106 protein-coding genes and 1 tRNA gene (2 of these 107 cut by a window edge) are annotated in these 115085 nt (G+C 57.6%); 61 read left to right on the top strand and 46 right to left on the bottom strand.

The window, feature by feature from the left end; translation table 11 throughout:
• The 4 genes from DXY31_RS00805 to DXY31_RS00790 form a co-directional block, all read left to right on the top strand.
• Positions 1-104, top strand: partial view of an MFS transporter gene (locus DXY31_RS00805; RefSeq protein WP_170953466.1) — the 3' portion only. The gene continues 1168 nt to the left of window position 1, outside the view; 104 of the gene's 1272 nt are visible here — the last part of the coding sequence; the start codon falls outside the window, past its left edge; the stop codon is at positions 102-104.
• A 93-nt stretch (positions 105-197) separates the two neighbouring features.
• A complete protein-coding gene (gene ppk1 / locus DXY31_RS00800) occupies positions 198-2333 on the top strand; it encodes a polyphosphate kinase 1 (protein ID WP_114990685.1) in 2136 nt (711 codons plus the stop codon).
• Between the two features lie 178 nt (positions 2334-2511).
• Complete coding sequence (locus DXY31_RS00795; protein WP_114990682.1) at positions 2512-3531, top strand: RpoD/SigA family RNA polymerase sigma factor; 1020 nt, start codon at positions 2512-2514, stop codon at positions 3529-3531.
• Positions 3532-3535: 4 nt separating this feature from the next.
• On the top strand, positions 3536-4180 hold the full coding sequence (locus DXY31_RS00790) for a diacylglycerol/polyprenol kinase family protein (RefSeq protein ID WP_244279416.1): 645 nt from the start codon (positions 3536-3538) through the stop codon (positions 4178-4180).
• Between the two features lie 23 nt (positions 4181-4203).
• Here DXY31_RS00790 and DXY31_RS00785 read toward each other — a convergent pair whose 3' ends face one another.
• Positions 4204-5283, bottom strand: a complete 1080-nt coding sequence (locus DXY31_RS00785) for a 3-deoxy-7-phosphoheptulonate synthase (protein WP_114990678.1) — start codon at positions 5281-5283, stop codon at positions 4204-4206.
• 114 nt (positions 5284-5397) lie between these two features.
• Here DXY31_RS00785 and acnB point away from each other — a divergent pair, with 114 nt between their 5' ends.
• The 4 genes from acnB to DXY31_RS00765 all read left to right on the top strand — a co-directional run bounded on the left by acnB (position 5398) and on the right by DXY31_RS00765 (position 13875).
• Positions 5398-7980: a bifunctional aconitate hydratase 2/2-methylisocitrate dehydratase gene (acnB, locus tag DXY31_RS00780; protein ID WP_114990676.1), complete on the top strand. Its 2583-nt coding sequence runs from the start codon at positions 5398-5400 to the stop codon at positions 7978-7980.
• Between the two features lie 18 nt (positions 7981-7998).
• Positions 7999-9492, top strand: coding sequence for a ClC family H(+)/Cl(-) exchange transporter (locus DXY31_RS00775; protein ID WP_114990673.1), 1494 nt, complete (start codon positions 7999-8001; stop codon positions 9490-9492).
• Positions 9493-9728: 236 nt separating this feature from the next.
• Complete coding sequence (locus DXY31_RS00770; protein ID WP_114991085.1) at positions 9729-11294, top strand: radical SAM protein; 1566 nt, start codon at positions 9729-9731, stop codon at positions 11292-11294.
• A gap of 352 nt (positions 11295-11646) precedes the next feature.
• A complete protein-coding gene (locus DXY31_RS00765) occupies positions 11647-13875 on the top strand; it encodes a C2 family cysteine protease (RefSeq protein WP_114990670.1) in 2229 nt (742 codons plus the stop codon).
• A gap of 78 nt (positions 13876-13953) precedes the next feature.
• Here DXY31_RS00765 and DXY31_RS00760 read toward each other — a convergent pair whose 3' ends face one another.
• From DXY31_RS00760 to DXY31_RS17485, 3 genes are all read right to left on the bottom strand, one after another.
• Entirely contained in the window at positions 13954-15210 is a 1257-nt protein-coding gene (locus DXY31_RS00760; protein WP_114990667.1) for an O-antigen ligase, read from the bottom strand.
• The gene (gene purU / locus DXY31_RS00755; RefSeq protein WP_114990664.1) at positions 15210-16064 is read right to left on the bottom strand and encodes a formyltetrahydrofolate deformylase; all 855 of its coding nucleotides are present in this window, start codon (positions 16062-16064) and stop codon (positions 15210-15212) included. The genes DXY31_RS00760 and purU overlap by 1 nt, the downstream gene beginning before the upstream one ends.
• A 69-nt stretch (positions 16065-16133) precedes the next feature.
• Positions 16134-16295 (bottom strand): hypothetical protein, encoded by a 162-nt coding sequence (locus tag DXY31_RS17485; protein ID WP_244279415.1) that lies wholly within the window; start codon positions 16293-16295, stop codon positions 16134-16136.
• 156 nt (positions 16296-16451) lie between these two features.
• Here DXY31_RS17485 and psbQ point away from each other — a divergent pair, with 156 nt between their 5' ends.
• The 3 genes from psbQ (at position 16452) to pstS (ending at position 19089) form a co-directional block, all read left to right on the top strand.
• Positions 16452-16910 carry a photosystem II protein PsbQ gene (gene psbQ / locus DXY31_RS00745; protein ID WP_114990661.1) on the top strand — a complete coding sequence of 153 codons (459 nt, stop codon included), beginning with the start codon at positions 16452-16454 and terminating at the stop codon, positions 16908-16910.
• Positions 16859-18013, top strand: a complete 1155-nt coding sequence (locus tag DXY31_RS00740) for an NAD(P)/FAD-dependent oxidoreductase (RefSeq protein WP_371638947.1) — start codon at positions 16859-16861, stop codon at positions 18011-18013. Before psbQ ends, DXY31_RS00740 begins: the two co-directional genes overlap by 52 nt.
• Positions 18014-18087: 74 nt before the next feature.
• On the top strand, positions 18088-19089 hold the full coding sequence (gene pstS / locus DXY31_RS00735; protein ID WP_114990654.1) for a phosphate ABC transporter substrate-binding protein PstS: 1002 nt from the start codon (positions 18088-18090) through the stop codon (positions 19087-19089).
• A gap of 153 nt (positions 19090-19242) precedes the next feature.
• Here pstS and dnaK read toward each other — a convergent pair whose 3' ends face one another.
• Positions 19243-21159: a molecular chaperone DnaK gene (dnaK, locus tag DXY31_RS00730; protein WP_114990650.1), complete on the bottom strand. Its 1917-nt coding sequence runs from the start codon at positions 21157-21159 to the stop codon at positions 19243-19245.
• A gap of 135 nt (positions 21160-21294) precedes the next feature.
• Between dnaK and DXY31_RS00725 the strand changes: the two genes are divergently transcribed.
• The 4 genes from DXY31_RS00725 (at position 21295) to DXY31_RS00710 (ending at position 23602) form a co-directional block, all read left to right on the top strand.
• Complete coding sequence (locus tag DXY31_RS00725; protein ID WP_114990646.1) at positions 21295-22209, top strand: shikimate dehydrogenase; 915 nt, start codon at positions 21295-21297, stop codon at positions 22207-22209.
• A gap of 51 nt (positions 22210-22260) precedes the next feature.
• Positions 22261-22725, top strand: coding sequence for a Tic20 family protein (locus DXY31_RS00720; RefSeq protein ID WP_114990642.1), 465 nt, complete (start codon positions 22261-22263; stop codon positions 22723-22725).
• 79 nt (positions 22726-22804) lie between these two features.
• Positions 22805-23173, top strand: coding sequence for a 30S ribosomal protein S6 (rpsF, locus tag DXY31_RS00715; RefSeq protein ID WP_066908700.1), 369 nt, complete (start codon positions 22805-22807; stop codon positions 23171-23173).
• Positions 23174-23218: 45 nt separating this feature from the next.
• Complete coding sequence (locus DXY31_RS00710; RefSeq protein WP_114990637.1) at positions 23219-23602, top strand: hypothetical protein; 384 nt, start codon at positions 23219-23221, stop codon at positions 23600-23602.
• Positions 23603-23625: 23 nt separating this feature from the next.
• Here the strand turns inward: DXY31_RS00710 and DXY31_RS00705 are convergent, their stop codons facing one another.
• Together DXY31_RS00705 and DXY31_RS00700 are read right to left on the bottom strand one after the other, a co-directional pair.
• A complete protein-coding gene (locus DXY31_RS00705) occupies positions 23626-24831 on the bottom strand; it encodes an argininosuccinate synthase (RefSeq protein WP_114990634.1) in 1206 nt (401 codons plus the stop codon).
• Between the two features lie 27 nt (positions 24832-24858).
• Positions 24859-25056 (bottom strand): hypothetical protein, encoded by a 198-nt coding sequence (locus DXY31_RS00700; protein WP_244279414.1) that lies wholly within the window; start codon positions 25054-25056, stop codon positions 24859-24861.
• Between the two features lie 34 nt (positions 25057-25090).
• On the opposite strand from DXY31_RS00700, the gene DXY31_RS00695 reads away from it, so the two are divergent.
• From DXY31_RS00695 to DXY31_RS00685, 3 genes are all read left to right on the top strand, one after another.
• The gene (locus DXY31_RS00695; protein WP_244279413.1) at positions 25091-25375 is read left to right on the top strand and encodes a DUF3134 domain-containing protein; all 285 of its coding nucleotides are present in this window, start codon (positions 25091-25093) and stop codon (positions 25373-25375) included.
• Between the two features lie 84 nt (positions 25376-25459).
• The gene (gene mraY / locus DXY31_RS00690) at positions 25460-26503 is read left to right on the top strand and encodes a phospho-N-acetylmuramoyl-pentapeptide-transferase (RefSeq protein ID WP_371638944.1); all 1044 of its coding nucleotides are present in this window, start codon (positions 25460-25462) and stop codon (positions 26501-26503) included.
• 11 nt (positions 26504-26514) lie between these two features.
• A complete protein-coding gene (locus tag DXY31_RS00685) occupies positions 26515-26763 on the top strand; it encodes a hypothetical protein (RefSeq protein WP_114990626.1) in 249 nt (82 codons plus the stop codon).
• A 12-nt stretch (positions 26764-26775) separates the two neighbouring features.
• On the opposite strand, the gene DXY31_RS00680 is transcribed toward DXY31_RS00685, so the two are convergent.
• Entirely contained in the window at positions 26776-26955 is a 180-nt protein-coding gene (locus DXY31_RS00680; protein WP_114990623.1) for a cytochrome B6, read from the bottom strand.
• A gap of 44 nt (positions 26956-26999) precedes the next feature.
• Here DXY31_RS00680 and purT point away from each other — a divergent pair, with 44 nt between their 5' ends.
• Positions 27000-28169 carry a formate-dependent phosphoribosylglycinamide formyltransferase gene (gene purT, locus DXY31_RS00675; protein ID WP_114991081.1) on the top strand — a complete coding sequence of 390 codons (1170 nt, stop codon included), beginning with the start codon at positions 27000-27002 and terminating at the stop codon, positions 28167-28169.
• Here the strand turns inward: purT and DXY31_RS00670 are convergent.
• The 4 genes from DXY31_RS00670 to recN all read right to left on the bottom strand — a co-directional run bounded on the left by DXY31_RS00670 (position 28166) and on the right by recN (position 36774).
• Positions 28166-30322 (bottom strand): HAD family hydrolase, encoded by a 2157-nt coding sequence (locus DXY31_RS00670; RefSeq protein WP_114990618.1) that lies wholly within the window; start codon positions 30320-30322, stop codon positions 28166-28168. The genes purT and DXY31_RS00670 overlap by 4 nt on opposite strands.
• A gap of 238 nt (positions 30323-30560) precedes the next feature.
• Positions 30561-32063 carry an alpha/beta fold hydrolase gene (locus DXY31_RS00665; RefSeq protein ID WP_114990613.1) on the bottom strand — a complete coding sequence of 501 codons (1503 nt, stop codon included), beginning with the start codon at positions 32061-32063 and terminating at the stop codon, positions 30561-30563.
• The gene (gene uvrA / locus DXY31_RS00660) at positions 32060-35038 is read right to left on the bottom strand and encodes an excinuclease ABC subunit UvrA (RefSeq protein WP_114990609.1); all 2979 of its coding nucleotides are present in this window, start codon (positions 35036-35038) and stop codon (positions 32060-32062) included. Before uvrA ends, DXY31_RS00665 begins: the two co-directional genes overlap by 4 nt.
• A 47-nt stretch (positions 35039-35085) precedes the next feature.
• A complete protein-coding gene (recN, locus tag DXY31_RS00655) occupies positions 35086-36774 on the bottom strand; it encodes a DNA repair protein RecN (protein WP_114990606.1) in 1689 nt (562 codons plus the stop codon).
• Positions 36775-36850: 76 nt separating this feature from the next.
• On the opposite strand from recN, the gene DXY31_RS00650 reads away from it, so the two are divergent.
• From DXY31_RS00650 to purF, 7 genes are all read left to right on the top strand, one after another.
• Positions 36851-38716 (top strand): AarF/ABC1/UbiB kinase family protein, encoded by a 1866-nt coding sequence (locus DXY31_RS00650; RefSeq protein ID WP_114990602.1) that lies wholly within the window; start codon positions 36851-36853, stop codon positions 38714-38716.
• Positions 38717-38739: 23 nt separating this feature from the next.
• Positions 38740-39324, top strand: a complete 585-nt coding sequence (locus DXY31_RS00645) for an alpha/beta hydrolase (RefSeq protein ID WP_114990598.1) — start codon at positions 38740-38742, stop codon at positions 39322-39324.
• 101 nt (positions 39325-39425) lie between these two features.
• Positions 39426-40484: a threonine synthase gene (gene thrC, locus DXY31_RS00640; RefSeq protein WP_114991078.1), complete on the top strand. Its 1059-nt coding sequence runs from the start codon at positions 39426-39428 to the stop codon at positions 40482-40484.
• Between the two features lie 464 nt (positions 40485-40948).
• Positions 40949-42115, top strand: coding sequence for a DNA polymerase III subunit beta (gene dnaN, locus DXY31_RS00635; RefSeq protein ID WP_114990595.1), 1167 nt, complete (start codon positions 40949-40951; stop codon positions 42113-42115).
• 2 nt (positions 42116-42117) lie between these two features.
• Positions 42118-42888 carry an RNA methyltransferase gene (locus DXY31_RS00630; protein WP_114990591.1) on the top strand — a complete coding sequence of 257 codons (771 nt, stop codon included), beginning with the start codon at positions 42118-42120 and terminating at the stop codon, positions 42886-42888.
• Positions 42889-42939: 51 nt separating this feature from the next.
• Complete coding sequence (gene purL, locus DXY31_RS00625; RefSeq protein ID WP_114991076.1) at positions 42940-45282, top strand: phosphoribosylformylglycinamidine synthase subunit PurL; 2343 nt, start codon at positions 42940-42942, stop codon at positions 45280-45282.
• Between the two features lie 139 nt (positions 45283-45421).
• Positions 45422-46879 carry an amidophosphoribosyltransferase gene (purF, locus tag DXY31_RS00620; RefSeq protein WP_114990587.1) on the top strand — a complete coding sequence of 486 codons (1458 nt, stop codon included), beginning with the start codon at positions 45422-45424 and terminating at the stop codon, positions 46877-46879.
• A 44-nt stretch (positions 46880-46923) separates the two neighbouring features.
• Here purF and DXY31_RS00615 read toward each other — a convergent pair whose 3' ends face one another.
• The 3 genes from DXY31_RS00615 to queG are packed head-to-tail and all read right to left on the bottom strand — an operon-like array spanning position 46924 to position 51357.
• Positions 46924-49425 (bottom strand): DNA topoisomerase (ATP-hydrolyzing) subunit A, encoded by a 2502-nt coding sequence (locus DXY31_RS00615; protein ID WP_114990583.1) that lies wholly within the window; start codon positions 49423-49425, stop codon positions 46924-46926.
• A 55-nt stretch (positions 49426-49480) separates the two neighbouring features.
• The gene (locus DXY31_RS00610) at positions 49481-50335 is read right to left on the bottom strand and encodes a tetratricopeptide repeat protein (protein ID WP_371638942.1); all 855 of its coding nucleotides are present in this window, start codon (positions 50333-50335) and stop codon (positions 49481-49483) included.
• A gap of 59 nt (positions 50336-50394) precedes the next feature.
• Positions 50395-51357, bottom strand: coding sequence for a tRNA epoxyqueuosine(34) reductase QueG (gene queG / locus DXY31_RS00605; RefSeq protein WP_114990576.1), 963 nt, complete (start codon positions 51355-51357; stop codon positions 50395-50397).
• 68 nt (positions 51358-51425) lie between these two features.
• Here queG and DXY31_RS00600 point away from each other — a divergent pair, with 68 nt between their 5' ends.
• The 7 genes from DXY31_RS00600 (at position 51426) to DXY31_RS00570 (ending at position 58813) form a co-directional block, all read left to right on the top strand.
• Complete coding sequence (locus tag DXY31_RS00600) at positions 51426-52058, top strand: HpsJ family protein (protein WP_170953474.1); 633 nt, start codon at positions 51426-51428, stop codon at positions 52056-52058.
• 49 nt (positions 52059-52107) lie between these two features.
• Positions 52108-52845: a DUF502 domain-containing protein gene (locus tag DXY31_RS00595; protein WP_067093790.1), complete on the top strand. Its 738-nt coding sequence runs from the start codon at positions 52108-52110 to the stop codon at positions 52843-52845.
• A 28-nt stretch (positions 52846-52873) separates the two neighbouring features.
• Positions 52874-53500 carry a transcription antitermination factor NusB gene (gene nusB / locus DXY31_RS00590; RefSeq protein ID WP_114990569.1) on the top strand — a complete coding sequence of 209 codons (627 nt, stop codon included), beginning with the start codon at positions 52874-52876 and terminating at the stop codon, positions 53498-53500.
• 20 nt (positions 53501-53520) lie between these two features.
• Positions 53521-55170, top strand: a complete 1650-nt coding sequence (gene ftsY, locus DXY31_RS00585; protein WP_114990566.1) for a signal recognition particle-docking protein FtsY — start codon at positions 53521-53523, stop codon at positions 55168-55170.
• A gap of 81 nt (positions 55171-55251) precedes the next feature.
• Positions 55252-56661 (top strand): PP2C family protein-serine/threonine phosphatase, encoded by a 1410-nt coding sequence (locus DXY31_RS00580; protein WP_114991074.1) that lies wholly within the window; start codon positions 55252-55254, stop codon positions 56659-56661.
• 32 nt (positions 56662-56693) lie between these two features.
• A complete protein-coding gene (gene argH / locus DXY31_RS00575; protein WP_114990561.1) occupies positions 56694-58106 on the top strand; it encodes an argininosuccinate lyase in 1413 nt (470 codons plus the stop codon).
• A gap of 119 nt (positions 58107-58225) precedes the next feature.
• A complete protein-coding gene (locus DXY31_RS00570) occupies positions 58226-58813 on the top strand; it encodes an RNA-binding protein (protein ID WP_114991072.1) in 588 nt (195 codons plus the stop codon).
• Between the two features lie 25 nt (positions 58814-58838).
• Here the strand turns inward: DXY31_RS00570 and dusA are convergent, their stop codons facing one another.
• A complete protein-coding gene (dusA, locus tag DXY31_RS00565) occupies positions 58839-59843 on the bottom strand; it encodes a tRNA dihydrouridine(20/20a) synthase DusA (protein WP_114990557.1) in 1005 nt (334 codons plus the stop codon).
• 69 nt (positions 59844-59912) lie between these two features.
• Between dusA and msrB the strand changes: the two genes are divergently transcribed.
• Together msrB and DXY31_RS00555 are read left to right on the top strand one after the other, a co-directional pair.
• Entirely contained in the window at positions 59913-60422 is a 510-nt protein-coding gene (msrB, locus tag DXY31_RS00560) for a peptide-methionine (R)-S-oxide reductase MsrB (RefSeq protein ID WP_114990553.1), read from the top strand.
• Between the two features lie 34 nt (positions 60423-60456).
• Positions 60457-61662, top strand: a complete 1206-nt coding sequence (locus DXY31_RS00555) for an NAD(P)/FAD-dependent oxidoreductase (RefSeq protein WP_244279429.1) — start codon at positions 60457-60459, stop codon at positions 61660-61662.
• Here DXY31_RS00555 and DXY31_RS00550 read toward each other — a convergent pair.
• From DXY31_RS00550 to DXY31_RS00540, 3 genes are read right to left on the bottom strand one after another with little or no spacing between them, the layout of a single operon-like run.
• Positions 61656-62933: a type II secretion system F family protein gene (locus tag DXY31_RS00550; protein ID WP_114990545.1), complete on the bottom strand. Its 1278-nt coding sequence runs from the start codon at positions 62931-62933 to the stop codon at positions 61656-61658. The two genes, DXY31_RS00555 and DXY31_RS00550, sit on opposite strands and share 7 nt — an antisense overlap.
• A 16-nt stretch (positions 62934-62949) precedes the next feature.
• Positions 62950-64023, bottom strand: a complete 1074-nt coding sequence (locus DXY31_RS00545; protein ID WP_114990542.1) for a type IV pilus twitching motility protein PilT — start codon at positions 64021-64023, stop codon at positions 62950-62952.
• Positions 64024-64033: 10 nt separating this feature from the next.
• A complete protein-coding gene (locus DXY31_RS00540; protein ID WP_114990537.1) occupies positions 64034-65770 on the bottom strand; it encodes an ATPase, T2SS/T4P/T4SS family in 1737 nt (578 codons plus the stop codon).
• 95 nt (positions 65771-65865) lie between these two features.
• On the opposite strand from DXY31_RS00540, the gene grpE reads away from it, so the two are divergent.
• From grpE to rsgA, 4 genes are read left to right on the top strand one after another with little or no spacing between them, the layout of a single operon-like run.
• Positions 65866-66603 carry a nucleotide exchange factor GrpE gene (grpE, locus tag DXY31_RS00535; RefSeq protein ID WP_114990534.1) on the top strand — a complete coding sequence of 246 codons (738 nt, stop codon included), beginning with the start codon at positions 65866-65868 and terminating at the stop codon, positions 66601-66603.
• 42 nt (positions 66604-66645) lie between these two features.
• A complete protein-coding gene (gene dnaJ, locus DXY31_RS00530) occupies positions 66646-67776 on the top strand; it encodes a molecular chaperone DnaJ (protein ID WP_114990530.1) in 1131 nt (376 codons plus the stop codon).
• 2 nt (positions 67777-67778) lie between these two features.
• The gene (locus tag DXY31_RS00525; RefSeq protein WP_114990527.1) at positions 67779-68021 is read left to right on the top strand and encodes a sulfurtransferase TusA family protein; all 243 of its coding nucleotides are present in this window, start codon (positions 67779-67781) and stop codon (positions 68019-68021) included.
• 19 nt (positions 68022-68040) lie between these two features.
• A complete protein-coding gene (gene rsgA, locus DXY31_RS00520; RefSeq protein ID WP_114990522.1) occupies positions 68041-68922 on the top strand; it encodes a ribosome small subunit-dependent GTPase A in 882 nt (293 codons plus the stop codon).
• Here the strand turns inward: rsgA and DXY31_RS00515 are convergent.
• From DXY31_RS00515 to murC, 3 genes are read right to left on the bottom strand one after another with little or no spacing between them, the layout of a single operon-like run.
• On the bottom strand, positions 68897-69238 hold the full coding sequence (locus DXY31_RS00515; protein WP_066908605.1) for a YbaB/EbfC family nucleoid-associated protein: 342 nt from the start codon (positions 69236-69238) through the stop codon (positions 68897-68899). The genes rsgA and DXY31_RS00515 overlap by 26 nt on opposite strands.
• A gap of 24 nt (positions 69239-69262) precedes the next feature.
• On the bottom strand, positions 69263-70195 hold the full coding sequence (gene murB, locus DXY31_RS00510; protein WP_114990519.1) for a UDP-N-acetylmuramate dehydrogenase: 933 nt from the start codon (positions 70193-70195) through the stop codon (positions 69263-69265).
• Positions 70171-71622, bottom strand: a complete 1452-nt coding sequence (gene murC, locus DXY31_RS00505; RefSeq protein WP_114991070.1) for a UDP-N-acetylmuramate--L-alanine ligase — start codon at positions 71620-71622, stop codon at positions 70171-70173. Before murC ends, murB begins: the two co-directional genes overlap by 25 nt.
• A 170-nt stretch (positions 71623-71792) precedes the next feature.
• Between murC and gap the strand changes: the two genes are divergently transcribed.
• Entirely contained in the window at positions 71793-72818 is a 1026-nt protein-coding gene (gene gap, locus DXY31_RS00500; RefSeq protein ID WP_114990516.1) for a type I glyceraldehyde-3-phosphate dehydrogenase, read from the top strand.
• A gap of 52 nt (positions 72819-72870) precedes the next feature.
• Here the strand turns inward: gap and thiL are convergent, their stop codons facing one another.
• On the bottom strand, positions 72871-73872 hold the full coding sequence (thiL, locus tag DXY31_RS00495) for a thiamine-phosphate kinase (RefSeq protein ID WP_114990513.1): 1002 nt from the start codon (positions 73870-73872) through the stop codon (positions 72871-72873).
• A gap of 5 nt (positions 73873-73877) precedes the next feature.
• On the bottom strand, positions 73878-74996 hold the full coding sequence (locus tag DXY31_RS00490; RefSeq protein WP_371638897.1) for a peptidylprolyl isomerase: 1119 nt from the start codon (positions 74994-74996) through the stop codon (positions 73878-73880).
• Between the two features lie 32 nt (positions 74997-75028).
• On the opposite strand from DXY31_RS00490, the gene efp reads away from it, so the two are divergent.
• Together efp and accB are read left to right on the top strand one after the other, a co-directional pair.
• Positions 75029-75592 (top strand): elongation factor P, encoded by a 564-nt coding sequence (efp, locus tag DXY31_RS00485; protein ID WP_114990510.1) that lies wholly within the window; start codon positions 75029-75031, stop codon positions 75590-75592.
• 2 nt (positions 75593-75594) lie between these two features.
• Complete coding sequence (accB, locus tag DXY31_RS00480; protein WP_114990506.1) at positions 75595-76080, top strand: acetyl-CoA carboxylase biotin carboxyl carrier protein; 486 nt, start codon at positions 75595-75597, stop codon at positions 76078-76080.
• Here the strand turns inward: accB and pdxA are convergent.
• Positions 76067-77101, bottom strand: coding sequence for a 4-hydroxythreonine-4-phosphate dehydrogenase PdxA (gene pdxA / locus DXY31_RS00475; protein WP_114990503.1), 1035 nt, complete (start codon positions 77099-77101; stop codon positions 76067-76069). The genes accB and pdxA overlap by 14 nt on opposite strands.
• Between pdxA and DXY31_RS00470 the strand changes: the two genes are divergently transcribed.
• Complete coding sequence (locus DXY31_RS00470; protein ID WP_244279412.1) at positions 77088-77291, top strand: 4-hydroxythreonine-4-phosphate dehydrogenase; 204 nt, start codon at positions 77088-77090, stop codon at positions 77289-77291. The two genes, pdxA and DXY31_RS00470, sit on opposite strands and share 14 nt — an antisense overlap.
• Here the strand turns inward: DXY31_RS00470 and DXY31_RS00465 are convergent.
• Positions 77257-78183: an SDR family oxidoreductase gene (locus DXY31_RS00465; RefSeq protein ID WP_114990497.1), complete on the bottom strand. Its 927-nt coding sequence runs from the start codon at positions 78181-78183 to the stop codon at positions 77257-77259. The two genes, DXY31_RS00470 and DXY31_RS00465, sit on opposite strands and share 35 nt — an antisense overlap.
• Before the next feature lie 30 nt (positions 78184-78213).
• Here DXY31_RS00465 and DXY31_RS00460 point away from each other — a divergent pair, with 30 nt between their 5' ends.
• Positions 78214-78450 carry a serine protease inhibitor gene (locus DXY31_RS00460; protein WP_244279411.1) on the top strand — a complete coding sequence of 79 codons (237 nt, stop codon included), beginning with the start codon at positions 78214-78216 and terminating at the stop codon, positions 78448-78450.
• 22 nt (positions 78451-78472) lie between these two features.
• On the opposite strand, the gene DXY31_RS00455 is transcribed toward DXY31_RS00460, so the two are convergent.
• Positions 78473-78904, bottom strand: coding sequence for an HNH endonuclease (locus tag DXY31_RS00455; RefSeq protein WP_114990493.1), 432 nt, complete (start codon positions 78902-78904; stop codon positions 78473-78475).
• A 255-nt stretch (positions 78905-79159) separates the two neighbouring features.
• Between DXY31_RS00455 and DXY31_RS00450 the strand changes: the two genes are divergently transcribed.
• A complete protein-coding gene (locus tag DXY31_RS00450) occupies positions 79160-80668 on the top strand; it encodes a DEAD/DEAH box helicase (RefSeq protein WP_114991062.1) in 1509 nt (502 codons plus the stop codon).
• Here the strand turns inward: DXY31_RS00450 and DXY31_RS00445 are convergent.
• From DXY31_RS00445 to DXY31_RS00435, 3 genes are all read right to left on the bottom strand, one after another.
• Positions 80623-81042: a hypothetical protein gene (locus DXY31_RS00445; RefSeq protein WP_244279410.1), complete on the bottom strand. Its 420-nt coding sequence runs from the start codon at positions 81040-81042 to the stop codon at positions 80623-80625. The genes DXY31_RS00450 and DXY31_RS00445 overlap by 46 nt on opposite strands.
• A gap of 11 nt (positions 81043-81053) precedes the next feature.
• Complete coding sequence (locus tag DXY31_RS00440) at positions 81054-81470, bottom strand: DUF6554 family protein (protein ID WP_114990490.1); 417 nt, start codon at positions 81468-81470, stop codon at positions 81054-81056.
• Between the two features lie 63 nt (positions 81471-81533).
• Positions 81534-82049 carry an AbrB family transcriptional regulator gene (locus tag DXY31_RS00435; protein WP_114990487.1) on the bottom strand — a complete coding sequence of 172 codons (516 nt, stop codon included), beginning with the start codon at positions 82047-82049 and terminating at the stop codon, positions 81534-81536.
• A gap of 118 nt (positions 82050-82167) precedes the next feature.
• Between DXY31_RS00435 and DXY31_RS00430 the strand changes: the two genes are divergently transcribed.
• Positions 82168-82485: a chemotaxis protein gene (locus DXY31_RS00430; RefSeq protein WP_114991060.1), complete on the top strand. Its 318-nt coding sequence runs from the start codon at positions 82168-82170 to the stop codon at positions 82483-82485.
• A gap of 20 nt (positions 82486-82505) precedes the next feature.
• Complete coding sequence (locus tag DXY31_RS00425; protein WP_137024840.1) at positions 82506-82769, top strand: hypothetical protein; 264 nt, start codon at positions 82506-82508, stop codon at positions 82767-82769.
• Positions 82770-83176: 407 nt separating this feature from the next.
• On the opposite strand, the gene DXY31_RS00415 is transcribed toward DXY31_RS00425, so the two are convergent.
• Positions 83177-83248 (bottom strand) — tRNA-Gly (locus tag DXY31_RS00415).
• 53 nt (positions 83249-83301) lie between these two features.
• Positions 83302-84453: an alanine--glyoxylate aminotransferase family protein gene (locus DXY31_RS00410; protein WP_114990477.1), complete on the bottom strand. Its 1152-nt coding sequence runs from the start codon at positions 84451-84453 to the stop codon at positions 83302-83304.
• 53 nt (positions 84454-84506) lie between these two features.
• On the opposite strand from DXY31_RS00410, the gene cbiD reads away from it, so the two are divergent.
• The 6 genes from cbiD (at position 84507) to mrdA (ending at position 91375) form a co-directional block, all read left to right on the top strand.
• Entirely contained in the window at positions 84507-85679 is a 1173-nt protein-coding gene (gene cbiD, locus DXY31_RS00405) for a cobalt-precorrin-5B (C(1))-methyltransferase CbiD (RefSeq protein ID WP_244279427.1), read from the top strand.
• Positions 85680-85730: 51 nt separating this feature from the next.
• Entirely contained in the window at positions 85731-87317 is a 1587-nt protein-coding gene (gene guaA / locus DXY31_RS00400; protein ID WP_114990470.1) for a glutamine-hydrolyzing GMP synthase, read from the top strand.
• Positions 87318-87608: 291 nt separating this feature from the next.
• Positions 87609-88385 (top strand): histidine phosphatase family protein, encoded by a 777-nt coding sequence (locus DXY31_RS00395; RefSeq protein ID WP_170953465.1) that lies wholly within the window; start codon positions 87609-87611, stop codon positions 88383-88385.
• A 168-nt stretch (positions 88386-88553) separates the two neighbouring features.
• Positions 88554-89165, top strand: a complete 612-nt coding sequence (locus DXY31_RS00390; RefSeq protein ID WP_114991058.1) for a hypothetical protein — start codon at positions 88554-88556, stop codon at positions 89163-89165.
• An 18-nt stretch (positions 89166-89183) separates the two neighbouring features.
• Positions 89184-89564, top strand: coding sequence for a hypothetical protein (locus tag DXY31_RS00385; RefSeq protein WP_114990464.1), 381 nt, complete (start codon positions 89184-89186; stop codon positions 89562-89564).
• 5 nt (positions 89565-89569) lie between these two features.
• Positions 89570-91375 (top strand): penicillin-binding protein 2, encoded by a 1806-nt coding sequence (mrdA, locus tag DXY31_RS00380; RefSeq protein ID WP_114990461.1) that lies wholly within the window; start codon positions 89570-89572, stop codon positions 91373-91375.
• 1 nt (position 91376) lies between these two features.
• On the opposite strand, the gene DXY31_RS00375 is transcribed toward mrdA, so the two are convergent.
• The 4 genes from DXY31_RS00375 to DXY31_RS00360 all read right to left on the bottom strand — a co-directional run bounded on the left by DXY31_RS00375 (position 91377) and on the right by DXY31_RS00360 (position 94859).
• Positions 91377-92525: a glycosyltransferase family 1 protein gene (locus tag DXY31_RS00375; protein ID WP_114990457.1), complete on the bottom strand. Its 1149-nt coding sequence runs from the start codon at positions 92523-92525 to the stop codon at positions 91377-91379.
• A 14-nt stretch (positions 92526-92539) separates the two neighbouring features.
• Complete coding sequence (locus DXY31_RS00370; protein WP_114991055.1) at positions 92540-93736, bottom strand: NAD-dependent epimerase/dehydratase family protein; 1197 nt, start codon at positions 93734-93736, stop codon at positions 92540-92542.
• A gap of 58 nt (positions 93737-93794) precedes the next feature.
• On the bottom strand, positions 93795-93962 hold the full coding sequence (psb34, locus tag DXY31_RS00365) for a photosystem II assembly protein Psb34 (RefSeq protein ID WP_114990452.1): 168 nt from the start codon (positions 93960-93962) through the stop codon (positions 93795-93797).
• A gap of 87 nt (positions 93963-94049) precedes the next feature.
• Positions 94050-94859: a thiazole synthase gene (locus DXY31_RS00360; protein WP_114990448.1), complete on the bottom strand. Its 810-nt coding sequence runs from the start codon at positions 94857-94859 to the stop codon at positions 94050-94052.
• On the opposite strand from DXY31_RS00360, the gene DXY31_RS00355 reads away from it, so the two are divergent.
• Positions 94837-95472 (top strand): hypothetical protein, encoded by a 636-nt coding sequence (locus DXY31_RS00355; RefSeq protein ID WP_371638891.1) that lies wholly within the window; start codon positions 94837-94839, stop codon positions 95470-95472. The genes DXY31_RS00360 and DXY31_RS00355 overlap by 23 nt on opposite strands.
• On the opposite strand, the gene DXY31_RS00350 is transcribed toward DXY31_RS00355, so the two are convergent.
• From DXY31_RS00350 to rpmI, 3 genes are all read right to left on the bottom strand, one after another.
• Positions 95440-96030 carry a hypothetical protein gene (locus DXY31_RS00350; protein WP_114990445.1) on the bottom strand — a complete coding sequence of 197 codons (591 nt, stop codon included), beginning with the start codon at positions 96028-96030 and terminating at the stop codon, positions 95440-95442. The genes DXY31_RS00355 and DXY31_RS00350 overlap by 33 nt on opposite strands.
• Positions 96031-96064: 34 nt before the next feature.
• On the bottom strand, positions 96065-96412 hold the full coding sequence (gene rplT / locus DXY31_RS00345) for a 50S ribosomal protein L20 (RefSeq protein ID WP_114990442.1): 348 nt from the start codon (positions 96410-96412) through the stop codon (positions 96065-96067).
• A 68-nt stretch (positions 96413-96480) separates the two neighbouring features.
• The gene (rpmI, locus tag DXY31_RS00340; protein ID WP_066908876.1) at positions 96481-96678 is read right to left on the bottom strand and encodes a 50S ribosomal protein L35; all 198 of its coding nucleotides are present in this window, start codon (positions 96676-96678) and stop codon (positions 96481-96483) included.
• 106 nt (positions 96679-96784) lie between these two features.
• On the opposite strand from rpmI, the gene DXY31_RS00335 reads away from it, so the two are divergent.
• Together DXY31_RS00335 and DXY31_RS00330 are read left to right on the top strand one after the other, a co-directional pair.
• Positions 96785-98392 (top strand): SpoIID/LytB domain-containing protein, encoded by a 1608-nt coding sequence (locus DXY31_RS00335; protein WP_244279409.1) that lies wholly within the window; start codon positions 96785-96787, stop codon positions 98390-98392.
• A 7-nt stretch (positions 98393-98399) separates the two neighbouring features.
• The gene (locus tag DXY31_RS00330) at positions 98400-99779 is read left to right on the top strand and encodes a glycosyltransferase family 2 protein (RefSeq protein ID WP_114990438.1); all 1380 of its coding nucleotides are present in this window, start codon (positions 98400-98402) and stop codon (positions 99777-99779) included.
• Here the strand turns inward: DXY31_RS00330 and DXY31_RS00325 are convergent.
• The 5 genes from DXY31_RS00325 to tig form a co-directional block, all read right to left on the bottom strand.
• The gene (locus DXY31_RS00325; protein WP_114990435.1) at positions 99776-101716 is read right to left on the bottom strand and encodes a DNA polymerase III subunit gamma/tau; all 1941 of its coding nucleotides are present in this window, start codon (positions 101714-101716) and stop codon (positions 99776-99778) included. The genes DXY31_RS00330 and DXY31_RS00325 overlap by 4 nt on opposite strands.
• Positions 101717-101739: 23 nt before the next feature.
• A complete protein-coding gene (locus tag DXY31_RS00320) occupies positions 101740-102444 on the bottom strand; it encodes a lecithin retinol acyltransferase family protein (protein WP_114990431.1) in 705 nt (234 codons plus the stop codon).
• Between the two features lie 126 nt (positions 102445-102570).
• The gene (clpX, locus tag DXY31_RS00315; protein WP_114990428.1) at positions 102571-103926 is read right to left on the bottom strand and encodes an ATP-dependent protease ATP-binding subunit ClpX; all 1356 of its coding nucleotides are present in this window, start codon (positions 103924-103926) and stop codon (positions 102571-102573) included.
• 87 nt (positions 103927-104013) lie between these two features.
• On the bottom strand, positions 104014-104703 hold the full coding sequence (gene clpP, locus DXY31_RS00310; protein ID WP_114991047.1) for an ATP-dependent Clp endopeptidase proteolytic subunit ClpP: 690 nt from the start codon (positions 104701-104703) through the stop codon (positions 104014-104016).
• A gap of 41 nt (positions 104704-104744) precedes the next feature.
• On the bottom strand, positions 104745-106190 hold the full coding sequence (gene tig, locus DXY31_RS00305) for a trigger factor (RefSeq protein ID WP_114990425.1): 1446 nt from the start codon (positions 106188-106190) through the stop codon (positions 104745-104747).
• 165 nt (positions 106191-106355) lie between these two features.
• Between tig and DXY31_RS00300 the strand changes: the two genes are divergently transcribed.
• The 3 genes from DXY31_RS00300 (at position 106356) to DXY31_RS00290 (ending at position 110427) form a co-directional block, all read left to right on the top strand.
• Positions 106356-107387: an aspartate-semialdehyde dehydrogenase gene (locus DXY31_RS00300; RefSeq protein WP_114990422.1), complete on the top strand. Its 1032-nt coding sequence runs from the start codon at positions 106356-106358 to the stop codon at positions 107385-107387.
• A 5-nt stretch (positions 107388-107392) separates the two neighbouring features.
• Complete coding sequence (dapA, locus tag DXY31_RS00295) at positions 107393-108301, top strand: 4-hydroxy-tetrahydrodipicolinate synthase (protein WP_114990419.1); 909 nt, start codon at positions 107393-107395, stop codon at positions 108299-108301.
• Positions 108302-108369: 68 nt separating this feature from the next.
• Complete coding sequence (locus DXY31_RS00290; protein ID WP_114990415.1) at positions 108370-110427, top strand: ribonuclease J; 2058 nt, start codon at positions 108370-108372, stop codon at positions 110425-110427.
• On the opposite strand, the gene DXY31_RS00285 is transcribed toward DXY31_RS00290, so the two are convergent.
• Entirely contained in the window at positions 110413-111393 is a 981-nt protein-coding gene (locus DXY31_RS00285) for a hypothetical protein (protein WP_114990411.1), read from the bottom strand. The two genes, DXY31_RS00290 and DXY31_RS00285, sit on opposite strands and share 15 nt — an antisense overlap.
• 6 nt (positions 111394-111399) lie before the next feature.
• Entirely contained in the window at positions 111400-112419 is a 1020-nt protein-coding gene (gene tilS / locus DXY31_RS00280; protein WP_114990407.1) for a tRNA lysidine(34) synthetase TilS, read from the bottom strand.
• A 73-nt stretch (positions 112420-112492) separates the two neighbouring features.
• On the opposite strand from tilS, the gene DXY31_RS00275 reads away from it, so the two are divergent.
• Both DXY31_RS00275 and uvrB read left to right on the top strand, forming a co-directional pair.
• Positions 112493-113266 (top strand): DUF561 domain-containing protein, encoded by a 774-nt coding sequence (locus DXY31_RS00275; RefSeq protein WP_114990404.1) that lies wholly within the window; start codon positions 112493-112495, stop codon positions 113264-113266.
• Between the two features lie 73 nt (positions 113267-113339).
• Positions 113340-115085: the 5' portion of an excinuclease ABC subunit UvrB gene (uvrB, locus tag DXY31_RS00270; protein WP_114990401.1), read on the top strand. Its footprint extends 291 nt past the window's final position; 1746 of the gene's 2037 nt are visible here — the first part of the coding sequence; its start codon is at positions 113340-113342; its stop codon lies beyond the right edge, outside the window.

Raw genomic sequence — 115085 nt, 5'->3', positions numbered from 1 at the left:
ACGACCTCTTGGGACAGATCAGTCCCTTCGTTGGCAGTGCCTGCCTGCTGATCATGGTGATGCTGCTGGTGGGAGGCAGCCCGCTGCCCTCCAGAACGCAATGACTGAAACAGCTGCGCCACATCGAGCGGACTGCAGTCCTGCCTCTGGACGATTGCTACGTTTCGCGAGTCGGTTCATGCTCAGCTGGTCACCCGATGAGTGACAACGTTCTTTCCACCGACCTCTACATCAACCGAGAGCTCAGCTGGATCGCCTTCAACGAGCGGGTGCTGATTCAAGCGCTGGATGAACGGACCCCTCTGCTGGAGCAGGCCAAATTCAGCGCCATCTTCAGCAACAACCTCGATGAATTTTTCATGGTGAGGGTGGCCTCCCTCAAGGCCCAGGTGGAGGCAGGCATTGAAAAACGCAGTGAAGACGGCCGCACCCCACTGGAACAACTGCAGGCGATACGAGACCGTCTCACACCTCTGCTTGAACGTCAGCAAGAGCATTACCGCAGGCAACTCAGGTGTGAACTACTCAGCCATGGCGCCCATCTGCTCGATTACGAGCAGCTCAACGAACGCCAGCGACTTTGGGTTGACAACTTCTTCCAGACAGCGATTTTCCCAGTGCTGACCCCCCTGGCAGTGGATCCCGCTCATCCATTTCCATTCGTGAGCAACCTCAGCCTGAATGTGGCAGCACTGATTGATGACCCGGAAACCAGTCAAAGACTGCTCGCCCGCGTCAAGGTGCCTCAGACCATCCTGCCCCGATTTGTCACCATCCCAATCGACCTCGCAGGTGAACAATCAGAGCCTGTACATACGGCTGTTCCTCTGGAACAGGTGGTGGCCTTCAACCTCGGCCTTCTCTTCCCGGGCATGAGCATCGAAGGGCACTACTTCTTCCGGGTAACACGAGATGCGGATCTGGAACTGCGCGACTTGGAAGCCGACGATCTGATGATCGCCATCGAGCAGGGCCTACGTAAGCGGCGTATGGGTGGCGAAGTGGTGCGGCTCGAGGTTGCCGATGGAATGCCGCAGGACGTTGTCGAGATGCTGATGGATGGCATGTCCGTTGAAGAAGCTGATCTCTACAGAGTTAACGGTCCTCTGGGCCTCGACGATCTGTTTGGTCTGATGGGAATCCCATTGCCCAATCTCAAAAACGAGTCCCACTCAGGCCAGACACCATCGGTTTTGCGTCGCGCCCAACGCAACATGCTCGAAGACGGCTCCATCAAAGAGGAGGAATTTGAAAGCATTTTCTCGGTGGTCCGCCGCCGCGATGTGCTGCTGCACCACCCCTATGACCTCTTTTCCACATCCGTGGAGGAATTCATCAACCAGGCCGCCGACGATCCGCTGGTGATGGGGATCAAGATGACGCTCTATCGCACCTCCAAGGATTCACCGATCATCGCCGCGTTAATCCGCGCTGCAGAAAACGGCAAGCAGGTGATGGCACTGGTGGAACTCAAGGCACGCTTCGATGAAGACAACAACATCCAGTGGGCCAAACACCTCGAGAGCTCAGGAGTGCATGTCGTCTATGGAGTTTTGGGTCTCAAAACTCACACCAAGATCGTGCTGGTGGTCCGTAAGGAAAAGGAACGTCTCCGTAGTTATGTCCATATCGGCACCGGCAACTACAACTCGAAAACGTCACGTCTTTACACCGATCTTGGCTTGCTTTCGGCCCGGCCCGAACTCGGCCAGGATCTGGTTGAGCTGTTCAATTACCTCACCGGATTCTCCAAACAGCAGGAGTTCCGAAAGTTGCTGGTGGCACCGGTTTCACTGCGTAAAGGCATGGAACATCTGATTCGCCGAGAGATCGAGCACGCACAGAACGACCGTGGCGGCCATATCCGGGCCAAGATGAATTCTCTGGTGGATCCAAGCATCATCGCCCTGCTGTATGAAGCCTCACAGGCAGGTGTGAAAATCGAACTGATCGTGCGCGGGATGTGTTGCCTGTACCCCGGGCGCGAGGGCGTCAGCGACAACATCAGCGTGGTGAGCATCATCGGTCGCTTCCTTGAACACTCACGCCTGTTCTGGTTCGCCAATCACGACGAGCCTGAGGTTTACATCGGCAGCGCTGATTGGATGCCCAGAAATCTGGACCGACGCGTTGAGGCAGTAACACCAGTTGAAGAACCTGCACTTCGCGAGCAACTTGAACGTTTGATGCAGATCTATCTCGATGACAACCGTGGATCATTTGATATGCAGGCCGATGGATCCTTCAGCCAGCGCCATCCGGAAAGCGAGGAGCTTAATTCTCAGCTGAGCCTGATTGAAACCTGGAGAAAAGGGCTGGTCGCGAAAAACTGATCCATCGAGACCCGTGTTGATCGATACAGCGAAATCGTGCCTTTTGTCTTTATTTCATATTCAATCCACGAGACTTAACACTGCATCATTGATTCGTAAAAACTTTCGATTTAATCAGCTCACTCTTTGCTGTGGGTGCTAAATTTTTCGCAAATCTAATTTTCAGGAGGCCAGGGTGATGGGGATCCCTCTGGAATCTGAGGCAGTAACTCAAAAAGTTGCTTCTTCAGAGCCTGTGTTGCCGACCACTGGTCGTCGTGACAGCAGTGCACGTTCTCGCTCAACTTCCAATCGTTCAACACGTCAGGGCGGGCGCTTAGCGACCGACTCGATTGGCTATTACTTGAGCAGCATTGGACGAGTTCCATTGCTCACTGCGGCCGAGGAAATCGAGCTTGCACATCATGTGCAGGCCATGAAGGAGCTGCTCGAGATTGCCGAAGCGGATCGAACTCCCAGGCAACGTCACCGCATCCGCATGGGCAAGCGTGCTCGGGATCGGATGATGGCCGCCAATCTCCGCCTGGTCGTGAGCGTTGCCAAGAAGTATCAGAACCAGGGCCTAGAGCTGCTCGATCTGGTTCAGGAAGGAGCCATCGGCCTGGAGCGGGCCGTTGACAAATTCGACCCAGCCATGGGCTACAAGTTTTCGACCTATGCCTACTGGTGGATTCGCCAGGGCATGACTCGCGCAATTGACAACAGCGCACGCACCATTCGCCTACCAATTCACATCAGCGAGAAGCTCTCCAAGATGCGCCGCATCACGCGTGAGCTCTCACACCGCTTTGGTCGTCAGCCGAATCGACTGGAACTGGCTAATGCGATGGGAATCGAACCACGCGATCTCGAAGACCTCATCGCCCAGAGCGCCCCGTGCGCATCCCTTGATGCCCATGCCCGTGGTGAAGAAGATCGCAGCACGCTCGGCGAACTGATTCCGGATCCCAATGGTGCTGAGCCAATGGAGGGAATGGATCGCAGCATTCAGAAGGAGCACCTGGGCGGATGGCTCTCTCAGCTGAATGAGCGTGAGCAAAAAATCCTCAAATTGCGCTTCGGACTTGACGGAGCCGAGCCACTGACACTTGCCGAAATCGGACGTCAAATCAATGTGTCGCGGGAACGGGTGCGACAGCTGGAAGCCAAGGCCATTTTGAAGTTGCGTGTCATGACCAACCATCAACAGGCGGCCTGAGTTTTTGCTCTCGTCCCTGCTGATCATCGGCATCTGGATGCTGCTGGTGCTCTCAGCAGCTGTGATCTGTCGAAAGCGTTGGCCGGATCGACAGGAACTCAGTCGCAAGATCGTCCACATCGGTACCGGCCCAATCGTTGTTATGGCGTGGTGGCTCGCAATCCCAGCATCGATTGCTGTGCCAGTGTCACTCACCGTCACCGTGATCACAGCGCTCAATCGCCGCTTGCAACTCCTACCCGCAGTTGAGGATATTGACCGCAACAGCTACGGAACCGTGGCGTACGGACTGGCGATCAGTCTGTTACTGCTCCTGTTCTGGCCCGACCAAGCGATTGCCGTTTGCGCTGGAGTGCTGGTGATGGCCTTTGCCGATGGGCTGGCAGGGCTTATTGGCCGAGGCATGACATCTCCCAGCTGGACCGTGTGGCAACAGAGCAAATCCGTCGCTGGCACCCTCACGATGGGCTTGGTCACAGCATTGGTGTTGCTTCTGCTGGTACTGATCAGCCAGAGTCCTTTGCATCCACTGCGTCTGATCGCTGTCTGTGCTCTGGCCGTCGGCCTGGAGCAATTGAGCCGTTGGGGAATCGACAACCTCAGTGTGCCGATGGCGGTAGGACTGAGCTGGACTTGGATGACCGTTTAAACGGCCACCACCTTACTCAGAGCTCAAGACACCGATATTCCGGATACGGGAGTGCCAGCTTTCTTCACCGATTCAGCCAGCTCAGCCAGCAACTCAGCCGTTGATTCAATACTGATGCAGGCATCGGTGACACTCTGCCCGTAGGTGAGTGAGGAGCGATCAGCACTGATCTTCTGATTGCCTTCCACCAGGTGGCTTTCCAGCATCACACCCATCACATGGGTTGATCCCTTCTGCACTTGAGTAGCCACAGCCCTGAGAACCTCGCCCTGGCGGCGATAGTCCTTATTGGAATTGGCATGACTGCAGTCGACCATCAAACGATCCGGCAGGCCAGCTCCAGCCAGTTCCGCGGATGCCTCCTGAATCGCCTCCAGGTGATAGTTGCTGCCGCTGTTGCCTCCTCTCAACACCAGATGGCCATCCGGATTACCGGTGGTGCTCACAATGGACGCATGCCCCTGACAATTGATCCCCAGAAAATGATGGGGACTCGAGGCTGACTGCATCGCATTGATAGCGATGGTGGCACTGCCGTCGGTGCCGTTCTTGTAGCCCACGGGCATGGAAAGACCTGAGGCCATCTCTCTGTGGGTCTGACTCTCTGTGGTGCGAGCACCGATGGCAGCCCAGCTGATCAGGTCGGCAATGTATTGCGGCACCACTGGATCCAGCAGTTCAGTCGCGGTGGGCATGCCATCCCTAGCCAGATCCAGCAGCAGTGAACGCGCCAGACGCAAACCCGTGTTGATGTCGTAAGAACCGTCGAGATGGGGGTCGTTGATCAATCCTTTCCAACCCACGGTCGTTCGAGGCTTCTCGAAGTACACCCGCATCACGATCTCAAGCTCCCCCGCATGACGGGCCCTCAGGGGCGCGAGCTGGCGGGCGTAATCCAGGGCCGCATCCACGTCGTGCACCGAACAGGGCCCAACAACCACTAGTAAGCGATGGTCCTGTCCCCGGAGAATGGACTGAATGCGATGTCTGGCACTGGCAACGGTTTCTGTGGCCCTGGCATCCGTGGGTAAATCACCCTGCAACAAGGCGGGAGGGACCAGTGGTCGGGTCTCCACCACATGCAGATCGTGAGTGGTGGTCATGCCACGAGTGATCAATGGCTTCAGGTTACGCAAGCTTGTTCAGGGCGCATGGCGTGAGCACGGAACGGTGACGCAGGAGAATGAAGTGCATTTGCTGTTCCTGCGCCGATTCCGATGCTGAGCACTTACCGCGAGAACGCCGCAGAACGCCTGGCCCAGGGGATCCCAGCGCTGCCACTCGATGCCAGCCAGACCCAAGCGCTCACGGAGCTGCTGCAGGACCCGCCTGCCGGAGAAGAGCAGGAACTGCTGCATCTGCTGAGTGAACGCATTCCACCTGGGGTGGATGAAGCGGCCTACGTGAAAGCGACCTGGTTGAGCGCGGTGGCACAGGGTGAAGCGACCAGCCCCTTGGTGTCGCCGCTCGAAGCGATCCGACTGCTGGGAACGATGGTGGGGGGCTACAACGTGGCTGCTCTGATCGAGCTGCTCAAACACAGCAATGAGGAGCTGGCTGAATGTGCGGCTGAGGGCCTCAGCCGCACCTTGCTCGTGTACGACGCCTTCAACGAACTGATGGAGCTGGCGGCAGACAACCGCTTCGCCAAACAGGTGGTGGACAGCTGGGCAGCAGCGGAGTGGTTCACCTCCAAACCGGAGCTGGCTGAATCGATCACCGTGACGGTCTTCAAGATCGAAGGCGAAACCAACACCGACGATCTGTCTCCGGCAACCCATGCCACGACCCGTCCGGACATTCCCATGCATGCCCTGGCGATGCTGGAGACCCGAGACCCTGAAGGCCTTCAGACGATCACAACGCTGAAGCAGGGTGAGCATCCTGTTGTTTACGTAGGAGATGTTGTCGGCACAGGAAGCTCACGCAAGAGCGCCATCAACTCGGTGCTCTGGCATACGGGTGAGGACATTCCCCATGTGCCGAACAAACGGGCCGGCGGAGTGATTCTGGGCGGCAAGATCGCCCCAATCTTCTTCAACACTGCGGAAGACTCGGGAGCACTGCCGATCGAATGTGATGTGACCGGTCTGAACACCGGTGATGTGATCACCATTCGCCCCTACCAAGGCACGATCGAACGGGATGGTGAGCTGGTAAGCCGCTTCGAACTCAAGCCAGCCACGATCAGTGATGAGGTGCGCGCCGGTGGCCGCATTCCTCTGATGATCGGCCGGGCCCTCACCGACAAGGTGCGCGCCAAGCTTGGTTTGCCTCCTTCAGAACTGTTCATCCGCCCCAGCGCCCCGGAGGACACCGGCAAGGGATTCACCCTCGCGCAGAAAATGGTGGGCAAGGCCTGCGGCCTCACGGGTGTGCGCCCCGGCACCAGTTGCGAGCCGCTGATGACCACGGTTGGATCCCAGGACACGACCGGGCCGATGACCCGGGACGAAATGAAGGAGCTGGCCTGTCTGGGCTTCTCCTCCGACCTGGTGATGCAGAGCTTCTGCCACACCGCGGCCTATCCCAAGCCTGTGGATCTTCAGACCCAGAAGGACCTGCCCGATTTCTTCGCTCAGCGCGGCGGCGTTGCCCTGCGGCCCGGCGATGGCATCATCCACAGCTGGCTGAACCGCATGCTGCTGCCCGACACGGTGGGCACCGGTGGTGACAGCCACACCCGCTTTCCATTGGGCATCTCCTTCCCGGCTGGATCAGGCCTGGTGGCCTTCGCTGCGGCCATTGGCGCCATGCCGCTCGACATGCCTGAGTCGGTGCTGGTCCGATTCAGCGGCTCTCTGCAGCCCGGTGTGACCTTGCGCGATGTGGTGAACGCCATTCCCTGGGTCGCCATTCAACGCGGTCTGCTGACGGTCGAGAAAGCCAACAAAAAGAATCTGTTCAATGGCCGGATCATGGAGATTGAAGGCCTCCCTGATCTGAAGCTCGAGCAGGCCTTTGAACTCACCGATGCCAGCGCCGAGCGCTCCTGTGCCGGCTGCACGATCAAGCTCTCTGAGGCAACGGTGAGCGAATACCTGCGCAGCAACGTGGCCCTGCTCAAGAACATGATTGCGCGCGGCTACAGCGATGCGCGCACCCTGGCCCGCCGCATCAAGGAGATGGAGGCATGGCTGTCCAATCCCCAGCTGCTCAGCGCTGACACAGATGCCGAGTACGCCGAGGTGCTGGAGATCAACCTCGATGAACTCAGCGAACCCGTGGTGGCCTGCCCGAACGATCCCGACAACGTGAAGCTGCTCAGTGAGGTGGCTGGAGATGCGGTGCAGGAGGTGTTCATCGGCTCCTGCATGACCAACATCGGCCATTACCGGGCCGCAGCCAAGGTGCTCGAAGGAGCCGGTGAAAACAAGGCCCGGCTCTGGGTCTGCCCCCCCACCCGCATGGATGAAGAGACCCTCAAGGCCGAGGGGTACTACGCCACCTTCGAAGCGGCCGGCTCACGCATGGAGATGCCGGGCTGCTCGCTGTGCATGGGCAACCAGGCCAGAGTCGAGGACGACACCACCGTGTTCTCCACCAGCACCCGAAACTTCAACAACCGCCTCGGCAAAGGCGCCCAGGTGTACCTGGGCAGCGCCGAGCTGGCCGCAGTCTGTGCCCAGCTGGGCCGGATCCCCACAGCGGACGAATACCGCAGCATCGCCGCCGAAAAGATCGATCCTCTTTCCGACGAGCTCTACCGCTATCTGAATTTTGACCAGATCAGCGGCTTCGAAGATCAGGGTCGGGTTCTCAGTGCGGATGAGGAGGCCCAGATGCTTGCCGGGGCCTGACCCCGGACAGGCAATGCAATGGTCGCTCTGAGTGAACTAAAACAACGCCGCCACCAGCTCGGTTCCAGCCGCAGCATCCGACGCCTGCTGGAGCGACGCTGGTGGGTTGTGGTGCTGGCCCTGATGCTCACGGGCCTGGGCGCTGCCCTGACCGGTGTGCTGTTCAAAGCCGGGATCAAAGTGTTGGGCGGCTGGCGACTGGAACTGCTGGCAGATCTGCCGGCCTGGGCTGTTTTGCCAGGACTCGGAGCCATGGGCGGACTGATTTCAGGGCTGATGGTGGCCTACCTGGCCCCAGCCGCTGGTGGCTCAGGCATCACCCACATCATGGGATTCCTGAAACACAGAGCGGTGCCGATGGGGCTCCAGGTGGGCCTGGTGAAGCTGGTGGCTGGGATCGTGGCCATCGGCAGCGGCTTCCCGCTCGGCCCGGAAGGACCTGCGGTTCAGATGGGCGGCTCTGTGGCATGGCAGATGGCGCGCTGGCTGAAAGCACCTGTGGCCTTTCGCCGCTTGATCGTTGCTGCCGGCGGCGGAGCCGGTATCGCAGCGGTGTTCAGTGCCCCCATCGGAGGCTTCGTGTATGCCGTGGAGGAATTGCTGCACTCCGCCAGACCGGTGGTGTTGCTGCTGGTGATTGTTACCACCTTCTGGGCCGATGCCTGGGCTGACGTGTTGGGTCTGGCCGGCCTCAATTCCAGTGGAGGGGGCCTCGATGCCACGCAGGGATTCCAGCTGGAACGGGAATACACACCACTGGTGAACTTCCTGCCGATCGATCTGGGCTATCTGATCGGGCTTGGCGTCGTGGTAGGGGTGCTGGCGGAGCTTTACTGCCGCTATGTGCTCGCCATGCAACGCAAGGGCAACGCCTGGTTCGGCGATCACCTGGTGATGCGCATGGTGATCAGTGGTGGAGTGCTGGGGTGCGTGTATGCCTTTCTGCCCGAACCTTTTCACAACTTGGAGGGGCTGCAGCACCTGATCGCTGATGGCAAGGCCGATATCCCCATGGCCCTTGGCACCTTCATCGTGCTCTTTTTCAGCACCGGCCTGGCTGCAGCGTCGGGAGCTCCAGGCGGACTGTTCTACCCGATGCTCACCCTTGGCGGCGCCATCGGTCTGGCCTGCGGCATCTGGGTGGAAGCGCTCACCGGACACGTGCCAAGCACCTACGTGTTCGCCGGCATGGGTGCCTTCGTGGCCAGCTGTTCGCGCACACCGATCACGGCCATGTTCCTGGCCTTCGCACTCACCAAAGATCTGCTGATCCTCAAGCCGATCCTGGTGGCCTGCCTGGCCAGCTTCCTCGTGGCGCGTCTGTTTGATGACCGCTCGATCTATGAGCGCCAGCTGGGCATGGAGCTGCTGGAAGAGGATCACCTGGATGCTCGCAGGGAACGACGGGGTGGCATTCACCACGCTTGGGAGGGATCGATTCGGCGCAGAAAGTTTGACGCTCCCAAACCATCAACTCCTCCTAAGGGCAAAACCAAAAAACCTGATCCATAGGAGCAATCTTCATTTCATGGCTCAGACCAACAACAAGTGTCTGCGAAAGGTCCGCTGCCGCAGGTGATGAGCAATTCTTCACGTCGCCGGGCAAAAGCATTGATGGCCTTGGCCGGAGCCTCTGAATCATTGATCCTTCAGGATGAAGATGATCATCTGAAGTCCAGGCCCTCCTGAACCAGGAAACGCTGCTGTTTGATCCGGCTGTGCCGGAAGCCGGAGCCCTGCGCGCGGTGATGGCCTTTCCCAGCACATACACGGTGGGGATCACCAGCCTCGGCTATCAAATCGTTTGGGCGACTCTGGCCATGCGGTCCGATCTGGATGTGCGTCGCCTGTTCACCGATCAGTGCGATCCACCGCATCGACACTGCGATCTGTTCGGACTCTCCCTCAGCTGGGAACTGGATGGTCCGGTGCTGCTGGATCTGCTGGAGCAGCAACGGATTCCCATCTGGAGCGAACAACGCACCGATCAGGATCCAATCGTGTTCGGTGGCGGTCCTGTGCTCACAGCAAACCCTGAGCCGCTGGCTCCCTTTTTCGATGTGATCCTGCTGGGCGACGGCGAAGAACTGCTGCCCAGCTTCATCGACGCGCTTCAAGAGGTGCGTTCTGAAGCACGATCCGTGCGCCTGCGGCGGTTGGCTCAGGTGCCTGGGATTTATGTGCCATCGCTTTACGCCCCCCGCTACAGCAATGACGGCAGTCTGCAAAGCATCGACCCGATCGAAGCAGATCTGCCAGCAACGATCACCAAGCAGACCTGGCGCGGTAACAGCCTCAGCCATTCAACGGTGATCACCCCCGAATCCGCCTGGCCCGATATCCACATGGTGGAGGTGGTCCGCAGCTGCCCGGAACTGTGCCGCTTCTGCCTGGCCAGTTATCTCACGCTTCCCTTCCGCACACCGTCTCTAGACGATGGCCTGATCCCGGCGGTTGAAAAAGGTCTGGTGGCAACGCGCAGGCTGGGACTGCTAGGTGCATCCGTGACTCAGCATCCACAGTTCGCAGACCTGCTCCGCTGGCTGGGCCATGACCGTTTTGATGATGTGCGGGTGAGTGTGAGTTCAGTGCGCGCAGCCACCGTGACCACGGAGCTTGCCAGCGGACTGGCCCGGCGCGGCAGCAAATCACTCACAATCGCCATCGAAAGCGGCAGCGAACGCATGCGCCAGGTGGTGAACAAAAAACTCAGCAACGAGGAGATCAGCGCCGCTGCGCGCCATGCCAAAGACGGGGGTCTCCGCTCCCTCAAGCTCTACGGGATGGTGGGGCTGCCCAGTGAACAGGAGGAGGATGTGGAATCAACCGCGGATCTGTTGCTTCAGCTCAAGAAGAGCACCCCTGGCTTGCGTTTCACCCTGGGCGTCAGCACTTTCGTCCCTAAGGCTCAAACCCCGTTCCAATGGCAGGGCGTGAGACCGGAAGCCGACAAACGCCTCAAACGACTGGCCAAACGCCTGAAGCCAAAGGGGATTGATCTGCGGCCCGAGAGTTACGGCTGGAGTGTGATCCAGGCTTTGCTCTCCCGCAGTGACCGCCGCCTGGCACCAGTCATCGCCGCAGTCCGAGGATCACAGGAAAGCCTCGGGGGTTGGAAGAAGGCCTACAGAGCGGCGCTAGCAGGCGATCTTCCAAAAGCCCAGAGCGGGGGCGTCACTCTGCCTTTACCCGCAAGCTGGGAACATGTCGTGCACGACGTTTGGGATACCGAATCAGAGCTACCTTGGGGGCACCTCAACGGTCCTTTAAGCAAGGAGCGGCTGATTAAAGATCGAGAGAAGTCGATCAGTTAAAAAAAGCACAAGTAAAAACACCTAGAAGCCTGATGAAATCTGAAACTACAATTGTCATGCCGTATTTAAAAAGACAAAAGTTTCACCTTGAAAGGCACCCAAAAACTGGTCAATTCAGTCGCACATCTCAGCCAAGACCATCAGCCTCTCACCGTTTTTTCAGGCTGATTACAGAGAACACTTCCACAAGGGGCGAAGTCCGACAGCAAACTAAAAACGGTTATTTGAAATCTGTGATCAAGATCACAGGAGTAGTGGATCTCAGTCACAGATCACAACCTGAGATTAAGTCAAACTCAATGCATGCAATCGTCAATGCATGGAATTAAATTGAACCTATAGATTTTTAACCATGGAAGACCTCAATACACTTCAATTATCTTCGACCTCCGGAAAAGTAGACGATATTATTAGCGCTTCGTCTTCTGCAGCTATTCATTCGAATGTGGGATATGGGTTTGAACAGGATATCAACAATTACTCAGAGAACAATGCAGCACTGCCCCTGATTAGCAGCGATACTGAAATCAATCTAGACGGGGCTCTAAATGAGCAAAACTTGATTGAAGAGAAAGAATATAGTGGAGGAGTTGCTTCAACTATTACCGACTCCATAACAACACCTGAGGACGGATTTGAGACAAGCAAAACTCATCAATTTGATGGCGGCAACATAGAGCAGAGCGGTAATGCACAAAATCAATTCAACAGTTCTTACGGATGGATTGAAGAACAGGGTAACGCCAGCCTCTACAACTACTGGGACAATTATTATGTCTACGACGAAGATGGGTACAACTTCATTGACTACACCGACTCCAACGGCTGGAGCATCATTGGCGCAGAAAAAGTTAACGAAGTCAATCAACTGGCCTTCGGAAACTCTTTATATGAATCATTTTATAGATACAACATGGATAGCAATTGGGATCCCGTTGATGGAGATTGGCTAACGGGAGAATCTCTTTATCAAGCTGAATCTGACTTTGGGCAAGATTTCAATGCTGATGGCATAACCGGATCACCCACCATTGACCTTGAAACAGTTGGGTCCATCCACCTCGTCAAAGACTCTTCTGGAAATCTCTTTGCCAAAGACTCTTCCTCTCAATCGCTATCCAGCATCACTGTCAACAACAATCAAATCACCACTGACTCCTGGAACGATCACTCCCTTGCTGCTGCTGAAACCATCAACGGCATCAATGAAGTCATCAACCAGGGACAAAACGGTGACCTCTACAGGTGGCAGCTCAATTCAAACTGGAATCTCACAGGTGATTCTTTCATCACCTACAACTCAGCTGAATACCACCAAGCTGAATCTGACTTTGGGCAAGATTTCAATGCTGATGGTCAGATTGGAATTACAAACAAAATCAGCGGCATCACAAACAGCTCAATCATAAACAACATCAACATCTCTTTAACCGACGATCTCTTCACCCACCAGGAACTCAAATCACTACTGGTTGATGTTTCCAGTGGAGGCGTCACGGCAACAGAACTGAGCGACCTGCAAACCATTGAAACCAATCTCAGTGGATACCTTTCAGCGACAGACGCTTCCTACCAAAGCTATATCTTCGACGCAGTCGTCAATGGCAACAGTGCCAATCAGTGGTGGACCGGTGGCGAATCAAGCCGTATCAGTCTTGGCAACCTCTATGAGGGCTCCACTGAAGCTCACCTCAACTCACTTGTTGATAAGTGGTACGGCGGTCTTGATCGGCCCACGAACTTCGTCCAGGGCGACTCTGCCGCAAGTGCAAGCGCGATGACATTTGATTACGACGAAATGGTGGGTGATCTATTTGTCGATGGAGTTAACTTTGACGATGTCAGACAAGGACAAGCAGGAACCTGCTACGTCTTAGCTGCAGCTTGCTCCTATGCAGACTCTGATTCAAGCATCATCACAGAGATGTTTAAAGACAATGGTGATGGCACCTACGGCGTTCGTTTTTATGACAACAGCCTCAGTGAAATTTGGGTGACAGTTGATTCCTATGTGCCAAGTACGAACGGCTACAGCACAGCACTTGCAGGCAACGCGTCTTGGGGCCTAACAGGCGAGAAATGGGTAGCCTTACTTGAAAAAGGCTATGCACAAGCCAATGAAACAGGAGCTTTCGCGAGAGGAAGCAACAGCAGCAAAAATAGTTATGCAGCTGTAGAAGGAGGTTGGATGGATGCTCTGACACACCTCTCTGGAAACACGACCACAACTGTTTCTCTTAACTACACAGGAACTGGCGGTTCTGGAACAGGCCTGAATGGCTGGACCAACGCTTGGGGAAGTCAAACAAGCTGGAATGCATTCGAAACTCAGGCAATTTCTGCAATTAACGGTGGTAAAGCATTGTGGCTGGGATCATTCGGTAACACCTGGGGAAGCAACGGCCGAAGAAATTTTGTGGCCGGACATGCCTTTGCCATCACCGCCTATAACGCCAGCACTGGATTATTCACGATCGTGAATCCTTGGGGATCAAGCAGTGGCAGTAGTAATCACACATTCACAGCCAGCTGGAGCGAACTTGCCACATATGGACTCGACCCCATCGTGAGCTGGGCTTGAAGACAAAAAACTATTGACTCATTCCACCATGTTCCTTGTATGTGCGAACTCCATCCAGGTGGAATGAATCAGAAAGAGTCATTGTTTTGAATTAACCGGCTCACTAAAGCTGCTACGCAACCCAGCCAACAAAATCCAGCCGGCAATATTCAACCGACTGTCAAAAAAGGGCAGATCTGTGGCGTGGAGAACCATCAGCACGAACAGCGCCGTCCACCAGGCACGGTCGAACAGGCCAGAGAGTCCTCGTCGCAGGCTGACCACCAACAGGGCTAAGACAAAACCCACCAGCAGCACTGCCACCGGCAGACCATGGCTGATGGCCAGCTCCAGCGGCAGGTTGTGAGCATGGCCATGCCACTGACCGGTGCGCAGGGGATAGATCACAGAGAACGCCGCCGCTCCCCAGCCCAGCCAAGGCCGTTCAGCAATCAATTGCACAGCAACGTTCCATTGACTGATGCGCGTGGACGCCAGGACCCTTTCCCCCCCGTACTGACTGTCATTGAGACGCGCCCAGAGACTTTCAGGCACCAGAGTCCGAGCGGGATCCTGAAACATCAGCGGCACCCCTGGAAGCACGGACAGCAGCACAGGCAGAAGTGCCAGTGCCAGCAGAGGAATCAACCAGGGCCAGCTGGGTGGACCCAGCACAAGAGGCACCACCAACACCAATGAACCCCAGCCATTGCGGGATTCCGTGAGCACCAACGCAACCACCACCAACACGGCCAGGACCACCACCACGACACGGCGCCAGCGGTTCAACCCCTGCTGCACGAGGGCGGCCAGGGTCAGTGGCCAGACCAGGGCCAACCAGGCAGAAGCGATGTTGGCGTAATCAAACAGACCGGAAAGGCGCCCCTCAGGACGACCCCCTGCAGCCATGAACCACACAATCAATCCACCCAGCAACTGCCAGGGTCCCTGCCATCCCCACCACAGCTGACCAAGACCGGTTACCACCACAGGCACACTGCCGGCCACCAACCAGAGGGCTGAGCGGCGCCGGGACTCAGGGTTCATCAAATAGGGCTGAAATCCCCAGAAACCCCAGAAAAATGGAAGCCAGTTGGCCAGCCCCACCCAGGCGAGTCCCTTGTCATAGGCCCCAAAGCAACCAAGCACCATCAGGCCTGCAGCCAGCAGCAGCGGAGCATTCCAGGGGTCACGCCAGAAGGGCCGATCACGCCCAAAACAGCCGAACAACAGCGCTGGAAAGAGCAACAGACTTCCCAGCAGAGCTGACGAAGGCAGCAGAAACAGACCGAGCTGAAAACAGCGCCAACCACGCGCAGACGCCAGGGACGGTCGGCCCTGGTCCAGCCAGACCATCACGCGAACACTGCAGTACGACCGCGATAGACCATCACCTGACGGCAGAGGTGAAGGCGCAGAGCCCTGGCCAAAGCGAGTCGCTCGGTGTCACGACCCTTGCGGATCAGATCCTGCACCTCATCGCGATGGCTCACATGGGCGATGGTCTGCTCAATGATCGGGCCGTCATCGAGTTCCTCGGTCACGTAATGGGACGTTGCACCGATCAGTTTCACGCCCCGTTCCCAGGCACGGTGATAGGGCTGTGCACCCTTGAAGGCGGGCAGAAATGAGTGGTGGATATTGATCACATTGGGAAATTGCTCGAGAAAGCTACCGCTGAGCACCTGCATGTATTTGGCCAGCACCGCCAGCTCCACCCGATGTTCGATCAGCAGCTCAAGGATGGTGTGCTCAGCTTCAGCCTTGGTCTCGCGAGTCACGGGCACATGCACAAACGGGACTCCGAACTCTTTGCAGCTGCCCTCCAGATCAGGGTGATTGGCAATCACGATGGGAACCTGCATGGGCAGTTCTCCACTGCGAGCCCGCCAGAGCAGATCAAGCAGGCAGTGACTTTGCTTGCTCACCAGAATCGCCACACGGGGATGTTCATCAGAGAAGTGCAGCTGAGCCTCGCCCCCGAGCCGTTGCGCCAGTGACTCCACTGCTGGTGCAATCGCCTGGCGCGGTAGACCGAAGCCCTCCAGATCCCACTCAATCCTGCTGAGAAACAGGCCGGCACCAGAATCGGTGTGGTGATCGGCATGGCGGATGTTGCCCCCGTTCGCAGCCACCCAGCCGGCGAGTTCACTCACGAGTGCAGGACGGTCGGGACAGATCAGCTGAAGGATGACCGAAGCGGAGGACAAGACTCTGAGAAAGATGAAGCGTTGATTCTGCGCCCGGATGGTTGCTTACCTGTCAACAAAGATGCAGGTTCAGGTCCCTAGAGCTGGCTTGTCGGATCCGAGCACGCTGGTTGACAGTCCGAGACGTTCAGGGACATCAACCCTGTGCCAGTCATTGAATCCCAAGAGCTGACCATCCACCTCCAAGAGATCGATCGGTTCGTGCAATCCCTGTTCACGAATGGAGGCCATCAGGGCTTTCAGCCTGATCTACGTCAAGAAATCGCTAGGAGGTCTGTGGACGGAAGCCAACGGCACCCTGTCCACCCGCATGAGAGCACTCGTAACGATGGTGTTTCAATCAAATTTAGATGGCGGTTACAGTCGCCACGATTCTTGTGAACTCCGATGCTGAGTGCCCTGCGCCGCCTGGCCGCCTTCTGCCTCTGCCTCGCCCTCTGTTTCGGCCTCGCAGCTTGTGATGGCAGCGCCAATGCCAATCCAGCAACCATCAGCCCTGAAGATATGGCTGTGATCCGCCGGCAGGTGGAAGGCTTCACGGCTGCCAGGGACCGACTGCCTGAACTGGCCAAGCTTGTTGACGAACGTGACTGGACCTTCACACGCAACCTGATCCATGGCCCCATGCAGGAAGTGGGTCGCGAAATGCTGTACATCAATCAACGGCTGCTTCCCCAGGACAGAGCAGAAGCCAACAAATTGGCGACGTCCCTGAAGGACGCCATGGCTGATCTCGATGAAGCCGCTCGTCTCCAGGACGACGGCAAACTTCAGAAGTCATTCGACGAGCTGGAATCAGGCTTCACCAATTACGCAGCAGTCATCCCCGAGCAGGCTTTGAGCTGATCGCCTCCATCGCCGTCATCGGTGCTGGAGTCACCGGCACCGGCACCGCTTGGCATCTTGCTGGGCAAGGGCACAGCGTTTTGCTCGCGGACCCATTGCTGGCCAGGCCGATCCCATCCAAGCCAGCTGATCGTGATCTGAATGGCAGCACCGCATCTCTGGGCGTGCTGATGGGCCATGCCTTCCGCCGTTCAAGCGGCCGGGCCTGGAGGCTGCGTCAACGCAGCATGATGCTTTGGCCGTCGTGGGTTGAGCAACTGAATCATCCGGAGTCGCCGCTGCAGCTGGAGACTCCGTTGATCCAACTCGCAGGCAGTGCCGACGAGGCACAGCGGATGCAACAGCTTGCGGATGCAAGACCCGATTCAGGACTGCAGTTCATCACCAACGAGAAGCTGGAGCAGGCTGATCCGCCATGGCCACAGGCTGGTCATGGGGCGATGCTGTCGAAACGTGATGGACGGATCGATCCGCTGCAGCTGCTTCGGGCCCTGAGACGAAGCCTTGTTGAGCACAACATCGAACTTCAAGCGACAGAAGTTGTGGAACTGCTGCGGCAAAGCAGCTCAGATCGGAGCCAGTGGCGCCTCCTCACTGCAGATGGAGGGATCGACGACTTCGATGGGGTGGTGATCTGTTCTGCTTTGGGCAGCACCAAACTGCTGCAGAGCCTTGGGCATCAACGTCCCATGAATGCCGTGCTCGGACAGGTGCTTGAACTTCAGCTCAACAAGCCAGCCAAGCCATGGTCAGGATGGCCAGCAGTGCTCACCTGCGGCGGCATCAATCTGATTCCGCACGGACAGGATCGCCTGTGGATCGGAGCCACGCTGGAGCCTGGCGTGAACGCGGATCGCGCAGCCATCGAGACCATGAAACGGTTAAACGACCTAGCCCCGGCATGGCTGGAAGACTCCCAGCTGCTCGGCCAATGGCATGGCTTGCGTGCACGACCACGAGAACGACCTGCTCCACTGTTGGAAGAGCTCGAACCTGGGCTGCTGCTGGCATCAGGGCACTACCGCAACGGCGTGTTGCTGACACCCGCAACCGCTGAATGGGTTGGCCAACACGTTAATAAACAATCGATAACCAACCCTTAAATCGGGTCTCCTCGCATTGCAATAAGTTCAATCCGAGTGTTCTTCACTCTCCAACGATTTTTCTAGAAGAGTTCATGCAACGCTCTTTTCTCACGAGAACGCTGACTGTCATCTCGGGTGTGGCCGCAGGACTCAGCCTGGCTGCTTGCTCCACAGGTGGTGGTGGTGATGAAAAAGTCCAGGGCCAGCTCTCCGCAGCAGGCGCTTCCTTCCCTGCAGCCATTTACCAGCGATGGTTTCAGGGATTGTCGTCCCAAGGTGTGAATGTCAATTACCAGTCAGTGGGTTCGGGTGCTGGTGTCCGTCAATTCACCGCAGAAACCGTCGATTTCGGCGCATCCGACAAGCCGATGAAGCCCGAAGCCATCGCCAAGGTGAGTCGCGGTGTGGTGCAAATCCCAATGACCGCCGGGGCGATCGCCGTGGCTTACTACAACCCCGGCTGCGATTTATCACTCACCCAAAAGCAACTGGCAGGGATTTTTCTCGGGCAGATCACGAACTACAACGAACTCGGATGTGATGACAAGGCGATCAACGTTGTTCACCGTTCCGACGGCTCCGGCACCACCTACAACTTCACGAAACATCTAGAAGCCATTAGCCCTGAGTGGAAAAAGGATGTTGGTGCCGACAAATCGGTCAAATGGCCAACCGGTGTTGGAGCCAAAGGCAATGAGGGTGTCTCCGCCCAGCTGAACCAAATCGCTGGAGGCATCGGTTATGTGGAATTGGCCTATGTGAAGGGTGATCTGCAGGCCGCTGCGGTGCAGAACGCTTCGGGTGAACAGGTGAAGCCCACCAATGCCACGGCTAGCGAAGCTCTGGGTTCCATTGACCTCGGCCCCGATCTGATCGGAGGTAATCCCAATCCCAAAGGGGGCTATCCGATCGTCACCTTCACCTGGGTGCTGGCCTACAAAACTGGCAACGACGACAAAACGACAATGTTGAAGAAGACCTTCAACTACATGCTGTCCGAAGAAGCACAGTCGCAGGCTCCCGAGCTGGGCTACGTCTCATTGCCACCTGATGTGGTGAACCAATCCAAAGCCGCAGCCGATTCCATCAGCTGAACGATCTCAGCCTCTCGATCAACTGCGTCTAGACCAACTTGCAAATCAAGAGGGAGCGAATGCTCCCTTTTTGATGCAACAAAAAACCCCGTCTGTGATCAGACAGGGAAGAAAACACGAGGATTCAGTCCACGTGTGATTGGCCTTAAAGAATCACTTGGATTCCGTGAATTCAGCGTCGATCACATCATCGCCGGACTCACCAGATCCAGAACCCCCTCCCGGAGTTGCGCCTGAGTCGCCACCGGGAGCAGCACCGGCTTCAGCACCAGCCTGCTGATACACAGAGGCTCCCACGGTGTAAAGCTCCTGCTGCAGTTCCTCAAGCAGGGGCTTCATCGCGTCGTAATCCTCCTTCTCAGTGGCTTCCTTGAGCTTGGTGCGCTTCTCCTCCACCTTGGTCTTGGCATCTGCATCGACCTTGTCGCCCAGCTCCTCCATTTGCTTTTCAGCTTGATAAACGAGGGTTTCAGCCTGGTTCTTGAGATCGATGCGCTCGCGCTTCTCCTTGTCAGCGCTGGCGTTGGCTTCAGCATCCTTGACCATGGTTTCCACCTCGGAGTCGCTGAGGGTGGAGGCTCCGGTGATGGAGATGGATTGCTCCTTGCCGCTGCCCTTGTCCTTGGCGGTGACGCTGAGAATGCCGTTGGCATCAATGTCGAAGGTCACTTCAATCTGAGGCACACCGCGGGGAGCAGCGGGAATGCCATCAAGACGGAAGGTTCCAAGGCTCTTGTTGTCGGACGCCATCTCGCGCTCACCCTGGAGCACGTGAATCTCCACGTTGGTCTGACCATCCACAGCAGTGGAGTAGGTCTCAGACTTCTTGGTGGGCACCGTGGTGTTGCGGGTGATCATCTTGGTCATCACACCGCCGAGGGTCTCCACACCCAGAGAAAGAGGGGTGACGTCCAGCAACAGGATGTCCTTCACCTCACCGGCGAGCACGCCGCCCTGGATGGCAGCACCCACGGCCACCACCTCATCAGGGTTCACAGTTTGATTGGGATCCTTACCGGTGACTCGCTTGACCAGCTCGAGCACCGCCGGAATCCGGGTGGAACCACCAACCATCACAATCTCGTCCAGCTCACCGGACGACAGCTTGGCGTCCTTGAGCGACTGCTCAACAGGCACACGGCAGCGGTCAATCAACTTGGAGGCCAACTCCTCGAACTTGCCACGGGTCAGGGTGAGGTCGAGATGCTTGGGCCCTTCTGGGGTGGCCGTGATGAACGGCAGATTGATCTCACTCTGGGTGGCGCTGGAAAGTTCAATCTTGGCTTTTTCAGCAGCTTCGGTGAGGCGCTGGAGAGCCTGCTTGTCCTGACGCAGATCGATGCCTTCATTCGACTTGAAGGTGTCGGCCAGGTGATCGACGATCACCTTGTCAAAGTCATCACCGCCGAGGTGGGTGTCACCCGAGGTGGACAGAACCTCAAAAACGCCGTCGCCAACCTCGAGAACCGACACGTCGAAGGTTCCACCACCGAGGTCGAAGACCAGGATCCGCTCATTGCTCTTTTTGTCGAGCCCGTAAGCCAAAGCCGCTGCGGTGGGCTCGTTGATGATGCGCAGCACCTCAAGACCGGCAATCTTGCCCGCATCCTTGGTGGCCTGACGCTGGGAATCATTGAAATAGGCGGGAACGGTGATCACTGCCTGAGTCACTGACTCTCCGAGGTACTTGCCGGCATCTTCTGCCAGCTTGCGCAGCACCTGGGCGGACACCTCCTCAGGGGCAAACTGCTTCTCGAGAACCGGACACTTCACCTTCACATTGGATCCAGCCTTCTCAACCGAATAACTCACTTCCTTCGACTCCTCATTCACCTCATCAACCCGACGGCCGATGAAACGCTTCACGGAATAGAAGGTGTTATCGGGATTCATGACCGCCTGACGCTTGGCGATCTGACCCACCAATTGATCCTGGTTCTTGGTATAGGCCACCACCGATGGCGTGGTGCGGAAGCCCTCGGCATTGGCGATCACGGTGGGCTTGCCTCCCTCCATCACCGACACACAACTGTTGGTGGTTCCGAGATCGATGCCGACAACCTTGCCCATCCGTGCCTCCTTGCTCCGCTTAGTAACTGATTAGATCCACTGCATCTTCGGCAGAGGCAATGCCTCCAGGCGAGGTGTGGTTCCCGAACAGGCCGATGACGCAGCAGGCTGGTGAGCAGGATTGCGCGAATGGCAATGATCAGCGGAACCACAGGACTGATCGGCTTGCTCGGACAGCCCGTGAGCCATTCCCTGTCACCTGTGATGCATAACGCCGCGCTGAAGGCGATGGATCTCGATTGGCGTTACCTGGCGTTGCCCTGTAGGGCTGATGATCTGAAGACAGTGCTCAACGGACTGCAAGCCGTGGGGTGCCGCGGCCTGAACGTGACCATTCCGCACAAGCAGCAGGTGGTGGGTCTCTGCCGAGAGCTGAGCCCCCTCGCTGAACGACTCGGTGCCGTGAACACGCTCACACCCTTCAAAGAAGGCGGCTGGCATGGCCACAACACTGATATGGAGGGTTTTCTGGCGCCACTACAGATGCAAGCAGAGCAGTGGCAGGATGCCGAAGCAGTCGTGCTGGGCTGCGGTGGCAGCGCCCGAGCCGTGGTGGCCGGGCTGCAGCAACTTCCACTGACCGCAATCCATGTCGCCGGCAGACGCTCTGGTGCGCTGGATGACTTTCTGAACGACCTGCGTGCAGGCCAGAGCAGCGACAGCGCGCCGTTGATCGCCATGAGCTTCGATCCGGACGCGCTCAGCAGGGTCTTGCAGCGTTCGAAGCTTGTAGTGAACACCACTCCTGTGGGAATGCAGGGCCATGGAGATGACAACGCCATGCCTCTCGGCAGTGATCTCTGGGCAGGTGTTGATGCATCCGTGACCCTCTACGACCTGATCTACACGCCACGATCAACACCTTGGCTTGCACTGGGTCAACAGCGCGGATGCCGCACCATCGATGGACTGGAAATGCTGGTTCAACAGGGAGCTGCCGCCCTGCGTCGATGGTCAGGTCGAACGGATGTGCCGGTTGATCAGATGCGGGAAGGCGCTCTTCGAAGCCTCGATGCACATCAGGCTCAACCTGAAGGATCCACGAACTGAATCAACGTTCTGAGTCACACGACCTACGCTCAGGCCACTGTTGAGGCTGCGATGCCCATTCCCGTCTGGCAACGGTTCCTGGGTCTGCTGGTGTATGTGCTGCCCTGGAGCGATGCAATTCCCTTCGGTAGCCATCTGATGGGTCAGTTCCCCTGGATGCAGTGGCTCACGCTGCCTGCATTGCCTCTGGTGCTGCTCGAACGGGGCATCCCCTTCGGAAATCTGCTGGTGTTCTTCCTGCTGTTTCTAGCTGTGGTGCGCAATTCAAACGTGCCTTACTTCCTGCGCTTCAACACACTCCAGGCCCTGCTGGTGGACATCATCGTGGTGCTACTCGGCTACGCCTTTGGCATCCTGCTGCAACCGCTCAGCAGTGGGCTGATGCTGCGCACTCTTTCGAGCACGGTGGTGGTGGCCGTACTGGCCGTGGTGCTCTTCGCTTGGATCGAATGTATCCGCGGCAGAGAGCCCGATCTTCCCGGGTTGAGCCAGGCCGTTCGCATGCAGCTCTACTGAGACTGTCAACCCCAAGGAGATAGGCTGTTAAATCCGTCGCTCACGCAGTGAGCCTTCAGTCCCTGTCGGATCTGTCTCCATGACCCAGACGCCTTACTACGAGACCATGTACATCCTTCGTCCGGACATTCCGGAAGAGGAAGTCGAGTCTCATCTCACCAAGTACCGCGACATCCTGGTGGAAACCGGTGCTGATGTCCTGGACAACCAAATGCGCGGCAAGCGTCGCCTCGCCTATCCGATCGCAAAGCACAAAGAAGGCATCTACGTTCAGCTGAGCCACAACGGTGATGGACAGCAGGTTGCTGTTCTTGAGAAGGCGATGCGCCTCAGCGAAGACGTCATCCGCTATCTCACCGTCAAGCAAGATGGACCTCTGCCGGCTCCCCGCGTGGCTCCAGGCACTGAACCCGCAGCACAGCCCGAAACAGCCGAAGCTTCCGCCTAAATCCAAGGCATTGTTCAACTGCTGACCGAGCGATAGCGTTCGGTCATGCAGCCTCCCGACGCCAACCATCAGGCACCATTACCTCTCTGGGATCCATCACCGGAGCCGGTTGAGGCTGATCCACATCAACAAGACGACAACGATGCTCTGCGAGCGCGCATCGTTGAACTTGAAGAGATGGTTGATCACTATGAAGCACTGCTGAGCGAGCTCCCAGACCTGTTTGAGCGCAAGTTTCAGCAACGCCTGGAACCACTGATGGAGCGTTACCGCCTGCTGGCACGAGCTCAACAGATCCTGGGCGAACCTGCTCTGCCCCTGATTGAAGAGCCCTCGAAGCCGCTGCCAGAGATCCCCATTCCCCTTCTGGAACGCTGGCGCAGCACAAGACACAACAATCGAAGGCGGTCCGATCGGACCGCCGCCTGATTCAGCCGGCAACTGCCTGACTGCTAACGGCGTCGGGCTGCCGACCAGATCCGGATGGGCAATCCCCAGATGTAGATGAAACCCTCTGCTGCGCGGTGATCAAATTGATCCTCGCTGCCGTAGGAGGCCATCTCAGGAACGTAGAGGCTGCTGTCGCCGGAACTGCGCCCCGTGACGATGGCATTGCCCTTGTGCAGACGAAGGCGGACCCTGCCATTGACGTGGGTCTGGGTGCGATCCATGAATCCATCGAGCGCTTCCTTGAGCGGTCCGAACCAGAGGCCCTGATACACCAGGTCAGCCCACTGCATCTCCAGCTGACGCTTGGTGCGAAGCACATCGGCTGCCAGGGTGAGGCTCTCCAGTTCCTGATGGGCCTGGATCAGCAGCAGCAGACCGGGGGTTTCATAGATCTCACGGCTCTTGATGCCGACCACTCGGTTCTCGATCATGTCGAGCCTGCCGATGCCATGCATTCCAGCCAGTCGGTTGGCTTCACGGATCAGCTCAACCGGTGCCAGCCGCACGCCATCAATGCTCACCGGATTACCAGCCTCGAAGCCGATTTCAATCTCCTGAGCCTGAGACGGTGCCGCATCCACGGACACGCTCATCGCAAACACTTCTTCGGGAGGTGCAACCATTGGATCCTCAAGCGGACCCGCTTCAACGCTGCGGCCCAGCAGGTTGAGGTCGATTGAATAGGGAGACTTCTTACTCACTGGAGCGGGAACCCCGCAACGCTCGCCATAGGCAATCGTTTGCTCACGGCTCATTCCCCATTCACGGGCAGGTGTGAGCACCTTCAGATCAGGAGCCAAGGCAGCGATCGCCACGTCAAATCGCACCTGATCGTTTCCCTTGCCAGTGCAGCCATGAGCCACGGCATCGGCGCCAACCTCCCGTGCCACCTCCACCAGACGTCGGGCAATCAGCGGACGCGCCAATGCTGTGGACAGTGGATAACGACCCTCGTACAAAGCATTGGCCCGGATCGCTGGAAAAGCGAACTCCTCGATGAAGGGTTGAATCAGGTCACCAACCAGGGACTGACTTGCACCAGCGTCCAGAGCCTTGAGACGAATCGGCTCCAACTCATCGCCCTGACCGAGGTCTGCAGCAAAGGTGATCACCTCGTCGACACCCCACTCCTGCTTGAGGTAGGGAATGCAGACACTGGTATCCACACCTCCGGAATACGCGAGCACAACCTTCTTGGCGCGTCCCATCAAGCGGACTCCTGATCTGTATCGGAACTATTCCGATTCTCCACTCCCGCGGGACGACCACAGCAGCCATCCCGCCATCAGTCCTGAAGGCATCAACAGCAGAACCAGGATTGGAATGGCACTGGGCTCAAGAGGCTGAGGATGTTGCTGTCCCCAAAATCGCAGCAACGCACTGATCAGTAGAGAGATTCCCCAGACAGAAGCGAAAAGTGCCGCTTTGTTCAAGAACTGGAAATGCGCGGTCTTCTATGATGAAGGATTGGCTCTGAAGATTTTGTCCTTAGCTCTCACGGACTTGAGCGCCCTCGACAACGTCAACCCGGCCCTCACCCGCTACGGACGCAAGGAGCCTGCACCGGTGCTTCCGCTTCGCGAGGAGCCCGATCTGCTGAGCTGGCTTGAAACCAGTGGTCGGCTGGTGGAGGACGAAGAGTCCAATTCACCCGAGGTGAGCACGGTGGAAGAAGAGGAACTCTCCGCGCTGATGGGTGAAAAAGAGGACTACAAGGCTGACGAAGAGAACGAAGAAAACTGGGAAGACTGACCTAGTGTCCCTGCGATTCGTCTTCGGGACTTGAGCGCTTCTGCGGACCAATCCACCCATCTCGACGGCCGGGTTGCCGCTGCTGTGTTGATCACAGTGGTGGTGATGGTGGCCTTTGCGTCAGACCGCTGGATCCCCAACAGCCTGCTGAGCCTGCCCCTGCTCACGGCCACGCTGATTTCTGCCGTTGTGACCTGGTGGGGAGCACCGCGGCTGCGAGCTCTGAAGATGGGCCAGGTGATCCGAACAGAGGGTCCTGAAGCGCATCAAAGTAAATCTGGCACTCCAACCATGGGTGGCCTTCTCGTCGTCCCCGTTGGAGTGATTGCGGGATGCCTGATCAGCTGGGAAGGACGCAGCGCCGATCAACTGCTGGCTGTTGGACTGGTCACGCTGGCCTACATGGTGATCGGTGGCATTGATGACTGGAGCAGCCTGACCAAACGCACCAACACAGGCCTGAAACCCAGAGGAAAAATTGTGCTGCAGAGTGCTGCGGCCATGCTGTTTCTGGGTTGGTCAGCCTGGCAGGGGTGGATCCCTGAGGCGGTCGTTCTGCCCCTCGGGATGGCCATTCCTTTCGGCTTACTGATCTGGCCACTGGGGTTGTTCGTTTTCCTCGCGGAAAGCAATGCCACCAATCTCACCGATGGACTGGACGGCCTGGCCTCAGGCTGTGGCGCCCTTGTGTTCACGGGCCTGGGACTGCAATTAATCCTGCGCGGCAACGAGGGTGACCCTGCGTTGGCAGCGTTCTGCATGGCGATGGCCGGTTGCTGGCTCGGCTTTCTGATTCACAACCGCAACCCGGCAAGGGTGTTCATGGGAGATACGGGCTCCCTGGCGATGGGCGCGTCACTCAGTGCCGTGGCCTTGCTGTCCAACAGCCTTTGGCCCCTATTGGTGATGGGTGGCGTGTTCCTCGCTGAATCACTGTCGGTGATCATCCAGGTGTGGGTGTTCAAAGCGACCAAAGGGCGGGATGGTGTGGGACGCAGGGTGTTCCGCATGGCCCCACTCCATCACCATTTCGAACTGGCTGGAACATCCGAGCAGATTGTGGTGCCGATGTTCTGGCTTGCAACAGCAGGGCTGGTCATTCTTGGTATCGTTCTCCGCCCCACCTGAGCCGGCCACCAATGAGTTATTTCACCTGGAAGGAAGCAGGTCTGACCTCCGACTGCTCCAGCCTTGAGGCGATGGCCTCGCGTTTCGAAGAGGCCGCCAGCCTGATGCGCCGCATGGCCGACAGAGGATTCGTGCTGGAACAACGCAATGGCGCACAACACATCACCCACACGGATGCCGACATCTTCCAGTCGTGGGGATTTGTGAATGAGGAGCCAGCAGAGCGCCAACTGACCCTGATGCACGATCTCGAACCGTGAGGCTGATGGATCTCAGACCCTCGTGCGCAAGGCTCCAACCAACCAGACGATGACAAACGCCAGCAGCGACGCACCCAGATAGATCAAGGCCCATTTCTGCACTGTGGCGATCTCCCAGCCGAAGATCAGCCCATCAGCGGCATCTCCCGCCGTCGTGAATGCGACGGGAGTGAAGCTCAAGGATGAGAGCATCAGGCATGGAGCGAGGATCAGTCCATGCTGCCCTGAAAAAGGCCATGACGACGTTTCCCGCCACCGTGATGCTGTTGGGCAGTGGTGAACTGGGCAAAGAGGTGGCCATTGCCGCCCAGCGCCTGGGCTGCAGAGTGATTGCCTGCGATCGCTATGCCGGGGCACCGGCCATGCAGGTGGCAGATGTGGCGGAGGTTCTGCCGATGAATGAGCCTGAGGCACTGCTGGAAGTGGTGCGTCGCCATAGACCCAGCGTGGTGATACCAGAGATTGAAGCTCTGGCCGTGAAGGCCCTAGCCGAACTGGAGGCGGAAGGCATCACCGTGATTCCAACGGCCCGTGCCACTGCCGTGACCATGAACCGTGATCGAATCCGCGACCTGGCATCAGCTGAGCTCAAGCTGCGCACCGCTCGCTTCGCCTACGCAGGTAGTGCCGAAGACCTGCATCGAGCTGCAGCTCCATTGGGCTGGCCGGTGGTTGTCAAACCGGTGATGAGTTCCTCCGGAAAGGGGCAGAGCGTTGTGAAAAGCGCCAAGGATCTTGATCAGGCCTGGGAGGCAGCAATCGCCAACGCACGTGGCACCTCCAACCAGGTGATTGTGGAAGAGTTCCTGCGCTTTGATCAGGAGATCACACTGCTCACCATCCGCCAGCGAGACGGGTCAACGTTGTTCTGTCCACCGATCGGACACGAACAGGCCAACGGTGACTATCAATGCAGCTGGCAGCCTGCCCAACTGAGTGGAGAACAGTTGCAGCGAGCCCAGACCATGGCGCGCACGGTGACAGACAACCTGGGAGGAACAGGTTTGTTCGGGGTGGAGTTCTTTCTCTGCGGCGACGAGGTGATTTTTTCAGAGCTGTCTCCTCGTCCCCATGACACGGGTCTGGTCACTCTGATCAGCCAGAACCTCAGTGAATTCGAACTGCACCTGAGAGCTGTGCTTGGTTTGCCCATCCCAACGATCCGCTGTGCCGCAGCCGCAGCCAGCAGAGTGATCCTCGCGGACCGCCATGGCAGCCAGGTGCGTTACACCGGCCTGGAGTCAGCCCTGAGTGAACCCGACACCAAGGTGTTGTTGTTCGGAAAAGAGGAGGCCCGACCGGGTCGGCGCATGGGTGTGGCTTTGGCTTGCGGCGACCAACGGGCTGATGCTCAGGCCAAAGCAGATCGCAGCGCTGGTGCTGTGTCACTTCAGATCAACGACTAATCCAGTCGGGAGCGTGCGCTGAGGAAGCGGTAGTGCTGCAGACCCTCCAGCACGCCCATTAGACGGGAGCGATTGGCGAAATAAACCCGCTGCTGATGACGACAACCATCCAAGCAGGGGTCATGATCGGCGGTGACAACAGCCGCCGGCAGTCCTCGGAGCAGCTCCACATCGCCCTGCTGACTGGCCACCACCAGAATGTGTTCCAGAGGTAAACCCCAACGCAGCGAAAGAAAGCGAATCGCCTCACTGCGAGACGCCCGCATGGGCAGCACATCTAGGAACCAGTGGCAGCGCAGTTGAGGCCTTGCAGGCAGACCGCTCTGACGCAAACGCTGGCGAATCAATGGCAACACGGAAGGGCCCGGTTGCTGCAGGAGATAGCTGACCTTGAACTGACCCTGGTGCTCAGATTTCTGCAGTTTGATGTGATCTCCAAGATCGGAGAGGGTCCGCTCCACAGATTCGCGTTGCCAGTCAACACTGATTTGAGCCTGCCAGAAGCGATCCGCCTGCTCCTCCTGGCCGTAGTGAATCTGAGTGCCCGCCTGGGTGATCCAGACCTGCGGGTCAGGCAGATGCAGATCCGCGAAACGCTGCCGGGCCGCAGCAAGAGGCCGTCCGGTCACGATGCCGAAACCTGTCTGGGCAGCTTGGGCAGAAGGTGCCATCAGCTGTTGACGCAGATTCTGCAGATCCTTGAGATCCGGCTGTTCAAGACTGCTATCGAGATCCAGCAGCAGCAGACGGGAACCGAAAGGACTCAGACCCGCTGGTGTCGCCAGCAGCTGCGAGGAAACAGTCACCGTGCTCGAGCGCTTCAGACGCTCTTGCATCAGCGCCAGGTAACTACAGACATGAGCATCCCAGCTGTAGTGACGGCTAACAGCCTCCACGCCGTTGTCACTCCACCTCCGCCAACGATCGCGATCAGCACCGGCACGCTCCAATCCATCCTGGAGCGATTCCCGGTCGGTCACGTCCACCACAAGGCCGTTATCGCAACGGCTGAGAATCTCTCGAGGACCACCGTCATCCGTGGCCACCATCGGCAGACCCGAGGCCGCAGCCTCCAGCAGCGTGAGACCGAAAGGCTCCGTCAGTGCTGGATTAACGAACAAGCCGCGTTGGGCCGCTGCCCAGCGATAGATGGCGGGAACCTGATCACGGCGATGGTGCTTGGGATAGGCAACGAAGCCGTAGAGGTCATAACGGTCAACCAGATCAAAGATCTGTTGAAACACCTCCCGCTGCTGACGGTCCATCTGGCGGGAATCATCACGATTGCCCAGCACGAGCACCAGGTTGTGGCGCTGCCGCAAGACCGCAGATCGACCAAAGGCTTCAACCAGCGCAGGAATGTTTTTGCGCCGATCCGCACGGCAGATGGCCAGCAGAGGTTGACGTTCAGGCTCTCTCAAAAACGAACTCAGCAGCTCTGAAACCTCGGTGAATTCATCCGAGTTGCCATGAGGGTGGAAACGTCTGCTGTCGACACCCGGTGGCACAACCTCTGCATGCTCAGGCTTAAAGCATCCATAACGGGCGTATTGCTCATCACGCTCCTGTCGCGTGCTGGTGATCACCAGATCGGCATGGGCAAGAGCCAGCTCTTCGGCATCGATGCGCCGACTGATCGAATAATTCTGCTCGATCTGTTCATGCTCTCCACCAGCCGCAAGCAGACGGCGCAATTTCTCACGTCCCAGGGAATGGCCTGTGTAGGCAAGGGGAATTCCCAAACGTCGACTGACCAGGGCCCCCACATAGCCGGCGTCGGCGTAATGGGCGTGAATCCAATCGGGTCGATTTTCACTGACGCGAAAATGACGAACCAGCTGATCGGCCAGCTCATCGAGATAGGGCCAGAGCTGTTCCTTACGCAGATATCGGCGCGGTCCGAAACTGAACCGACGGATTGATGCACCAGGTGCAATCGGCTCTAGAGGTCTGGAATAGTCGAGGGACACGCGCCGATCCTGAATCAGACGCGTGACGACCTCGACATGATCCACCTCGGCTCGGTTGGCCAGGCTGCGGGCCAGTTCCAACACATAGAGGGTCTGACCTCCGGTGTCTGCGTCACGGCCAAGCTCCAGATCCTTTGAGCGAAACAAGCCGTGGAGATGAAGATGCAGCAGCTTCAGTCCCACAAGACCTCCAACACGATCAGGAACAGGTCCTGGTGTCCGATCAAGGGTTAGGTGAAATAGAACTTCGAAAAGATGAAAACAATCTGATAACTGAGAAAGCTCACCTCGATAGCATGCCCAGATCGCTTGACTTCAACAGGGTTTAAGCCAGACCAGGACTGCTACTTTTGATTTTTTTGGATGAAGAAATGCGGACAAAATTGGCTTGTTTACAACAGCGACATGCCGTAAAGAATTTTCATAATTGGCCAGTGACATCGAAGAGTGGCACACGTTGATTGCCCCAACCGCCGCCCTTGAAGCTGAGCGAATCGGTAATTCCTAGATGGTCATTGATCCAGGCAAGAATCAGGGGCCCCAGCACCGGTGGTTGTTCTGCACCCACTGGAGCCCAGAGATTGAAGTGATCACCGCCTGAGGCCAATACAAGGCGATGGCCATTGGCCAGAGGCTGACCATTGCGAAGTGGGACCACCGCTTCAGGGTCCGATGGCACAACCCAATCACGGGTGCCGCTCACCAGCAGCGCCTTGGCATGCATCGAAGGACCACTGGATTCATCAAACAACAGACGCAGAGGCGGACTGACCACAACCACGGATCGAACTCTCGTGTCACCCAGCGATCCCTGATCAGCACCTTTGAGCCAGCTGCACTGCAACACCCAGCTCAGGTTGCGGTCTGGATCACGAGGATCCTGACAACGGGAGCTCAGCTTCCGGCTCGTGGTCTGAAGACCACCTAACTGCAGCGCCGCAGTAGCACCCCAGGAATGACCGACAACAGCCACTGAATCGGTTTGAACTGATGAACCAGAGAGCAAGCTGCCCGCTTCGACCGCATCAATCACGGCAGTGACGTCCATGGGACGCAAGCGCAATTCCTCGGATGCCGGCGGTGGCTGTTTGCCCTGAAGCAGTGACTGCTGCTGCTTGGAATCACTACCCGGGTGACCTGGAAGCACCACGGAATAACCATGGGCAGCGAGCAGATGGGCCCAGCCCTCGAAACTGGACGGTGCATCCCAAAGCCCATGGGAAATCACTACCAGTCGACCATTGGACAAACCGGTCGGGGAGATCACTGTGACCTGCAGGGGCTGCGGACGGTGGTTCACCGCAACGGAGCTTTGTCGGCGGGTCCAGCCGGATGCCGCCGCAGCGACGATTGTTGAAGCAACGGGCTTGGCTGCGGTGCCCTTTTGCACCAAGGCCCTTGCATCGTCCTGGTTGCCTCTGAGTCTCTTGGCGTAAAAAGCGAGCTCCTGGAGATTGATCGAAAGCTCATCTCCCGGAACATGACGCAGGAATCCCAGCAGATGGGGCTCATCATCCCGATAGGCCGCGGCCAAAGCCTCAGACACCATGCGCCCGCTGGTGTCGACCGGAAGACCCTTGACCTCAACCAATTCGGAGGCAGAGAGAAGAAGCTGCTCAAACAGGGGATGCCCGAGGGATTGGCGAACAATGCTGCTGGTCTCTTCAGGGAGCGGTGCTGTCAGTAAAGCTTCAATCAGCTTTTGCACGGATCCATCGCCTGCCCAATCCAGCTCCTGAAGATCTGGATTGGAGTCGATCAGCTCCTGCGCATTGGTGGCCTGACTCAAATCAAGGCTGATGCGCTCATCCAGCAAAGGCAAGGTGAAGGTAAGGCGCTCAACTGCTGCCGCCGGTTGAGCGACCAGCAGCGAAGCCACGATTGCAACCAAGCCAGGGAAGCGGAAACACGGGAAGGACGTCATGCCGCCAGAGGAACCGCCTGAGGAGGATGCTGCTCCAAAACCCTGGCGAGATAACGACCGGTGTGACTGGTTGGGTGCTGGGCCACCTCTTCTGGTGTTCCGCAGGCCACCAACTGTCCACCGCGATCACCACCCTCTGGACCAAGATCGATCAACCAGTCGGAACAACGGATCACATCAAGGTTGTGCTCGATACAGATGATCGAATTTCCCTTATCCACAAGACGCTGCATCACATCCATCAGCTTGTGCACGTCATAGAAACTCAAGCCTGTGGTGGGCTCATCAATCAGGTAAAGCGTCTTGCCGGTGGCCCTGCGGGACAGTTCAGTGGCCAACTTCACCCGTTGCGCCTCACCACCGGAAAGCGTGGGAGCCGGCTGACCCAGCTTCACGTAACCGAGACCCACATCCACGAGTGTCCGCAATCGGTCAGCCGCCTGCGGAATCGCAGAAAACACATCGGCCGCCTGCTCAACGGTCATCTCCAGAACCTCGGCGATGGTGTGCCCCTTGTAAGTGACCTGAAGAGTCTCCCGATTGAATCGGGCGCCCTTGCAGACATCGCACTGCACATAAACATCCGGCAGGAAGTTCATTTCGATCACGTTGACCCCCTGTCCGCGACAGGCTTCGCAGCGACCGCCCTTGACATTGAAACTGAACTGACCCACCTGATATCCACGGGCCTTCGCTTCGACCGTGGCTGCAAACACCTGACGGATCGGGTCAAACGCACCGGTATAGGTGGCAGGGTTGGAGCGGGGAGTCCTGCCGATCGGTGACTGATCGATCACGATCACCTTGTCGATCGACTTGAGGCCACGCAGCTCCCCCAGACCGTTGGGGAATGGAACCTTATGGCCGAGACCATGTTCCAGGGCAGGGTGCAGCAACTCATTTACAAGCGTGCTCTTGCCGCTGCCACTCACCCCAGTGATCGAGACAAGACGTCCAAGCGGAAACTCCACGCTCAGGTCTTGGAGATTGTTGCGATTGCAGTTGAGCAACTTGAGGCTGCGAGTGCCTGCCGAGCGACGTTGCGAAGGAGTGGGAATGCTGCGCTCTCCACTCAGATAGGCACCGGTGATCGATTGATCGGCATCGAGCAGATCTTGCACAGAGCCCTCGGCCACGATGTGACCGCCATGCACCCCTGCTCCGGGACCAATGTCTACGAGATGATCGGCTGCGCGGATCGTGTCCTCATCGTGTTCGACCACAACCAGGGTGTTGCCTAGATCACGCAGCCGTTCAAGGGTGGCCAGCAGTCGGTCATTATCCCTTTGATGCAAACCGATGCTCGGTTCATCGAGCACGTAGAGCACCCCAGTGAGCCCAGCTCCGATCTGAGTCGCAAGACGGATCCGCTGCGCTTCTCCGCCGGACAAGGTCATCGCCGGCCGATCGAGGCTCAGATAGTCCAGACCGACATCCAGCAAAAAACGCAATCGCATGCGGATCTCCCTCAGAACGAGATCTCCGATCTGCATCTGACGGTTCGTGAGCAGTGGTTCACTGCTCTCAAAGGCGCCCACGCCCATCAACTGCTCAATCCGTTCAAGGGTCTGGCCCACGCTCACAGCAGTGAGATCCGTGATTCGGAAGCAGCCCATGCGCACTGCCAATGCTTCCGGCCGCAGTCGTTTGCCAGCACAACTGGAACAGGGAACTAATTCGAGAAATTTCTCCAGCTTCTGACGTTGGGCCTCGCCACTGGCATCGCGCAACTGCCGCTCAAGAATCGGCAGGATCCCCTCAAACGGACGCTGATATCCGCCATTTCCCTTGCGATAACGACTATCAGCCTGAATCAGAATCGGTTCGCGACTGCCATTGAGCAGCACATCCTGCTGGTCTTCAGTCAGTTCCTTCCAGGGAGTCTTGATCTCGAAGCCAAACGCCTCCCCCACTGAAAAAAGAAGGGAGAAGTAGTAAGAGTTGTCTTTCTCAGCCCAGGGAGCCACTGCGGCATAAACAGGCAGTGACGGATCCGGAACGACCCGCTCCGGAGTGAACTTGCGCAGGTGACCGATGCCATGGCAGGCCTCGCAAGCTCCGTAAGGACTGTTGAAAGAGAACAGTCTTGGTGAAAGCTCTTCGATGATTGCCCCATGCTCGGGGCAGGCAAAATTCTCGGAATACAAGCGCTCCCGGTCAACTCCCTCAGGAAGTTGCTCGTCCTTTTTGGGCACCACCTCAACGATGGCTAAACCATCTCCCCGCTTCAGGGAGGTGCGCAAAGAGTCGGTGAGCCGTTCTTGAATTCCCTCGCGAGCAACAAGCCGATCCACCACCACTTCAATGTTGTGGCTTTGGTTCTTGTCGAGTTCGATGTTATCGGCCAGCTCGCGCACTTCTCCATCGATCCGCACCCGGGCAAAACCCTCAGCGGCCAACCCGCTGATCAATTTGGCGTGGGTGCCCTTTTTTCCACGCACAACCGGAGCAAGCAGTTGATAGCGCGTGGATTCAGGCAAGGTGAGGATCTGATCGACCATTTCATCAATGGTCTGCGGCCGGATCGGACGATCACACTTCGGGCAATGCGGATCGCCGGCCCGACCGAACAACAGGCGCAGATAATCCTGGATCTCCGTGACGGTTCCGACGGTCGAACGTGGGTTGTGGCTTGTGGATTTTTGATCGATCGAGATCGCAGGTGAGAGTCCCTCGATGGCATCAACATCAGGCTTGTCGACCTGACCTAGAAACTGACGGGCATAGGCGGAAAGACTCTCGACGTAGCGACGCTGTCCCTCAGCGAAAATCGTGTCGAAAGCCAGAGAGCTTTTACCGCTACCGCTGACCCCGGTGAACACCACCATCTTGTTGCGAGGGATGGTGAGGTCAACGTTCTTGAGATTGTGCTGACGGGCACCACGAACGCGGATCACGTCCTCTTCAGATCCAATCGTGAGTTTCACCGGCTCTGCCGGAGACGAGGCCTTTGACTTGGGAGCGGTTCGCCCCATACGGCTGGATCTCGGGAGCTGATGATTCTACTGAGATCAGATGATGCTCACGCTGCTTTCTGATCCAGAAGGCTGGCTGCATAAGCCTCAGCTTCGCGGCGATCACCCCCAGCCAGTTCAGCCAGCTCATGCTGACGCTCCTGAGTGTCCCGCAGATGGGACACTCGCGAATGGGTGACCCCATCGCAAACGTCTTTACTGACGCGGAAATGATGATCAGCCGCTGCGGCCACAAGCGGCTGATGGGTGACACAGAACACCTGTCGATGGCGCGACAACATGCGCAGCAAATCGGCCATGGCACCACTGACACGGCCGCTCACTCCTGTGTCGATTTCATCGAAAAGCAGGGTGCTGGATCCATCCACCTCCGCAAGGCAGGTTTTGAGAGCCAGCAAAAAGCGCGACATCTCACCACCGGAAGCCACTTCAGCGAGCGGTGCCAGTGGCTGACCTGGATTCGCAGAAAACAAGAAGCACACAGAATCCGCCCCGCTCTCGCCAGGTTCGGACGGCTCAACAGCAACCTCGAAACGTACGTTGGCCAATCCCATGGGCCTGAGATGGGCCATCAACCGCTCTTGAAGCTCCGCCGCAACCATCAATCGCTTTGAACGCAGCGAGGCATTGCTGCGATCACGGATGACACAAGCCGCCCGCTCCTGGCTGCGCAACTGCTCAAGCAGTGCATCAGCACCACCAGACTGCTGACGGTCACGCAATTCATCGCGGCGCTTGATCAGATCGATCAGATCCTGACCATGTCGGCGTTCCAAGCGCTTGAGCTCTGCCAGACGATCCTGAAGAACTGACAGACGATGAGGATCACTGTCCAAAGAGGCTCCGTAACCCTCGAGCTCCCGGATCAGATCCTGAACAGCTGATTCAAGATCTAGACATCGTTCGCTTACAGACTGCAGCGATGGGTCGAGACCCTGCATCTGCCGTAATTCATGGCTACAGGCCTGCAGATGATCAAGCGTTGAGGGTGCCTGATCAGCACCGTCCTGAAGACGCCCAATCAACAGGCTCAGACCCTCCTGCAGGCGCACACCATGAACAAGACGGTCCTGTTCACGTTCGAGCTGATCAACTTCCTCAGGGTCATCAAGCTCTGCTCGATCGAGTTCAGCCAACAGCAGTGCTAATTCCTCTCGCTGTTGATCCAATCGGAGCCGATCGTTTTCAGCCCGCTCAAGTTCGCTCTGGCAACGAAGCCAGTCGCTCCAGTGACGACGAACCTGACGGAGCTCGGCATCGAGAGAGGATCCCCCTAGACGGTCAAGCCAACGTTTCTGCTGACCCGGGCGAGCAAGCTGCTGGGTCTGCCCCTGAACAGTGAGATCGATCAGCAGGGGACGCAACACCAACAGTTGCTGACGATTCACCATCACGCCGTTCAGCCTTGAGCGACTACTGAGACGTTCCTCCTGACGCCGCCATTCGCGGCTCACCACCAAGTCTTCCTCACCATCGCTGATCTCCTGCTCAAGCAGCCAGCGGCTGGCGGCTGCACCAGGACGAAAACTGGCCTCGATCACACCACGGTCACAGCCGGAACGCAATAAGCGCGCACCTGGTCCTGTTTGCAGACCTCCAAGCACTGCATCCAGAGCATCAAGAAGGATCGACTTTCCTGCGCCTGTCTCGCCAGTCAGCACAGAAAAACCCTGATCAAATGCCAGATCAAGGCGGTCAATTAGGGCAATGTTCTCGAGTCGCAGACCGGTTAGCACAGCAGACTCCGGTGTTGGAGCAGACCGTAGCGGCGGCTCAGCTCGTTTAGAAGGGGTGCACTTGGCATTGAGGCCAGTGGCCCCTCAAGAACTCGGAGATTTCATCGAAGCCGCCGGTCTACTCACGTATGACCCGGCAGCCATCACCCGCATCTACGCGGGTCATCCCCAGCGCCTGTTGCGACGTCTGTGGCAGACGTTGGTACCGATTGGAATGCTGCTGATCGGCATCGGTTTCGACTGGATCTTCCAGTTGCTCAAGGATCCAAAGCGGGCACGAAGCAGAGCCAAGGAATGCGCGGAACTGCTGGTGAAGCTCGGCCCGGCTTTCATCAAAGCTGGACAAGCGCTCTCCACACGGCCAGACATCGTGCCTCCTGTGCTTCTGGAGGAACTTGCCCAGCTGCAGGACCAGCTTCCAGGTTTCGACAGCGCTCTGGCCATGGCCTGCATTGAAGAGGACCTTGGAGCTCCCGTCGACAACATTTATGCGGAACTGGAACGCGAACCGATCTCTGCCGCCTCGCTCGGCCAGGTGCATCGCGGGACGTTGCACGATGGTCAACGCGTTGCCGTGAAAGTGCAGCGACCGGGTCTGCGCGAACAGATCACGCTGGATCTCTACATCGTGCGCAATATCGCCGCCTGGCTAAACAGCAATATCGGTCTTATCCGCAGTGACTTAGTTGCTCTAATTGATGAATTGGGCAGTCGTGTGTTCGAAGAGATGGATTACCTGAATGAAGCTTCGAATGCGGAGAAATTCAGTGAGCTGCATCAACAGAATCCCCGAATAGCCGTTCCGAAAATCTATCGAGAAGCCACCAGTCGAAGGGTTCTCACGATGGAATGGATCGACGGCGTCAAGCTCACCAACCTTGAGGCGGTGAGAGACATGGGCATCGACCCCGACGACATGGTCTCCGTGGGTGTGAACTGCAGCCTGCAACAGCTGCTTGAACACGGCTTTTTTCACGCCGACCCGCACCCAGGCAATCTGCTGGCCCTCGCGGATGGACGGCTCTGCTATCTGGATTTCGGAATGATGAGCGAGGTCTCGAGGGAATCACGCACCGGATTGATCCAAGCCGTGGTTCACCTCGTGAACCGTAATTTCGGCAAATTGTCCAAGGATTTCGTGAACCTTGGTTTCCTCGCAGAAGACGTGAATCTGGAGCCAATTGTTCCGGCGTTTGAAACCGTGTTCAGTCAGGCGCTGGAAGCAGGCGTCAGCCGCATGGATTTCAAAGCGGTCACCGATGATCTCTCTGGGGTGATGTACAAGTTCCCGTTCAGAGTTCCGCCCTACTACGCACTGATCATCCGCTCATTGGTAACCCTGGAGGGGATTGCCCTGAGCGTGGATTCCGACTTCAAGATTCTCGGAGCTGCCTATCCCTACTTCGCCCGCCGGCTAATGGAGGATCCAGATCCACAGCTTCGGCAGAGCCTGAAGGAGATGTTGTTCGACGGCGATATCTTCAGCTGGACCCGGATGGAAAATCTGGTGGCCAGTGCAGCCAGTCAAGACCAGCTGGACCTGGAAGCCCTGCTGGATCAAGTTTTGGATTTCCTGGTGTCAACCCATGGGGGCATGTTGCGCCATCAGCTCGTTGAAACCGCAGCCGATCGCATCGATTCACTGGGATGGATGACCCTGCAGCGCATTGGTCGGCGTCTGCCTCGTCAGTTGCAACCCTCCCGCCTGATCACATCAGAAGCCGAATTGGATCAAGACTTTTACATGGACCTTGAGCCGGTCCGTCAACTCATCCAAGTCCTGCAGCAGCTGCCTGGATTCAGTCCGGATCTGCTGTTCAGTCGCTTGCCCAGATTGATACGTGAACCCGACGCCCGTCGGATGGGAGTTGAACTTGCACAGGGTCTGGCCGAACGCGGAGTTGTCCGACTGGTCAAAGCAGCAGCTGGAGTCTCCCCCTAGATTCCGGTCACCTCGATCTGCCCATGTCTGCACGATCACGCCTTCGCAGGCACGCTCTGGCAACAGGTTCGGCGATGGCTCTAAGCCTGCTGAGTAGTTTCCAACCCGTTCACGCTGCCAAGGATGTTGCCTTGGTGAGTGGCGCTTTCATCCGTTCGATCAGTGTTGCAGACCTGGCCTACCTGGCAGAAACAGGCAAAGCCCGTGGAGTGCTGGCCGACCTCCTGAAGCTCAGCCGTCAGGATCCTGAGGACGTGGCAAAACTGCTCAATCAGGAACTGAATCTGCCACTAGTGCTGACCAGCAGGCTGATGTCCACAAGGATCGGAGACGTGATTCTGACCAGAGTGGCTCGGATCATCTATCCACTGAAAGTGCCCGCTCCATCCGTCAGTGTTCCAGCCCTCCGCGCTGGAGTGATCAACGGACTTCAGATCGGCGAAGGCGGTTTGACTGCTATCAAATTTCTTGAGGCCTATCCATCAGAGGTGATGGAGGTGAATATTCCGGCATTGATCGCCGTGATCGAAAAAGCAGAATCAATCGCGGGCCTGGTGCAGTTCTTTTCAGATTCCCCCTTGGACGGTCTGAAGGACGGCAGCAACTGAACCAAGCTGCAGTGCCTGCCACATAGATTCCTGAGGATCATTGCCCTGCGCAGGTGTCACTGCTCAACAGCTTCCGTCGCCGCTTCTCCCCGGCCCCTGTCATGCAGGACTGGCCTGGGCTGATTGAGGCTTACAGAACCTGGTTACCAGTGAGCAACTCCACTCCGGTGGTGACCCTGAGAGAAGGCGCAACACCGTTGATCCCCGTGCCTTCGATCGCTGAACGGATCGGCAAGGGGGTCAAGGTCTACGTGAAATACGACGGGTTGAATCCGACCGGTTCGTTCAAGGACCGTGGCATGACCATGGCCATCAGCAAGGCCAAGGAAGCTGGTTGCGAAGCTGTGATCTGTGCCAGTACCGGCAACACATCAGCGGCGGCCGCGGCCTATGCACGACGAGCAGGGATGCGTGCCTTTGTGCTGATCCCCGATGGGTATGTCGCCCAAGGAAAGTTGGCACAGGCCCTGGTCTACGGCGCCGAAGTGCTCGCCATCCGCGGCAACTTCGACAAAGCACTCGACATCGTTCGTGAGGTGTCGGATCAGTACCCAGTTACCCTGGTGAATTCGGTGAACCCGTATCGCCTGCAGGGCCAGAAAACAGCGGCATTCGAACTGATTGATGCCCTGGGGGAAGCCCCTGATTGGTTATGCATCCCCATGGGCAACGCCGGCAACATCACCGCCTACTGGATGGGATTCCAGGAATATCACCAGGCGGGCCGAAGCCGCATTTTGCCCAGGATGATGGGTTTCCAGGCCAGTGGATCAGCTCCGTTGGTCAACGAGACCACCGTGACCGATCCAGAAACGATCGCCACGGCCATCCGCATCGGCAATCCTGTGAACAGGGAGAAAGCTATCGCCGCACGGGCAGCAAGCAACGGCGCCTTCCTGGATGTCACAGATGAGGAAATCATCCTGGCCTACAAGCTGCTGGGAGGACAGGAAGGCGTGTTCTGCGAACCAGCCAGCGCTGCTTCTGTAGCTGGCCTGCTCAAACGCAAAGACGAAGTTCCTGCTGGAGCCACGGTGGTCTGCGTCCTCACCGGCAACGGATTGAAGGACCCCGATTGCGCCATCAATAACAACGACGCTGCCTTCCATACTGATCTTGATCCTGATCTGGGCACAGTGGCCAAAGTGATGGGGTTTTGAGTCATCACCCCGTCGAACATCGCCTCAATCTCGAAACGGCCCCTTCCATGAAGGGGCTTTTTCAATGTCCGCAAACAGAAGCGGACGACCAACCAGATGACGAACTGCCTGGGGAAGCTCGCAGAAAACCAGGCCTACAAGCTGTGGAGAGACAGATAGAACAGACCTCCTCAACAAGCTTTCGACTTTCCACAGACTGTTAAATCTGTGAGAAACAGCAGTTTCTCCTCATCAGCAAATAAAGATTCCCCAGGGCTGTGCGATCAGAAAAGCGCTGGTAGAGCTTGGTTTGAATGGTTTTCCACGGTTTCCACAGCACCTACTACGGCTGTTTTAGTTGTTTGTTCTAAAAAATCTAAACAGCCAGTAAGCAGCAAGCACGGCATGTTGGTTTGGACCATTGCGCTTCCTGCGTGCCTGTGAAACCGTGGGTGACCTCAGGCCTTGCAGCGGACAACGTCGCCATGAAACTGGTTTGTTCCCAAACGGAACTCAACGCTGCCCTGCAACTGGTCAGCAGAGCGGTTGCAGCACGACCGACCCATCCGGTGCTTGCCAACGTGCTGCTGACCGCTGATGCGGGAACTGATCGGTTGAGTCTCACTGGCTTTGACCTCAATCTGGGCATTCAGACGTCTCTGGCCGCGACTGTTGAAACCAGTGGTGCGGTGACCCTGCCGGCACGTCTTTTCGGCGAAATCGTGTCCCGTCTTTCGAGTGATTCACCCATCACCCTGGTCACTGACGAAGTTGGAGAACAGGTGGAACTCACCAGCTTGAGTGGCAGCTATCAGATGCGGGGAATGCCTGCTGATGATTTTCCGGAGCTGCCTCTGGTTGAGAACGGCACAGCGCTCAAGCTGGATCCAGCAGCTCTTGTCAAAGCATTGCGTAGCACGCTGTTTGCCAGCAGTTCCGACGAAGCCAAGCAGTTGCTCACCGGGGTGCATCTGCGTTTTGATCGCACCAGCCTGGAGGCGGCTTCCACTGATGGTCATCGTCTAGCCGTGCTCAGCGTTGATGATGCACTTCAGGATCCTCTTGCCCTTTCCGACAAGGAAGCTTCCGAAGAGCCTGGCCTCGCTGTCACCCTGCCGGCTCGCTCTCTACGGGAAGTGGAACGTCTGATGGCGGGATGGAAAGGAACTGACTCTGTGAGTTTGTTTTGCGAAAGCGGTCAGGTGGTGGTTCTGGCCGCAGATCAGATGGTGACCAGTCGCACGCTCGAGGGCACGTATCCCAATTACCGCCAGCTGATTCCTGATTCGTTTAACCGCACGCTTGATCTTGACCGTCGGGCTTTCGTGGCTGCACTCGAACGCATTGCCGTCTTGGCTGATCAACACAACAATGTTGTTCGCATCGGCAGCGATCCCGAAAAGGGTCTGGTACAGATCAGTGCCGATGCTCAGGACGTTGGCAGTGGTTCGGAGTCCCTATCGGCCCAAATCGATGGTGACCCCGTTCAGATCGCATTCAATGTGCGTTACGTGCTGGATGGTCTGAAAGCGATGGATTCGGAACGTATTCGCCTGCAGTGCAACGCCCCAACAACCCCAGCCATCCTTTCACCGTCCGATGATGCATCTGGACTCACCTATCTGGTGATGCCTGTTCAGATTCGCTCCTGACCTTGACGCTGCCTGATCCACTGCTGCTCAGTGATCTGCTGAGACACCGTGTGCGCTGTGATCAGGGACTTGATCACGGCATTGGAGTAATGGCTTGGATGCATCCTCCGGTGCATCGCCTGTTGGGTTGGGTCAGCCGTCCTTCCGCTCTGCGCAACTCGCGCACGGTCTGGAGACTGGACCAGTGTCGTGGTCTTGATGATCAGCAGGTGTTCGTCAAGGGGGCACCTTCAGAAATTGATCAGCTCACCCTTGAGCGGCTTCCTACCCTGCTTGATGCTGACTTGCTTGATGCCGATGGAGAGCGCCTTGGCCAGGTTGCAGACCTTGCTTTTGTGCCCTCAACCGGTGAGATTCTTCATTACCTGGTGTCTCGCAGCGATCCGCGTCTGCCAGGAAGCAGCCGCTGGCGGTTGACGCCTGATCGCATCGTTGATCAGCAGCCAGGACTGGTCTCCACGGGTCTCCGTGATTTAGATGATCTTCCCGAGGCTCGCGCCAGTGTTCGTCAGGATCTCGTCCGCAGGTCCCGTCACTGGCGCGAGCAGTTGCAGCACCTCGGTGATCGTGCTGGTGAACGGCTCGAGGGTTGGCTTGAGGAACCTCCTTGGGATGAACACCCCTCTCGGCGTGATCTGGATCAGCCTGATGTTCGCTCCCAAGCCGCAGATTCAGATCCACTGCAGGATTGGGATGATGATGACTGGATCGATCGCGAGCCGGCCATGCGAAACCGACGGCCTGTGGAATCAGATGGTGATCCCTGGATCTGAACTGGTGAGGTCGGGCTGTCGGCAACACTGGGAGCAGATGACCTGTTGACTGTGGTCCAGTCTTCTTCTGTGGCTGAGACGTTTGATGTCGCGGCTGCCCTCCGCCAAGAAGGGCTCACGCAGCAGGATTACGTCGAGATTCAACGTCGGCTGGGGCGGGACCCCAACAGGGCTGAACTCGGCATGTTCGGTGTGATGTGGTCAGAGCACTGCTGTTATCGCAACTCCAGACCGCTGCTGAGTGGTTTCCCAACGGAGGGGCCTCGCATCCTGGTGGGGCCTGGTGAGAATGCTGGCGTGGTCGATCTTGGCGGAGGCCATCGGCTTGCCTTCAAGATCGAGAGCCACAACCATCCCTCAGCCGTGGAGCCCTTTCAAGGAGCAGCAACAGGTGTTGGTGGAATTCTTCGCGACATCTTCACCATGGGTGCTCGTCCGATTGCTCTGCTGAATGCTTTGCGTTTCGGCCCCCTGGATGATCCCGCCAACGTTGGACTGATGCAGGGCGTGGTTGCTGGCATTGCCCATTACGGCAATTGCGTGGGTGTTCCCACCGTGGGTGGTGAAGTGGCTTTTGATCCCTCCTATAGCGGAAATCCTCTGGTCAATGCGATGGCTCTCGGTTTGATGGAGACCGACGACATTGTGAAATCCGGGGCTTCTGGGGTTGGTAATCCCGTGGTTTACGTGGGCAGCACCACCGGTCGTGATGGCATGGGTGGAGCCAGTTTTGCCAGTGCTGAGCTGAGTTCCGCCTCTCTGGATGATCGTCCAGCTGTGCAGGTAGGAGATCCCTTTCTGGAAAAGGGGTTGATTGAAGCCTGTTTGGAGGCGTTTCAGAGCGGTGACGTGGTTGCTGCTCAGGACATGGGCGCTGCTGGCCTCACCTGTAGCTGTTCGGAGATGGCAGCCAAAGGAGATCTGGGCATCGAGCTTGATCTCGACAAAGTGCCTGCGCGTGAGCAGGGCATGACCGCTTACGAATACCTGTTGTCTGAATCGCAGGAGCGCATGCTTTTCGTGGTGCGTGCTGGCCGCGAAGAGCCTCTGATGGAGCGTTTCCGCCGCTGGGGTTTACAGGCGGCTGTGGTGGGTCGCGTCCTGGCTGACCCTGTGGTTCGGGTTCTTCAAGCAGGCGTTGTGGCTGCTGAGGTCCCTTCGAGGGCTTTGGCGGAAGACACGCCGATCAATCACCATGATTTGCTCAGTGAGCCGCCTGCTGAGATTCAGGAGCTATGGCGGTGGTCGGAAGCGGATCTTCCCCTCCCAAGCCAAGGCCATGACTGGAGTCAGAGTCTTCTGGGTTTGTTGGATGATCCCACGATTGCGAGCAAACGCTGGGTGCATCGTCAGTACGACCAGCAGGTTTTGGCGAACACCGTGGTGTCTTCTGGATCTGCAGACGCAGCAGTCGTCAGACTCCGTCCGCAGCAGGGTGAAGGCTCACTGGATGCCTCAACCAAGGGAGTGGCTGCAACGGTGGATTGTCCCAACCGTTGGGTGGCACTGGATCCTGAACGGGGTGCTCAGGCAGCTGTTGCCGAAGCAGCACGCAATCTGAGCTGTGTTGGTGCTGAACCTCTTGCAGTCACCGACAATCTCAATTTCCCTTCTCCTGAAACCCCTAAGGGCTACTGGCAGCTGGCCAAGGCATGTTGCGGTATCTCGGATGCCTGCAGGGCTCTCAACACTCCCGTGACCGGTGGCAATGTCTCGCTCTACAACGAGATCAAAAAAGAGGATGGCACCCTTCAGCCGATTCACCCCACACCCGTGATCGGCATGGTGGGTGGTGTTAACGACATTGCGACCGTGATTGGCCTGGGATGGCGACAGGCACAGGATCCCATTTACCTGATTGGTGTTGGCCCTGATGATGCCGAGTCCCTTTGCCTGGGCCTGGCAGGTAGTGCCTATCAACAACTGATGACAGGCTCCTTGGCAGGTCGCCCACCTCTGACGGATCTTCAGATGGAAGCCAAGGTTGGCCGCCTTGTGCGTGAGGCCATCACTCGCGGCCTGCTGGGTTCAGCCCATGACTGCAGCGATGGCGGTCTCGGTGTGGCTTTGGCGGAGTCTTCGATTGCTTCGGGTCTCGGAATCAAGATTGACCTGAGTGTTCAGGGTCTGCGTATCGATCGCGTTCTCTTTGCCGAAGGCGGGAGTCGGATCGTGGTGTCGGTGCAGGCAGATCGCATTGGGCATTGGGAAGCGCTGTTAGCTGAGACGGACGATCTGCCAATTACTCGGATTGGTGTTGTGACACAACAGCCTGAGATGCAGGTTTGTGTTGATCAGGACCCTTGCCTGAATCTGGAGATTGAGCAATGTCGTCATGCCTTCAACAGTGCACTATCTCGGCGAATTGATGGCATCGCGGAGGTTAGTGAATGATCATCTGCCACTTTGCTAATATTAAAAAGGTTTTGTTTGTCGTCTTGTTTGTCTTTTCCGGCGAGCATATTAATCATTTAGATATGAGTTCAACGGATGGATTGGATTCATTTAATAACTTGGTTGGCGGGGCGTAGTTATGTGTGGAATTATTGGAGTGTTTTCTGCTGATTCTGTTAATCAGCAGATCTATGACAATCTTCTTCTTCTTCAGCATCGTGGACAGGATTCTGCGGGGATCGTCACGATGGATAATTATACATTTCATGTTCACAAACAACGTGGCAGGGTTCGTGAAGCATTCCGAACGCGCGACATGCGAAAACTTCTTGGGAATGTTGGCATTGGACATGTTCGCTACGCCACCAGTGGTGCAGCTGCAGCTGAAGATGAAGTTCAGCCTTTTTATGTCAACGCACCCTATGGAATTACCTTTGTTCATAATGGCAATCTGACCAACACAAGTCAGCTCGAGCAAGACCTTTTCAAGATTGATCGACGACATACCAACTCTTCCAGCGACACGGAGATGTTGGTGAATGTTCTTGCTACTGAGATCCAATCCCATCTCACTGGTCCTGATCTTTCCCCAGATCAGCTTTTTGATGCAGTGTCATCTCTGCATCGCAGGGTGAAAGGCTCATACGCAGCGATTGCTTTGATTTCAGGCCGCGGCCTTCTTGCTTTTCGTGATCCTTTTGGAATCAGACCTTTGATTCTTGGTCGTAGGTCTGCAAAAAACGGACGGGATGAATGGATTGTCGCGAGTGAATCACTCGTGATCGAAAACAGTGGTTATGAAATTGTTCGTGATGTTGAACCTGGAGAAGCGATCTTTATTGATTTTGATTTTAATCTCCATCAACGTCAGTGTGCTCGGTCTTCCCAGCTTGTTCCCTGTGCTTTTGAATACGTTTATCTGGCAAGGCCAGATTCCGTTATGAACGGAATTTCTGTTTACGAAACTCGTTTGCGTATGGGTGATCTGCTTGCAAAAACAATATCTGATGCATTACCAGCTGGTGATATTGATGTTGTAATGCCTATACCAGATTCAGCAAGGCCTTCTGCGATGCAGGTTGCTAAACAGCTTGGTATTGAATATCGAGAAGGATTTTACAAAAACCGCTATGTGGGTCGTACATTCATCATGCCAGGACAGGCAGAAAGGAAAAAATCAGTGCGTCAAAAACTGAATGCATTAGGTACTGAATTCGCAGGAAAAAATGTTCTAATCGTGGACGATTCAATTGTTCGTGGCACGACCTCGAGGGAAATTGTGCAGATGGCACGAGATGCTGGAGCGAATCAGGTCACGTTCACATCGGCTGCACCCCCTGTTCGCTTTCCCAACGTGTATGGAATCAACATGCCCACAAGAGGTGAACTCTTGGCCCATGGTCGTACGATCGATCAAATTGCAGATGTGCTTGCTGCGGACCATGTTGTTTATCAGAGCGTTGATAATCTCAAGAAAAGTATTGTTCAAGGTACTAATATCGAGGATCTTGAGATGTCCTGTTTTGACGGTTACTATGTGACTGGAGATATTGATGAAACCTACTTCAAGTGGTTGGAAGGAAACTGCAGTTCCTGAAATAGAAATTTAATTTCAGCTCTGAGTTTCGGTCCTAAAGGAATTCAACTTAGAAGCGGAACAAGCTGGACCAGTGTTTCGTCTCCTTTGAAGGTTAGCTGCGTGGGTTGATTGCAATCTGTGCTGATTGTTGTGTTCTGGATCCGGGCATGCCGTCCTTTGTTGGTGACCACACCGACCAGATCCGCGCTTTCACAGACTGAGACAAGGCGAACATTTTCCTTGCCGTCGCCATTGACCTTCACAGCGATCTCCCCAAGATCCCCGCGTTTGCATCGGCGCAGGTCACTGAGGGAGAGGCGAATTAGATCTCCGTTGTTGGTTCCGATCAGCACTTCTCCGCTGTTGGTTGATTCGGAGCTGCTGCTTGCGGCCGGTTGGCTAACGGCTCCCACAAGGTTTTCTCCGGGGAGCATGCGCATGGTCATGGGACCCTGGGCCAACTTTCCCATCAAGGGCAGGCATTGCTCTTCAACCGGTAGGCAGAGAATTCGACCGATGTCACTCACCACAGCCACCGTTCCGCCTTGCTCGCAGATGGCTGCTGAAAGCAGAGATACGCCTTCCTTCAGTTTCAGGATGGTGGCGGCGCGACCTGAGAGCTCCTGAATCTCATCCAAAGGAAGTCTCTTGAAACGGCCATCCGTGGTCAGCAGACCGAGAGACATGCGGCTGTTGGTGTCTTTGTCATCGACTTGGGGAAGGCGAAGCAGGTTGATCACTGTTTCGCCTTCCAGCGCGGTGGGCAGGAAACGCTCCAGTCCACCAGGTTGCTGACCTGCAAACTCCCAGCGCACAAGGGCAATGCGACCACTGGTGGTGAGTGCAAGCAGTCTCGGTGCAGGGTTGATCGGCAGGATCAGGCGTGCCGGAGAAGGTTCATCGCCCAAACCAACCGGTTCGTTCAGATGCAAGCGGCCGAGCAGCTGGGGGCTCACGACCTTCACCTGACCGTCGGTTTGGATCAGGATTCGCGATTCAGGTGGCAGGGCGTCAAGGGCTTGACGGCGTTGCAGTTCGGCATTGGGGCGCTGGTTTGCAGCTCGTTCCGCCAGCAGGTGATCGCCTCCTTCCACCAGACGTGTTCGGCGTGGAGTGGCAAAACGTTTTTTCAGTTGGCGGAGCTCCTGAACCAGGGCATCCAGCAGCTGCTCACGATTGTCCAGTAAGAGCCTCAGTCTCTGCCGTTCAGCTCGCAGTTCCTCAGCTTCCTGGCGCAGGCTCTCCTGCTCCAGGCCCGTCAGCCGCCGCAATGGCATGGCCAGAACCGCGTCAGCCTGCCGCTCGCTCAAATCCAGCTGCACCATCAGGCTCGCTCGTGCTGTGGATGCATCGCGCGCCTCCTGAATCATGGCGATGACCTTCTGCAAGGAAGCCAGCGCTGTGATCAGGCCCTCCACGACCTCGAGCCGGTCTTCTGTTTTGCGCAGGGCATGGCTGGTCCGACGAATCAGCGTCAGTTCCCGATATTCCAGGAAGGTCTGCAGCATTCGCCGCAGTGATAGTTGCCGTGGTTGCCCATCCACCAGTGCCAGCAGGATCGCCCCGAAATTGCTTTGCAGGGACGTGCGGCGTTGCAGGTCTTTCAGAACGGTGTCCGTCTCGGCGTCTCGCCTCAGTTCCACCACAATTCGCATGCCTTCGCGGTCGCTTTCATCGCGAATGTCGGCAATGCCACCGATCTTTCCGTCGTTGACCTGTTCAGCAAGCTTTTCGATCCAGCCAGCCTTGCTGAGTTGATAGGGCAGCTCAGTGACAATGACCGCGTTGCGCTTGTGTTTGCCTTTTCCTGGCTGCACCTCCTCCACATGGGCGACGCCGCGCATCGGAATGCTGCCTCGACCACGGAGATAGGTGTCGCGGATTCCACTGCCCAGCAGCACCTCTCCGCCTGTGGGGAAATCAGGACCTGGGATCAGAGCCAGCAATTTTTCATCGCTTAGATCCGGTTTTCGCACCAGCGCCACCAGGCCGTCCACCACTTCACCGAGGTTGTGGGGAGGAATGCTCGTGGCCATCCCCACCGCAATGCCGGCACAGCCGTTCAGGAGCAGAAACGGCAGCTGTGCCGGCAGGACCGTCGGTTCCTGTTGGGATCCATCGAAGTTGGCAGCGAAATCGACGGTGTCGTCACCGATCTCATCGAGTAGTGCCTCGTGGGCGATTGGTGCCAGTCGCGTTTCGGTGTAACGCATGGCTGCAGGAGGGTCATCGTCTACGGAACCGAAGTTGCCGTGGCCGTCCAGCAGAGGGTGGCGGCTTGAAAAGGTCTGGACCTGTCTGACAAGGGCGTCGTAGACCGCCTGATCACCATGAGGGTGGTATTTGCCGAGAACGTCGCCCACGACGCGGGCGCACTTGCGGTAAGGGCGATCTGGTGTAAGGCCAAGCTCGTGCATCGCGTAAAGGATGCGGCGCTGAACGGGCTTGAGACCGTCACGCACATCCGGCAATGCCCGACCAACGATCACGCTCATCGCGTACTCGAGATAGGAGCGCTGCATCTCGTGATGCAGGGCGATCGATTGAACGCGCTCCTCGGCCATCCGCTCCGGAATCAAGAAGGCAGAAGGCGCTTAGCCTACAGATCTTCGTTCAGAATCACTCAGCTGATTTGGGATCGGCATTGGCTTCAGCACGTTCGACGGCTCCTCTGAGGCTGGGTGTTGTCAGCAGAACGTCAGTCGCCTGGCGAAGTTTGGGGCCCCAGAGTTGATTCTCTTGATGCCCTGGAAGCACATAGTTGGGGTCTTCAGAGAGCGCTTTGCGTGCCAGTTCAAGCGATTCAGCGTCGCCCGGAGACTGTTGATTGAGTGCAGCGGCCAGCGCCAGCATCGGCTCTGGGTTGCGTTTGATCGACAGCACTGATCGCCACCGTTTGATGGCTTCTGGTGTGTTGCCCATTTCGAACAGCACAAGAGCCTGGTTATTCAGGGCTTCCCAGAAGCTGGGTTTGATCGTTGTGGCCTGTTCAAAAGATTTCAGAGCTTTTCTCAGGTCCGACTGCATGACGTGGGCGTTGCCGAGATCAAAGTAGGCACCAGCGTTTTTCGGGTCTAGTCGCAGACCTTCATCAAGAAGTGAGATGGCGTCGCCCGGACGCTCGTCGCGCAGCGCAATCGACGCTTCTGCGAACCAGAGGCCGGCTTTTCCCGGTTTTAGTGCTTTGGCTTTGGCCAGTGACCCTGCGGCCGCTTTGAGTTGGTCACTGCGAAGCTGCGCTTCAGCTAGAACCGACCACAGTCGTTCGTCATTGGGCTGGAGCCTCACGGCCAGTGCAGCCAGACTTGCCGCTTCCTCCGGTTGCCCTAGGCGCAGCAATTGTGCAGCCGTACGGCCGATGCCGACCCCGGCACCTTCCAGTTCTTGGGAGCTAGGTGTGTAGACGTATGGAGTCAGAGCCCTGACCGGCGCAGCACTAAGAGCTCCAATGGTTCCTGTCAGCATCGTGATCATTAGAGCCTGATGCCAGCTCCTTCCCCTACGAGCTTGAACTCCCATCGCTGATCCAAGAATCAGCTCACACTAGGGGGATTGTCAGGTCTAGTTGCAGCTGCATTGCGTCTCCACATCCAGGGTTTGATCCGGCGCAGAGCCGATCCCCGCAGGCGCTCATCCCAGTCCTCATCCGTCCAGCTCTGGATCTGCTCGGCTTTGAGGTCCAGCAACCAGGGCCTCGGTTGCACATCAGGATCATCGCTGGAGGGAATCACGCCCTGGTTAAACGGGCACACGTCCTGGCAGATGTCACATCCTGCGACCCATGGACCCATGGCTTCGGCCATGGCTGCGGGTAAATCCGGATTGCGGTTTTCCAGAGTGTGAAAAGCGATGCAGCGCCTTGCATCCACAACGAAGGGTTCCGTGATCGCACTGGTTGGACAGGCTTCGATGCAGGCGCGGCATTGCCCGCATCGTGCCTTGGCTGGCTGATCGGCTTGGAGTTTTTCGGTGGTGATCAGATGACCGATCACCATCCATGAGCCCCTTCTGGCATGGATCACGTTGCTGTGTTTGCCGATCCAGCCCAGCCCAGCCTCCTCCGCCCAGGCTTTATCAAGCAGTGGTTCGGCATCGACGCAGACGCGCCACAGACAATCAGGTTTGATTGTTTCCAGCCAGCGGCCGACCCTTCGAAGTCGCTGATTCACCACCCTGTGGTAGTCCCTTCCCCAGGCGTAGCGCGCGACCGCCAGACGGTCTGGATGGCGCTTGACAGCAACGTGATAGTTCAAACCCACCGCCAGGATGCTTTGAGCGCCTTCCAGCAGGCTGGCTGCTGAAAGGCGACGCGGTGCCGCCATCCAGTTCATGTCCGCTTGGTGGCCCGCTTCCAGCCAGCGCTGTAATGCGGCGGTGCGCATTTGCAACCGTTGGCTGCCTGGCAGTGAAGCGATGCCTACGGGGTCGAAGCCCTCTTCCCTGGCCCTTTGCTTGAGGGCCAGGCTCAGCTCTGCAACGTTGGCTGGAACATTCAAAAACCTGATCTTAAAGTTGGGCACCTTTTTGGCATCGTGCCGTGTCAGCTCCCTCCCAAGACTCTCCTATGCGTGCAGCGCCCTTGTTGCGCTGGTTGGGAATCACGTTGGTGCTTCTGCTCGCATTACAGATCGGAGTGGTGCTCGCTGCTGCTGAATGGAGTGATGGTGTTTTTCAACAGCTACTGATCGAACGCCTTGTGAGCCAGGCTCCAATGGGTTTCGTTGGTTTGCTGTTGATGCTGATTGGGTCTCGTCTGGATCACCCGCAGCAGCTCCGCACACCGATTCGCTGGGTCGTTTGCATCATTTCCGCAGTTCTTGCTGTGGTCATGATCGCGGTCGTTCCGCTTGGGATCTCAGGGAATCAATCCTTGATGGGAGAGGCCGATCAGACCCTTGAGCAAAGGCGCAGTCAGCTGGAGATGGCCCGTCAGCAGTCGGCGAATCCAGAAAATGTGAAGGTTCTCGGTGAGCAATTGGCCCAGGCAGGTCAGCTTCCTGCAGATGCCACCGAGGAGGACAAGATTCAGGCTGCACAGACCTTCATTGACAAACAGCTGTCACAGATGACTGAGCAGATTCAGCAAGCTGAACGCCAGCGCGATCTCACGATTAATCAGCGTTTCTTCGGTGGCACCATCAGTGCTGCAGTGCTTGCAGTGGCACTGGTCTTGCTTGCTCTCGGCGCTGTCCTCTGACCGCTGGTTAGGTTAGTGGAACTCGTTGGCTTAAGGCCCCCGGCGTTCCTTGGTTCAGTCCAATCCAAGACCTGACCTGCCGCTCAGCGCCAGGCTTCAGAATGATCTCAAGAACGACCTGATTGCGGGTCTTCTGGTGGTCATTCCGCTTGCCACAACCATTTGGCTTTCAACGATTGTCAGCAAATTTGTGCTGGCATTCGTCACCTCGATTCCAAAACAGTTCAATCCATTCATCAATCTCAATCCTCTACTTCAGGATTTGATCAATCTGGCGCTCGGTCTGACAGTTCCCTTGATGGGAATTTTGTTGATCGGGCTGATGGCGCGAAACATCGTTGGTCGATGGCTGCTGGAATTCGGCGAGGGAACTCTGCAACGCATCCCTCTCGCCGGTTCCGTTTACAAAACACTTAAGCAGCTGCTTGAAACGTTTCTCCGCGATAACTCCCGGCGCTTTCGACGCGTTGTGCTCGTGGAGTACCCACGAGAAGGTCTTTACAGCGTCGGTTTTGTCACAGGCCAGGTAGGACCCTCTCTTCAGTCTGATCTTGGTCAGAACCTGCTGAGCGTGTTTATTCCCACGGCACCCAATCCCACCACAGGTTGGTACACGCTTGTCCCTGAGGCTTCCGTCAGAGAACTTGATATTTCTGTAGAGGATGCGTTCAGAACCATAATCTCAGCTGGCATTGTGAATCCGGATGAACGCGAAGCTCCGGTGAATCGCAGTTTTTCCAGTCTGATCGCTCAGCTCAGAGCATCTGTGGCACCCTCATCGTCCTGAGTCGTTCGTTCGATACTTTCCGGCGCTTATGCAAACCCGAACCCTCTCCCGCGAGCTTGCACTGTTTGTGCTCGGTCAGTGCGCTGAGCGAGAGCGTTCCTCAGCTGCGCAGGACAACCTCGAGACACTGCTTCAGAAAGCCCTCGACAGCCTGATGCAGCACTGGCGCGAGGTGCTTGATCATTGCGCTGGGGATTTGGAAAAGGCTCAGCAGTCACTACTCGATAGCGAGTTGCGGGACGGCAGTGATCCCAGCGATCTCGCCTCAGTGCGTTCCCATCTGAGCGACACGCTCTCTGGGGCCGAACAGGTGCTCAATGGCCTGTCGGCCAGTCTTGAGTTGCCGCGTCTTTTGGCGCTTGCTGATCAAGAACAGGTTCGTCAGGAAGCCATGCGTCGAATTCAGCTCGTCCTGAAGTCTCGTCAGGACATCGACAATCAACTGGATGGCGTCATGGAGGGTTGGAGACTCAGCCGACTGCCTCGTATTGATCGCGACATCCTGCGCTTGGCAGTGGTTGATCTTCGTTCCATGAACACGCCGGCTTCCGTGGCCTGCAGTGAAGCGGTGGAGCTGGCCAATCGCTATAGCGATGAACAGGGCCGTCGCATGATCAATGGAGTCCTGCGGCGTCTTCAGAACGCCACCGCTTAGGCGCTGCTGCTTTTATTCGAATGGTTTACGACTGGTTCAATCGAAGCCCCGAGTCTCCTCAGCCCCCTGAGCAGCCATCGAAGTCTGAGCAGACGTTGGATCCTGAAATCGCTCAGGACAGTTCAGGACAGACCGCATCAGTCGAAGAATTAGCGCAGTCCGAACCGGAGCCAGCCGGAGCTGAATCCGCTCAGGATTCAACGGACCATTCTGCTGATGCTTCCGCTGAGGATGACCCGCTTGAGTGGGCACGGCAGGCCTATGCCCGTCTGAAAGCCCAGAAGGAGCTTGAGAAAACCACGCAGTCAGTGGCGCCGGATTCATCCGTTAGTGCTGAACCGGTTGCGGTGGCTCCCGAGCCACCTTCGCCAGATTCTGTAGTTCGAGAATCGGAACCCGATTCGCCTCAGCCGTCTGAACTGCAACAGCTGTCTGAACTGCCACAGCTGTCTCCATCGCAACAGGCCTCTGCACCAGTTGCTGCTCCTGTTGAAACTCCTGCACCCGGACTGTCTCTGCTTGAGCAGGCTGCAGCTCAGCGGCAGGAGCGACAGCAGCAGCTGGAGCAGGCTTCACCCTCAGTTGCTGCTGTGCCAGCAAAGGTCGATCCTGTTCAACCCCGGCAGACCGCTGATCAGTCCGATGAACCCAGTCTTGGCGAGTTCGACGAAACCTTCACCTGGTCAGCAGAGGTTCTTGCCGCCCAGGGAGTTCGGGCTGATCAGATCACCCTTGAAGAGATCGATTGGCTCGGCCGTCTGCGTCAGGGGCTCGAAAAGACCCGTCAGGGCTTTGTTACAGGTCTGCTGGAAAACCTGGGCGATGACCCGCTCACGCCGGAGGTGCTTGACGACCTCGAGTCGCTGCTTCTGCGAGCAGATGCTGGAGTTCAGGCCACAGACCAGGTACTGGATGCTTTGCGACGTCGCATGAATGAACAGGTGGTGGATCCCACCGAAGGCATTCGCTTCCTCAAAGAACAGTTGTGTGATCTGCTCGATCAGCCCACGCGTGACAGCGGTGTGAAGTTGCTTGCTCCTCAGCGTGATCAGCTCAATGTGTGGCTGATGGTTGGTGTGAACGGGGTTGGTAAGACCACCACCCTCGGCAAACTCGCCAACCTCGCGGTCCGTAGTGGTTATTCGGCGATGATTGCAGCGGCCGACACGTTTCGGGCCGCGGCGGTTCAGCAGGTGCAGGTATGGGGAGATCGCAGTGATGTGCCTGTGATTGCCAACCCTTCCTCCAACGCTGATCCTGCGGCAGTGGTGTTCGATGCCATCGGAGCCGCCCGATCCAAGGGCACTGATCTTGTTTTGGTTGACACGGCCGGTCGCTTGCAAACGAAGCACAACCTGATGGAGGAACTGGAGAAGATTCGACGTGTCGTGGATCGTTTAGCTCCTGAAGCTCATGTGGAATCCCTGCTCGTGCTCGATGCCAGTCAGGGACAGAACGGTCTGAAGCAGGCGATGGCCTTTGCCAAAACCGTTGGACTCACCGGTGTGGTGATCACCAAGCTCGATGGAACGGCCCGAGGTGGCGTGGCTCTGGCTGTGGCTTCCGAGGCAAAACTGCCGATCCGCTTCATTGGTGCTGGTGAGGGAATCCGGGATTTGCGGCCGTTCAACAGTTTCGAGTTTGTTGAAGCACTGCTGGCGGGTCGCTGACGAGTGTCTCCAAGGCGGATCTGAAGCGATCAGCTTTCTCCAGTCAGAGTTGCTACCTTGCGGGTCCTGCCAGGGGTTGCCGTGAGCAGCAATCCATCAAGGCGCCATCCGGCTTCACCACTTCGCGCCGGGCCTTCTTCTCTGACAGCGACAACATCGCTGCGTCAGTTGCTCGACAGTCTTTCCAAGGAACAGCGCGCCAATCAGGAGTTGCTGGTCTCCATTGGTTTTGCCCTGCGCAGTTTCACCAACCTCAATCGGTTCCTGGAGCTTGTGCCCGTTGTGGCTGCTCGTCTAGTCGGGGTCGATGGGGCACTGCTGATCCCGTATCAGGCCGATGGGCGGCTGTGGACTGACCAGTTACAGATGCTGTCCGTTCTGCGTTCGGAGACATTGCTGCAGGCGGTGATCAACCATGAACCAGGACGTTCGGCCGGGTTTGGCTCCGATGATGCCCTCGTGCTTGGCCTGGATCGATTGGTGCAGAGTCACCTTGGATCGGCCGGCGTGTTCGCAACCTCTCTTGTGGCCAGAGGTCGTCAGCGCGGACGTCTCTATGTGTTCAACACCTCTGGCTCGCTGGTTTGGAGTGATGCCCATCGGCGCAATGTGCAGCTGGTGGCAGATCTCACTGGTGTAGCGATCGAAAACGATCAGATGCTCCAGGAGGCTCGTCTGCACGAGCGAATGGATCGCCAGCTCAGCATCGGTGCCGAGATTCAGGCCCAGTTGCTGCCGGATCATTGTCCGGTCATTGAGGGTGTCGAACTGGCGGCCCGTTGCCGCCCGGCTTTTCAGGTGGGTGGTGATTACTACGACTTCATCCCTACGCGTCCAGAGTTGATCGGTCGTCGTCGTGAGCGTGGTCGCTGGTCACTGGTGATGGGCGATGTGATGGGCAAGGGCGTTCCAGCAGGTCTGTTGATGACCATGCTGCGTGGCATGTTGCGTGCGGAGGTGCTGAGTGGATTACCGCCGGACCGAATCCTTCATGACCTCAATCAGCTCGCGCTTGAGGATCTGTCCCAGTCCCATCGCTTTGTGACGCTGTTCTATTCGGACTTTGATCCGCGAACGCGTCGACTTCGCTTTGCCAATGCTGCGCACAATCCACCTTTGATCTGGCGAGCACAGCAACGCTGCATCAGTCGTCTGGATGCACCGGGCTTGTTGATTGGTCTACAGCCTGAGGCGGAATACGCAAGTGGTTCAACGGTGCTCGAACCCGGCGATGTGCTGCTGTATTACACCGATGGCGTCACCGAGGCTCCGGGGTTGACCGGTGATCGCTTTGATGAAGCGCGTCTGATCCGCAACCTCGAGACCGCCTGTCGTTCGGGTACTGGTTCGCAGGGAATCCTTGATCAATTGTTCGGTCGTCTTGATCGCTTTGTAGGGGCTGACAGACAGCTCGAGGATGATGCATCGATGGTGGTTCTCAAGGTTCGGGAAGAGGTGATGTTGCCATCGGTTCCACGGTCTCCGGCCTGACAAGCTGAACGGATCTGTGTTGAGGGTGGGCCATGGCAGGTGGAGTGACGGGCGGAGGTTCCGCCACCTGGAGTGACCGTTTCGAACAGGGACTGCATCCGGCGATCGAACGGTTCAATGCCTCAATCGGGTTCGACATCCATCTTCTTCAGGAGGATCTGGATGGTTCAGTGGCCCATGCCCGCATGCTGGCTGAGTGCGGCGTCATTGAGTCCGCGGAGGCTGATCAGCTCTGCAGCGGTTTGGAACAGATCCGCGCAGAAGCGGCTGCCGGCAGCTTCAATCCCGGCCTCGACGATGAGGATGTGCACTTCGCTGTCGAGCGCCGCTTGATTGCACTGCTGGGGCCGGTGGGAAAAAAGCTGCACACCGGCCGCAGTCGCAATGATCAGGTGGGCACGGATCTGCGTTTGTGGCTTCGTCGTCGAATCGATGAGCTCGACCCTCAGGTGCGGATGTTTCAGGCTGCTCTCCTGCGTCAGGCGCTTGACAACCGCAACACGCTGATTCCTGGTTACACCCACTTGCAGAGGGCGCAGCCCGTTTGTTTGGCGCACCACCTGCTGGCTTACGTCGAGATGCTCGAGCGGGATCGTCAACGGTTTCAGGATGTGCGTAAGCGCGTTAACTGCTCACCCCTAGGTGCCGCAGCCCTGGCTGGAACGCCGGTGCCGATTGATCGGCGCAGCACCGCTACAGCCTTGGAATTCGACGACATTTATGCCAACAGCCTTGATGCTGTGAGTGATCGCGATTTCGCCGTGGAGTTCTCAGCTGCTGCATCCTTGTTGATGGTGCATCTCAGCCGTCTGGCTGAGGAGGTGATCTTCTGGGCTTCCGAGGAATGTGGTTTTGTGCGCCTGAGTGATCGTTGCGCCACTGGCAGCAGCCTGATGCCGCAGAAGAAGAATCCTGATGTTCCTGAACTGGTTCGTGGCAAGTGCGGGCGGGTCTTTGGTCATCTACAGGGGCTGCTGACCATGATCAAGGGGCTGCCGCTGGCCTACAACAAGGATTTTCAGGAAGACAAGGAAGCTCTTTTTGATGTGGTGAACACCAGCGTTCAGTGCATCGAGGCGATGACGATCCTGATCGAGGAAGGGTTGAGCTTTCGTCCTGATCGGCTGGAAGCCGCTGTCGGTTCAGATTTTTCCAATGCCACCGATGTGGCCGATTATCTGGTGGCCCGACAGGTCCCATTCCGCGAGGCGTATCAGATCGTTGGTTCAGTGGTGAAGCAGTGTTTAAGCGATGGACTGTTGCTGCGTGATCTGAGCCTTGAACGTTGGCAGCAGTTTCATCCCTCCATTGATGCTGACCTTTTTGATGCTCTCGCGCCCCGTCAGGTTGTTGCCGCTCGCCTAAGCGAGGGCGGCACTGGGTTTGAGCGTGTCGAGGAGCAGCTGGCGCTCTGGAGCGAGCGGCTTGAGTTAGCGAATCAATGATCATTTCGCGAGACCGGGTCTACGCTGAGTAAGCCAGAGGTCATTGACCCTTTTATGGATCGTGAACCGATGGCTTGTCTGATCCGATTGGGTCCTTTCTCTTCAGGTCCAGCAGTCAAGTGAGCATTTTTGTCGGCAATCTGCCCTTCCGCGCTGAGCAGGAAGACGTAATCGAACTGTTTGCAGCTCATGGAGAGGTCACGAACTGTGCCCTTCCTCTTGAGCGTGACACCGGTCGCAAACGTGGTTTCGCCTTCGTGGAGATGGTCGATGAAGCGGCGGAGGCCGCGGCGATCGAAGCTCTCCAGGGCGCTGAGTTAATGGGTCGTCCCCTTCGCATCAACAAAGCTGAGCCCCGCGGAAGTGCACCACGTCGTGGCGGTGGTGGCTACGGCGGCGGCGGCGGTGGTGGCTACGGCGGCGGCGGCGGTGGTGGCTACGGCGGCGGCGGCGGCGGCGATCGTCGTTCTGGTGCCCGTGGTTGGGAAGATCGCAGTTATGGAGGCGGTTCGTCCGGTGGCGGTTACAGCGGCGGTGGAGCTGCTGGCGCTGGCGACCAGTCAGGTTCTCCTTACGGAGGTGGTTTTGAAGAGGGTCGCCGCAGTCGTCGTCGTGGTGGTGCTTCCCAGAACGATGGCGGTGGTGGCTACGGCAGCGGCGACAATGGTGGAGATGACTACGGCGGTTATGGCGGTGCCGAAGGCTGAGTCACCAATTTGTCCAGTTCACCGCTTAGAGCCCGGCATCTGTGAGTTGCTGGGCTGAACGTTCCAACACTCTTAGGTCTGCCCCAGCACGCTGGGATTGCTCGCCTAGATCGCGCCGCCAGTGGCGAGCGCCGGGCACCCCTTCCACCAGTTGCACCAGGTGGCGGCAGAGATCCCACAGACGGCCACCCCGATCCAGATGACGTTCGGCATGGGGCATCAGGCCTGTGATCACGTCCGAGGCTTTCACGGTCCTTGGGGCATCGCCATAGATCAGGGCATCCATCGTTGACCAGCGCAGAGGATGGGCATAGGCGGCCCTGCCAACCATCGCGCCGTCGCAATGATTCAGAGCCAACAGGCACTGCTCCGGGGTGTCGAGTCCCCCGTTCAGTTCAATCATGAGCTCAGGTCTTCGTTGTTTGAGCGCGATCACCCGCTCGTGCTGTAACGGAGGGATCGTGCGGTTCTGTTTGGGATCGAGGCCATCCAGCCAAGCTTTGCGTGCATGCACGCTGAAGCGGGTGGCACCAGCCGCCGCCACCTGATCCACAAAAGCAGTGAGCAGGGTGTCGCTATCGAGATCATCAATACCAACACGGTGTTTCACCGTCACCGGCAGGCCAGTGGCGGATACCATCGCTTCCACACAGCGAGCCACTCGTTCGGGTTCTGCCATCAAACAGGCGCCGAAATTGCCGGCCTGAACCCGAGGGCTTGGGCAGCCCACATTGAGGTTGATTTCGTCATAGCCCCAGTCCGCTGCCATGCGAGCGGCCTCTGCGAGCAGTTGTGGCTGATCACCGCCAATTTGCAGGGCGATCGGATGCTCCTCCATATCGAAGTCGAGCAGGCGTTCCCTTCGCTTGGTGTAGTGAAGCGCCTGGGCCACCACCATTTCGCTATACAGCAGTGCATGACAGCTGATCTGGCGCATCAGCTGGCGAAAATGCCGGTCTGTGCAGTCCAGCATTGGAGCGATGCTGAAGCGCCAGCAAGGTTCCCGATCTGTTCTGGTGAGGGAATCCATCCCTCCATGCTGCCTGGTTCCTGGTTCCGAGTTGTCTAGAACGGTTTGAGCAATAACGCGCTATCAGTGATGCCCTCCACCATCGAAAAGTGGCTGTTGAGCAGACGCTCCATGCTGGTTGCCACGGTTTCAGGTCTGGTTGGTGTTTTCCGGGCTCCGAAGCAGGTTTCTGCGGCCTCTGATGCGTCGGATTCCCAGTGGAATCTCTCCGATCAGGAGTGGAAGAAACGTTTATCTCCAGAGTCGTATCAGGTGCTTCGCAGGGAAGGGACCGAGCCCCCGTTCACCAGTGCGCTCAACAGCGAGAAGAGATCGGGTGTTTACCACTGTGCTGGTTGCGATCTTTCGCTGTTCTCATCGCAGGCCAAGTACGACAGTGGCACTGGCTGGCCAAGCTTCTGGCAGCCCCTGGCAGGTGCCATCGACACGAAAGTAGATTTCAAGATGATTGTTCCGCGCACGGAATACCACTGCAGCCGCTGCGGCGGCCATCAGGGTCATGTGTTCAATGACGGTCCCAGGCCCACCGGCAAGCGCTACTGCAACAACGGCGTCGCACTGCGCTTCCAGGCCGCTTGACCTGATTGTGATCGGCGGTGGTCCTGCCGGCTACATGGCAGCGATCACCGCTGCAGAGCAGGGTCTGCGCCAGGTTGTGGTTCTTGAAGCCACACCGGAGCCACTTCAGAAGGTGCGTATCAGTGGTGGAGGCCGCTGCAATGTCACCCATGCCTGCTGGGATCCGGCGGAACTTTCCAGCCATTACCCCCGTGGCAGTCGGCCCTTGCGGGGCCCATTCAGTCGTTTTGCCTGTGGTGATGCGATTGCCTGGTTTGATGAGCATGGCCTCACCCTTGTTGAGGAACCTGACGGACGCATGTTTCCGCAGCAGAACCGTTCGGAGGCGGTGATCCACTGCTTACAGAACGCTGCGACTGCGGTGGGTGTGCAGCTGCGGACCAAAGTGATGGTGCAGCAGGTTGCAGCGCAGACGGATGGCGGTTTTGTGGTTGAAGGGCGTGGGCTGGAGCAGCCATTGAAGGCTCGCAAGCTGATGCTGGCCACCGGTGGTCATCCCAGTGGTCGACAGATTGCGGAGTCCCTCGGTCATCAAGTCGTTCCGCCGGTTCCCTCTTTGTTCAGCCTGTCGCTGCGTACCAAAGCACTTGCTGCCTGCAGCGGTATTGCCATTGATGACGTGAGCCTCGATCTGAAGCTCGGGGATCAGCGCTTCCGGCAGACCGGCCGGGTGCTGATCACTCATCGTGGAATCAGTGGTCCCGCAACTCTGCGTCTCTCCGCTTTTGCTGCCAGGGCGCTTCATCAAAGCCACTACAAGGGCGAACTGAAGGTGGACTGGAGTGGCGGGCTTGGCCGCCAGGGTGTGGAGCAGAGGCTGCGGCAGTGGCGGTTGGACAAGGCTCGACGCAGTTTGATTGCGGCCAATCCGTTTGAACACTTGCCGCGTCGCTTGTGGCAGGCCTTTCTGTCTTCCGTTGATCTAAATGGTGAGCGCCGTTGGGCGGATCTGCCCTCGAAGGCAGAGCGTCATCTGGTCGACATTCTCTGCGCTCAGCGGCTGCTGATTCAGGGTCGGGGCCCATTTGGTGAGGAGTTCGTCACTGCTGGTGGAGTGGCCCTAGGTGAAGTGAACCTGGCCACGATGGAAAGTCGTCGCTGTCCAGGGCTCTATGTCGCAGGCGAACTGCTGGATGTGGATGGTGTCACCGGTGGATTTAACTTTCAGGCCTGCTGGAGCGGCGGCTGGCTGGCGGGACAGGCGATTGCGGCTGTCGAAACCCCAGAAGCTCGCTACTGAATCTGATCAAACACACTGAACATCGGCAAATACATCGCCAGCAGGATCGAGCCCACAATGCCTCCTACCACCACGATCATTGCCGGTTCAAGCATCGATGTGAGTGCCTTAACGGATGTGGCCACCTCGTCTTCGTAGAAGTCGGCCACCTTGCTAAGCATCCGGTCCATTTCGCCGGTCTCCTCGCCGATCGAGAGCATGCTCAGGGCCATGTCCGGCAGAACCTTCTGCCGCGTCAGTGCCGCGCTCAGCAGAACGCCTTCCTGAACCATTGCTCTGGAGTCGAGGATGGCATCGGAAATAATCGAATTTCCCGCTGTTTCACTGGAGATTTCCAGTGACATCAGGATCGGAACACCGGCTTTGGTCAGTGAGCTGAAGATCCGGCAGAACTGGGCGGTTGCGGTTTTCATGATCAGATCACCGAACAGCGGCAGCTTCAGCGTCAAGCGATCCACAACGCGTCGGCCCTTATCAGTCGCGTAGTAGCGGCTGAACAACCAGCCAGCTATGAGCAGGCCACCGGCGAAAACGAGGGCCGCTGAAGAACGCAGAAGCTTGCTTAGATCCACCATCAGCTGGGTGAACAGAGGCAGCTCTGCGCCCAGATCTTCAAAGATACCGGCAAAGGTCGGGATCAGAAAAATGGTCATGCCCAGGAACACCAGAATCGCGATCACTAGCACCGCCACTGGGTAGCCCATTGCACCTTTGATCTGGTTCTGCAGCCGTGCGTTGTCTTCCAGGAGTTTGGACAGCCGTTTCAGGGATTCATCGAGCACCCCGCCAGCTTCTCCAGCTTCCACCATGGCCACCGTCAGCTGATCGAACACCTTCGGCCACTGGCGCATCGCTGCTCCCATGGCTGTTCCCTGGTTCACCTCGATGCCCACAGCGATGAGCGCTTTCTTGAACATCGGCAGCTTCTGTTGCGTGGCCATCAGATCAAGACTGCGCACGATCGGCACCCCTGCATCCACAAGCGCCGCCAGCTTGCTAGCCCAGACAGCTTTATCCTTCACTCCCGGAGGTTTCTGGAAGGCTTCTCCCAGATCCATGGAGAGAAAGCCCCCGCCGGATGTCCCATCGGTATTGGCAGCAGTTCCCTTCTTTCTGTTTCGTCTGGAACTGCTTTCGTTGGCACGCAACTCTGTGGCTTTGATGCCTCGTCGCCTCAACTGACGCTTCGCTTTGGTTACATCGTTGGCTTTGACCGTCACGGTCCGCTCCTGACCGGTCGCGGAGGTGTAGGTGGCAGTGAACGTGGCCATGGTGGGGCTTGACCTCTCAGCTGCTCACAAGTCGCTCAAGTTCAGCAGGTTTGCTGGCTTTGGCTAGTGCTTCCTGGAGGTTGATGTCCCCGCGAGTTACCAGATTGGCCAGCGCCTTTTCCAAGGTCTGCATCCCCTGTTCGCCTCCGGTCTGAATCTGTGAATAAAGCTGAGCGGTTTTGCCTTCGCGGATCAGGTTGGCGATGGCCGGAGTGTTGATCATGATTTCCTGCGCCATCACCCGGCCGAACTGTCCAGGCTCGGGATTGCTGCGACGACAGAGCGTCTGCGAGAAGACGGCCACCAAACTTCCGGACAGTTGCACGCGGATCTGAGTCTGCTGTGCGGGCGGGAACACATCCACCATGCGGTCGACCGTCTGGGCTGCGGAACTGGTATGCAGAGTTCCAAACACCAGACGACCTGTTTCGGCGGCGGTGATCGCCAGTTGAATGGTCTCCAGGTCACGCATCTCACCCACCAGAATCACGTCAGGGTCTTCCCGAAGTGCTGCCCTGAGCGCATTGCCAAAGCTGCGGGTGTCTTCATTGAGCTGGCGCTGGTGTACCAGGCTTCGGTCGCTTCTGTAGACGAACTCGATTGGGTCCTCGATCGTGAGGATATGCTCGGCGCGAGAGTGATTGATGTGATCCAGAAGTGCGGCCAGGGTGGTCGTCTTGCCTGAGCCTGTGGGTCCGGTGACCAGCACCAGACCCCTTGGTCGCTTGCTGGTTTCAACCACCACCGGTGGCAGGTTTAGCATTTCAATGCTTGGGATTGAGCTGCCGAGCGCTCTCAGACAGGCCGCATAGCTGCCTTTCTGGCGATAAACATTCACTCTGAATCGGGCCACACCCTTCAGGCCGTAGGCGCAGTCGAGTTCCCATGTCTGTTCCAGTGTCTTGCGCTGGCTGTTGTTGAGCATTGAGAAGATCAGCCGGTTGCAGCTCTCCTCCAGCAGGTTTTCATCACGCATCGCCCGTAATTGCCCACTGAATCGTCCGTAGGGCGGCTGGCCACTGGCGATGTGCAAATCACTGCCTCCGCCTTTCACCAGCTCTTCCATCAGGTCTTCGATCATCAGCTCCATTGCTTGCTCCTCAGTGACGTGGGGTCAGGCAGTAAGGACATTCCAGCCAACCTTCCTGGAGTCCGCCACCACAGCCGCTGCAGGTGAGTGTGCTCAGGGCTCTGGCCCGTCGCTCTGATTCCAGTCCAGAATCGGTGAGCACCATGCGGCCCACTTCCTCCAGGGTGGTGTGTCCTTCCCTGACCAGATCGAGGCTGTAGCCAAGGAGTGTTTTCATGCCTCCTTCAAGTGCCAGTTGGCGGACCATGTCGGTGGTGGCGCCTTTGGCCACGGTTGTCGCCAGCGACTCATTCATGCGAAGCACTTCGTAGACCCCCACGCGTCCTTTGTAACCACTGCCCTGACACATGGGGCAGGGATTGGTCTCGCCTTCATGGTGGTTGGCTCGGAAGAAACTGACGTTTGCCTCGTTGCTTGCCATCAGGCCAAAGCGACCAAGTTCCTCGGGATCAGGCCGGTAGGCGATTCGGCACTTGGAGCAGACCCGCCGAAGTAGACGCTGGGAGACGATACCGATCAATGAAGCACTGACCATGAACGGCTCCACGCCCATCTCGTCGAGGCGGGCGATGGCGCTTGGAGCGTCATTGCAATGAAGGGTGGTCAACACCAGGTGACCCGTGAGTGCTGCTTCGATGGCTGTTTTCGCAGTTTCCAGATCACGCGTTTCGCCCACCAGCAGCACGTCAGGGTCCTGACGCATGAAGGCCCTCAGTGCCTGGCTGAAATCGAAGCCTTTTTCACGGTTCACCTGGCATTGGGTGATCCCCGGTAGGGCGTATTCGATCGGATCCTCCACAGTGGAGATATTGATGCCCGGATCGTTGCGTTCCGCCAGTAGGGAGTACAGCGTCGTGGACTTCCCTGATCCGGTCGGTCCGGTGACCAGAATCATTCCGAAGGGTTTGGACCCCAAAGTGCGCACGAGCTTCAGGGCTTCTGGATTGGAAATCAGCTTGTCGAGACCCAGCTGAGTGGCGGAGCTGTCCAGAAGTCTCAGAACAATCTTTTCCCCATAGCGACTGGGCAGAGTGTTGACTCGGAAATCCACGGTTCTGTTCTGGAAGCGGCGTCGGATGCGGCCATCCTGGGGGACGCGGCGTTCGGCGATATCCAGCTCCGCCATGATTTTGAACCTGGAGGTCACGGCCGGCACCAGCCGGCTCGGAAGCGGTTCGATCTGGCTCTGCAGCACTCCATCCTGACGGAAGCGCAGTTGAAGTCCGGCCTGCTGAGGCTCCACATGGATGTCGCTGGCTCCCAGATCAAGGGCCTGCATCAGGATGCGATCCACCAGATCGATCACCGGTGAGCGTTCTGCATCGTTGAGCCCGGATTCAAGATCGACCGGTCTCGAGGAGTCGGCGTCCGCCTCATCGGGGTCGGCCTCCAGCACTCCGTTGACGCTGAAATCCTTGAGGTAGGAGGTGGCGGTCTCCGCCACGGTTTCGGTTTCTGAATTTTCCGGAGCCGTGGGCTGGCGGTTGGTCGCCACGTCAGCGTTGGATTGCTGCGATGTTTCCGTGATTGCCGGTTCCTGGTGGGGCGCAGCAGCTTCATCGCTGACAGCGGGTTTCCTGCTGAGCAGCTCCGTGAGGCTCTCCGCAAGCGCGGCATGACGAACGGGGTCAAATCCCATTGTCTCCAGTTCTTCGAGTAGAACCGGTTCATCAGCGATGCCGAGATTGCCTGGAAGAGTCCTCTGAAGTAGCAATTCCAGTTCCAGAGGCCGGCTTTTGTCGCTCACGGATCAAATTCGCAGAAAGGTGCGGGCTTCCCCCGCTTGTGGGAGGACTGCCTCACCTATCAACATGTCTAGACGTGAATTCGCAACCGGTCAGCATGAGTGGCGATGCTTCCACCCCAGCGCAGGATCCGTCATCGGCTGGTTCCGACGGCCAGCAACCTGCCGTGAATCCAAACGAATCTCTGCACACGACATCAGTCGTGGATGAGGCATCGGCCGCTGAAGGCGTAGCCGAATCGGAGTCAGCTTCCCAGTCCGTGGATAACGAGGCCCGTCTTGAGCAGCTCGAGAAGGAACACTCCGCGCTCAGAGAGGAGCATGAGGTGTTGCGTGGTCAATACGTGCGCATTGCCGCGGACTTCGACAACTTCCGCAAGCGTCAGAGTCGTGACCAGGACGACCTCAAGCTTCAGCTCATCTGCAGCACTCTCAGTGAAATCCTTCCCGTTGTGGATAATTTCGAGCGTGCTCGTCAGCAGCTTGATCCTCAGACGGAAGAAGCCCAGGGGCTTCACCGCAGCTATCAGGGGCTCTACAAACAGCTGGTTGAGGTGCTCAAACAGCTTGGTGTTGCTCCGATGAGAGTGGTCGGCCAGGAGTTTGATCCAACCCTGCACGAGGCGGTGTTGCGCGAGCCCAGTGAGGAGCATCCAGAAGACGTCGTAATCGAGGAGTTGCAGCGCGGCTATCACCTCGATGGCCGCGTCCTGCGTCACGCCATGGTCAAGGTGTCGATGGGGCCAGGCCCACAACAGGCTGCCGACAGCGAGACGTCCAGCTCTGATGCCGAAGTCGCTTCTGAGGGGGAGGCTTCGGGAGATGCCAACCGTTGATCAGACCCCTGCTTTTACTGTGATCTTCGGGACGTCCAGCTGATGGCCGATTATTACGAGTTGCTCGGTGTCAGCAGGGATGCCGATGCCGACACCCTCAAACGGGCCTATCGGCGACTGGCTCGCCAGTACCACCCGGACATCAACAAGGATCCCGGCGCAGAAGATCGCTTCAAGGAGATCGGTCGCGCCTACGAAGTTCTCAGCGATCCCCAGACCCGAGGTCGCTACGACCAATTCGGTGAGGCTGGGCTTGGCGGTGCTGCTGGCATGCCCGATATGGGCGACATGGGTGGCTTCGCCGATATTTTTGAAACCTTCTTCAGCGGGTTCGGTGGGGCCGGCGGTGGTGGTCGTCAGCAACGTCGTCGAGGTCCTCAGCAGGGGGATGACCTTCGTTACGACCTCACGATCGATTTCGAGCAGGGAGTGTTCGGACAGGAGCGCGAGATTCGTGTTCCTCATCTGGAGACCTGCAGTACATGCTCCGGTAGTGGTGCCAAAAGCGGCAGTGGTCCGACCACCTGCTCCACCTGTGGTGGAGTCGGTCAGGTGCGCCGGGCAACTCGGACCCCTTTTGGTAGTTTCACCCAGGTGGCTGAATGTCCCAGCTGCAATGGCAGTGGTCAGGTGATTGCTGATCCTTGCAATGCCTGTGGCGGTCAGGGCGTGACTCAGGTCCGCAAGAAGCTGCGCATCAACATTCCGGCCGGTGTTGATACCGGTACCCGTCTGAGGGTGACTGGTGAGGGCAATGCGGGTCTTCGCGGAGGCCCATCTGGCGACTTGTACGTGTTTTTGACTGTTAAATCGCACCCCTCCTTACAGAGGGATGGACTGACGGTTCATTCCGAGGTGAAGGTCAGCTACCTCCAGGCGATTCTTGGGGACACCATCGAAGTGGACACCGTGGATGGTCCAACCAGCCTTGAGATTCCTGCTGGAACTCAACCCAATGCTGTTCTGACTTTGGAGAACAAGGGCATTCCCAAGCTGGGTAATCCTGTGGCCCGCGGCAATCAGCGCATCAGGGTCAATGTAAAGCTCCCCACCCGTCTTAATCATGAAGAAAGGGGATTGCTCGAGGAGCTGGCTGGTCATCACTCCGCCAGGGGAGAGCAGCATCATCACCACAAGAGCGGTCTGTTTGCACGTCTGTTTGGACAGCGTTGACCATGATGGAACGTCTCCCCGATCGTCAGCTCGATCTCTGTGGGACGCCCTGTCCGCTCAATTTCATTCGCTGTCGGCTCACTCTTGAGACCATGGCTTCCGGCCAGTGCCTTCAGGTGGATCTTGATCCTGGCGAGCCTGAAGAGATGGTGGTATCGGGACTGCGTCGTGATGGCCATCAGGTCCATGTGGAGCGCCTCTCCGATGCTCAGGTGCGGTTGAAGGTGATCTGTGCCGGTAATTAGCCAAGAGCTGCATCCGGGCATGGTTGTTGCACTTCAGGCCAACTACCTCGAGGTGGAGCTTGAGGCCCCGCCTGTCGATGTTCCTTCTCGTCTTCTCTGCACACGCCGCACCCGACTGAACCATCGTGGTGCTGCGGTCCATGTGGGTGATCGTGTTCTGGTGGAAGCCATTGACTGTGATCACGCCAGGGCCGTGGTTGCGGATGTGGAACCTCGCAGCAGTTTTTTGGTTCGTCCTCCCGTGGCCAATGCCTCCTGCATCTTGGTGGCAGTTGCCGTTGAGCAACCCACTCTTGATGCTGATCAGGTCAGCAGGTTTCTGCTCACGGCTGAGAAGACCGGGTTGCAGGTTCTGCTCGTGCTGACCAAGTGCGATCTGCTAAATGCCAATGCTCTGTCACAACTACGCAAACGTCTGCAGGGATGGGGCTATGACCCGATTCTTGTTTCCACGCGTTCTGGAATGGGGCTTGAGCAACTGCGCGCGCAATTGGCGACCATTCCAATCTCTGTGCTTTGCGGCCCCTCGGGGGTGGGTAAGAGTTCTTTGCTGAATTGTCTTCTGCCCGGACTGCAGTTACGTGTGGGTGAGGTTTCAGGTCGCCTGCAGAGGGGGCGTCACACCACACGTCATGTGGAATTGCATGCCTTCTCCCCTGGCTCCAGGGTTGCCGACACTCCAGGGTTTAACCGCCCAGAATTACCAGATGATGTCTCTAATCTCGAGGTGCTGTTTCCAGAGCTGCGTGTCCAGCTTGACCAACATCCCTGCCGTTTCCGTGACTGCCTGCACCGGGATGAACCGGGCTGTGGTGTGAGACGCGACTGGGAGCGTTATCCCATGTATCGCAAAGCTGTGGAGGAACTTCTTGAGATCAGCCGCCCATTCCGGGCAGGTTGAGATCGAGGCCGCCGGTGAGCTCCTGCATCCGCTCCTTCATGGTGCCAGTTGAGCGTTCGTAGGCCGATTGAAGTGCTGCGAGTGTGGCGGCTTCAGCAGCTTCCTGTCCCTCACTCAGCAGGCTCGGGTCCAATTTCACACGTAGGGGTTGCTGGTTGCCGGAAAGCCAGATGCACGCTCGTCCGTCCTCGCTACTGCCTTCGATCTCCATGGCATCGAGTTCTTCTTGCAGTTTCTGAGCGTCTTGCTGGATCTGCTGTGCCTTGCGGAAGGCTTCGGTGAGCTGTCCAAAATTGGGAAGTCCGAACCCGGCCATGGCATCGCTGAAGGAACAGAAAGGTTAGGCCGCAATCTCGAATCCCAGTCGTTTCACCTCAGGCTGGAGCTGGATGCCGTGGGCATCGGCCACCTCTTGTTGCACCATGCCGATCAGGTTGCGGATATCGGCAGCGCAGGCTCCGCCAGTGTTCACAATGAAATTGGCATGCATTTCAGAGACCTGCGCACCACCGACCCGGCGGCCTTTCAGGCCAAGACCCTCGATCAACCGACCGGCCTTTGCAGGTTCTGGATTGCGAAAGACGCTGCCGCAGCTTGGTTGCTTGTAGGGCTGGGTGCTGGTGCGGTGGTTGAGGTTTCCGCTGGTGCGTTGCTGCAGCTCGGCCGGATCATGACCTGCTTCAAGTTGAAATTCAGCGGCCACCACTAGTAGAGGTTGGGTTTGCAGAGCACTGTGGCGGTAAGCGAAATCGAGCGATTTCCACTCAAGCCTGCGGATGCCGAAATCGTTGCCTTGCAGAGGAACGACATCCACGCTGATTAATCGTTCAGCCGTGCAGCCACCCTGAGCACCGGCGTTCATCACAGCGGCTCCGCCCACCGTCCCAGGGATGCCCACGGCCCACTCCAGCCCCTGCAATCCTTTTCTCGCGGCGCGTCTTGCCAGGGTTGGGATCGGTTCCCCAGAGCTTGCACGCACTCTGCCGGTCTGGGCATCCAAATCAAGTCCCTGCAACCGTCGCAGACAGAGGGTGAGTCCTGGAAGCCCTGCATCAGCAATCAGCAGATTGGATCCTGCACCGATCACGCGGACGGGTAAACCCTCATTTGCTGCCCAATGGAGCAGGGTGGGAATTTGCTCGGCATCAGTAGGTTCGGCTAGCCATTGCGCCGGTCCACCCACTCGCCAAGTTGTGTAGTGGGCCAGGGAAACCCGCTCCTGCAGGATTCCATGGTCCTTCAGGTCTCTCAAGCTGTCAGGCTCGACTGACATGACGTTTGCTCCTGCAATGCATTCGGCGACAGCCGTGACCAGAGACTGTTCACATCACCGGCTCCCATCGCCAAGACGAGGTCATCAGCACAGCTGTGCTCACGAACAAGATCAGTCAGTTCGTCCATGCTGTTGGCCACCAGAACCGTCTGATCAGCACTGTGTTGCTGAATGCACGACGCCAGGCCTGCGCTGCTGACACCGGGAATTGGGGCTTCACCAGCTGAGAACACTGGAGCCAAGACCACGATGTCGACGTTGGAGAGCGCCATCGCGAACTCATTCTGAAATTCCTGCGTGCGGCTGTATCGATGCGGTTGAAACACCGCCATCAGTCGTTTCGGGCTGCGCGGTAGCGGGCTTCGTCCACTGGACACCATGAGAGCGGCCATTGCCAGGGTCGCAGCCACCTCACTGGGATGATGGGCGTAGTCGTCGACCACCAAACGTCCCTGCCAGTCGCCGCGATAGTCGAAGCGGCGACCGGGTGTCTTGAGTTCGTTGAGGTGCGTGACCAGACGCTCGAGAGGGATTCCCTCCAAACGGCAAGCAGCGATAGCTCCCAGGGCATTGCTGAGGTTGTGCAGCCCTGGCAGCGGCAACGTGATGCGGCCGACGTACTCAGATTGTTCGTAGAGATCTGCAACTGTGTGATCGCCTTCGAGGGCTACAGGCAGGGCCGCGAAATCAACGTTGTCGCTGCGTTGCACTGACCACCAGGCATCAGCCTGAAAGTGTTCGCTAAGGATCGGGTCGTCCTGATTGGCAAGCAGTCGACCGCAACCGGCTGCGAAGCGCCGCATTGTGGTGATCAGATCATCCAGATCCCTGTAGTGATCCGTGTGATCCAGTTCCAGATTGGTAATCACCCCCAGGGTTGCGTTGAATTTCACCAGGGAGCCGTCGGATTCATCGGCTTCTGCCACCAGCAGACGGCCTGAACCGGCATGTCCGTTGCTTCCAAAGCAGGGAACGATGCCACCGATGACAGCGGTGGGATCTTCCCCAGCACTGTGAAGCAGTGAGGTGACAACTGTGCTCGTGGTGGTTTTGCCATGACTGCCCGCTACCGCGATTGAAGGCTGTTGATCGATCAGGGCAGCCAGCAGATCGGAGCGGTGCCAAATAGTCAGTTGCAATTGGCGGGCTGCGGTCAGCTCAGGATTGCTGTCCGGGATGGCGCTGCTGATCACCACTAACGGCGCTGCTAGACCTCCTTTTTTAAGTTCATCAAAATTCTCTGCCGTCTGGGAGGCGAAAGCCACCATCCCAAGCGACTGCAGGGCTTCCATTGCTGGAGACATCTTGCGGTCGGAGCCACTCACTCTGTGACCACGCTTGAGCAGAATCCGCGCCAGGGCAGACATGCCGATTCCGCCTGCACCGATGAAGTGCACTGAAGAAGGGCTGTCAAGCGATCTGCTCAAGAACAAATGCCATGGACGCGCACCATAAATCAGCATTTCCTGCTGACCACCAATTGGCGCAGACTGTCGCGCTAGCTCCCCTCAACAATTCGATGGAGAGGCTCATTCATTAGAAATTAGCGATTTCTGTATGATCAGCGGCCATTCCCTGCGGGTTGTCCGCTCCCAATATGACTCTGCGCGTTGCGATCAATGGATTCGGCCGAATCGGTCGCAATGTGATGCGGGGTTGGATCAGCCGTGGCGCAGACACCGATATCGAGATTGTGGGCGTGAATGCCACCTCGGACCCCAAGACCAGTGCTCACCTGCTGACCTACGACTCCATCCTGGGCAAGCTGGATCCCAGCGTGAAGATCGAAACCACGGACGACTCGATGATCGTCAATGGCAAGCAGGTCAAATTCTTCTCCGATCGCAATCCCCTGAATTGCCCTTGGAAGGACTGGGGCGTGGATCTTGTTCTGGAGTCGACCGGTGTCTTCAATACCGACGAGAAGGCCAGCATGCATATTCAGGCCGGCGCCAAGAAGGTGATTCTCACCGCTCCGGGTAAAGGCCCCAAGGTCGGCACATTCGTGGTGGGAGTGAATGAGGATCAATACCGTCATGAAGATTTCGACATCCTCAGCAATGCGAGTTGCACCACTAATTGCCTCGCCCCCCTGGTGAAAGTGATCGATCAGTCGATCGGCATCAACCGTGGCCTGATGACCACTATTCACAGCTATACAGGCGACCAGCGGATTCTCGATAACAACCATCGAGATCTGCGCCGAGCTCGTGCAGCTGCTGTGAACATGGTTCCCACCTCCACCGGTGCAGCCCAAGCCGTAGCTCTTGTCTACCCCGCTGTGAAGGGCAAATTCACTGGTATCGCGATGCGCGTGCCCACTCCGAACGTCTCAGCCGTTGACCTGGTCTTCGAGTCCAACCGTGCCTCCTCCGTGGATGAGATCAAGTCGATCCTCAAGGCAGCTGCGGATGGCCCCATGAGCAAGATCATCAAATACGGCGATCTCCCCTTGGTGTCCAGCGACTACGCCGGCACCAATCAGTCGACCATCTTTGATGCGGATCTGACCCTGGCCATGGGTGACAACTTCTTCAAGATCGTTGCCTGGTACGACAACGAGTGGGGCTACAGCCAGCGGGTTGTGGACCTTGCCGAGGTTGTGGCCAGGAACTGGAAATAATCAGGATCAGAGCTGATCTTCAATCCCTCCCACCGGGAGGGATTTTTTTTGCTCATGCGTTCTGAAGCCCAGAGCTGAAGTGATCAAATCCATCACTGGCAACAGGAACTCTGCTGTCAGTCCACACAATCTCATTGATTTGAGCGGTGATGCTGCCAATGCGGCGGCTGTTGGGTTGGTGTTCAAGCCAGCGCTGCGCCCAGACGGCTGGGAGACTCAGCACCAGTTCAAAATCTTCGCCGCCGTTCAGACACCATTGATCCCAGAGCTCTCCAGCAGGCCATCCTTCTGCCCGCGGAAGCCAGTCATAGGTCAGTTGAGCTCCGCATTGACTGCTGTTGCAAACAGCCTTCACCGCCGCCAAAAGCCCGTCACTGCTGTCCGTGCCGGCTGCTCTCCAGGGCAAGTCCTCAGGTTTGTGCTCGAGCAGGGTGGTCAAGGCATCTAGCCGGGGTCTGGGGCGACGATGTTGGCTGATGGCCTGGTGTTGAAGGCCGTCTGCTAGTACAAAATTGCTATCCAAAGTCGGATCACCTTGAAGCAGTGCTAGCCCTAAACGGCTCAGACCATGGGCGCCACTGGTCACGAGCCAGTCGCCTGGACAGGCATTAGCGCGGTGCAGGTGGAGAGGCCCCAGTCGACCGAGCGCGGTGATCGAGATCAGTCTTTGACTGCCTGCGGAGCAATCCCCTCCCAGCAGGATGCCTCCGTAGCAGTTGAGAGCTTCGCTGATCCCGCAGTAAAGATCCTCCACCCAGTTCCATGGGGTGTTTCCCGGTGCCACCAGAGCCACCGTGATCCCCTCCACAGCAACGGCACCGCTAGCTGCTAGATCCGACAGGTTGGTCGCAACGGCCCGCCAGCCCACATCCGCTGGGCTAGTGGTGCGCTCACTGAAGTGAATGTCTTCCACCAGAACATCAGTGTTCACCAGCAGTTGCCTGGGGTCGGGGGCCAGGGTGGCTGTGTCATCAGCCATCTGGCCCGGTGGAGCGAAGCAGGCCAGCCGCCTGAGTAGCTCCTCTTCACCCAGCTTCGCCAGTGTGACAGTCACTCAGCTCAGGCGTGCTGCTGGAGTCGATCTGCACCTTCGACCACTTTGATCTTTTTGATCTCATCGTTGACGCCCAGTTCCTCGAGCACATCGAACCCGTCCACGACATAACCGAAGGCTGCATTGCGCCCATCCACCAGATTCAGCCCTGCAGGCGTCAGCTCCGCTTCGTAGAGAAACAGAAAGAACTGGGATGAGCCGTCATCGAGGGCCTGATCGGAGTGCGCCCAACCCAACGTTCCCAGGGTGGCGAAGGGAAGAACTGGTGTGGCTTTGAACAGACCCACGTCTTCGAAGGTCTGGTTGTAAAGGGTTTCCGGCTCATCGGGAACACGGATTTCCAGGGGCACGTGACGTTCTTGCTTGGTTTTTGGATCCACGTAACCAATGTCAGGTCCTTTGGGATCGCCGCTCTGCAGGATGTAGAAATCCTCCGCACGGTTGAACGGCAAACCGTCATAAAAGCCTTTCAGGCTGAGATCAATGAATGCCCCTGCGGTGAGCGGTGCGTTGTAACCGTCCACTACGGCAGTGAGATCGCCTTCTGTGGTTTCGATCACCACGGTGGCTCGACCTGCCAGCCTTGGCAGGTCATCGAATTCTGACGGGATGTCAGGCAGCCGGTCATCAATCAGCAATGCTTCCAGATCACCGATCTGGCTGAGGGCCTGGCGCCGTGACTGAATAAATCCCAATTTGTCTTTGTCTTCAATGCGTTCTTGGAGAAGGTTCAGGTCATCAGCTACCGCATCAAGGATCTGTTCAGCCTTTGATTGATCGTCGCTGGGCATCGCGGCGATGATTGCGCTCTTCCTATCGCTCAGTAGGGATTGGGTGCGCTTGAGGCCGCGTCCAAGAGCACTCCAGCGCTTGGCACGCAGGTCGTCACTGGTGCCTTCAAGTTGATGTTGAAGATCGCGTAGGTCCTGCTGATTCATGGGTAATGAATCGCGCAGGATCGCCGCTGGATCCTGCACGGCGTTTCCTTGGGGCAGTCCCGCCCAGGCCGCAGGGGTCCAGGCCACCCCAACCAGCATCAGCAGGCTGATAAGCCATGCGCTCAAGCGCTGAAATCCCAACCGAATCGCCAAGGAGAACCCCAGGTGCTGAAAGGACTTTGGCACAGCCGTATGATCCCCTGAACCGTTCGGCGGGAATGATCTCCAGCAACGACTTTCGCACCGGCACCACGATTGAGCTCGACGGTGCCGTTTGGCGCGTGGTCGAGTTCCTGCATGTGAAGCCTGGCAAAGGTTCGGCCTTCGTTCGCACCAAGCTCAAGGCTGTCCAGACCGGCAGCGTTGTTGACAAAACCTTTCGCGCCGGAGAGATGGTGCCTCAGGCTTTGCTGGAGAAAGCCACCCTCCAGCACACCTATATGGAAGGTGAGGACTTTGTCTTTATGGATATGTCGAGCTATGAGGAGACCCGGCTCACCGCTCAGCAGATTGGTGAAAGCCGCAAATACCTCAAGGAAGGCATGGAAGTGAGTGTGGTCTCGTGGAACGAGAAGCCCCTTGAAGTTGAATTGCCCAACTCCGTTGTGTTGGAGATCACCCAGACCGACCCTGGCGTGAAAGGTGACACTGCCACTGGTGGGACCAAGCCTGCGATCCTCGAAACCGGTGCTCAGGTGATGGTTCCTCTGTTCCTCTCAATTGGCGAGAAGATCAAGGTGGACACGCGCAACGATTCCTACTTGGGTCGGGAGAGCAGCTGATCATGCAACTCGATCACGATCAGCTTCACAAGCTTCTGGACGCCCTGGGTGAGAGTGATATCCAGGAGTTCCGCCTTGAAGGCGACGACTTTCGCCTGGAGGTTCGTCGCAACCTGCCGGTCACAGCTGTGGCTGCTCCGGTGGCCCCTGTTGTCCAGCCTGTGCCCCCTGCCCCTGTCGTTGATGTCCCTGCTCAGGGGGAGACAGCTTCAGCGGCCCCACCGCCTGCGGCGGGTTCCCGTTCTGATCTGGTTGATGTCACGGCACCGATGGTCGGTACCTTTTACACCGCTCCTGCTCCAGGGGAAGCTCCCTTCGTGGAGATCGGTAATCGGATCAATGCCGGTCAGACGATCTGCATTCTTGAAGCGATGAAGCTCATGAACGAGCTGGAAGCAGAAGTTGCCGGCGAGGTGGTGGAAATCCTTGTAGATAACGGCACTCCGGTGGAATTCGGTCAGGTGCTGATGCGCGTCAAGCCCGGCTGAGTTCCCAGGCCGCCTGGATGGCGGCCAGCATGCTTGCTCCCCTTGCCACTCCTTGTCCGGCAATATCAAAGCCTGTGCCGTGATCTGGAGAGGTTCGCAGAAAAGACAAGCCCAGAGTGGTGTTCACGGCCTGATCGAAGGCCAGCAACTTCACGGGAATTAGGCCCTGATCGTGATAAAGGGCCAGGATTCCATCAGGTCCGTTTTGACCAGAATCATGGCTCCAGGCCTTAGCTGCACTCAGCCAGCAGGTGTCTGGCGGTAAGGGGCCTTTTAGCTGAACGCAAGGATGCTCGCTCGTCCACCTCTCCAGTAGTGGGTTCAACCACAGTTGCTCTTCTTCTCCGAGTTGCCCCTGCTCTCCGGCATGTGGATTGAGGCCAGCCACCAGCAATTGAGGAGCAGGATTGAAGCGCAGGCAGAACCCTGCCAGTTCATCGAGCTTGCGTTCAACCAGATTGGCCGTGAGAACCTCTGGAACCTGTCCAAGCGGGATGTGTGTGGTGGCCAGCAGTGTGTTCAGCCTCCATCCGGTTGCTGGGGAGACAGCCGTGAACAGCATGGAGGCGGTTTTGCGTCCATCCAGTTCCGCCAGACGCTCTGTCTGACCGGGATAGCGATGTCCGGCTTGATGCCAAGCATGTTTCGCGATCGGTGCGGTCACCAGTGCTCGTGCTTGGTGCTGTTTGACCAGCTCCACAGCTCTGCTCAGCCAACGGAACCCGGCTTCTCCGCTTCTGACTCCTGCTTCGCCGGGAGGGAGAGGCCCTCCAGGTACCGGTAGATCCTCAATCGTCAGTGCCTCTGGATCCGCGATGGGATCCTGTGTGTGCAGTCTCAGGTGGTCAGCGGTCTGTTGCAGGCTGGCCCTGCAGCCCACAAGTAGAGGCATCGGCATGTCCGCTGGTCGCCTGGGATCAGCCAGGGCTTTCAGCGTGACTTCCATGCCAATTCCAGCAGGATCACCAAGTGCGATCACAAGGCGCTGTTTAGCGTCATGGCATTCGATGAATGTGGTCATGCTGCGTTGGCTGGTGATTGGCCTGTTGCTCTTCGGTTTGGGAACGGCGCTTCGGGAGGGCTGGTTGGAAGTTCAGTGGAGTCGCATGCTGAATGATGCAGGTCTGACCTTTATCGATCCTGATCAGCCCTTAAGGCTGCATGAGATTCCTTTGTTCAGTCCGGAGCGCTCCGAGTCGGATCCTCCATGAGTCTTTCCTCGACCAGACAGTGGGAGAGTCCGCTGCGGAAGTTGGGATGCACCATGGTGTAGCCAAGTGTCTTGCAAAGAAGATCGTTGCTGACTCTGCGGTTTTCGGCCCAGAAGCTACGGGCCATGGCACTCATCTCAGCCTCAGCATCCACGTAACGGCGAGCCTCCGGTAGGTCGCAGTCCAAAAGGTCTGCGGCATGACGCTGCATCACATGACTCGGAGCTGGCTCGTGATCGCAGATGTTCACGACTGGAGGGTGCTGCCCTGCGGCAGAGCAGTGCATCAGGTGCAGGCATGCCGCGGCAATGTCGTCGACGTGCACCCGGCAGAACACCTGCCCAGGCTTGTGCACGGGTTTCAGGGTGCCAGCCTTCACAGCGGCCAGAGGTGAGCGACCCGGTCCGTAGATCCCAGGTAACCGCAGAATCTGTACGGGTAGTCCGCTGTTCAGCCACTCTTGTTCGCAGATCAAACGTCTGCGGCTGCGATCCAGGCTTGGTCGTGGTGCATCCGCTTCACTCACCCAGGCCCCTCCTGTGTCGCCGTAGATGCCGGTTGTGGAGAGATAGCCGGCCCAGCGAAGGGGCAGTTGACTGAGCTGAGACCTCATTGTCCGCAAAACAGGGTCGGTTTGATCACGGCCTGGGGGAATGGTGCTTAGCAGATGGGTGACGCCACGCAGCTCCGAGTCTGTTGGTACCACGTTTTGATCAGTGTCAAAGCGCAGAGCTCTGCTCTCGGGATCGGGGTTTCTGCGAGTGGTGAGCACCCTGATGTTCAGGGCTTCAGCCAGAGCAGCGACCCGACGTCCACTGAAGCCAGCTCCAAGGATGCACAGCGTGGATCCAGCGGGCAGCGATCGGCAACGGTTGACAAGTGATTCCGGCATGAGTACAAACGTATCAGTGGCAATGCAGCCGTGACCAGTTCCTGTCTTCCTCTGATGTCCTCTCCGGCACCCATGCTGCCTCGAAGTGCGGATAATCGCAGGATTGTGATCTCGACTGGCGAGAGTGCTGCGCTGCGTCGCTTGGCAGCGACCCTGTTTGCCTCGGTCTTGGTGAGCGCGGCCTTTGTGCTGGCACCTGAGCAGCCTCAACAGCAGGCCTCAATCTGTGAGCAGCATCACTCAGCAGAGGCTTGCAGAGTTTGGTGATCAGGGATCGGGCTGCCTTGGTTCAAGCAGCCTCAAGCCCCCAGTCGTGATGCCTCTGATTGTTGAGGGATGCGTCGGCTGCCATCGATGCACTAGTGGTTTGATTCAGTTCAGGTTGTGCCCATTGCAGAAGCCTCAGTGCAAGGCGCAAATCACCATCCATCCAGGCACGAATCGCCATGGCTCGGCGCGGATCGTAAAAGCGTTGGCGCCGATACCAGTCAAAAACGTCGGAATCTGATTTGTGTCCATTGCATGAGAGACAGGCTGGAACACAATTTTCTGTAATGCTTAAACCACCTTTAGCTCTTGGAAGAATATGATCAATTGATTCTGATTGTTTACCGCAGTAAATACAGCTTTTGCCTGTGTAAGTGTGTAGCGATTGACGCCATCTTCGGACTCTCAGTTTAGGGCATAGATCTTCGAGGAAAACCGCGTCCCTGTTATGCATCCGAATGGTTCGGTTGTGATAATTCTGTCGCTTTCGCTGGGTTCGTCAATGTGTTCTTCGCTGCATTTTTGGCACTTTTTCAAGTGTGATATTTGAGCTTCAAGGCCCTTGTGGTGATCAGAAGAAGCAATACAATTACATTTGCTTTGCTGAGTTGTTGTTACGGCTTCATCAACGTCCTGCTGCAGCCTTGGGCTGACCCCTTCAGGACTTGTGAGGGTCAGCTATCCCTTTGATGCCGTGACCCATGCGCAGATGGGCCGGATCAGGCCTCGGGGACTCTGGAGAGGCTCGCAGCATGGCTGGGAATTTCCACTGGCCGCGGCCGAGTGCCTTCTCGACCGTTTGGGCTCACGTTTTCGGGTTGACGAGGAACTGGAGCGTTGGCTGGATTGGCACCGTCATCCACTGCCGCCTCTTCCTCATCACCGGGAGCTGATGGCCACTGCTGACCTGGATCAGCCACTTGCTGATGGTCGTACACCGCTTCCTCATCAACGTTCAGGTGCTCGCTGGCTGCTGGCACGTCGTGGTGCCTTGCTGGCTGATGAGATGGGGTTGGGAAAGACGCTCACATCCCTTCTGGCGGCTCGTGCGTTGCTGCGTGTGGTGCCTCTGCGCCTGATGGTGATCGCTCCTGTGGGACTTCATACGCACTGGCAGCGCGAAGCGGAATCTCTTGATCTCGAGTGCACACTGCACAGCTGGGCCCGCTTGCCGGGCGACCTTCCGGAAGCGGGAACCCTTTTAGTGGTTGATGAAGCCCATTACGCCCAGTCACTTCAGGCTCAGCGGACCCAGGCCCTATTGCGCTTGGCCCGTCATCCGCGGCTGCGTGCGGTGTGGATGCTCACGGGCACACCCGTCCGCAATGGTCGACCGATTCAGTTTTTTCCGCTACTGGCGGCCATGGATCATCCACTGGCGCGCGATCAGCGTTCATTTGAGGAGATTTTTTGCCAGGGACACTGGAGTGAGCAAGGTGGTCGGCGCCGCTGGCGTGCCGATGGTGCAAGTCGTCTGAAGGAGTTGCGGCGCCTCACCCGACCATTGGTTCTGCATCGACGCAAGCAGCATGTGCTTGGTCTTCCTGCCAAGCAGCGACGCTGCCATGGCATTTCATTGGCTGCTGATCAGGCGCTTGGATTCGATCACCGTCTGCGTCTTGTGGTGGAGGACTATCGCCGTCGTGTGCAGCTCGGTGAAGTGCGTTCGGATGCTGAATCACTTGCCCTGCTCACCTCCCTACGCATGATTGCGGCGGAATTCAAGCTTCCAGCTGCTCAGGCTTTGGTGGAGCAGTTGCGTGCTGATGGTCAGGCGATCGTGCTGTTTAGCTCCTTCGTGTCTCCGTTGCAGCTCCTGCAGCAGCGGCTGGGTGGTGAACTCTTAACCGGTCGGCAAAAACCGGAACAGCGACAGGCTGCTGTGGATCATTTTCAGGCTGGTGGAACGGATCTGCTTTTGGCGACCTATGGCTGCGGAGGGTTGGGATTCACACTGCATCGGGCACGTCAGATTGTGCTTCTGGAGAGGCCCTGGACCCCAGGTGATGTTGACCAGGCGGAGGATCGTTGCCACCGCATCGGCATGGATGGTGGGCTGACCAGCCATTGGCTTCAGCTTGGTCTGGCCGATCAGCTTGTGGATGGTCTTGTGGCTAGCAAGGCTGACAAGATCGAGTTGTTACTGGGCCCACGTCGTATCAGCGTGGATCGTCAGCCATTGCCGGTCATGGTGGCCCGTTGTTTGCAGGATTGCTGACGCACATCCAGCTCGTGCTCGAGTAGAGGATCTCTGGATTTGTTCTGGTCTTTGAGCAGGGATATGGCCTGGCTTACATCAGCGCAGGCCTCGTCATCACGCCCCATCAGTGTTTGGATCAGTGACCTGTCGGTCAGCGGCACTGGATCGCCAGGGTGGCTCACCACAACCGCATTGCAACGCTCCAGGGCTTGGTCCACTCGCTGCAGATTGAGATCTTCAAGGCAGCTGGATGCTTTCAACTGGGGATCGGGCGACACAGCTTGAGGACTCTTGGCGTTCTTGCAGGCCTGGATCGTGAGTAGCAGAACACCGATCAGGAGAACCGACTTTGGCCATGTGGTCCGCCAATCGGCTCGCGTAGGCCTATGCAATGTCAAAAGTTTCAGTAGCTGTATCGATCATCAGCATCCCAGTCCGTTGAGGTCGCACCGTTGGAGCTGCTGTTCGTGATTGTGCTCGCACTGGTAGCGCTTGAGGACTTCTTGGAGGTTTTGCCTCCGAACAGATCCCCCAGATAACGACCGCAATCCGGATAGCTGCCGGGTTCCTCCACCACTGTTTCGGTGATCATCACAGCCGCATGCTCTGGAGATGTCTTGAACACTCCACTGCTCTGTCGTTTGATCAGGGCATAGGAGGCCTTGAAGCTCACGGAGTGATCATTGCCATTGCTGCGCATGTAGCAGTACACCTGAGCGCCCTTTTTGGAGTCGGCGCTTGCTGCCTCAACAGGTGCAGCTGCGAGCAGCATCCCCGCCAGTGGCAGCAGGACGGCAAGTCGGGTGCGGAGGCTGGCCATTGATGGACAGAGAAGGCGATCTGCGTCAACGTATCGGCTCGTGTTTGGCTGTCCAGAGGGGAATCAGGAATTGCCCAGTCCGAGAGGTGTAAGCAGTTTCACCACCAGTGGCAGGACCAGAAGCACGGTGATCAGTCGTACTGCGTGCAGTGCTGCGACAGCGGCGCCAACGCCGTAATCCTCTCCGACCAGGCTCATGCCACTGATTCCGCCAGGCGCTGCTCCGAGCAGGGTGATCAGTGGATCGACTCCAAGCAGACGACTGGCCCAGAGACCAACCACCAGACCTGTCATGACCAATGTGAGAGTGATCAGCACTGCTGGCTTCCAGAGATTTTGTAACTGCTCGAGAGATGTTTGCGTTAGTCCGGTGCCGATCACAGTTCCGATTCCGATCTGAAGAGCGGTGCGTGTACCGGGCGGCCATTCGGCAACCTCAAGACGCCCGCTCATGCTCACCACCGCAGCACCGATCAATGCGCCCGCAAGCGGTGCGGCTGGAATCCCAGTTCTCAGGGCGAGTAGTCCCATACCAGTTCCGGCTAGGGCATACACCAGCAGGATCATCAGAGAAGGCATGGAACCCGCAGGCAGCAGATCTCTTAGTTTGAATCCACAGCGGGAACGCTTTGTCGCACAGCTCTTGAGAGTTGGTCACCCATGTGTTGTCATCAGGCCAGCACTCGCCCGTCTTCGGATGACTCAGTCCGTGTCCTTCCGCATCACTCGTACGGCGGAAGATGTCGCTCAGATGCTCAACGCCCTGTCGCAGCGTCTGGTCAGGCTTGAACAGCGCCTGGAAAGCCTGGAGCTGCAAGTGCGTCAGCAGCGCAGCGAGGCCGAAACCATGCCTGCTGAACAGCGGCAGCGTCTGGATGACGTGGATCAACTGCTGCTCGATTGCCAGGAGTTGTTGAACAGCACTGAGCTTTGCTCGGATGCGGCTACAGATTCAGCTGGAATGTTGTCTCAGCCTTCAACGAGTGAGTCTGAAGGCGAGGCTGTGGCTGCATGAGGCTGGCCGGAGGTGGCAAAATGAAAAGAAAGCTGACCATGGCTCCCACAACTGTCTCAACCTCTGGTCCTCGCAATACCGGCAAGAACCGTTGCTCCCTCGCTCAAGGCTCATCGGGATTGTCGTCTTCAGGTTCCAGCGGGTACATCGAGGGTGGTCATCAGCTTGAAAAGCTTGAATTCGCCTTGGCCGTAGCAATCACCCGCGGCGATCGAGCCAGGTCCGATCAGTTGCGTGCTCAGATTGCAGAGCTGGGCGGCAACATCGAAGAACCAGGCACCTGAGGTGTCATTTGATCGTTGAATGGAACGTTATAAAAATGCATGCTTGAGGTCTCATAATTCTTATATGAGCTTTTTTGTGGATTGATATTTTCCGCGGTCATTTGTTAATATCAATGCAATGGTTTATTTGTCGCTGTGACGGCGTTGTTGAAATCTCCTGTACCCCTTCAATCCGTGGAGCCTGACCGAGAGCAACTGCTCAGTCGAGCACGACAATGGTTTGAACAGGCTCGCACCCAGGCAAGTGAAGGAAACACCGCTGGATCAGCCCAACTGATCTTGAAGGCACTTAATCACGAACGCAGAGCGGGGAGTGTTGGCCCACAGGTTATTCAACTGATTAAACCCAGGGCTTCAACCTCAAGCTGGGGTAATCGAAGTTGATATTTGATTGATCAATCAATTCAAGCGGGTGACCGGATTTGAACCGGCGACGTTCAGCTTGGGAAGCTGACATTCTACCGCTGAATTACACCCGCATATTCACAATCTTATCCCATCTTCGTAGTTTCTCAACAGTTATTCTGGCGTCTCACCGACTCAGGATTTCCGAGGCTGCGCTCAATCCAGCACCCATGGATCCCTTGTGCAGGCCGAGCGAGTGCAGAACTGATTCGATTGCTGCTACTGCCATCAGTAAATCTCGGTCGCAGACAAATCCAAGATGTCCGATGCGGAACACCTTGCCTTTGAGATGGTCTTGGCCACCAGCGAGCAGAATGTGATATCGCTCTTTCACAGCTTTACGCAACTGTTCGGCATCGATGCCATCAGGTGCTACGGCAGTGATGGCAGGACTGCTGTGGCCTTCTGCAGCGAACAGCGGCAAACCCATGGCCTTCATGGCTGCCAAGGTGGCATTGCTGTGTTTTGCATGCCTAGAAATAATTGATTCCAGACCTTCGGCTTGCATCATCTCCAATGCTGCTTCCAGAGCGAAATAGAGATTCACTGCTGGGGTGAAGGGATTGCTGTTTTTGGCGGCCGTTTTCCTGTAGGGGCCAAGGTCTAGATAGAACTTCGGGAGATCGGAACGTTCGTAGGCCTTCCAGGCTCGTTCGCTCATGGCAACGAAGCTCAGTCCGGGGGGCATCATGTAGCCCTTTTGGGATCCGGAGGCAATCACATCCAAGCCCCAGGTGTCCATCGGAACATTGGCAGCTCCAAGGCTGGTGACGCAGTCAGCAATGGTGAGAGCCGTGCCGTGGGCTCTTACATGGCTACTGATGGTCTCAAGGTCATTGATGACTCCGGTGGAGGTTTCGGAGTGGGTGAGGATCACGGCCTTGATCGATTTGGCAGTGTCAGCTTCCAACGCGCTGCGAAATGCGTCGGGATCAAGGGGTTGCCCCCACTCGGCTTGGATCACGTCCACATCCAGGCCGTAGGCCTGTGCCACTTTCACCCAGCGTTCACCGAACTTGCCGTTGTCACCGCAGAGCACCTTGTCTCCACGGCTGAGTGTGTTGATGATGCCCGCCTCCATGGCGGCCGTGCCGCTACCGGTGATCACGAGCACATCGCTGCTGGTTTGATGCAGCCAGCGCAGCTGCGCATTGGTGCGTTCCACCACGGCCTGAAATTCGCCGCTGCGATGGCCGATCGGGTGGCGGCCCATCGCCTTTAGCACTGTTTCAGGCACCGGGGTGGGTCCCGGGATCATCAGGGTGAGCTTGTCCTGCACGGGCTCAAGGGGTGCCAATCGTTCATCCTAAAAAATGATCTGCATGGCCTCCCATCGCCACACCATCTGCCTTTTCAGGAACCGGGTTGACTCTGCCTGTCTGGGTGGGGGCGGCGGCGCGTGCTGCGGCCCTTGTTTTGAGTGGGTCTGCGGTACCCAGGAGCGTTGACCTCAGGATCCCTTCTGAGCAAGGTCTTCGTCGGGTGGAGGTGCATGCGGCATCGCTGCTGGATGGTGGTCAAAAGGCACTGGCGATCAGCATCTGCGATCCCGGCACTGGATTGGATCTCACTCGCGGCCTGGAGATCTGGGTGCTTGTGAGCCGTAGCTCCTCCAAGAAGCGATTGCAGATCCACGCCGGCGAGGGCGTTGGCCGGCTGGAGGACGACGGTTCACTCTGTATCTCAGGTTTCGCTCGCGAGTTGCTCGAGCTCAATCTCAGCGATCTGTTGTCGGTTTTGGGTGGCCTGGACGTGGAGGTGGTGTTGCCGCGTGGGCGAGAGTTGGCACTGCGAACCAGCAATTCCGCTTTTGGTGTGGTCGAAGGACTCGCCTTGATTGGCACCCAGGCGGAGGTGCAGACCAGTGCTTCTCCTGATCAGCTGCAGTTGGCTCTTGACCGGTTGCGCGAGCTCACTGCTCAGTCTGGTTTCGCGGGTCGGCTGACGCTTGTTATTGGTGAAAACGGCTTGAATCTGGCTGAGCAGCTGGGACTCTCCGATCAGCAGCCGCTGCTCAAGTCAGGAAACTGGATCGGGCCCCTCTTGGTGGCTGCTGCCGAATCCGGAGTCAGGCAGCTGCTTGTGCTCGGATATCACGGAAAACTGATCAAATTGGCGGGGGGAATCTTTCATACCCATCACCACCTTGCTGATGCACGTTTGGAAGTGTTAGCTGCTCTGGCCGTGCAGCAGGGGCTCCGTCTGGAATCCATTCGAGCTCTGCTTGAAACCGCTTCGATGGAAGAGGCTTGGAGTTGGCTGCAAGTCCATGATCTGGAGCAGGCCATGGGTCTCTGGATGGCCATGGCTGAGACGGTTGAAGGGCGGAGTGAGGCTTATCTGAAGCGCTATGGCTGCACCGGGATGCGCGTGGGTGCAGCCCTGTTTAACCGGGATCGTCAGCTGCGTTGGGCCGGACCTGAAGGACTGCTGATGCTTCGCCATTGCGGCCTTCAACTGCAGCCGGTGGTTTCTAATTCAGGTCAAGGCCCTTCTCTACGCTGATGAATTGGCGGCCGATTTCCGCGGCCTTCCGTTTCACGGCTTACGTGCGAGATGTCCCAGGTTCCGATTGAAGGTCAGCGTCAGCCGGCCATCGTCATTCTTGATTTTGGCTCCCAGTATTCCGAATTGATTGCTCGCAGGGTGCGAGAAACTGAGGTGTTCTCCGTGGTGTTGGGGTACAGCACAGCTGTTGAAGAGCTGCGCAAACTGGAGCCCAAGGGGATCATCCTCAGCGGCGGCCCCAATTCGGTGTACGCCGACGGTGCTCCTCTTTGCGATCCAGAGATCTGGTCGATGGGGATTCCGGTTCTCGGCGTTTGCTACGGGATGCAGCTGATGGTGCAGCAGCTGGGCGGACGTGTGGTGGCAGCCACCGGTAAGGCGGAGTACGGCAAAGCACCGCTTGAGGTGGATGATCCCACTGACTTGCTCACCAATGTGGACAACGGCTCAACAATGTGGATGAGTCATGGGGATTCCGTGGAGGCTCTGCCGGAGGGCTTCGTGCGTCTAGCCCATACGGCCAATACCCCTGAGGCGGCCGTCGCTCACCATGAGCGCCAGTTGTATGGCGTGCAGTTTCATCCCGAGGTGGTGCACTCCACTTGCGGCATGGCGATGATCCGCAATTTCGTTTATCACGTCTGTGGCTGTGAGCCTGACTGGACGACAGCAACGTTCATTGAGGAAGCTGTTAAACAGATTCGCGATCAGGTCGGTGAGAAGAGTGTGTTGCTTGCTCTCTCAGGTGGCGTGGATTCCTCAACCTTGGCCTTTCTGCTCAAGAAGGCTATTGGTGATCAGCTCACCTGCATGTTCATTGATCAGGGCTTCATGCGGAAGGGCGAGCCTGAGTTCCTGATGGACTTCTTTGACCGCAAGTTCAATATTCACGTTGAGTACATCAAGGCCCGGCAACGGTTCCTGACCAAACTCAAGGACGTCACCGATCCGGAGCAGAAGCGCAAGATCATCGGTACCGAATTCATCCGTGTGTTTGAAGAGGAGAGCCGTCGCCTCGGTCCTTTTGATTATCTGGCCCAGGGCACGCTGTATCCCGATGTGATCGAGAGTGCTGGAACCAATGTCGATCCCAAAACAGGCGAGCGGGTGGCCGTGAAGATCAAGAGCCACCACAACGTGGGTGGTCTTCCCAAGGATCTTCAGTTCAAATTGGTGGAACCGCTGCGCAAGTTGTTCAAAGACGAAGTGCGCAAGGTCGGTCGATCGCTCGGACTTCCTGAGGAGATCGTGCGTCGACATCCCTTCCCTGGGCCAGGTCTGGCCATTCGTATCCTTGGTGAGGTCACAGCTGAGAAACTTGATTGTCTGCGTGATGCGGACCTCATCGTGCGTGAAGAGGTGAAAGAAGCCGGCCTGTATCACGACATTTGGCAGGCCTTTGCGGTTCTGTTGCCTGTGCGCTCAGTCGGGGTCATGGGTGACAAGCGCACCTATGCCTGGCCGATTGTGCTCCGTTGCGTGTCCAGTGAAGACGGTATGACCGCTGACTGGTCACGGTTGCCTTACGACCTGATGGAGACCATTTCCAATCGCATTGTCAATGAGGTGAAAGGTGTGAACCGTGTGGTTCTAGACATCACCAGCAAACCGCCTGGAACGATTGAGTGGGAATAGTGCCGAACTTCTAGAAAATCCTTCTTTGAATATTTGATTCATGCCGTCCCCAGGCCTTAACGTTCGAAGGATATTTTGATCTGAGGATCAATTCCCGAATCCTATCTTGTCAGAATTTACTCTCCGATTGGATTGATATTTGCTTGCTCTACAACTTCACTTCTAGTCAAAATAAGGATCAAATGTATCAAATTGATATTGATCGAGGGCTTGTTGATACACTCTGGCCTGCCTCTAAGTTGATGTAGTTTTTTTTACTTGTCATGGGTTGGCCTTATGCCTACGTTCAGGTTGAAATTGCTTTTTGTAATGCTTTTTGGTATGAATTACTTGAAGAACATTCGCCTTATTTCGACTTCTGCGGCTTTCGTCGCCGGAGGCCTTCTGGCAACATCAATCGCCACAAATACGCATGCGGCGAAAGCGGCTGTTGAGGATTACGAAATCAACGCAGCCACCATCTCTGGAGATCAGCAAAATACCGACTTTATTAATCGGGTCGGTGCAAAGCAGCTTGCCAATGATCTACGCCGAGGCGGCTATGTTGTTTATCTCCGTCATGCAAGAACCAATAAGGACTGGGGTGATCAGGTCAGTCCAAACTTGAACCTCGCTGAGTGCAGTACGCAGCGTCGATTGAGTCCTGATGGCAAAAAAGAGGCTATGCAGATTGGCAAAGGCATTAAGGCTGCAAGAATTCCTGTTGGTGATGTGATCTCTAGCGACTATTGCCGTGCTTACAACACTGCACAACTGGCATTTGGAAAATATACGAAAAATTCAAATCTGAACTTCCTGCCTTGTGTGGATTGCACCCCACAGGATTACAAGGAATATGCCAATAGGGTGTCTCCGCTTTTGTCGGCAATGCCAGCTTCAGGCACCAATACTTTTCTCGTTGGTCATGATGATCCCTTCCAGGGAGTGACCATGGGGGTGGTGCCGCCCGATGGAATTTATCCTGATCCGATGGGCGTTGCCTATGTGGTGAAGCCGATGGGTAATGGCCAGTTTGAACTGGTGGCCAAACTTCTTCCCACGCAGTGGAGAGCATTGGCTCAATTCTGATTCAGGTTGTTCGTTGACTTGATTCGGTTTTGCGTTGGTTCTGTCAAAAGAGCCAACGCTTTTTGATGCCGTTCAACCTTGGGGGGAGATTGGAGTGTCAATGAGTCCCTTCAGGGGGCTGGTAGGTCGCTGCCAGCGCCGATATCCTTGGCCCCCGGCTTCAAGGATGTGACCGCTGCCCAACAGCAGGACCAGCAACTGCAGCGCCGTCTCCAGCAGGACAGCATCCAGCTTGCTGGTAAGACCATCTACATCAACCCTTTCCTCTACTGGCGACGCTTTGACAGCAACACGGATCGTTGGCTGCGAGAGCCCGGACAGCTGAATGAGGATCAGATCCAGCAGAACCGTGGTCGTTTCTATCCAGAGCTGGAGTGGTCTCTGCTGGATCCCACAGATCAGGAGATCAAGGATGGCGCCGTGGAGATGTTCCTTAAAAGCCTGGAGCTGATCGGAACCTTTCATCCTGAGCTCACTTCCGGCCAACTGCTTGAGGTCGAGCGCAAGATGGCGATCACCAAAAAGCGCTCCTTCGAACGTTGGGTGGAGAAGTCGTACCGAAGGCGGTCTCGACTTCAAACCCGGGAGAAACGGCGTTTTGCGCGCGATCGCTTCTGGCGCGGCTGGTCCGAGTGGATTTCTCTTGAAACCACGCATCATGCTTTGGCACCGATCGTGGCGCTTGTCGTGCTGTCCGGTGTGATCGGCTGGTCATTGGGATCCTCTCGTTCAGCCTGTCCGACACTTGTTCTCCCTTCGGAGCAGACTGGGCTTCGTTGAATCATCAGGCTCGCCTCTATGGCCGATAGCCAACCACTCGATTCGCTGCGCTTGGCGCTGATGCAAGAGGTTCTGCCGATGGGACTGGCGTTTGTCGATCGCGTCCGCACCGAGGGTCCTGCCAAGGCGGTGGAGTCTGTTGCCAGGGGCGATGATCCTCTCGGTGATCTGCGACAGCAGGGTGAAGCAGCGGCACGGGAGGTCCGTGAACGTCTTGATCAGATCAGCCCTGGGCTGGGTAATCCTGTGATGACGGTGCAGGTGGAGGTGGATGAGCCTATGGAGGCGCAGGTCCGGTTGGACTCGGATCAGGGTGACTCTTTGCAGTTGCAGGAAGTCTTGACAAGGATTGATGGGCGTCTGCAGCGGTTGGATGCGCTGATCAACAAGGTGAGTTGACAAGGATGGCGGGTTCCGATTTCTCGCAACGCGATGGTCAGCGCCAGAGCGGTTTGCGTCAGCAGCCACTGGTGCTTTTGGCGCTCGTCCTGCTGGTGAGTGCGGCGATGGTCTCCCGCCTGGTGTGGCTTCAGGTACTTGAGGGGTCCCGCTATCGCCAACTGGCTGATGAAAATCGCATTCGACTCGTTCCTCGTTCACCGACACGAGGACGGCTGTTGGATCGCAAAGGGCGGGTGTTGGCCTCCAGCAAATTGACCTACTCCCTCTATGTCGAGCCACGATTGGTGGATGATGCCAGCTGGCCCGACCTGCGCGATCGTCTGGCCCGCTTGCTCAGCCTTGATGCGGCCGTACTGGATCAGCGCCGTGGCAGTGGACAGGCACGGGACGGTTATCGCATCAATCTGGCTACTGACCTAAAGCCTGAACAGGTACTGCGTTTCCGTGAGCAGTCGCTGGGATTGAAGGGAGCCCAGGTGGATGTGGACATCCTGCGCTTCTACCCCCACGGAACCCTGGCAGCCCATGCCCTCGGTTACACCCAGCCGATCACTGAGGAGGAATACAAGACTCTTGCCGAAAAGGGGTACAAAATTCGAGATCGCATTGGGCGCATCGGTGTAGAGGCGGCCTATGAAAGTCATCTCCGCGGTGCCTGGGGGGGGCAGATGCTGGAGGTGAATGCCATGGGCGAGGTGCAGCGTCATCTCGGCGATCGTCCTTCGGTTGCTGGTAAGGACCTCAAGCTCACTCTCGATCTGGATCTTCAGAAGGCTGCGGAGCAGGCTTTGGCTGACAAGCCTGGTGGCGCGATCGTTGCCATGGACCCCAGCAATGGCGCCATTCTTGCTCTGGCCAGTAAACCAACGTTCGATCCCAATTTTTTTTCCAAGCTCGTCACCACTCAGAAGGAGTACGACGCACTGTTTTCCAATCCGAAAAAGCCACTGCTCAGCCGGTCCATGAATGCCTATGACCCCGGCAGCACCTGGAAGGCCGTAACGGCGATGGCCGGCATGGAGTCAGGCAAGTTTCCTGCCGATACCAAACTCAACACCACCGCCTGCATCACCTACGGAGGTCATTGCTTCCCTGATCACAACGGTGCAGGCTTCGGTCGTATCGGCTACGCCGATGCCCTGCGTTTTTCCAGCAACACCTTCTTCTACCAAGTGGGTGTTGGCTCGGGATCCCTGGCGCTGAAGAAAGCCGCGGATGCGCTTGGTTTCCAACAGAAGACCGGAATCGAGATTGGCTGGGAGGAAAGTGTTGGGTTGGTGGGTGATGAGGAATGGGCGGCGGCTGGCCGCGGCTGGGCCGACCCCGGAACGACTCCCTGGATTCCTGAGGACATGGCCAGTGCCTCCATCGGCCAGTCGGTGGTGCAGATCACTCCCCTGCAGTTGGCCAGGGCTTATGCGGTGTTCGCGAATGGTGGCTGGCTGGTTACACCTCATCTGGCTGATCAAGGGCTGGACTGGACTGACCCTGCCAGGCGCTCAAAGGTGGAGATCAAACCCTCGACCCTGAACAAGATCCGCGAGGGTTTGCGCAAGGTGGTGTCAGATGGCACCGGATATGGATTGAATGGGCCTGGCATTCCACCGGCCGGGGGCAAGACGGGTACCGCTGAGGACAGCACCGGCGGACCGGACCATGCTTGGTTTGCCACCTATGCGCCCTATCCGGAGGGGAAGATCGTGATCGTGGCGTTCGCCCAGAACACACCTGGCGGAGGATCAGTGCACGCCCTGCCGATGGCCAAAAAGGTAATGGAGGTCTGGAACCGCACGCGCGGCAAGCAATGATTCAGGCGGCAGCGCTCAGTTGCTGCTTCTGGAGAACGTTGCGGTAATAACCGCGCAGCTGTTCAGTTGCTCCTGCCCAGCCCCAGCGTTCAGCCTCGTCCCGGGCAGCTCTTCGCAGGGACTGGCGTTCGATGTCGTTGCCGAGTAGGCGACGGGTGGCCGTGATCAGGCTGGCAGCACCTCCATCGTTGCCGTCGGGTTCATACAGACAGCCATTCACGCCGTCGGTGATGATGTCGGGAATGCCGCCACGGTTGGCTCCAACCACCGGGCAACCGGCAGCCATCGCCTCCAGCAGCACCAGTCCGAGAGTTTCCGTACTGGAGGGGAAGAGGAAGGCATCACCGCTTGCATAGGCACTTGCCAGCTCTTCACCGGCGAGGTAGCCCACAAATGTGGTAGCCGTGCCTTCGAAATGCTTTTCCAGTTGCTGGCGGTGGGGTCCGTCGCCGACCAACGCCAGACGAGCATCGGGAAGTGCTTCGAGCACAGGTTTGATGCGCTCGATCTGCTTCTCGGCGGAGAGCCGGCCCACGTAAAGCAGTAGAGCACCGCGGTCGTCATGATCGCCTGTAAGGCGTTGCCGCATGGCATTGCTGCGCAGCTCAGGACTGAACAGTTCGGTATCTACCCCTCGCTGCCAGAGATCCGTGTGCTGAATGCCCTTGTCACTCAGCTCCTGAACCATGGCGGTGGAGGTGCACAGATTCAAAAGCGCCTGGTTATGGGCGGCTTTCAGGAGTTCCCACAGCAGTGGTTCGAGCATGCCCATGCCGTAGTGCTCGAGGTACTTGGGTAGATGGGTGTGATAGCTGGCAACCAGAGGGATGGATTTGGTCTTGGCCAGCCAGATTCCCCCGAGCCCCAGCACCGCTGGATTGACAACGTGAATGAGATCAGGTTGGAAGTTGTCGATCGCCTCGGATACAGCCGGCCGCGGCAGAGCCAGCTTCAGCTCGGGATAGAGCGGCAGAGGCATCGCGGGCACACCGATCAGGCGTGCCCCCATGTACTCCTCTGGACAGCCTTCTGGGCAGAACACCATCACCTCATCGCCGGCGTCCACAAGATGCTTCACCGTTTTGGTGAGGCGGGTCACGATGCCGTCGACCTTGGGCAGGAAGGTTTCGGTGAAGAAGGCGATTTTCAAAGGAAGGGCCTGATTCAGGAGGCGGAGACGATGGCTTGTGCCTGGGTTTTGGTCCAGGCAGAGGTGCAGAGGATGCGGTTGCGATCGCAGCGATCGGCGTATCGAGTGGCGATTTCCACCACTTCTTTCAACAGACCGTCATCAAGGGTTGTGGGGTTGAGCCCCAGTTCAATGAAACAACGATTGTCCACGATCAGGTCGTTTTCAACAGCTTCATTGCGAGGGTTGGGCAGGTTGTTCACCTTGGCTCCGGTGAGGGCGGCCACTTTCTTGGCCAGTTCGCCCACCTGATGGCTTTCGGTCATTTGGTTGAAGATCTTGACCCGTTCGCCTTGGTCGGGGGGATTGTCTAGGGCCAGCTGGACGCAGCGCACGGAGTCGCGGATGTGGATGAAAGCGCGGGTCTGGCCTCCTGTGCCGTGCACGGTGAGTGGATAGCCAATGGCCGCTTGCATCAGGAAGCGGTTAAGCACTGTTCCGTAGTCGCCGTCGTAATCGAAACGGTTGGTTAGCCGTGGGTCTCGATCCGTCGCCTCTGTGTTCGTGCCCCAGACGATGCCCTGATGCAGGTCCGTGATGCGGACCTTGTCGTTCTTGTTGTAGTAGAGGAAAAGGAGCTGATCCAGCGTCTTGGTCATGTGATAGACGCTGCCAGGGCTGGCTGGGTGAAGGATCTCTTCTTCAAAGCGACTGCCATCGGGCTGGGGGACCTCCACTTTCAGATAGCCCTCAGGGATGGTGGCGCCTCTGTGGGAGCCGTAGCCATAGACGCCCATCGTGCCCAGGTGGACCACATGAATGTCTTGGCCGGATTCGACGATGGCGGCCAGCAGGTTGTGGGTGCCATTGACGTTGTTGTCGACGGTGTAGCACTTGGTGGCGCTGCTTTTCATCGAATAGGGAGCTGCGCGCTGCTCCGCAAAGTGCACCACAGCTTCAGGCTTTTCCTGATTAAGCAGGTTCACCAGCCGCTCATATTCATGCGCGATATCCATATGGACGAAGCGCATGGGCTTGCCGCCTGTCTCCTCCCAGGCTTTGAGGCGATCACCGATGTTCGCAATGGGTGTGAGCGATTCAACTTCCAGATCGATGTCGATTTTGCGCCGGCTCAGGTTGTCCACGATCACAACATCGTGGCCTTGATCCGCCAGATTCACGGCGCAGGGCCAGCCGCAGAAGCCGTCACCACCGAGAACGAGAACTTTCACCCCAAACTCCTGCTGAAGCGTGCGAGCCGCCAATGAGGTGCAAGCTACTACAGGGTTTTCAGCTGATCGCCACGGTCAGGGCCATCAGTGCCACCACCAGCACTGAGCCGCTGATAATCAACACTCTGGAGGCACTGCTGCGGCTGGTTTCCTTAGCCATCACCTCCATGCGCGGCTCCTTGGCGAAGGCATTCAGACGTCCACCGTCTTCGGTTGTGACCTGCATGGGTCCTTTGTGACTGGACGGACCTTATGAGTGCAATTGCTTAACGACCTCTTTTATGACGCTTGCTTCATGTCACTTCACCACTCTTTACTTGACCAGGCCTGTGGTGGGAGAGCTGGCACTGGCTTGTTCGAGTTTCGGGAGTCGTCCTGAAAGGTAAGCAGTTCGCCCCGCTTGAACGGCCTGACCCATCGCTTCAGCCATTGATGCAGGGTCGCCCGCCAGGGCAATGGCGCTGTTCACTAAGACGGCATCAGCACCCATTTCTAGGGCTGCGGCGGCTTCACTTGGCACCCCGATCCCTGCATCAACCACAACTGGAACACCAGCGTTTTCGATGATCAGAGCAATGTTGGATGCGTTGCGCAGCCCCTGCCCGGATCCGATCGGTGAGCCCAGAGGCATCACAGTTGCACAGCCCACCTCCTCCAGCCGTTGCGCAAGTAGCGGATCGGCATTGATGTAAGGGAGCACTGTGAATCCTTCCTTCACAAGCTGTTCGGCAGCCTCAAGAGTTCCGAAGGGGTCGGGTAAAAGGTGACGGCTGTCGGGAATCACCTCCAGCTTCACAAAGGTGTTGTCTTCTTGACCTGCCAGCTTGGCCAGCTCGCGGCCCAACCTGGCGACACGCACGGCTTCATCAGCATTGGCACAGCCTGCGGTGTTGGGCAGCATCCAGATCCGTGTCCAGTCGATGGCCTCCATTAGGCCTGCGTGTCCTGCTGCCACGGTCTGAACCCGTCTTACGGCCACAGTCACCATGTCGCAATCGGAGCGAACGAGGCTTTGCTGCATCGCTTCCAGATTCGGATATTTGCCCGTGCCGGTGAACAACCTGCTGTTGAATTGCCGACCACCGATCAGAAGTGGGTCAGTGCTGGACGGGGTCGAAGCCATTGAAGGAGCTGCGGACTGGTGTGGAACCGGATGGGAAGTCGAACAGGCCAGGGTTGAGGGACCTACCCTGCGGCCATCATCCGTTCTCGTCATGCCCATCACTATGGACATGAACGCGCCGATCGAGATTCCGGCGACGTTCGAACCGTCCTTGCCTCTTGATTCCTCCGCCTTGGAAGATCCACTTGAGCTTGAAGGTTCGGTTCAGCGTTTTGATCCGATTGCCCGGGCTGCCAATATCGCAACGTCGATGCCGAGAGAGTGGTGCGGCAGTTACATGTCGTTCACAAGCGGCAACAGCGTGAATGTGAAACTCACCTTGGCGAGCGTTCAGCCCATCGGACAGATGGTTGATCTGAGGGGAAGTATGCAGATCGGCGAGATCAGCACGCCGGTGCAGGGCAACCTCAATGCCTCATCTGACCAAGTTGATTTATTGCCTCTTTCTAGCCAGCTCACGGATGAACTCGAGCCGGGTGGCAGTTACTTGGGTCTTCAAGGGATGACTCTCTCAAGTTGGCAGGCTCCACGCATCACCAATCGCGGTGGCAGCCTCAGTTTGGCTCCAAGCTGCCCTGGTTCAGAAGCCCCTGCCGTCAGGGCTCTCTGGTGAGTTCTTCTGAGATTCAATCAATGAGCTGGTGGTTCGACCTCCTGCTGACCGCTCTAAACGTTTGAGTCGGCTTTTTGCTGTTTTGTTCGAGGGCTCAAGTGTTAGTACTTTGCGGTAGAGCTCCGCTGCCTCTTCTCTATTAAGAAGTCGCTCCTGAGCAAAGGCGAGATTGTTGAGGGCCACGGGATAGTCCTGCTTTGCCTGCAAAGCGAATTTGTAATGACGCACAGCTCCAGCAAAATCCTTCTGAGCAGCCAGGGAAAATCCCAGCGCGTTCTGGATGAGGGCCCGTGCTTCCTGAGGTTCTTGGTTGAGGCGTTTCACGGCCTGACGCAATGTGGCTGTGGCCTTCGGGTACAGACGTTTGCGTAATTGGACACAGGCGAGCTCATAAAGATCACCGGCATCCTTAGAGGATCCAGCTTCGGACTGCTCGAGACGAATGAGCTCTAATTCATCCCGACGCACTCGCAGAAGCTGACGACCTGCAATGACGGCAGCAATTGTGAGCAATCCGATCAGTCCAAGCAGGTAGGTCTGCGGCAGAAAGGAATTCATGAAAGCCGGTTGAGCTCCCGTGAAGGGACGCTATTCAACCCTGAGTTGCATTCACCACATTGGCGAAGCTGGAGGGGTCCACCACTGCCATTTGTGCCAGCATTTTGCGGTTTAGACGCACATCCGCTTTTTTGAGGCCACCGATCAAACGGCTGTAACTGACCCCATTCAAGCGAGCTGCAGCGTTGATTCTGGCAATCCACAAACGACGAAAATCACGCTTGCGCCGGCGCCTGTCGCGGTAGGCGTTGCACAAAGCCTTCATGACCCGCTGATTGGCGGTGCGGAAGAGGGTTCCGTTGCTGCCGCGAAAGCCACGTGCCAGGCGAAGGATCTTGTTGCGACGCTTACGGGCGACGTTGCCTCTTTTAACGCGTGCCATGGGTCTTGAGAAAGGGAATTAAGGAAGATGTGATCAGATCCGTCACTGCTCGGAAAGCGAGCCAGGACTCAGGCGTAGGGCATCATCAGGGCCACACGCTCTTCGTCGGTGCGATCAACGACAGCTTTGGTTTTCAGGTGTCGCTTCAATTTCGGACTTTTGTGATCCAGGAGGTGATTGTGGAATGCGCGACGTCGCAGGAATTTGCCTGTGCCTGTTGCTTTGAACCGCTTGGCGGCTGCTTTGCGGGTCTTGAGCTTGGGCATTTCTCTGGCGGCGCGTCGCACAAACGACAAACATAGAACCTCACCCCCCCTTCAGCCAAACCCTTTGCCCAGGAACATGCTCAGATCAGCTGTCGAGTCCGCTGCAATGTCCCGTTCCGCTCCAGATGCAGTGTTCAGGCTTCTCCCCTGGATCTGGCTTCCGGTCATGACGGCCTTGGGCTGTCAGGCCGAGGTCATTGAGCAGCAGGTCATCGAGCCGCCTTCGCCCCAGTCTGAGCTTGTTGCGGTTCCGACGCATCGACGCGTTCCCTTGCCGCCGTTGGCCAGGAATTCCGTTCTCTGGGTATCACTCGACGATCATCTCGGGGCAGGAACAGGGTCTGATCGATCGGCTGCTCAATTGACGTTGATCAGCGCGGGAGCTGCTCCTCTACAACTGCGAGATCGGACCGGGAAGCTTGTGTTGTCGGCTGACCAGCTGCGCTTCAGCTGGCGACGGGTTGCTCTTCCGGAACCTCTCGATGTGGCCCGGCGTGTTGCGGGACCCTTCGCGAGTTTCGAGTCAGCGGATCAGATCGCCCAGCGATGGCGTGCTCAGGGGGTGAAGGCTCAGGTGGCCCATCCAGGCGAATGGGAGGTTTGGGCACCTGCTGATGCGCTTGATCTTGCAGGTGTGACATTGAGCGATGTCAGTGAGCGCATTAGCAGTGTTGTGATGCCCGTACTCGAGGGGCCCACAGGTGGTCGCACCCTCGAGGGGCCTCTGCAGGTGCAGGCTTCCGACGGCATGCGTTGGAAGGGTGGTGTTTTGCCTGGACCGTTCCGTCTTCAGGCGGATGCCTATGGCAGCTGGACGTTGCTGGAGAAGCTTCCGCTCGAGCGTTATCTCGAGGGTGTGGTGCCCCATGAGATCGGAGCCGGATCTCCAGCGGCTGCGTTGCAGGCCCAGGCCGTGCTGGCCCGCACCTGGGCTTTGGCTAACAGTCATCGCTTTGCTCTGGATGGGTATCACCTCTGCAGTGATACCCAATGCCAGGTGTACAGCGATCCACGGATGGCCAGCCCATCCGTGCGACAGGCCATCCGTGCCACATCCGGTGAGGTTTTGTTGTGGGATGGACAGCCGATTCATGCGGTGTATCACGCCACCAATGGCGGAGTCAGTGCGCATGCTGAGGAGGCTTGGGATATGGAGCCACTGCCCTACGTAAGGGCGCAGCCGGATGGTGCGACCGCCTGGGGTCAGTCGATTTCCATGCCTCTGCTTAGTAACCAGGATGTGCAGTCTCTGCTGAACGGCGGGGATGGTGCTTATGGAGCAGGTCATCCCCGTTTTCGCTGGAGTCGCGTTTACACCGCCGGACAGCTTGGTCAGGCACTTGCCGCTGCCGGTCAGGGGAATGCTGCTCCGACATCGATGAGCGTGAAGAGGCGCGGCCCCAGCGGTCGGGTCCTCTCCCTTGAAATTGACCGCGATCGTGGAGCGGCGCCTGTGGTGTTGAAACTGGACGCTATCCGGCGCACCCTTCGCCGTTTGCCCAGCACCTTATTCGTTGTTGAAGCTGAGGGGGCGGGGGCCTGGCGCTTCCGAGGCGGAGGGTTTGGCCATGGAGTGGGGCTGTCCCAAGCAGGTGCAATCGATTTGGCCGATCGCGGTTGGAGTGCTGAGCGGATCCTTCAGCACTATTACCCCGGAACCCAGCTGGGGCCCTTCACAGTGCCCGCCGAGTCCGTACCTGCTGAGGCCCCCTAAAGTCCATATGTTTAGTTGTGGTCGGAGAGCTGTGGCCGCAGGGACTGGAGATCACCGACGCGGCAAGACGGTCTTCTTCCTGGCGGCCTGTGGCTGGGCCGGCGCAGCGCCCCATTGGCTGGATCCATCCCGGAGCTTGATCCCTGCCTTCACTCTTGCAATGCTGCTAGGGGGGTATGCCCTGCGCACTTTGATGCGAGGTCATGCTCAGCAGTTCACCCAGAACAACGGCAGCGATTCCGACGATTCTGCGGCCATAGCAGAGGAGTTATTCCCCACAGTGGATGTGGTGGTTGCTGCCCGCGATGAAGAATCGGTTGTCACCCGGCTCGTAGAACGCCTCAGTGCGTTGCGCTACCCCGATGGTCGTCTGAGCTTGTGTGTGGTGGATGACGGCAGCGAAGATCGCACTCCCGACCGCCTCGCAGAGCTTCAGATTCGTTTCCCGTCCTTACGAGTGATCAGCCGGCCTCGCAATGCCGGTGGAGGAAAGTCCGGTGCTCTCAATGCCGCTCTGGCTCAGACCAAGGGTGAATGGCTGCTGATTCTTGATGCGGATGCACAGCTGGGTGCGGATCAGCTGGAACGGTTGATGCCCTTCGCAACCACTGGAGACTGGTCAGCTGTCCAGATGCGCAAAGCGGTTACCAATGCAAGCAGCAACTGGCTAACCCGTGCTCAGGCCATGGAGATGGCCTTTGATGCCCAGGTTCAGGATGGACGGCTTGCCGGTGGTGGAGTGGCTGAACTTCGTGGCAATGGTGAACTGTTGCGTCGCGATCTGTTGGAGGCCTGCGGTGGTTTCAACGAGGACACCGTCACGGACGATCTGGATCTGAGTTTTCGTTTGATCTTGCAGGGAGCTCGGATCGGCATCCTCTGGGATCCACCTGTACAGGAAGAGGCCGTTGAGTCGCTTCAGGCACTCTGGAAGCAGCGTCAGCGTTGGGCCGAAGGAGGCCTGCAACGCTTTCTCGACTACTGGCCTGGCTTGATTTCGTCGCGTCTGACCCCTGCCCAGCGCAGGGATGTGGCTTGCTTTTTCTTGCTTCAGTACGCCCTTCCCGTGGTCTCCTGGGCGGATCTGCTCACGAGTGTGATCAGCCGCACTACGCCGGCTTACTGGCCTTTGTCGATCGTGGCCTTCAGCGTGTCCGGTGTTGCCTACTGGCGAGGCTGTCGACGCCCTAGCGAAGGACCTGATCTTCCTTCCCCAGGTTTGTTCAATCTATTGCTTGGTATCGCCTATCTCAGTCACTGGTTCCTCGTGATCCCCTGGGTCACCCTGCGCATGGCATTTCTTCCCAAACGACTGGTCTGGGCCAAGACCACTCACAGCGGAGAGGAAGAGGAAGAGACACTTCAGGCTTCAGAGCCTGGGATTTAGCTGTTGAGGTCCACATCCAGAACCTGACCGTTGAAGAAGTCAGCGAAGCGTTTCACCTTTTCATCCATGGCTGAAGGCTCAGGGCGGACTGGCGGGGCCGTTGTTGCTTGAGAAGAAACTGTCGTATTGCCTGTCTGAACCGAGGCAGCCTGGCTTCTCGCAATCGAGGGAGCTGGAGTTGCAGGCGTTGGCTGGGCAGGAGCCGTTGCTGATGGGGGTGCTGGAGAGGCTGCATTGTTCGGAACCAAAGCGGCCGACTTAGAGGCTGAAGGCAGCTGAACGCCATTGCTGGGAGCTGATGGCGGCGCTGGTGCGGGTTTGGGTGCAGGTGCGCTCGGCATGGCAGCCATTGGTGCCGCGCCTCCATGGTTTTCGAGCACCAGTTGACGGTTGCCGCCCATGGCACTTGCAATCGCTTTCTCCAGCAAGGCTGCGCGGCTCTGCACCATGCCCATCCAGTTTCCGGAGACCTGCACCACAGCGCGCTGGTTGTCGATCCGTGTCAGTCGGGCTTGCTGCGAGAGCAACATTCGCGTGGAGGGAAGCTCCAGGCTGGCCAGGATTTGCTGCCAGAGCTCGCCGAGGTCTTGGCTTGCAGCAGGAGTCGTTTCAGTGTCTTGAGCCGGCGGTTCCGATGCAGTAATGGACTGGGTTGGTAGCGAAGGGGTGGTGGATGTGTCGGGAAGGCTCACCGCTGGCAGGGCTGTTGCTTCAGCCGCTTTTGAAGCAACAGCTGGACCCGGGGCAGCAGCTGGTGGTGGAACAGCTGATGAGGAGAGAGGAGCTGCAGAGCTTGAGCGCGTTGCTGCCGGTGCTGGGATAGCTGTGACTGTCGCGGCGGTTGGTTCAGCCAGCAGACCGAGCAGCAGCACCTCCAGCCAGAGGCGAGGCTGCATACTCTGACGCAGCTGTTGTTCAGCACCGCGTAATTGACCCTGCCATTGCAGCAGTCGCGTCCGGCCAATGGATTTGGCAAGGGGAGGCAGTTGATCGCGGAACTGCGGAGAGACACCCGTGAGTTCTGGCCGATCTGGAGCAGCGGCCATCAGCACGAGATCCCGCAGGATCCCTGCCATTCCCTGCAGCACCGATCCGGCATCTCGGCCGCGGTCAAGCAGTTGTCGGCTGGCTTCCAGCAGTGTCACTGGCTCGCTGGTGCTCATGGCTTGCACCAGCTCCAGTAACTCTTGTTCAGGTACTGCTCCCAACAGATCCCACACCGCACCGGCTTCGATCGGTCCGGGCAGCAGGCTGAGCTGATCCAGCAAGCTTTCTGCATCGCGCAGGCCGCCCTGGGCTCGTTGCGCCACCACATGCAGGGCTTCCGGTTGGATCGGAATCGATTCCTCTGAAGCAATCCACCGGAGGTGCTGCTCGAGTGCATCGAGGGGGATGCGCCGAAAGTCAAACCGCTGGCAGCGGCTGAGAATGGTTGGCAAAACCCGCTGTGGGTCGGTTGTGGCCAGCACAAACACCACCTGTGGAGGCGGTTCCTCCAAGGTCTTGAGCAGCGCGTTGAATGCGGCTGTGGACAGCATGTGGCATTCGTCGACCACATAGACCTTCCAGCGCGCCTGCACAGGTGCGAACCTTGAGCGCTCGATCAGGTCGCGGATGTTGTCGACGCCGGTGTTGGAGGCGGCATCAATCTCAATCACATCCAGTGCAGTGCCTGCGGCGATTGAGTTGCACAGTTCGCAGTTGCCACAGGGTTCCGGCGTCGGCCCGTCGTTGCTCAGGCAGTTGAGTGACCGGGCAAGGATGCGGGCACTGGAGGTCTTACCCGTTCCGCGAGGTCCGCTGAAGAGATAAGCCGGTGCGATGCGTCCGGTGCGCAGTGCATGTCCGAGGGTGGCCGCAATCGCTTCCTGACCCACCAGCTGATTAAGCCGTTGGGGCCGGTACTTGTGATGCAGTGGCTGGTACGGCTGGCTCATGCACTGCCGGCAGGATGCTGAGGCTACCGAGGTTCTGGTCCTGAAACTGTGTCTTCTTCTCGAGAGGTCTCATCCAACAGTGAATGCAGCTTGTCTTCCATGTCTTCGACGGCCGCAAGTTCATCGGCGATGCTCCGGCCCGTGAGCAGCAGCTGCCGACTGCGTCGATCGACCCGTTCATCGGCCCCCTGACCAGGCATGCCCTGCATCCAGATCTCCGCCTGCTCGAGGGTGCTATCCAATTTCTGCATCAGGCGTATTCGCAGTTTCTGCAGTTCTGCCAGGGCTCGCCGGGCGCGTTGGCGTGACTGCTCATCAATCAATCCCTTACGCAGCAACACACCCAGCCCGGTGAGCAGAGCCGCAGGCATCAGTTGGCCGAATGCGAGTGCACCGAGGCTGCCTGTATGGAGCCAGTCCTCCACTTGACCGCTCCTGTGCCGGCCTGTTTTGCACCAGTTGGCGAAGTGCTCGCAGTTGTTGAACAGAAGGTTGTAATTCTGTTCGCCAATCCTGCTCATGGCCCTTCTCAGGGTCACCCCCGCTGGTGATGCCTGTTCATGGTTAACCATGCTCAACTCCTGACCGCGGCTGAAATCCTCCAGGGAGCTGCGCAGGATTTCCCGACCCTCGAGGTAATGGGCGACCGTGCCATCGCCCAGATCGATCCCATGGTGCAGAAACAAACCGTGCTGACGAGGAACCCTCAGATGGTCAGCGGTGGCCATGGCCGTGATGAAGGGCTCGCTCGAGTCTGTCGCTTAGTTCCCCCTCAGGAAGAGGGGGGCTTCCGAACCGCAGTGGTTGGGTCTGGATACGTCTTTCTCAGCACCATCAAGGGTGCGCCATTCCGATCAGGCTGATTCCTGCTGGCGATCCTGGCCGGGCAGAGACAGCACCTTGCCGCCTGTGTGTTCCTCCACCATGGCGCGGGTGATGGTGAAGTCCGGCACGTTTTTGCGAGAGGGCAGCTCGTACATGAGATCGAGCATCAGCTCTTCAACAATGCCGCGCAAGGCTCTTGCACCGGTCTTGCGACGATGGGCCTCCTGAGCGATGGCTTCGATGGCTCCTGCTTCGAAGTCAAGTTTCACGTTGTCCATGCTCAACAGCGTTCGGAACTGCTTAACCAGGGCATCCCTGGGTTCGGTGAGGATGGACTCGAGGGCATGTTCGTCCAGTGGATCCAGGACAGCGCTCACGGGCATCCGGCCGATGAACTCGGGGATCAGTCCGTACTTCACTAGATCATCCGGCTCGAGGTGACGCAGCACCTGTGATGCTTGGAGATCGCGCGTGGCCTTGCCGCGCCCGCGGCTGTCGCTGGGCACGAAGCCAATGGCGTTCCGACCCATGCGTTTCTGCACCACATCGTCCAAACCCACGAAGGCACCACCACAGATGAACAGGATCTGGCTGGTGTCGATCTGGATGCAGTCCTGATAAGGATGCTTGCGGCCGCCCTGGGGCGGAACGTTGGCCACAGTGCCTTCAAGCATCTTGAGCAGTGCCTGCTGCACACCTTCACCGGAGACATCCCTGGTGATCGAGGGGTTTTCGCTCTTGCGGGCGATTTTGTCGATTTCGTCGATGTAGATGATCCCCCGTTGAGCAAGATCCACATCCATGTCGGCCTTCTGCAGCAGCCTCAGCAGGATGTTCTCCACGTCTTCACCGACGTAGCCCGCTTCCGTAAGGGTGGTGGCGTCGGCCACGGCGAAGGGCACATCCAGCATCTCCGCAAGGGTTTGGGCAAGCAGCGTTTTGCCACAGCCCGTTGGGCCGATCAAAAGAATGTTGGATTTGTGCAACCTGGTGGCGGTCTGTTCGGTTTCCCCTTTGCCGTCTCCCTGCCAGGCCAGGCGCTTGTAGTGGTTGTAAACCGCCACCGACATCACTTTCTTGGCAGCGTCCTGTCCCACGACTTGCTGGTCCAGGAAACCCTTGATTTCCTGGGGTTTGGGAATGGAGGCGAGGGTTGGTGCAGGTTTGGTGGTCTTGCGGGGCTGGTTTGAGCCGCTCTTTCTCGTTGGCTCATTGCCCTGCCGACCACCACCCTGAGCGTCGATCAGTTCCTCATCCAGGATCTCATTGCAGAGATCGATGCACTCATCGCAGATGTAGACGCCAGGGCCGGCAATCAGCTTGCGAACTTGCTCCTGGGACTTTCCGCAGAAGGAGCACTTCAGATGGGCGTCGAACTTGGCCATCGGGCGCTTCGCAGGTCAGTCGGAACACAGATCTGGATCGGAAAATCTCAACCCAGATACTGAGGATCGCGACAGATCGGGCTGATGTCAGCCCTCCGTAACGATTTCTCCGTCTCCGAAACTGTCCACGACGCGATCGATCAGGCCGTAATCGACGGCTTCAGCGGGAGACATGAAGTTGTCACGGTCAGTGTCTTCAGCAATCTTGTCCAGTGGCTGTCCGGTGTGATCGGCCATGAGACCGTTGAGGGTTTGCTTAAGGAACAGGATCTCCTTGGCCTGGATTTCAATGTCCACTGCTTGTCCCTGGGCACCACCAAGGGGTTGGTGGATCATGATTCGAGCATTGGGAAGAGCCAGTCGCTTCCCCTTGGCACCTCCTGACAGCAGGAAGGCTCCCATGGACGCTGCCAGGCCGTAGCAGATGGTGACGATGTCGGGTGCCACCTGCTGCATGGTGTCGTAGATCGCCAGACCGGCGGTCACTGATCCGCCTGGGGAGTTGATGTAGATCTGAATATCCTTCTCGGGATCTTCCGCCTCCAGGAACAGCAGCTGAGCCACAAGGGCATCTGCCACCTGATCGTCCACACCAGTGCCTAGAAAGATGATCCGCTCCCGCAGCAATCTGGAATAGATGTCGAAGGCGCGGTCACCTCGACCGGACTGTTCAACCACTGTGGGCAGCACCCCTGGAGCTGCCTGAGGATGCTGCGAGACAGGCTGAATCCCCCGCCAGCGGTTCTGAATCGGATGGTGACTGCGGTCGTCGATCACTCGGCGGCTGGCGGGCTTTGCATGCAATCTATGGCTGCAGATCAGGCTTCGGTGCCATAACCGTCAGTCTTGGCGCTTTTTGCCTTGGTTGTTTTTTTCTTTGTAGCGGCTTTCCCGCTCTTGGCTGCGGCCTTCTTGGCTGCTCCCTTGTCGTCTTTCCCAGAGTCTTCTGGAACCTTGTCTGTGATGGTGCTGTTCTCTTCCAGCCAGCCGAGGAGCTTCTCTTGAAGCAAATCGTCCAGCACAGCCTGACGCAGACGTTGGGGGTCGATGTCGCGCTCTCCGGATAGCTGTTGCTTCACATCCTCGAGTTTGGCGTCAATGTCGCTGTCCTCGACAGTGAGCTTTTCACTCTCTGCCAGGGCTGTTAGAGCAAGGCTTCGGCGTAGGCGCTCCTCGGCTTCAGGGCGTGAGGAGTCCATCAGGTTGCGGACCAGTTCGGGAGTGAACAGCGATTTCACATCCATTCCCTGCTGAGCGAATTGTCCAGCGGTCTGTTCCACCAGATTGCGAACCTCCTGCTGGATCAGGCTTTCAGGAAGTTCAACGTCCAGCTGTTCCACCAGTGCGGCCAGCAGGGCGTCGTGGCGGTTGCTGCGTGCGCGGCGTTCGGCGTCATCCTTGAGACGTTGTTCAAGGTCGCTGCGCAGATCAGCCAAGGATTCCTGTTCGCTGGCTTGCTTCGCGAACTCATCGTTCAGTTCAGGCAGCTCGCGAGTCTTGAGGTCTTTCAGCTCGATATCAAAGCTGGCCTTGCGTCCACGTGCATCCTCCTTGGGATAGTCCTCGGGAAATGTGCAGTCCACGGTCTTGCTGTCTCCGACCGCCATGCCCACCACGCCCTCAATGAAGCCGGGGATCATGCGGCCATGCTCGAGATCAACATCCATGGAATCGGCACTGCCGCCCTCGATCTCACTGCCGTCATCGCTAAAGATGCCCTTAAAACCCACAACAGCAATATCTCCCTTCTCCGCCTTGCGTCCTTCAACGGGAACCACGGTGGCTAGTTGTCGGCGTGAGTCCTCGAGCATCTCCTCCACGCGTGCCGGGTCGTAGCTAACGCCCTCGGCTTCGGCCTTCAATCCCTTCGTGCTCTTCAGTTTTGGTGTTGGGGCCACGTCGGTTTCCAAGGTCAGCGTGAGGCCTTCTCCCGGCTTGAAGCTCTCCAGCAGTTCATCGAAGCCGCCGCTCAGTTCGGGCTGGCCGAGAGCCTCAATCGTTTCCTGTTCGAGGGCATCGCGCCAAACGCTGTCAACCAGTGTTTCCAGTGCTGTGGCGCGGATCCGCAGAGCACCCAGCTGCTGCACCAGAACGGTGCGGGGCACTTTGCCCTTGCGGAAGCCCGGCAGATTGACACTGCGGCTCAGCCGTTTGATTGCTTCCTCATAACTGGCCTCACAGCGTTCTGCAGGAATAGCGACCTCCACTGCCAGTCGGCTACCGGGACGGGAGGAGGTGGAAACCTTCAGGCTGGCGGCACTCATCGGCTGGGTCGCAGGTACAAGCAGCCCAACACATTAATTAAGTGCCTGACCATCACCTCCGCGTAAGCTGCTTTGTAGGAAAAGCCACACCCTGTCTTCAAGTGTTCAGGGTCGTTGCAGCTGGTGGATGCACCACCTGCCCGTCTTTATTGAGTCTCCGTCCATTTGACCCCTGTTAACCAGTTACCGAATCGACCTCTGACGGTGGCCGTCCTCGGTGCCAGTGGTGCGGTGGGGCAGGAGTTGCTCCAGCTGCTTCAGGAACGCAATTTCCCAGTAGCTGAGCTGCGTTTACTGGCCTCTGCCCGTTCAGCAGGGCAAGTCTGTCGATGGAACGGACAGACGATCACGGTTCAGGAAGTCTCTGAGTCCTCATTTAAGGAGGTTGATCTGGTGCTGGCATCCGCTGGCGGCTCGGTGTCGCGCCAATGGCGCGAAGCGATTGTTTCCGCCGGTGCCGTGATGGTGGATAACTCCAGTGCCTTCCGCATGGAGGAAGGAGTTCCCCTGGTGGTTCCTGAGGTGAATCCGGAGGCTGCTGCTGAGCACAAGGGGGTGATCGCCAACCCCAACTGCACCACGATCATCCTCACGCTGGCTTTGGCCCCTCTTGCTGCCAAGCGTCCGATGCACAGGGTGGTCGTGAGCACCTATCAGTCAGCCAGTGGCGCCGGGGCCAGGGCCATGGAGGAACTGAAGGATCTCTCCCGTGTGGTGCTCGATGGCGGCACCCCCAAAAGTGAGGTGCTTCCCCACTCATTGGCCTTCAATCTCTTTCTGCACAACTCACCGCTGCAGTCCAACAGTTACTGCGAAGAGGAAATGAAGATGGTCCATGAAACTCGCAAGATCATGGGTTTGCCGAAGCTTCGCTTCACCGCAACCTGTGTGCGAGTGCCTGTCCTTCGTGCCCATTCAGAGGCGGTCAATGTGGAATTCACTGAGCCCTTTTCCGTGACGGAAGCCAGGGAGTTGCTCGCTGCTGCGCCGGGTGTGGAACTGCTTGAAGACCCTGCCAGCAATCGTTTTCCCATGCCCACGGACGTGACTGGCCGTGATCCCGTTGTTGTGGGGAGGATCCGACAGGACATCAGTGAAGAGAAAGCGCTCGAATTCTGGTTGTGCGGAGATCAGATCCGTAAAGGTGCGGCGCTCAACGCCATCCAGATCGCCGAACTGCTGTTGCCCGCCGCCTGAACGTTATGAGCACCGCTGCAGAACTCTCTCCAACTCCTTTCGGTCGTTTGCTGACGGCCATGGTCACCCCTTTCGATGCAGAAGGCGGGGTGGATCTGGCGCTTGCAGGTCGTCTGGCCCGTTACCTGGTGGATGAGGGATCGGAAGGTCTTGTGGTGTGTGGAACTACCGGTGAGTCCCCCACGCTCAGCTGGAGTGAGCAACTGAAGATGTTCGAGGCCGTGCGGCAGGCCGTTGGTCCTGGTGTGCATGTGTTGGCAGGAACCGGCAGTAATTGCACCCGGGAGGCGGTTGAGGCCACCCGCGAGGCTGCGGCAGCTGGTGCCAATGGTGCTCTAGTGGTGGTTCCCTACTACAACAAACCCCCTCAGGACGGGATGGAGGCTCATTTCCGTGCCATCGCGGAGGCTGCTTCTGACCTGCCGCTGATGCTCTACAACATTCCTGGCAGGACAGGTTGCAGTATGCAACCGAACTCAGTTGCCAGGCTGATGAATTGCGCCAATGTAGTGAGCTTCAAGGCTGCTAGTGGAACCACGGAAGAAGTGTCCCAGTTACGACAGGCCTGTGGTCATCGCCTGGCGATCTACAGCGGTGATGATGCCCTCACACTGCCGATGCTGTCGGTGGGAGCTGTGGGCGTCGTGAGTGTGGCCAGCCATCTGGTGGGGCGTCGACTGCGCAACATGATCGAGGCCTATATGGCTGGCCAGAACGCAGTCGCTCTTCTACATCACGAGCAGTTACTGCCCTTGTTCAAAGCCCTTTTCGCCACCACCAATCCCATTCCGGTCAAAGCCGCTCTCCAGCTAGATGGTTGGCCGGTGGGTGCTCCCCGACTTCCCCTCGTTCCGCTGGAGCCTGTTATGCGCGCTGCCCTCTCCGAAGCCCTTGATGCCCTGCGTCAGACCTGACGCCAAGGCTGTTGACCAGCGCTGACGTGCGCCTTCCTGATTGATTTTCTCCATACGCAAGCGATCCCATGACTGTCACAACTGCCCAGACCAAGCAACCAACCCTGAGAGTGATCCCTCTTGGAGGACTGCATGAAATTGGTAAGAACACCTGTGTTTTCGAATACGGCGATGACCTGATGCTGGTTGACGCCGGCCTCGCCTTCCCCAGCGATGGCATGCACGGCGTGAACGTGGTTCTGCCTGATACCAGCTTTCTGCGCGAGAACCAGAAGCGCATCCGCGGCATGATCGTCACTCATGGTCATGAGGATCACATCGGTGGCATTGCTCACCATCTCAAGCACTTCAACATCCCGGTGATCTACGGGCCGCGACTGGCTCTCTCGATGCTCACCGGAAAGATGGATGAGGCGGGCGTCGCTGATCGCACCACCTTGCAGACCGTCGGACCTCGCGACGTGGTGAAGGTGGGTCAGCACTTCTCAGTGGAGTTCATCCGTAACACCCACTCGATGGCCGACAGCTTTTCGTTAGCCATCTCCACACCGGTGGGAACCATCATTTTCACGGGTGACTTCAAGTTCGATCACACCCCTGTTGACGGTGAACACTTCGATCTGGCGCGTCTGGCTCACCATGGCGATAAGGGAGTGCTCTGTTTGTTCAGCGATTCCACCAATGCCGAGGTGCCGGGTTTCTGTCCTCCCGAGCGGTCCGTGTTCTCCAACCTTGACCGTCACATCGCCGAGGCCGATGGGCGAGTGATCGTCACCACCTTTGCCAGTTCAATCCATCGTGTATCGATGATCCTTGAGCTCGCCCTCAAGAACGGCCGCAAGGTTGGCCTGTTGGGTCGCTCCATGCTCAACGTGATCGCCAAGGCCCGTGAACTGGGTTACATGCGTGCCCCTGATGAACTTTTTGTGCCGATCAAGCAGATCAACAATGTTTCCGATCGCGAAACCCTGCTGCTGATGACCGGCAGTCAGGGTGAGCCTCTGGCAGCTCTGAGCCGTATCTCCCGTGGTGAACACCCGCAAGTGAGAGTCAAGAGCTCCGACACGATCATCTTTTCGGCGAGTCCGATTCCTGGAAACACCATTTCCGTGGTGAACACGATCGACCGGCTGATGATGCTCGGAGCCAAGGTGGTCTACGGCAAAGGCGAAGGCATTCATGTTTCTGGCCATGGCTTCCAGGAGGACCAGAAACTGATGCTGGCGCTCACCCGTCCAAAATTTTTCGTGCCCGTGCACGGTGAGCACCGCATGCTGGTGCGCCATGCCAGAACCGGTCATTCCATGGGCGTTCCTGAGAACAACACGTTGATCATTGATAACGGCGATGTTGTTGAGCTCACCGCAGACTCAATCACCAAGTCGGACCCGGTGAAGGCTGGTATTGAGCTGCTCGATCAGTCGCGTAATGGCATTGTCGATGCCCGCGTTCTGAAGGAACGTCAGCAACTGGCAGAAGATGGCATCGTTACGATCCTTGCTGCGATTAGCACCGACGGGGCCATGGTTGCCCCGCCTCGCGTGAATCTTCGCGGTGTTGTTACCACTGCCGATGCCCGCAAGATGTCGCTGTGGACGGAACGTGAAATCAAGTGGGTGCTTGAGAATCGCTGGAAGCAGCTCACCCGAAACACCGGTGGCAAGGCCCCGGACGTCGACTGGATGGGTGTACAGCGGGAGGTAGAGGTCGGCCTCAGCCGCCGCATGCGCCGTGAACTTCAGGTGGAGCCTTTGATTCTCTGTCTGGTGCAGCCGGCACCGGCAGGCACACCTGTGTACAAGGGTCGTGCGGACTCCGAGCCCGACGATCGTCCAGCGCCCCGTGGACGTGGTGGTCGCCACGGCGGTGGTCATGGAGCTGGTCGGCATGGTGGTGGTGGTCGAGACCGCAACCGCGAAGGAACTCCAGCGCGGGTGATCACGACAGCTCGTTCAGCTGCTGTTGAGGCCAAGTCGGCTGTAGTGAAGCAACCTGTGGCTGCAGCTTCGAAAGCCCCCGCACCCGCCAAGGAGCCTGCGCCCGCTGCACCCGCCTCTGCAGCGCCAGCAGTCGATCAAGACATGCCAGCTGGCCGCACCCGTCGTCGCCGCTCAGCTGCGGCGTAGGGCTTTTTGTAGCCACGACCATCGGCTTTGGACTTGGTCGCCCTCCGAGCTCTGCTTGGGGGGCTCCAACGCTGTATCCGGGAGCTTCACCAGCAAACTGCCCGCTTCCAGCCGTTGCTTGATTGCCTCGTTGGTCTCGGTATCGGCTAAGGCCTTGGTTGCGATGGTCACGGCTTCAATCGTTGCTCCATCGGAGAGCTCAGCGCTGGGTTCAGGTTCGGATCCAGGCTCAGGTTCCTTTTCACTGATCGGCTGACAGTCGGATTCAGGCTCAGCTACAGCGTTGATGTCGATGGAGAGCGTTTGGTCGTGATCGCCGTCTGATTGTTCGTCGTTGAGCTTGGTGATCACTGATGTTGTCTCAGGTTCAGGTTCTCCTTCATTGATGGGCTGAGGTTCAGTTTCGGGCTCAGGTTCAGCTACGGCGTTGATGGCGATGGAGAGCGTGTGGTCATCACCATCGTCTGATTGTTCGTTGTTGTTCAGCCAGGGCATCGCGGTTGTGACGACGCTTGACTGCACAGAGTCCACTGCGGGGGATGCTCCGTTAATAAAGGGGTCAGCCACTAAGGCAAGGGAGCCCTTGGTCGTCAGAGACTCCGTGAATCGATCCTCAGCGGGATCAGTCGCCTGCGTTGATCTGGTCACCGACTCACGATCGCTCCTGATCCGTTCCAGGCCCTGCTCCGCCAGTTCCCGCAGTGTGTCTTGCGGGTTACTGGCTAACACCAGCTTGTAATGCGCCTCAGCTTGATCAGGGGCTTGAAAGCCATAGAGGTCGATGTGGCCCGCTAATAGAGCCACGAAGGCTCGCCAAGCCAGAACCGCGTCCTGTTCAGCGCCCTTTTCCGGTATCGGCTCCAGCTGATTGAGCAGTTCAACAGTGATGGATTGCGCAGTCTCAAAGTCACCAGTGCCGTAGGCCTGTTCAGCGGCGAGATAGTTGCTCTGAAAGTCGCCGTCCAAGTGAGTTCAGTTCCTGTCTTCCAGTTGTACCCAGTCCCGGCACCAGTGGAGTCGCTTCCCACCTGTCAGATGACGCTCACCAGGCGGTTGGCTTGGGCCGATGGCAGTGCTCAGTTCTTCAAGCTGTCGGGCCGAGAGTGCTGGCATGCCTTGGGCCTGCAGCCATCCATGCAAGAGCAGTCGTCTTGCTGAACCGGGGAGTTGTTGCAGTGGCGCTCGTTTCAAGGCGCCGTCCTGTCGTTTCAGGTTGTCCAGACTCAGCGTCACCAGTGCGCTCTGGGTGTCCTGCAGCTGGGACACTCGCTCGCTCAGTTCAGCCATCCGCCTGCTGCAGCCAGGGTGTAGGGCCTCCAGCACCGGTAGGACCTCCTGACGGATGCGGTTGCGATCGAAGCGTGGATCATCGTTGCTCGGGTCTGTCCAGATTGGCAGTTGCAGGTCCTGGCAGATGGCGGCCGTGTCGTCACGGCTGAAGTGCAGCAGTGGACGCACCAGGCGAATCTCATTCGTTGCCGTGGCATTGAGGGTCCGCTGCCAACGCAGGTTGCCCAGCCCGGCCAGATCTGTTCCCCGGCTGAGTTGCAAAAGCAGTGATTCAGCGCGGTCACTGGCGGTGTGCGCGGTCACGACCGTGCGGCAAGGGTTGGCAGGGCTGTTGAGGTTGAGTTGCTCACAGGCCTGATGCAGCTCGGTGTAACGCCATGCACGGGCTTTAGCTTCGCTGCCGGTGGTGCCGAAGCTGCTGGTGCTGATCAGCAGTGGCAGCTGTTGCGTTTGGCACCAGCTGGCCAAATCGCTGGCAATGCGTGCGGATCCTGGATGCCAGCCGTGGTCTCCATGCCAAAGCTGCAGAGTCCATTGATGTCGATTGGACAAATCCCTCAGCAGCCCCAGCAGAGCCATCGAGTCCTGACCGCCGGAAACCGCCAGCAACAGAGTTGTCCCTTTGGGCAGCAGCTGGGGATTCTGTAGAAGTTGGCGGTGCAGTCTGTCGTGCCAGTTCAGCCAAGGCTCGCCGGCTTTCATCGCTTTGGGTGAGTGTGGCTTCGATCCTGCCCGTTCGTGCGGTGGGAGAATGCATTCATCTGATGTCTGCTTGATGTCCCGCCTTTCTCTGCTGCCAGCTGCCCTACGCCGCAGCCTTGAACAGCGTTCCGCGCTGAAGGTGATCGCCGGTCTGATGAACTTCAACGCGGACTCTGTCGCCCGCGTGTCGCGCGCAGCTGGACTGGGTGGGGCCGATCTAATCGATGTGGCCTGTGATGCCGAACTGGTGAAGCTGGCGGTTGAGGCATCCGCTGGCCTTCCGGTCTGCGTCTCGTCTGTTGAGCCCGAGCAGTTTCCCGCTGCTGTAGCTGCAGGAGCAACGATGGTGGAGATCGGTAATTTCGATTCCTTCTACCCCCAGGGGCGCATCTTCGGAGCTGATGAGGTGCTGGAACTCACACGCCGTACTCGCAGCTTGCTGCCTGAGGTGGTGCTGAGCGTCACCGTTGCCCATGTGTTGCCAATGGATCAGCAGGAACAGCTGGCCGTGGATCTGGTGGCGGCCGGTGCCGATTTGATCCAGACCGAGGGTGGCACCAGTGCCAAACCCTTCAGTGCTGGCAACCTTGGTCTGATTGAGAAGGCAGCTCCCACGCTGGCCGCAGCTCACAGCATCAGCGCTGCTCTGCAAAATGCTGGTGTGACGGTACCAGTGCTTTGTGCATCGGGTCTTTCAGCTGTCACAGTGCCGATGGCGATCGCAGCTGGTGCAGCGGGTGTGGGCGTTGGCTCGGCGGTGAATCGCCTCGATGATGAGTTGGCCATGGTCGCTGTGGTGCGCGGTCTGCGTGAAGCCTTAGGTCGCGAGGTCACCAGCCGGGTCTGATTGCTGCGGACACGCGCGCGCTAATGGGGCCCGTAACGTGGACGCCCCATTCAGGGCTTACAGCGCGAGGACCATGCCTGCCTACGACCTGACTGCGCCCTACACCCCCAAAGGTGATCAGCCGACGGCAATCACTCAATTGGTGGAGGGTGTGAATGGTGGACGCCGTTATCAGACTCTTCTGGGTGCAACCGGTACGGGCAAAACGTTCACGATGGCCAATGTCATCGCTCAGACGGGTCGTCCTGCCTTGGTGTTGGCTCACAACAAGACCCTCGCGGCACAGCTTTGCAATGAGCTGAGGGAATTCTTTCCTAACAATGCTGTGGAGTACTTCATCTCCTATTACGACTATTACCAGCCGGAAGCGTATGTGCCGGTCAGTGATACCTATATCGCCAAAACCGCTTCAATCAATGAAGAGATCGACATGCTGCGTCACTCGGCGACGCGATCTTTATTTGAACGACGTGATGTGATTGTCGTGGCTTCAATCAGTTGCATCTACGGCTTGGGAATTCCCAGCGAATACCTGAAGGCATCGGTGCAGTTTCGGGTGGGTGAGTCTCTTGATCTACGGGGCTCCTTGCGCGAACTGGTGAATAACCAGTACAGCCGCAATGACATGGACATCACCCGCGGCCGCTTTCGCGTGAAAGGCGATGTACTGGAAATCGGGCCTGCTTATGAAGACCGTTTAGTGAGGGTGGAGCTGTTCGGTGATGAGGTGGAAGCGATCCGCTATGTCGACCCCACAACCGGCGAAATCCTGCAGAGCCTTGAAACCATCAACATCTATCCGGCAAAACACTTTGTGACCCCGAAGGATCGTTTGGATTCGGCGGTGAAGGATATCCGCCATGAGCTCAAAGATCGGTTGGAATTCCTGCAAACCGAAGGCAAGTTGCTGGAAGCCCAGCGACTGGAGCAACGCACCACCTATGACCTGGAAATGTTGCAGCAGGTGGGCTACTGCAACGGAGTTGAAAACTACGCCCGTCATCTGGCCGGACGTGAACCGGGTTCCGCGCCGGAATGCCTGATCGATTACTTCCCCGAAGACTGGCTGCTGATTGTTGATGAAAGCCATGTGACCTGTTCACAACTTCAGGCCATGTACAACGGCGACCAGGCTCGCAAGAAGGTGTTGATTGATCACGGCTTCCGTCTGCCAAGTGCAGCCGACAACCGGCCGCTGAAAGGCGAAGAGTTTTGGACCAAGGCACGACAGACCGTATTTGTGAGTGCCACGCCCGGTGACTGGGAGGTGAAGGTGAGCGATGGTCAGGTGGCCGAGCAGGTCATCCGTCCCACGGGAGTGCTGGACCCTGTTGTGGAGGTGAGGCCGACAACGGGTCAGATCGACGACTTGCTGGGAGAGATCCGCACTCGGGCCAAGAAGCAGCAGCGCGTGTTAGTGACAACGCTCACCAAGCGCATGGCGGAAGACCTCACGGACTATCTGGCCGAGAACAAGGTTCGGGTGCGCTATTTGCACTCCGAGATCCATTCGATTGAACGGATCGAGATCATTCAGGACCTGCGCCTGGGTGAGTACGACGTGCTGGTGGGTGTGAATCTGCTGCGTGAAGGCCTCGATCTGCCCGAAGTCAGCCTTGTGGCAATCCTCGATGCTGACAAGGAGGGCTTCCTGCGAGCCCAGCGTTCACTGATTCAGACGATTGGCCGGGCTGCACGGCATGTGGAGGGGGTTGCGCTGCTGTATGCCGACAACATGACGGATTCGATGGCCAAGGCGATCGAGGAGACCGAACGGCGGCGCAAGATTCAACAGCTCCACAATGAAAAGCATGGAATT

The sequence above is a fragment of the Synechococcus sp. UW179A genome (assembly GCF_900473965.1).
Taxonomy (GTDB): domain Bacteria; phylum Cyanobacteriota; class Cyanobacteriia; order PCC-6307; family Cyanobiaceae; genus Synechococcus_C.
Note: the sequence above shows the minus strand (reverse complement) of the source record. Positions and strands in the feature narration are given on the sequence as shown.

Excerpts from the sequence above, each read along its gene's own strand:
- purF (WP_114990587.1), top strand. The coding sequence starts at position 45,422 with ATGTGTGGAATTATTGGAGTGTTTTCTGCTGATTCTGTTAATCAGCAG.
- thrC (WP_114991078.1), top strand. The coding sequence starts at position 39,426 with ATGCAGGACTGGCCTGGGCTGATTGAGGCTTACAGAACCTGGTTACCA.
- clpX (WP_114990428.1), bottom strand. The coding sequence starts at position 103,926 with ATGGCCAAGTTCGACGCCCATCTGAAGTGCTCCTTCTGCGGAAAGTCC.
- DXY31_RS00685 (WP_114990626.1), top strand. The coding sequence starts at position 26,515 with ATGAGTTATTTCACCTGGAAGGAAGCAGGTCTGACCTCCGACTGCTCC.
- DXY31_RS00760 (WP_114990667.1), bottom strand. The coding sequence starts at position 15,210 with ATGGTCTGGCTGGACCAGGGCCGACCGTCCCTGGCGTCTGCGCGTGGT.
- DXY31_RS00705 (WP_114990634.1), bottom strand. The coding sequence starts at position 24,831 with ATGGGACGCGCCAAGAAGGTTGTGCTCGCGTATTCCGGAGGTGTGGAT.
- DXY31_RS00450 (WP_114991062.1), top strand. The coding sequence starts at position 79,160 with ATGGGCCGGATCAGGCCTCGGGGACTCTGGAGAGGCTCGCAGCATGGC.
- DXY31_RS00720 (WP_114990642.1), top strand. The coding sequence starts at position 22,261 with ATGCCCATTCCCGTCTGGCAACGGTTCCTGGGTCTGCTGGTGTATGTG.
- DXY31_RS00320 (WP_114990431.1), bottom strand. The coding sequence starts at position 102,444 with ATGGCCACCGCTGACCATCTGAGGGTTCCTCGTCAGCACGGTTTGTTT.
- pstS (WP_114990654.1), top strand. The coding sequence starts at position 18,088 with ATGCAACGCTCTTTTCTCACGAGAACGCTGACTGTCATCTCGGGTGTG.
- DXY31_RS00555 (WP_244279429.1), top strand. The coding sequence starts at position 60,457 with ATGGCAGCGATCACCGCTGCAGAGCAGGGTCTGCGCCAGGTTGTGGTT.
- DXY31_RS00615 (WP_114990583.1), bottom strand. The coding sequence starts at position 49,425 with ATGGCCGAGGAGCGCGTTCAATCGATCGCCCTGCATCACGAGATGCAG.
- efp (WP_114990510.1), top strand. The coding sequence starts at position 75,029 with ATGATCTCCAGCAACGACTTTCGCACCGGCACCACGATTGAGCTCGAC.
- DXY31_RS00710 (WP_114990637.1), top strand. The coding sequence starts at position 23,219 with ATGCAGCCTCCCGACGCCAACCATCAGGCACCATTACCTCTCTGGGAT.
- DXY31_RS00455 (WP_114990493.1), bottom strand. The coding sequence starts at position 78,904 with ATGCATAACAGGGACGCGGTTTTCCTCGAAGATCTATGCCCTAAACTG.
- DXY31_RS00765 (WP_114990670.1), top strand. The coding sequence starts at position 11,647 with ATGGAAGACCTCAATACACTTCAATTATCTTCGACCTCCGGAAAAGTA.
- DXY31_RS00470 (WP_244279412.1), top strand. The coding sequence starts at position 77,088 with ATGAATGTGGTCATGCTGCGTTGGCTGGTGATTGGCCTGTTGCTCTTC.
- murB (WP_114990519.1), bottom strand. The coding sequence starts at position 70,195 with ATGTCAGTCGAGCCTGACAGCTTGAGAGACCTGAAGGACCATGGAATC.
- purT (WP_114991081.1), top strand. The coding sequence starts at position 27,000 with ATGACGACGTTTCCCGCCACCGTGATGCTGTTGGGCAGTGGTGAACTG.
- mrdA (WP_114990461.1), top strand. The coding sequence starts at position 89,570 with ATGGCGGGTTCCGATTTCTCGCAACGCGATGGTCAGCGCCAGAGCGGT.
- gap (WP_114990516.1), top strand. The coding sequence starts at position 71,793 with ATGACTCTGCGCGTTGCGATCAATGGATTCGGCCGAATCGGTCGCAAT.
- DXY31_RS00290 (WP_114990415.1), top strand. The coding sequence starts at position 108,370 with ATGACTGTCACAACTGCCCAGACCAAGCAACCAACCCTGAGAGTGATC.
- dusA (WP_114990557.1), bottom strand. The coding sequence starts at position 59,843 with ATGGATTCCCTCACCAGAACAGATCGGGAACCTTGCTGGCGCTTCAGC.
- rpmI (WP_066908876.1), bottom strand. The coding sequence starts at position 96,678 with ATGCCCAAGCTCAAGACCCGCAAAGCAGCCGCCAAGCGGTTCAAAGCA.
- dnaK (WP_114990650.1), bottom strand. The coding sequence starts at position 21,159 with ATGGGCAAGGTTGTCGGCATCGATCTCGGAACCACCAACAGTTGTGTG.
- DXY31_RS00525 (WP_114990527.1), top strand. The coding sequence starts at position 67,779 with ATGATGGAACGTCTCCCCGATCGTCAGCTCGATCTCTGTGGGACGCCC.
- DXY31_RS00610 (WP_371638942.1), bottom strand. The coding sequence starts at position 50,335 with ATGATCACGATGCTGACAGGAACCATTGGAGCTCTTAGTGCTGCGCCG.
- tilS (WP_114990407.1), bottom strand. The coding sequence starts at position 112,419 with ATGAAAGCCGGCGAGCCTTGGCTGAACTGGCACGACAGACTGCACCGC.
- nusB (WP_114990569.1), top strand. The coding sequence starts at position 52,874 with ATGCAAACCCGAACCCTCTCCCGCGAGCTTGCACTGTTTGTGCTCGGT.
- DXY31_RS00465 (WP_114990497.1), bottom strand. The coding sequence starts at position 78,183 with ATGCCGGAATCACTTGTCAACCGTTGCCGATCGCTGCCCGCTGGATCC.
- uvrA (WP_114990609.1), bottom strand. The coding sequence starts at position 35,038 with ATGGGGCGAACCGCTCCCAAGTCAAAGGCCTCGTCTCCGGCAGAGCCG.
- grpE (WP_114990534.1), top strand. The coding sequence starts at position 65,866 with ATGAGTGGCGATGCTTCCACCCCAGCGCAGGATCCGTCATCGGCTGGT.
- acnB (WP_114990676.1), top strand. The coding sequence starts at position 5,398 with ATGCTGAGCACTTACCGCGAGAACGCCGCAGAACGCCTGGCCCAGGGG.
- accB (WP_114990506.1), top strand. The coding sequence starts at position 75,595 with ATGCAACTCGATCACGATCAGCTTCACAAGCTTCTGGACGCCCTGGGT.
- DXY31_RS00785 (WP_114990678.1), bottom strand. The coding sequence starts at position 5,283 with ATGACCACCACTCACGATCTGCATGTGGTGGAGACCCGACCACTGGTC.
- guaA (WP_114990470.1), top strand. The coding sequence starts at position 85,731 with ATGTCCCAGGTTCCGATTGAAGGTCAGCGTCAGCCGGCCATCGTCATT.
- msrB (WP_114990553.1), top strand. The coding sequence starts at position 59,913 with ATGCCCTCCACCATCGAAAAGTGGCTGTTGAGCAGACGCTCCATGCTG.
- DXY31_RS00385 (WP_114990464.1), top strand. The coding sequence starts at position 89,184 with ATGGCCGATAGCCAACCACTCGATTCGCTGCGCTTGGCGCTGATGCAA.
- DXY31_RS17485 (WP_244279415.1), bottom strand. The coding sequence starts at position 16,295 with ATGGCCTCCATTCGTGAACAGGGATTGCACGAACCGATCGATCTCTTG.
- DXY31_RS00645 (WP_114990598.1), top strand. The coding sequence starts at position 38,740 with ATGTCTGCACGATCACGCCTTCGCAGGCACGCTCTGGCAACAGGTTCG.
- DXY31_RS00430 (WP_114991060.1), top strand. The coding sequence starts at position 82,168 with ATGACTCAGTCCGTGTCCTTCCGCATCACTCGTACGGCGGAAGATGTC.
- DXY31_RS00350 (WP_114990445.1), bottom strand. The coding sequence starts at position 96,030 with ATGAATTCCTTTCTGCCGCAGACCTACCTGCTTGGACTGATCGGATTG.
- ppk1 (WP_114990685.1), top strand. The coding sequence starts at position 198 with ATGAGTGACAACGTTCTTTCCACCGACCTCTACATCAACCGAGAGCTC.
- DXY31_RS00770 (WP_114991085.1), top strand. The coding sequence starts at position 9,729 with ATGGCCTTTCCCAGCACATACACGGTGGGGATCACCAGCCTCGGCTAT.
- dapA (WP_114990419.1), top strand. The coding sequence starts at position 107,393 with ATGAGCACCGCTGCAGAACTCTCTCCAACTCCTTTCGGTCGTTTGCTG.
- DXY31_RS00330 (WP_114990438.1), top strand. The coding sequence starts at position 98,400 with ATGTTTAGTTGTGGTCGGAGAGCTGTGGCCGCAGGGACTGGAGATCAC.
- DXY31_RS00325 (WP_114990435.1), bottom strand. The coding sequence starts at position 101,716 with ATGAGCCAGCCGTACCAGCCACTGCATCACAAGTACCGGCCCCAACGG.
- pdxA (WP_114990503.1), bottom strand. The coding sequence starts at position 77,101 with ATGACCACATTCATCGAATGCCATGACGCTAAACAGCGCCTTGTGATC.
- DXY31_RS00515 (WP_066908605.1), bottom strand. The coding sequence starts at position 69,238 with ATGGCCGGGTTCGGACTTCCCAATTTTGGACAGCTCACCGAAGCCTTC.
- argH (WP_114990561.1), top strand. The coding sequence starts at position 56,694 with ATGGCAGGTGGAGTGACGGGCGGAGGTTCCGCCACCTGGAGTGACCGT.
- rplT (WP_114990442.1), bottom strand. The coding sequence starts at position 96,412 with ATGGCACGCGTTAAAAGAGGCAACGTCGCCCGTAAGCGTCGCAACAAG.
- DXY31_RS00360 (WP_114990448.1), bottom strand. The coding sequence starts at position 94,859 with ATGGCTTCGACCCCGTCCAGCACTGACCCACTTCTGATCGGTGGTCGG.
- DXY31_RS00680 (WP_114990623.1), bottom strand. The coding sequence starts at position 26,955 with ATGCTCTCATCCTTGAGCTTCACTCCCGTCGCATTCACGACGGCGGGA.
- DXY31_RS00425 (WP_137024840.1), top strand. The coding sequence starts at position 82,506 with ATGAAAAGAAAGCTGACCATGGCTCCCACAACTGTCTCAACCTCTGGT.
- dnaN (WP_114990595.1), top strand. The coding sequence starts at position 40,949 with ATGAAACTGGTTTGTTCCCAAACGGAACTCAACGCTGCCCTGCAACTG.
- DXY31_RS00600 (WP_170953474.1), top strand. The coding sequence starts at position 51,426 with ATGCGTGCAGCGCCCTTGTTGCGCTGGTTGGGAATCACGTTGGTGCTT.
- tig (WP_114990425.1), bottom strand. The coding sequence starts at position 106,190 with ATGAGTGCCGCCAGCCTGAAGGTTTCCACCTCCTCCCGTCCCGGTAGC.
- DXY31_RS00440 (WP_114990490.1), bottom strand. The coding sequence starts at position 81,470 with ATGGCCAGCCTCCGCACCCGACTTGCCGTCCTGCTGCCACTGGCGGGG.
- DXY31_RS00545 (WP_114990542.1), bottom strand. The coding sequence starts at position 64,023 with ATGGAGCTGATGATCGAAGACCTGATGGAAGAGCTGGTGAAAGGCGGA.
- DXY31_RS00775 (WP_114990673.1), top strand. The coding sequence starts at position 7,999 with ATGGTCGCTCTGAGTGAACTAAAACAACGCCGCCACCAGCTCGGTTCC.
- rsgA (WP_114990522.1), top strand. The coding sequence starts at position 68,041 with ATGGTTGTTGCACTTCAGGCCAACTACCTCGAGGTGGAGCTTGAGGCC.
- dnaJ (WP_114990530.1), top strand. The coding sequence starts at position 66,646 with ATGGCCGATTATTACGAGTTGCTCGGTGTCAGCAGGGATGCCGATGCC.
- DXY31_RS00725 (WP_114990646.1), top strand. The coding sequence starts at position 21,295 with ATGATCAGCGGAACCACAGGACTGATCGGCTTGCTCGGACAGCCCGTG.
- DXY31_RS00550 (WP_114990545.1), bottom strand. The coding sequence starts at position 62,933 with ATGGCCACGTTCACTGCCACCTACACCTCCGCGACCGGTCAGGAGCGG.
- DXY31_RS00435 (WP_114990487.1), bottom strand. The coding sequence starts at position 82,049 with ATGCCTTCTCTGATGATCCTGCTGGTGTATGCCCTAGCCGGAACTGGT.
- DXY31_RS00795 (WP_114990682.1), top strand. The coding sequence starts at position 2,512 with ATGGGGATCCCTCTGGAATCTGAGGCAGTAACTCAAAAAGTTGCTTCT.
- psbQ (WP_114990661.1), top strand. The coding sequence starts at position 16,452 with ATGCTGAGTGCCCTGCGCCGCCTGGCCGCCTTCTGCCTCTGCCTCGCC.
- psb34 (WP_114990452.1), bottom strand. The coding sequence starts at position 93,962 with ATGCAGGTCACAACCGAAGACGGTGGACGTCTGAATGCCTTCGCCAAG.
- ftsY (WP_114990566.1), top strand. The coding sequence starts at position 53,521 with ATGGTTTACGACTGGTTCAATCGAAGCCCCGAGTCTCCTCAGCCCCCT.
- rpsF (WP_066908700.1), top strand. The coding sequence starts at position 22,805 with ATGACCCAGACGCCTTACTACGAGACCATGTACATCCTTCGTCCGGAC.
- DXY31_RS00665 (WP_114990613.1), bottom strand. The coding sequence starts at position 32,063 with ATGACGTCCTTCCCGTGTTTCCGCTTCCCTGGCTTGGTTGCAATCGTG.
- DXY31_RS00335 (WP_244279409.1), top strand. The coding sequence starts at position 96,785 with ATGTCCCGTTCCGCTCCAGATGCAGTGTTCAGGCTTCTCCCCTGGATC.
- DXY31_RS00275 (WP_114990404.1), top strand. The coding sequence starts at position 112,493 with ATGTCCCGCCTTTCTCTGCTGCCAGCTGCCCTACGCCGCAGCCTTGAA.